Origin of the sequence: Cobetia sp. UIB-001, assembly GCF_044789135.1 — a bacterium.
GTDB classification, from domain to species: Bacteria; Pseudomonadota; Gammaproteobacteria; order Pseudomonadales; family Halomonadaceae; genus Cobetia; species Cobetia amphilecti.
Genome location: NZ_CP058244.1, coordinates 3,798,857 through 3,914,199 on the forward strand (window position 1 = coordinate 3,798,857; position 115,343 = coordinate 3,914,199).

Consider the following 115,343-nt stretch of genomic DNA (forward strand, 5'->3'; position numbering starts at 1 on the left):
CCAGCGCACATACTCGGCATTGTTGACGTGACCATAACCATCCAGTGCCTTCTTCTTCACGCTGATCGGCAACAGGAACGGGCGTGGCAGTGCCCAGCCGGGGGAATCTTGCGTCAACGGCGGCGCGTCACTCGCCTTCGGGGTGCCTTTGCTCATGCCACGAACTCCGGGTCCTCATCGCGCGGACGCGCCTGTGGTGCGGGCTGCTGCGGCGCACTTGCCCCACACGCCCAGCACTCGCTGAAGCTGCCCTCGAGACGTTCGCCACAGGCACACTGCCAAGCCGGCAGGGCCGGCGCGGCCTCGATGCTCGCCAGCAGGCGGCGGGCACGTGGAAGGTCATGCTCTGCCACCCACAGCTGGGGCTCGCAGTCGAGCACGGGCAACTCGCCCGCGGCCGAGCCGAGCAGGCGATTGCGCAGCTCGCAGGTGATGCCCTCGCTTTCCAGCAGGTTGCGCCAGTGATCGAGCAGCACGAGATTGTGATGAGATGTCAGTCGTCTATACATGCCGTCAGACTATCAGAGTCCATGAGCCATGGACGATTAGCCAAAAGCGGGCCGCAGTCGATAGACAAGCCATAGCCGACACTCAAGCCACAGACGACAGTCCTGATATCCTTCAGGCGTCATCAGTCGCGATAGACGCGCACACCGAGGGCCTTGAGGTAGGACGTCTCGGGGATGGACGGGTGCACCGGGTGGTCACTGGCCTGATGGCCCTGGAAGATGACCTGACCGTGGCGGTCCTGGTGACGCACGGCGCCACGCACCACATCCATCAGGCGCTCCGGCGCCAGATGCATGGAGCAGGAGCCGGACATCAGCAGACCGTCACGACCCAGCAGGCGCATGGCTTCACGGTTGAGGCGTGCATAGGCGCGCTCACCGTTGGTGATGTCCTTGCGCTTGCGGATGAAGGCGGGCGGATCCGCGATGATGACGTCGAACTGCTCGCCTTCTGCACGCAGGGCCGAGAGGGCCTCGAAGACATCCGATTCCGCGATGGAGACGCGGTCCTCGACACCGTTGAGCACGGCATTGCCCGAGACACGCTCGAGTGCCGCGCCGGAAGCATCGACACACAGCACTTCGCTGGCGCCATGCGCCGCCGCCTGCACGCCCCAGCCACCGACGTAGCTGAACAGATCCAGTACGCGCTTGCCTTCGACCTGACGGTTCAACCAGGCACGGTTGGCGCGGTGATCGTAGAACCAGCCGGTCTTCTGGCCATCGAGTACCGGCGCCGTGAACTGGACCCCGTTCTCTTCCAGCAGCACGCTTTCCGGCAGCTCGCCGTAGACGACTTCGACGTTGCGCTCGAGCTGTTCCTGGCGGCGACCGCTGGAATCGTTCTTGAACACGATGGCTGTCGGCTTGACGACCTTGAGCAGCGCATCGACGATCACTTCCGCCAGACGCTCCATGCCGAAGGTGTTGAGCTGACAGACCAGCACGTCGCCGAAGCGATCGACGATCAGGCCCGGCAGCAGGTCGCCTTCGCCGTGGACCAGACGATAGAACGGCTTGTCATAGAGGCTCTCGCGCAGCGACAGCGCCTGGTTGAAGCGGTGCACCAGCAGCGAGCGATCCAGACGCTGTTCCGGGTTGCGCGACACGATGCGCGCGCAGATCAGCGAGTTCGGGTTGACGTAGGCAACACCCATCGCACGACCATTGCTGGCCTCGATGATGGCCTGGGCGCCCGGCTCGAAGTTCTTGAGCGGCGTCGCGACGGTATCGACTTCATTGGAGTACAGCCACAGATGGCCGGCCTTGAGGCGGCGATCAGCATTCTTCTTCAGGCGCAGACGTTCAGTCACGGGAAATATCCAGAAAGCAGAGGAAGGGACAGGACGACGACAGGACGCGCCCGAACGGGCCTATTCTAGTCGTCATGGCGGCCCCGGTCACGGAGCCCCCGGTCAAGCAGTGGTCTGATGCGGCTCGCCGCTAGCGCTGACAATAAGGGCAGAAGCAGCTGGCGCGCTGGCCCAGCACCAGACTCATGATCTCGTGGCCGCATTCGCGGCATGGCTCGCCACCCCGCCCGTAGACGTTGAGGCTTTGCGCGAAGTAGCCCGGCTTACCATCTCCACCGACGAAGTCACGCAGCGTGGTGCCGCCCTGGGCGATCGCCGCGGCCAGCACGCTGCTGGCGGCGTTGGCGAGGCGCTCGTACTCCTCGCGCGTCACTTCACCGGCAGGACGGCGCGGGTCGACACCCGCCATGAACAGCGCCTCGCTGGCGTAGATATTGCCCACGCCCACCACATTGGCGTTGTCCATCAGAAACGGCTTGATCGCCACGCGGCGCTTGCGGGAGCGCGCAAAGAGGTGCTCGCCATTGAAGGCATCGGACAACGGCTCCGGGCCGAGTCGCGCCAAGCGCGTATCGGCATGCGGGTCACCACGCACGAAGTCGACGAAGCCGAAGCGACGTGGATCGTGATAGCGCAGCACATGGCCATTGCCGAGCACGACATCGACATGATCATGCGTGCGTGGCGGCGTGCCGATGGGCACCAGTCTGAGGCTACCGGACATGCCCAGGTGCCAGAGCAGATGGCCATCGGCGATCGGCAACAGCAGGTACTTGGCGCGACGCGCAAGCGTGCCGAAACGCTGACCCACCAGCCATTCGGCGAGCTCGCCGGGCACGGGGGTGCGCAGGCGCGGCTGACGCACGATCACCTCGGTGACCTCCTGGCCCTCGACCAGCGGCGCGATACCGCGACGGGTCGTCTCGACTTCCGGTAATTCGGGCATGTTCTCTCCTCGACTGACCGCCAGACGCACAACAGGGTGACGACAGAAGCCGCCACCCTGTTGCAGGATGCCCAGAACAGCGACATCCAGATACTCGAAAACCCGGTCAGGACCGGGTTTTCGAGGGTTCCGACAGCACGCTGGCGGGAGACAAGATCACTTGATCTTGGCTTCCTTGTACATCACGTGCTTGCGAACGACCGGATCGTACTTCTTGAATTCAAGCTTGTCCGGAGTGTTACGCTTGTTCTTGTCGGTGGTGTAGAAGTGGCCAGTACCGGCACTTGACACCAACTTGATCTTGTCACGCATTTTCAGTTTCCTTCCACAGTCGCATTCACCGAACGATTGAGAGCGCTGCCCTCGGCTCGGTTGCCATTGCTACAGGGGCTGTCTTCTAGTGTTTAGAAGCGCTCGCCACGTGCAGTGAGGTCCTTGAGGACTTCGTCGATACCCTTCTTGTCGATGATGCGCATGCCCTTGGTAGAGACGCGCAGCTTGACGAAGCGCTGCTGGGATTCAACCCAGAAACGGTGGGTGTGCAGGTTCGGCAGGAACCGGCGACGAGTCTTGCGCTGGGAGTGAGAAACATTGTTACCAGTCACCGGGCGCTTGCCGGTAACCTGACATACTTTGGACATTGGAGCCTCCAACCGCTGCGTTGGCTAAGTTGTTCAAAACCTGTCGGGCAAACCGGAAGTGGCAGGCGCCGCCTCATGCCCTGATTTCAAAGTGTTTACGTCCGTTCCGGAAGACAAGCTTTCGGGTGCTGGAACGTGCAGGCGCAGCATTTTACCCGAAGAGGAACGTGAAAGCACGTCCTATACGGATTTTTTTCGCCAGCACGCCCATGCCCGACGTGTCACATCGGTACAGACGCTTCTCAGCCAAACGCTTCACTCAGCCAATGTCGGCCAGAGTGGTCGCGAATTCTGTGGTGGGTGATACGGGAGGCGCAACATTACCACAACCAGTGCCCTGGTTTGCAATCCCTGCGCATTTCTCACGCCAGCGGCGACCGCATCTGGCGGGGGCTGTACCGTCATCGGGCACTCAGCGCCTCAGCCTCCTCGGCACCCCAACTAGAGCCAGCCGCGCTCGGCAAACGAGACCACCTCGCCATCTCCGACCACGAAGTGATCCAGCACGCGAATATCGAAAAGCCCCAGCGCCTCTTCCAGGCGCTGCGTGATGCGCCGGTCAGCTTCACTGGGCTCCGCGACGCCAGAGGGATGGTTGTGGGCCAGAATCAGGGCGCCGGCATTGAGCGCCAGCGCCCGCTTGACCACCTCGCGCGGGTAGACGGCGGCGGCATCCAGCGTGCCGGTGAAGAGTGTCTCGAAGCGGATGACGCGATGCTGGCTGTCGAGAAACAGCGCGGCGAACACCTCATGCGGCAGGTCGCGCAGATGCGAGGACAGATAGCGCCGCACCAGCAGGGGCGACGTCAGGGCGGCCCCGCGCATCAACAGGCTCTCCAGATGGCGACGCGACAGCTCCAGCGAAGCCTGCAGCTGCACGTACTTGGCGTCACCCAGTCCGCGCGCCGCGCAGAAGTCCTGCTGGGTCGCCTCCAGCAATGGCCTGAGACCGCCGAAGGTGTTCAGCAGGTCGCGCGCCAGATCCACCGCCGAGCGTCCTTTTATGCCCACGCGCAGAAAGATGGCCAGCAGCTCGGCATCTGACAAGGCCCCTGCCCCTGACGACAACAGCTTCTCGCGCGGACGCTCCCCGACCGGCCACTCTCGAATCCCCATGCACTCTTCCCCCATCGCCTGTCGCCCCGAATGGCTGACAGTCCAAAGCATGAGAAGCGTGGTCAGATGCCGCCTCTTTCGCCATTGTGAGCATCAACGCTTGCCGCCCCGAGGGCCTGCGTCTGGCTCCTGCATGCCACCTGATGACAGCTCCCGGCCCATGAAGCGAGCGCTCGCAGGGACCATGGCGACACTCGGCGTCGCGGGCCAGCGGCGCTACGCAAGGTTGCATCACGGTGATATGGTAGAGGGCAAACGCGCGAGCGTAGCAATCGACGCATCAGGGACGCAGGACACACCATGCATTCACTCGCCGGACGGCGCATTCTGCTGGGCATCAGTGGCGGCATCGCGGCCTACAAGGCCGCTCTGATCACCCGCCTGTTGAAAAAGGCGGGCTGTGAAGTGCGCATCGCCATGACCGAAGGGGCTCAAGCCTTCATTACACCGCTGACCCTGCAGGCGTTGTCGGGCAATCCAGTGCACACCTCCCTGCTGGACCCCGAGGCCGAGGCCGGCATGGGACATATCGAGCTGGCACGCTGGGCGGAGGCCATCCTGATCGCGCCTGCCACCGCCGATCTGATGGCCCGCCTGGTGCATGGGCATGCCGATGATCTGCTCACTACCCTGTGCCTGGCCAACAGCGCGCGCTGGGTGATGGCCCCGGCGATGAATCAGGCCATGTGGGCGCACCCCGCCACCCAGCGCAATGCCCGCCAGCTCAGTGCCGATGGCTGGACGCTGCTCGGCCCGGCCAGCGGCGAACAGGCCTGTGGCGACGTGGGCGCGGGCCGCATGCTGGAGCCGGAAGAGATCGTCGCGGCGCTGAGCGACCTCATGAGCCAGAGCGACCCCGGCCGCCAGAGCAATGAGATGTCATTGCCGGCCGCAGGCCTGACGGTGACCATCACCGCCGGCCCGACCCGCGAGCCACTGGACCCGGTGCGCTATCTGAGCAATCACAGCTCCGGCAAGATGGGCTATGCGCTGGCCGCCGAGGCCGCGGCACTGGGCGCCAGCGTGCGCCTGATCAGTGGCCCGGTGGCGCTGGCGACCCCGGCTGGCGTCGAGCGCATCGATGTCGAATCCGCGCTGGACATGCAGGCCGCCGCCGAGGCAGCCGCCAGCGAGAGCGACCTCTTCATCGGCTGCGCGGCAGTCGCCGACTTCCGCCCGGCCACGGTCGCCGACCACAAGCTCAAGAAGCAGTCGGGCGAGGAGCAGATGCAGGTCACGCTGATCCGCAACCCGGATATCATCGCCGGCATCGCCGCCCAGACGCAGGCACGCCGCGCCGCCGGTCAGCGGGCGCCACTGGTGATCGGCTTCGCCGCCGAGACCCGCGACGTGCTGCGCTATGCACGCGACAAGCTCGCGCGTAAACAGCTCGACATGATCGTCGCCAATGATGTGAGCACGCCAGGCCTTGGCTTCGGCAGTGACAGCAATGCCGCCACCCTGCTGTGGCAGCCGCTCGATCAGAACACGAACACGCAACACGAACAGGCCATCGCGGCCCGTCCCAAGACGGAACTGGCGCGCGCGATTCTGAAGCGCGCCCTGGCACTCCATCAGCACAGGGTCAGCCTCGACCCTGCCATCCAGACCGTTACACCGACTGTCACCGACGATCAGGAAGCACCTTAGATGACCCGCCCCCGGCTCGAACTCAAGATTCTCGACGAGCGCGTTCGCGATTACCCGCTGCCGCATCACGCCACTCCCGGCAGCGCCGGCATGGACCTGCGCGCACTGCTCGACGCGCCGCTGACATTGGCGCCGGGCGCCTGTGAGCTGGTGCGCACCGGGCTGGCGATCCATATCGCCGACCCCGCACTGGCCGGCATGATCCTGCCGCGCTCCGGTCTGGGGCACAAACACGGCATCGTGCTGGGCAATCTGGTCGGCCTGATCGACTCCGACTACCAGGGCGAACTGATGATCTCGGTCTGGAACCGCGGCAACAGCGAGTTCGTGCTGGAACCCGGCGAGCGTCTGGCACAGTACGTGCTAGTGCCAGTGGTACAGGCGGAGCTGGTGGAAGTCTCTGAATTCGAGGCCAGCCAGCGCGGCGAAGGCGGCTTCGGCCACTCCGGTCGCCACTGATTGACCCGTCATGCCAGAGGGCAGCCGAGCGGCAGGCTCGCGCCGGCTGCCGGGCTTCCGGCTAAAAGGGAGCCATGCAGATTTCCACACTGATCGTCATGCAGCGATAGCGTTCGAGACGCATGACGCCTCAAGCGACTTCACGATTGATTCAACCGACAGGGATGCACCATGAGTCAGGTACCCGCTTCAATTTTCCGCGCCTACGATATCCGTGGCATCGTGGATGAGACCCTCACCGAAGACGGCGTGCGCGCCATCGGCCAATCCATCGGCAGCGAAGCCGCGGCACGCGGTGAATCCACCGTCGTGGTCGCGCGTGACGGCCGTCTCTCCGGCCCGCGCCTGTCCAAGGCGCTGATCGCGGGCCTGCGTGATGCCGGCCGTGATGTCGTCGACATCGGCATGGTGCCGACACCGGTGCTCTACTACGCCACCAATATCCTGGAAGGCACCCGCTCCGGCGTGATGCTGACCGGCAGCCACAACCCGGCCAACTACAACGGCCTGAAGATCGTGCTGGCCGGTGAGACCCTGTCCGGTGACACCATCACCGATCTCTATCGTCGCCTGCAGGAAGGCGATCTGGCGCAAGGTGAAGGCAGCCTGCGTGAAGAGGACGTGCGTGAGCGCTATCTGGAGCAGATCACCGGTGATGTGGTCGTCAAGCGCCCGCTCAAGGCCGTGGTCGATTGCGGCAACGGCGTGGCCGGCGAGCTGGGCCCGGAGCTGATCCGTCGCCTGGGCGTCGACACCGTGCCGCTGTTCGACGAGATCGACGGCAACTTCCCGAACCACCACCCGGACCCGGGCAAGCCGGAAAACCTGCAGGACCTGATCAAGACCATGCAGGAAACCGGCGCGGACATCGGTCTGGCCTTCGATGGTGACGGCGACCGCCTCGGCGTCGTGACGCCCAAGGGCGAGATCCTCTACCCGGACCGCCTGATGATGGCGCTGTCGGAAGACCTGATCGAACGCGTGCCGGGCGCGCGCATCATCTTCGACGTCAAGTGCACCGGCAACCTGGCGACCGTGATCGAGAAAGCCGGCGGCACGCCGGAAATGTGGCGCACCGGCCACTCGCTGATCAAGGCACGCATGAAGGAAACCGGCGCAGCACTGGCCGGCGAGATGAGCGGCCACATCTTCTTCAAGGAGCGCTGGTTCGGCTTCGATGACGGCATCTACGGCGCCGCGCGCCTGCTGGAAATCCTCGCCAAGCAGGATGTCGATGCCGACACCTTCTTCGCCCGCTTCCCGCAGGACCTCGGCACCCCCGAGATCAATGTGGAAGTGACCGACGAGAACAAGTTCGCTATCGTCGAGCGACTGGCCAGTGAAGGCGACTTCGGCAGCGACGGCGTCAAGACCACGCTGGACGGCATTCGTGTCGACTACGCCGATGGCTGGGGTCTTTGCCGCGCGTCCAACACCACGCCGATGCTGGTGCTGCGCTTCGAAGGCAAGTCGGAAGCCGCACTGGAGCGCATCAAGGACAGCTTCCGCGCCGCGCTGAAGCAGGCCGAGCCGAGCATCCAGGCACCGTTCTGATCCCGCACTCGCTCTCCATCGACAGGATGGCATGAGCCGCAACGGGGGCGGCGGTCTGCCGCTTGATCGCCGCCCTCGCCTTGCCAGGCACTGCAGCCGCTCATCCGGGCGCATCAAGTGCCTGAAGCAACCGATTTGCATGACAGCGCGCACCGCGCGCGCTGAAAGACCGTTTTAAGTGACAGTGTCCGGACTCTCTTTCCGGACCATTTTCTGTGGAGTGATACGCTGATGAGCCACGCCAACCGCGACCCGCATCAGGTGGTCGAGGTCCTGTCCGAAGCCCTGCCCTATATCCAGCAGTTCTCGGGCAAGACCGTGGTGGTCAAGTACGGCGGCAACGCCATGACCGAAGAAGCCTTGATCGACTCCTTCGCTCGCGACATGGTGTTGATGAAGGAAGTCGGCATCAATCCGGTGGTCGTGCATGGCGGCGGCCCGCAGATCGGCGCGCTGCTCGAGAAGCTGAACATCGAATCGCGCTTCGTCGATGGCATGCGCGTCACGGATTCCGAGACCATGGACGTGGTCGAGATGGTGCTGGGCGGCCTGGTCAACAAGGGCATCGTCAACCTGATCAACCAGAGTGGCGGCAAGGCCATCGGCCTGACCGGCAAGGACAGCGGCCAGATTCGCGCCCGCCAGCTCAAGGTCAGCGGCCAGACGCCGGGCATGAATGCCTCTGAAATCATCGACATTGGTCATGTCGGTGAAGTCGAGCATGTCTCCACGGACCTGATCGAACTGCTGACACGCAACGATTTCATTCCCGTCATCGCACCCATCGGGGTCGATGCCGAGGGTCGCAGCTACAATATCAATGCCGACCTGGTCGCCGGCAAGGTCGCCGAGGCACTGGGCGCGGAGAAATTGATGCTGCTGACCAACGTGGCTGGCCTGATGAACGCACAAGGCGAAGTCATGACCGGCCTGACCACCGAGGCGGTGGATGGCCTGATCGAGGATGGCACCATCTACGGTGGCATGCTGCCCAAGATCAGCTGTGCACTGGACGCCGTGAAGCAAGGCGTGCGCAGTGCTCACATCATCGATGGCCGCGTGCCACATGCGACCCTGCTGGAAATCTTCACCAATGCCGGGGTCGGCACGTTGATCAGCAACGCGGAAGCGGACACTGACAAGGCGTAAGGTGACAAGCCGGGGCTCGGCCCCGGTGTTTCGCGCGAGGCAAGCGACATGCCTCAGGACACGGACCCGCCCGTAGCACACTGCTGCAGGCCGCGATAAACGACAAGATTCCATGACGCAGGCGAATCCAAAACAATCACGTCGCGAACAGATCCTCCAGGCACTCGCTCTGATGCTGGAAGAGGACAGCGGCAAACGCATCACGACTGCAGCACTGGCACGACAGGTCGGTGTCTCGGAGGCGGCGCTCTATCGTCACTTCCCCAGCAAGGCACGCATGTTCGAAGGACTGATCGAATTCATCGAGAGCACGCTGTTCGAGCGTATCGCGCTGATCATTCAGGACAACGACACTGCGCATGCCAGGGTGCATCACATCCTGAGCCTGCTGCTGGGCTTTGCCGAGAAGAACCCGGGGCTGTGTCGCCTCCTCAATGGTGATGCCCTCACCGGCGAGACGGCACGCCTGCGCACGCGCATGGCGCAGCTGTTCGAGCGTCTCGAGACGCAGATCAAGCAGGTGCTGCGCGAAGCCGAGCCTCGCGAAGGACTGCGACCGGCCATCACCGTCACGGCAGCAGCCAATCTGCTGCTGGCGTGTGCGGAAGGCCGTATCGGCCAGTACGTGCGCAGCGACTATCGCAAGCGCCCGACCGAGCACTGGGAAGACCAGTGGCAGCTGCTGAGCCGCGACCTGCTGCTGAGCAGTCAGGAGCGCATTGCCGTCTGAGGGTCTTGCCTCGCGCGCGTGAGCCGCACCAAAAAGAACGCCCCGCCTGCAGTCATTGCAGGCGGGGCGTTTTTGCTGGGTCATGCCATCTCATATCACCACCGGGTGGGATGGAGTGAGGCCGGACTGCACGGGCGGCGCCTCAGGCGTTGACGCTGAAGCGCTCCAGTATGGCCTCGGCGGACATCGGCCGCGCCAGCAGGTAGCCCTGATAGGTGTCGCAGCCCAGTCGCTTGAGCTCCTCGAACTGTACGTCCGTCTCGACTCCCTCGGCGACGATCTCATGGCCCAGCGAGTGCCCCAGGCTGATCACGGCGCCGACCAGCTGGATGGCCTGCTGATTGGGACAGCGGATACCGCCGTCAGAGCCGGCGACCGCATCCATCTTCATCACGAAGCTGCGGTCGACCTTGAGCACATCCAGCGGCAGGGATGACAGATAGGACAGCGACGAATAGCCCTGCCCGAAGTCATCCAGCGCCACACGCACGCCCAGCTCGCGCAGCGCGCCGAGCACGGCAAGCCCCCCTTCCATGTCCTGGATCAGCAGCGTCTCGGTCACCTCGACTTCCAGCCGCGTCGGCGACAGCTTCTGGCTTTCCAGCACGCCGAAGACTTCGTTCTCGTAGCCCGAGGTCAGCTGGCGCGCCGACAGATTGACCGCCATGCGCGGCATGTGAAGGCCGGCTTCCTGCCAGCGCACCATCTGGGCACAGGCTTCCTCGAGCACGAACCGTCCGAGGCGGAAGATCAGACCGGTCTCTTCGGCCAGCGGAATGAACTGGGCCGGCGAGATCATGCCCAGCTCCGGATGCTGCCAGCGCAGCAGCGCCTCGACACCCTGCAGCTCACCATGACTATCCAGCTGCGGCTGGTAATGCAGATAGAGCTGCTCGCTGCCGATGGCCTGACGCAGGTCCTGCTCCAGCGTCATGCGCGAGGCGACATGCTTGTCCAGCGACGACTCCCAGCGCAGCGCATGATCGCCGCGCGACTTGGCGTGATAGAGCGCCACATCGGCATTCAGCATCAGCGCCTGGGCATCGCCATTGGTCTCGGACAGCACATAGCCTGCCGTCAGACTGATGATCAGCGGGCGACCAAGAATCGTGAAGGGACGCTCGACCTTCTGCTGGATCTCCTCCACTACCTGCGCCGGATCATCGTTGCCATGCGGCAGATAGAGGCCGAACTCATCGGCCCCCAGACGCGCTACCAGACCGCCCGGCGGCAGCAGACGACGCAGACGCTCGCCGACCGCGACCAGCAGCTGGTCACCGGCTTCATGGCCCAGGCCATCGTTGACGGTCGAGAAACGGTCGATATCGGCGTAGATCATCAAGCCACCCGCCGCGACGCGCTCGTCGGCCGCCGCCATGAAGGCCTTGCGGTTATAGAGCCCCGTCAGGGCGTCATGACGCGCCAGGAAATCGAGCTGACGCTCGGATTCCTTGTGCGCACTGATGTCGAGCAGCAGGCCTTCCCAGTAGCGCACGCCATCCTCGCCCTCGATCATCACGCTGCGGTCCAGCACCCAACGCTCATGGTCGGCGATGATGCGGAAGACCTGCTCATGGCGCATCTGCGCGCACATCGCCCAGTGGCGGGCGGCGCTGACGGATTGACGGTCTTCCTGATGGATCAGCTCGGTCAGGGTGATGCCGGCGCCGACCAGTGATTCGGCCGAGCGACCGAACAGCTCGGCCGAGCCGTTGCTGATGAAGGTCAGCACACCGGTGTTGACCTCGATGCGATACACCACGCCCGGCAGGTTATCCATCAGCGTCACCAGGGTACGAGAGCGCGCCGTCATCGACTCGAGTGCGCCCTCCAACTCATCGTGGCGCTCAGCGCGCTTGCGCTCGGCACGCGCCACCACGACCACCAGCACGACCAGGAAGATGCCGCCGAGCAGCATGCCGAACCAGATACGATTCCACCACAGCCACCACAGGCTGGAGAGTGGTTGACTCACGACGCTGAACAGCTTGAGCGGTGCGATATAGCTGCCCGCCGCCATGCGCGGCCGGCCGTCGAAGCCCGGCACATGATAGCGACGCACACCACGCTCGGAGATGTACTTGCCCATGTTGGCCATCGAGGACAGCGGCAGCTTGCCGGTCACGCCCAGCGCATGCTCCTGAGGGCTCGAGAACAGCAGCAGACCGTTGGTGGAGAACAGGCGCAGGCGCTGCCCATCATCGGAATTCGGGTTGGCCAGCAGGCTGCGTGCCTCGGAGAAGTCCAGGCAGCCGATCAGCAGCCAGGACATGCCTTCGATATCCATGTGACGGTAGAACGGCAAGCCCGGCTGACCGGATGCCAGCGGCAGTGCGGAGCCGAACAGCAGGCTGCTGCGCCCGGGCAGCGCCTGGGCTTCCGGCTGGGTCAGCTGCCAGCTGCAACTGCGCCCCACGCCGATCTGACGCAGGCTGCTGCCGCGGTAATCGGCAAACGGCACCACCATCAGCGAGACCAGAGAGGGATGACGGCCCAGCGCGCTATCCAGCGAGCCACGCCACAGCTCCTTGCCTTCGCTGCTCAACACGCGCTCCAGCACCATCATCTCGCGCGAGACATTGGCGATCAGCTGCTCGGTGGAGATATGCAGCTGGGTATCCAGCAGCTCCAGGCGACGCATTTCCTGTTCACGCACATCAAACCATTGGCTGGCCAGAAACAGGCCACCCAATACCACCATCAAGGCTGCATTGAGCCCAAAGATTCGCCACAGCGAATGTGTGCCATTGACGTGCGAGGAGGTCGGGTCCACGGGGTCACCAGTAGAAATGTTTCATGTCTTAGTGTGACAGAATGAAACATTGTGTTGCAGTGTTCAACCAATAACGACGGATTCCTCGGGATCCACTCTCCCTCAACGAAAATGCCCCGCCGGGAAACCCGGCGGGGCATTTTCACGTGACAGCGAGCCTGAAAATCACGGGCTCATGTCATGGGGTCATCAAGCTCAGGCAGCGAAGCCTTCGCTCATGTCACCCATCGATTCACGCAGCTTCTTCATCGCGTTCTTCTCGAGCTGACGGATACGCTCGGCAGAGACGCCATAGATGTCGGCAAGCTCGTGCAGAGTCGACTTGTTGTCACTCAGCCAGCGCTGCTGGAGGATGTCGCGTGAGCGCTCATCCAGTGCCGCCAGCGCCTTGAGCAGACGACCGTGGGAGTCGTCTTCCAGGTCCTGCTGTTCCACCTGGGCAGCCGGATCGAGGCTGTGATCTTCCAGATAGTTGGCCGGCGCCTGATAGGCAGAGCTCTCGTCGTCGCTGGGGCCGGCGTCGAAGCCTGCATCGTGGGCGGAGAGACGGCTTTCCATCTCACGCACCACGGCAGGTTTGACGTCCAGATCGCCCGCGATGGCATCCACTTCATCGTTGTTCAACCAGGCAAGACGCTTCTTGGCGCCACGCAGGTTGAAGAACAGCTTGCGCTGAGCCTTGGTGGTCGCGACCTTCACGATGCGCCAGTTACGCAGCACGAACTCGTGAATCTCGGCCTTGATCCAATGCACGGCAAAGGAGACGAGGCGTACGCCCTGATGCGGGTCGAAACGCTTGACCGCCTTCATCAGGCCGACGTTACCTTCCTGGATCAGGTCCGCCTGCTGCAAGCCATAGCCGCTGTAGCTGCGCGCGATATGCACGACAAAGCGCAGGTGCGACATGACGAGTCGGCGGGCCGACTCCAGATGATTCTCTTCATGCAACCGCAGGGCCAGCTCATGCTCTTCTTCGGCAGTAAGCACAGCGATACGGTTCACCGACTGAATATAGCCGTTTAGATCTTGACCCGGTGACAGGTGGCCAAGTGGCTGAAGACTGGTGCTCATAGTGCAGATGTCTCCATGGTTGCCTAACACGCATGCAAGTAGTGAGACTGTGAAGGGTGGGACAGGTTCCCGTCAATAGCTGTACATGGCGTGTACAATTGTCATGACGAGTAGCACTTCGTAACGCTGTCGGGTGTGTGGTGCGTTTAACCACCCACCAGCCCCCTTCACTGACGCCCGACAGGAATGTTGTCGGAACGTAACTGTTGACCTTCCTGGGCAGAAACACTGGCTGAAAACCGCGAAAAATAATCGGAATCAGCGCGGAGAAATACTCGCCAGATGACGTCCGACCGCGATCCAGGCCCCTATCCAGCCCAATATTGTACTCGAAAACAGCAGCGTGGCACCCCCTGCAACGCCCAGCGCGGGCAACACATAGTTGCCGCCATAACTTTGTACAAGGGCCGTCACGGGTGCCGCCAGCCAGTTGCCGCCAAGTGCCAGGATTCCGCAGGCCAGCAGCCCTCCTCCCAGACCGTACCAGGCACCGCTGTAGAGGAAGGGACGCCGCACGAAGGCGTGGGTCGCCCCGATCAGGGTCACGACCTCGATTTCCTGGCGGCGACTCTCCACGGACAGGCGGATGGTATTGCCCACCACCAGCAACACGCCCAGCCCGAAGAGTAACGCGAGTCCCAGCGTCACTTTCTGACCCAGCTCACCCAATTGGCGCAGACGCTCGAGCCAGGCTAGATCCAGACGTGCGCTGGCGACACCCGGCTCGCCCTCGAGGCGCGTGGCCAGGGCGCGAACGGACTCTGGCGTGGTGTCCAGCGGCGTGATGACGATACTGGCCGGCAGGGGGTTGTCATCCAGCAGACTCAGCGAGCGCTTGAGGTCCAGCGCCTGGGCGAATTCCTGCATGCCCTCGGCGGCGGTGATCAGCCGCACTCCCCCGACACCGGCAGCGTCGCGCAGCGAGTCCGACAGCGTCAGCGCCTGGCTCTCGTCGACCGAGGTCTCGAGATAGAGGGTGAGCTGGGCGCTGTCATTGAGTTCATTGTCGAGCAGGCGCGCGCTGTCCAGTGCCAGCCACAGCGCCGCCGGCAACGTCAGTGCGATGGCGATGGCCAGCATGGTCAGCAGGCTGGCGATGGGCGCGACCAGCAGGCGGCGTGCGCTGTCGCGCGCCATGGCAGCGTGATGACGCAGCCAGCTGCGGTAGCGGCTCTCGACCGAGACACGACTGGAGCGCGCGCCCTTGCGCGCCGCACGCTCGGCGGCCTCCGGTGATTCAGGCGCCTGCGCGGCGGCCTTGCGGGTACGCGTCTCGGCGCGGGGCTGGCCACGCTCGCGTGAAGAAGAGGGGGAATCGTTACGGGAACGCGGGGGGCTCATCGGGCATCCTTGTCGGCGATCAGACGACCATCGGACAGCTCCAGCGTGCGATGGTGCAGGCGGGCGATCAGCGCCAGATCGTGGCTGGCAATCATCACCGTGGTACCGATGCGATTGAAGTCCTCGAACAGACGCATGATGTCGGCGGACAGTGCCGGGTCCAGATTGCCGGTCGGCTCATCGGCCAGCAGCAGCGCAGGCTTGTTGACCACGGCGCGCGCGATGCCGACTCGCTGCTGCTCACCACCGGACAGCTCGATCGGCAGTGCCTTCTCACGATGCAAAAGGCCGACCTTGTCGAGCGCCGCCCGCACCCGCCGCGCCTGTTCACGCGGCGGAACCCCCTGGATCATCAGCGGCAGGGCCACGTTGTGGAAGATGTTGCGGTCGGTCAGCAGCTGGTGGTCCTGGAAGACCACGCCGATCTGGCGGCGGTAATACGGCACCTGGGAGGTATGCAGCCGCCCGATATCATGCCCCGCCACCAGAATGCGCCCACGCGAGGGGCGCTCGAGGAGCATGATCAGCTTGAGCAACGAGCTCTTGCCGGCACCGGAATGGCCTGTCAGAAAGACCATCTCGCCACGCTCGACCCTGAAGTCGAGCCCGGCCAGTGCATCGAAGCGCCCTCCATAGCGCTTGCCGACATGCTCGAAGGCAATCATGCCTCGCGCGACTCGGCGCTGGCCTCTTCGCTTGCCTCATCGCCAGCACGTGCAAACAGGGCACTGACGAAGTCATCAGCCGCGAAGGGACGCAGGTCATCGACACCTTCCCCGACACCGATATAGCGGATCGGCAGATTGAGCTGCTTGGCCAGCGCGAAGATGATGCCGCCCTTGGCGGTTCCATCCAGCTTGGTCAGCGTAAGGCCAGTGATGTTGACCGCTTCATGGAAGGTGGAGGCCTGTGACAGCGCGTTCTGGCCGGTACCGGCATCCAGCACCAGCATCACCTCGTGGGGCGCGGACACATCCAGCTTGGCCATCACGCGCTGTACCTTCTTGAGCTCTTCCATCAGGTGGCTCTTGTTGTGCAGGCGGCCCGCGGTATCGGCGATCAGGATATCGACGTTACGCGCCTTGGCGGCTTCCAGGGCGTCATAGATGACCGAGGCACTGTCGGCGCCGGTATGCTGAGCGATGACCGGCACCTTGTTGCGCTCGCCCCACACCTTGAGCTGCTCCACCGCCGCGGCGCGGAAGGTATCGCCCGCCGCCAGCATCACGCTGCGGCCCTGGCTCTGATAGCGCTTGGCCAGCTTGCCGATGGTGGTGGTCTTGCCGACGCCGTTGACGCCGATCATCAGGATCACGAAGGGACCGCTGCCCTTGGCCGGCAGTTCCAGGTCCTTGGCGACCGGCGCCAGCATCACGCGCAGCTCTTCCTGCAGCGCTTCGTAGAGCGCCTGCGGCTCCTTCAATTCCTTGCGCGAGATGCGCGCGGTCAGGTTGTCGATGATCTCGGTGGTCGCCTCGATGCCCACGTCTGCCATCAGCAGCTGGGTCTCGAGGTCTTCCATCAGCTCATCATCGATCTGCTTCTTGCCGAGGAACAGGCTGGCGACGCCCTCGGTCAGATTGGCGCGAGTCTTGCCAAGACCGGCCTTGATGCGCGCGAAGAAGCCACGACGCGGCTTTTCGCGTCCGTCGCGGGCCGTATCACGCGCAGCGTCATCCTCGACCACGGCGTCTGCGCCAGCGGCGGCAGCCTCGGCGGCACGTGCTTCTTCTTCCTGGCGAGCCTGTTCCAGCGCGGCCTGCTCTTCGGCCTCGATGGCGGCCAGCTGCGCGGCGGCCTGACGTTCTTCTTCCTCGCGAGCCGCGATACGCGCCTCTTCGGCACGCGCTTCACTGGCGGCTTCTTCCGCACGGGCCTGAGCGGCCTGTTCGGCAGCGATACGCTCGGCCTCTGCCTGGGCGGCCTGCTCGGCAGCCAGACGTTCCGCCTCTTGCTGGGCGGCCTTTTCGGCGGCGACGCGTTCTGCAGCGGCCTGCTCCTGGGCGATGCGCTCGGCTTCGTCTCGGGCGGCCTGTTCCTGAGCGGCCTGCTCCTGCGCTGCGCGTTCCTGGGCAATGCGCTCGGCCTCTGCCTTGGCGGCCTGATCAGCAACCGCCTGCTCCGAGGCGCGGCGCTCGGCTTCAGCTTCGGCCTGCTGCTCTTCGGCCTTCTGAGCCTCGACCCGAGCGGCCTCTTCACCGGCAAGGCGCTCTGCCTCTACCTTCTCGGCCTCGAGACGCTTCGCCTCGAGCCGCGCTGCCTGCTCGGCATCGGCTTGCTCGTGGGGCGTGGCGTCTTGTGTCTGTTCAAGAGCCTGTTGCTCGAGGGCCTGCTGCTCGGAGGCTTTCTGCTCCTGAGCCTTGTGTTTCTTGCGCTTGAAAAAACCGAACATGGCGAGACAGTCCTGAACTCGTGAAAGTGGCGTCATCCTACCATCCCTTCGGGGCTGAAGGTACGCACCGCGCGGCATCCGGCGTCGCACATGCTAGACTCGCGGCATGAAAAAACGCGCATCCTCCCAAGGCCCCGCACGGGGCAAATCCAACGCGCCCTCGCGCGCTGACAAGCAGCACGGCAAGCGTGGCCAGGCCGCCGGCGGGCCAGGTCGCCTGCGCATCATCGGCGGGCGCTTCAAGCGCCGCCTGCTCAACGTGATCGACGCACCGGGCCTGCGCCCGACACCCGACCGCGTGCGTGAGACGCTCTACAACTGGCTGGGCTTTCATGTCGGCGGCGCCCGTGTGCTTGACCTCTATGCCGGCAGTGGCGCGCTGGGCCTCGAGGCGCTGTCGCGTGAGGCGGCGCATGTCACCTTCGTGGAGCGCGACAGTCGCGTTGCGCGCGCGCTCGAGGCCAATCTCGCGACCCTCGCCAACGGCGACAGCCTGCCAACGCAGGTGGTGACCGGCGATGTCCTGCACTGGCTCGAGACGGCCACACCCGCTGCAGGCGGCATGGATCTGGTGCTGCTCGATCCGCCCTTCCGGCTCGAGCTGGCCGCCGCGAGCTGCGCACGGCTCGAAGCGCATGGCTGGCTGAGCGATGACGCCATGATCTATCTGGAAGTGGAATCCGGTCTCGACCCCGTGGTGCCCGCCAACTGGCAGCTGCACCGGGAAAGCCGTGCCGGCGACAGTCATGGCCGCCTGTATCGGCGCCATCCGCCCGCCTGAGCCACCTTCCCACTTGTGTCGACTCAGGCGGCGTCGTAGTCTGCCTGCAGGCGGGTATCGCTGCGCCATCCGGCAAGGATTCCCGACATGGCCGATATTCATCGCACCAGCATTTACCGCATACCTTTACCGCCCTCAACGAACCCCCTCGGGCCACGACCGTGACTCGACAAGGAGATAGCATGAGCACCGAACTCTTTACCCAACTTGAGCAGAAAGTCGGCCAGGCCATCGACAGCATCGAGATGCTGAAGATGGAAGTCGAAGAGCTGAAGGAAGAGAACCAGCGCCTGACCGAAGCCAAGACAGGTCAGGGCGAAGAGCTGGAACAGCTGCGCCAGACCAACGCTCAACTGCAGGAAGAGCGTGACCAGTGGGCACAGCGTCTGGAAGCGCTGGTCGCACGCTTCAGCGAGACCGAGAGCGAAACCCAGAGCGCCTGATGCTCCCGCGCGTCCTGCGCGCTGGGCCGCGTGAACATGCACTCTTGAACAATGGCTCTTGAACAGGAGCGCTTGAACAAGAGTTCATGAGCAGGGCCTCATGAAAACGCCGCCAACAGGAGACTGTCGGCGGCGTTTTCGTGTCGGTACCAGCACAAGGGAAATAGCCGGAGCCCAAGACAGAAGGGCCAGGATCACACCAGCGGCAGCGACATGAGCCAGGCATCTTCTCGCCCGCCATCCACCAGCGGGTAGTAGCCCTTGCGCACTCCATCCCGGGTGAAACCGGCTTTCGCATAGAGAGCTGCGGCGGCGGCATTGCTGGCGCGCACCTCCAGCAGCAGACGCTCAAGCCCCGAGTCACGTTGCCAGTCACGCGCCTGCGCGATGGCGGCGGCCAAAAGGCGTGCACCTACGCCCTGCCCGCGCTGCGCGGCGTGTACGGTGATCGCCTCGATCTCGGCCTCGAAGGGCCCGTGCGCCAGCACCACGAAGCCGATCAGCTCCTCGATCGACGTCTCACCGTCCAACGATTCACAGCCCGACGACTCGCAGGCCTGCCACCAGGCGCCCAGCACGCAGCGCGCGTCATCGTTGAGCACATCGATCAGCTGTGACTGGCTCAGGCCATGTGCCTGGCTGGCCTCGATGGCCTCAAGCGCCAGCAGGGTCGCTTGATCATCGGCCAGCTCACGCAGCTCGAGGCGCCGGGAAACTGACTCGCTCATGAGGCGCCCGTCTGCGGCGATGCCGACTGCCACTCGCGTCCCCAGCGAATCAACAGCGGCCACAGTTTGCGCTTGGCCTCACTGGAGCGCGCCAGCGCCGGCAGTGCCGGCCCCTGCCAGACCGGCAGGTTCAGCAGACTGGAGGTCGCCTCGCCGCGCTCGGAAACGGTGATGCCAAGCACCTCGCGCAGCGTCTCGCTGGCCTCATCGCTGCCGAAGATCAACAGCCTCTCCGGCTGCCAACCACGACGCGCTGGGCCGCTCAGGAAGGCATGCAACCCTTCGCGGGCTTCCTCGAGTGGCGCACTGGCCTTGAGGTTGGGCAACAGCGGCCAGCGGAAGTGGCTGAAGGTGAGCCCTGATGCCGCCTCGATGCCGGCGGCGCGCCACAACGCCTTGAGCAAGGCTTCCCCTTCCAGATGCGGAGCCTCGTCACCGGGCAGCATGATCAACCAGCGCCCTTCCAGCGCCGCCAGCTGAATGCTGAAGCGCAGTGGCGGCTTGTCTGCCGCTGGCGGCGTCACTGCCTCATCTGCTGCCGGTGCCTCGGCCGAGACCTGAGTCGGCGGCGTCCCCCACGAGGCGGTGCTGCTGGTCTCGGCAGCGCCGGGCGCCGGTGAGGCAGCCGCAGCGGGGGCTTCGACCGCCGCCGGCGCCATGCCCAGCAAGGCGCGTGCACTCGAGGCCGGAGAAGGCCCTGCCGGGCGTGGCGTCGCGCTGCCGGCCATGCCGCCAGCCTGAGCGGAGGAGCCATGGCTGGCATCCGCCGTCTGGTGGGCAGCAGGCGGGCGCGGCGCCTCATCGATCAGCGCGTGCAGGCGCGCCTGGGGCGCGACCGCCTCCGCCGCTTGCGGCTCGGGCCAGTCACACGCCTGGGTGGGCAAGGCATTGGGCAGCTGATAACGACCGACCCAGGCGGTCAGTCCCATCGCGTCCAGATATTGCAGGCGTTGCGGTTCAGGGGTCATGGTCAGTGCTTGCCGCCGCCCAGACAGTTGGGGGAATCCGGAATCTCGCCACCGCGTGCCGCCCACTCCTGCGCGGTGTACAGGTGCAGTGCCAGTGCGTGCACCGGGCCATCCAGCGCTTCGCTGAGCAAGGCATACAGCTGTTGGTGACGCTTGACCCGCGACAGGCCGCTGAAGCGATCGCTGACCAGGGTGACCTTGAAGTGGGTCTCGGAGTTGGCCGGCACGCTATGCATATGGCTCTCGTTGACGACTTCGACCATCAACGGGTCAAGCGTCGCGAGCTTGGTGTCTATCTGGGTCTGGATGCTCATGCGCAATCTCCTTGAAGGGGGGAAGCCGCACGACGGACATGCGGAAAATTGAGGGTGACGATGCGATCGCCACAACGCAAATGGCCTCGGGCATTTTGCCCGAGGCCATTGTAGCGTCTGTCGCCATCACTGACAGTCATTGCTGACGGCGCTGGCTGACAGCGCTTGCGGAAAGTGCGGCGACGGCGGCCATCACGCGTCTGACAATCGGCCAATCGGCGCGATCACACCGGAGATTCAGTCCAGATCGGCCAGCAGCTCGTCATCGACTTCGCTGACTTCCAGCGGTGCCTCGTCGTCCAGGTCGACCGCCAGATAGCTGTGCTCGACGGTCAGGAAGCGCTCGAAGAGTGCCTTGTCCATCGGCTCCGGCCAATGGCGGGTGTCTTCTTCCCAGGCGCGCAGCTCGCTTTCCAGCACGTCCAGCCAGCGCTCGGAGACGAAGCCGTCCAGCGCCTCACGCGTGTCCATCTCGGGAATCAGGTAGACGGTGCTCTCCTGATTGACATCCTCCAGCGCCAGATCCTCGCCTCCCTCGCCTTCGGATTCCAGCGAGTTGATCCAGTCGACAAACGCCTGGGTCGGCTTGACGCTCAGGGCGGAACGGTTAAGCAGCTTCATTCTGCACTCTCCAGGACATTCAGGGACAATTCCGAGACAGGACACACCGTGGATGGCAGCGCCGCTCATAAAGCAGGCACGCGATGCGGGTGAGCCTCGAGGCGTCCAGCGCGTCACCCTGGCAGTGCCAGGGCGCCAGCAGACTGGACGCCGACCATTATGGCCGCTCGCGGGCAACAAAGCCAAGCGCCACCTCGCCTCATCGGCACCGATCATGCCCCGCGAGGCACTCGTCGTCAGTCATTCGTGTGAGGCAGAGACCACAACGCCCCCGATCAGGGATCGGAGGCGTTGTGAGTGCCCTCATCGTGACGGGCTGGCGGCCGACTGTTCAGCCCTGCTGCGGACGCATCGCCGGGAACAGCAGCACGTCGCGGATGGAGGCGCTGTCGGTCAGCAGCATCACCAGACGGTCGATGCCGATGCCTTCACCGGCGGTCGGCGGCATGCCGTATTCCAGTGCGCGCACGTAGTCGGCGTCGTAGAACATGGCTTCGTCATCACCGGCGTCCTTCTCGGCCACCTGGGCCTGGAAGCGTTCGGCCTGATCTTCGGCGTCGTTGAGCTCCGAGAAGCCATTGGCGATCTCGCGGCCACCGACGAAGAACTCGAAGCGATCGGTCACGTGCGGGTTGGCATCGTTGCGACGCGCCAGCGGGCTGACTTCGGCCGGATATTCGGTGATGAAGGTCGGCTGGTCGAGACGGTGCTCGGCGACTTCCTCGAAGATCTCGGTCTCGAGCTTGCCCAGACCCCAGATCGGCTTGACCTGGATACCGAGACGCTCGGCCGTGGCGCGCGCGGCGTCGTAATCGGCCAGGTCGGCTTCGGTGATGCCGTCGCCGTACTTGATGATCGACTCGCGCATGGTCATCTGGATGAACGGCTGGCTCAGGTCGTACTCACTGCCCTGACAGGTGATCTGCGTGGTGCCGAGCACTTCCTGCGCGGCAGTCCGGATCATGTCTTCGGTGAGCGCGATCAGGTCACGGTAGTCCGCGTAGGCCCAGTAGAACTCGAGCATGGTGAACTCGGGGTTGTGACGCGTCGACAGCCCTTCGTTGCGGAAGTTGCGGTTGATCTCGAACACGCGCTCGAAGCCACCCACCACCAGACGCTTGAGGTACAGCTCCGGCGCGATGCGCAGGTACATTTCCATGTCCAGCGCATTGTGGTGCGTGATGAACGGACGCGCGGTCGCGCCACCCGGAATCTGCTGCAGCATCGGCGTCTCGACTTCCATGAAGCCGCGATCGCTGAGGAAGCGACGGATGGAGGCGACGATGCCGGCACGCAGCGCGAAGGTGCGGCGAGACTGCTCGTTCATGATCAGGTCGACATAACGCTGGCGATAGCGGATTTCCTGATCGGACAGACCGTGGAACTTGTCCGGCAGCGGACGCAGGTTCTTGGTCATCAGCTGGGCGCTTTCGATCATGACGTACAGATCGCCCTTGCCGGATTTGTGCACCGGACCACTGGCACCGACGATGTCACCGATATCCCAGCTCTTGATGTCCTCGAGCAGCGCTTCCGGCAGGCCCTTCTTGTCGACGTAGAGCTGAATCTGGCCGGAGACTTCCTGCAGCACGATGAAGGGGCCACGTTTGCGCATGATACGTCCGGCGACGGCGGCCTTGCGGTCCAGCGTCTCCAGCTCGGCCTTGTCCTTCTCGCCCAGCTCTTCCATCAGGTCAGCGGCGAGGCTGTCGCGACGGAAATCATTCGGGAAGGCACTCTTGCCTTCGGCGGCGGCCTGCTCGCGGCGGGCGTTCAGCTTGGCGCGACGTTCGGCGATCAGGCGGTTCTCTTCCTGAGCCTGTTCGGCGGCCTGCTGCTCATCAATGGCGGGGGTCTGCTCTGTCGACATGGAGGGGCCTGTCTCGTGTCAAAGGGTCATGGCCTGGGCCACGACAGATCATGATCAGCCTGACGATTGTGACCATCAGGGCTGACCGCGATACGGGGATTCGTGGCCTCCGCCGGCGAGACCGGCGGAGGCGAATAGGCGCTGGGCTGCGAGGGTGCTCGCGCTCAGAGCCCCATCTTGAGGCTGGCGACGATGAAGTCATCGAGGTCGCCGTCGAGCACCTTGTCACAGTTGCTCGACTGGACGCTGGTCCGCAGGTCCTTGATGCGCTGGTCATCGAGGACGTAGGAGCGGATCTGGCTGCCCCAGCCGATATCGGACTTGGAGTCCTCGAGTTCCTGCTTGGCGGCGTTGCGCTTCTGCATCTCGGCTTCGTAGATACGCGCCTTCAGCATCTTCATGGCGCGGTCACGGTTGGAGTGCTGGCTACGCTCGGTCTGGCAGGCCGCCACGATGCCTGTCGGCACGTGGGTGATACGTACCGCGGAGTCGGTGGTGTTGACGTGCTGACCACCGGCGCCGGAGGAGCGGTAGGTATCGGTGCGCAGGTCGGCCGGATTGATGTCGATCTCGATGTTGTCATCGATTTCCGGCGACACGAACACGGACGCGAACGAGGTGTGACGACGGCCGCCGGAGTCGAAGGGACTCTTGCGGACCAGACGGTGCACGCCAAGCTCGGTGCGCAGCCAACCGAAGGCGTAATCACCCTCGACGTGGATGGTCGCGGACTTGATGCCGGCGACTTCACCGGCGCTCGCCTCGACGATCTCGGTCTTGAAACCGTGATGCTCGGCCCAGCGCAGGTACATGCGCAGCAACATGTTGCCCCAATCCTGCGCTTCGGTACCGCCGGAGCCTGCCTGGATGTCGAGGTAGGCGTTGTTGGCGTCCATCTCACCCGAGAACATGCGGCGGAACTCGAGCTTCTCGAGACTGGCCTTGAGCTGGTCCAGCTCGCGGACGACTTCGTCCACGGTGCCTTCGTCCTCTTCCTCGACCGCCATTTCCAGCAGGTCGGAGCAGTCGGACAGACCGTTGCTCATGTCGTCGAGGGTCTTGACGACCAGCTCCAGCGACGCACGTTCCTTGCCGAGCTTCTGCGCGTAGTCCGGGTCATTCCAGACGTCCGGATTCTCGAGCTCGCGAGTGACTTCCTCTAGCCGATCCTGCTTTTCGGCATAGTCAAAGGTACCCCCTCAGGACTTCTGCCCTTTCGGACAGGTCCTTGATGAGGTTGGTGATCGGATTGATCTCTTGCATGGTCGTCCTGTCTTGAGGCGATGATGCGTGAATGGGTGCGCGGCGATCCTGTCGCAAGCGACGGGCTCCGCCACATGCCACCCGAGGGTGCATGTGCAGATCGACAGCGCGCAAAGCCCGATATTGTAGCCATTTCCCGGCGTGGCGACCATGCCCGGCCCATCATCCGTGGCCAGCGGGCAAGCGGCGGCTCTCGGCTGTCAGGCATGCCACCCATCAGCGGGCAGGCGACGAATACGACCAAAGTCATTCAAAGGCCCGTCAGCCCCGAATGGCCCGAGTTTCCACGCCTTGCATGACGTTTATCGAATGCATGCATAAGCCATCCATTTTTTAACATGGACAGCGGGCAGGAAAAGATTCGATGGTAGAAGGCGACACTCGTATTACCCCTAACAACAATAGCGAGCTTCCCTATCATGGCACGACTACACTCCCCCTCTCACACCCCGGTGCTCCCCGGACGCTTCGCACTCAAACGCCTGGCAGGTTCTCTGCTGCTGGCCGGGGGCATCGTTGCCTCCCAGGGCATCATGGCCGACACGCTCAAGCTGGCGATCATGGGCGAACCGGCCTCGCTGGACCCGCAGCAGATCTCCGGCACCTGGGAAAATGACGTGGTGGGCGACCTCTTCGAGGGGCTGGTCACCGAAGCCGCCGATGGCGAGCGCATCCCCGGCGCGGCCGAGTCGTGGCAGATTTCCGACGATGGCAAGACCTACACCTTCACGCTGCGCGAGAACGGCAAGTGGTCAGACGGTGAACCGGTGACCGCCGAAGACTTCGTGTACGCGCTCAAGCGCATCATGACGCCGGAAAACGCCTCGGATTACGCCTACATCCTGTATCCGATCAAGAATGCCAAGGCCATCAACAGCGGCGAGGCCGAGCCGGACACCCTCGGCGTGCGTGCCGTGGATGATCATACCCTCGAGATCACCCTCGAGCGCCCGACGCCCTACTTCCTGGATCAGCTGTCGCACTACACCGCTTACCCGCTGCCGAGACATGTGGTGGAGAAGTACGGCAAGGACTGGACCGACCCCGGCAAGATGGTCTCCAACGGTGCCTTCGAGCTGAGCGAGTGGCAGCCGCAGACCCGCATCGTCGCGCTCAAGAATCCTGAGTTCCACGATGCCAGTGAGGTCGCGCTGGATGAGGTGATCTACTACCCCATCGAGGAGCGCAACAGCGCCCTGAAGCGCTTCCGCGCTGGCGAGATCGACATCGCGCGCGAATTCCCGACCCAGCAATACGGCTGGCTGAAGGACAACCTGCCGGACGCCACCCACGTCGCGCCCTACCTGGGCATCTACTACTACGTGCTCAACTCGCGCGATGGCCATGCCACGGCAGACCCACGCGTGCGTGAGGCGCTCAACCTCTCCATCCGCCGCAACATCATCACCGACAAGATTCTCGGCACCGGCGAAGTGCCGGCCTACAGCTTCGTGCCCACCGGCGTGAACCATTACGACATCCAGGAGATGGCCTTCAAGGACATGTCGATGGATGAGCGCATGCAGAAGGCCAGGTCCCTGATGGAAGACGCCGGCTATGGCCCGGACAACCCGCTGGAGCTGACCCTGCGCTACAACACCAGCGAAGACCACAAGAAGGTGGCCATCGCCGCCGCCGCGATGTGGAAGCCACTGGGCGTGAAGGTCAATCTGCTGAACGCCGAGGTCGCGGTGCACTACGAGGACATGCGCCAGGGCAAGTTCGATGTCGGCCGCGCCGGCTGGATCGGCGACTACAACGACGCCCAGAACTTCCTCAACCTGCTGGAAAGCGGCGTGCCCAACAACTACGGCGCCTATTCCAACAGTGCGCTGGATGACGACATGCAAGAGGCTGCCAATACGCTCGACATGGAGGATCGCGAGGCATTGATGCAGGACGCCGAGCGCAAGGCGCTGGATGACTACGCCGTGCTGCCGATCTACTACTACGTGTCGCGCAATCTGGTGAACCCCAAGCTCAGCGGCTGGAAGAACAACATCGAGGATACCCACCGCTCGCGCTGGGTCTCGTTCTCCGAGTGAGGCGAGCCCTGTGAGCCTCTGAGCTGGCTCGCCGCTCTCTAGATCGTCATGGGTCCACGCTCGTGTCCGTCAGGGCAGGAGCGTGGCATCTGCCAAGGATGGCACCAGAAGATGACGTCGCGCCCCACGGGCGTGACAAGGAGTTCATGCATGTCCCCCACCTCACCGATGCAATGCGCGGCAAGCCTCAGCGCAGGCCTGCTGCTGTCCGTTCTTTCCCTCTCCCTCGGCGCTTCCGGCAGCGTCATGGCAGCAGCATCCACCAGCCAGAGCGAGCAGATCCTGCGTATCGCCAATGGCGCCGAGCCCGGCTCGCTGGACCCGCAACAGACCAACGGCACATGGGAGACACGCATCACGCGTGATCTGTTCGAGCCGCTGATTGCCTACTCCGCCGACGGCGAGCTGATTCCCGGGCTGGCAGAGCGCTGGGAGTCGTCCGCCGATGGGCTGAGCTGGACCTTTCATCTGCGCGAAGGGCTCGAATGGTCAGACGGCACGCCGCTGACCGCCCAGGATGCGGTCTTCGCGCTGCGCCGCCTGCTGACACCCGCCACCGCGGCCCACAACGCCACGCTCTACTACCCGATCGTCAATGCCCGCGCGGTGAATACCGGTGCGCTGGCGCCGGATCAACTCGGCGTGACCGCGCCCGACGCGCAGACGCTCACCATCACTCTCAGCCACCCTTCGGCGACGCTGGAGCAGACGCTGGCGATGAGCGAAGCCGCCCCGCTGCCACGGCATGTGATCGCGGCCAAGGGCGCTGACTGGACGCGGCCGGCCAACATGGCCACCTCGGGTGCCTTCGTGCTCAAGACCTGGTCGCCCCAGGCCGAGATTCGCCTGACGCCCAATCCGCGCTATCACGCGGCGGACACGGTCGCGCTCGATGAGGTGGTCTACCTGCCCATCGAGGAGAGTCATGCCGCGCTCAATCGCTTCCGCGCCGGCGAGGTCGAGATCGCCTACGGCGTGCCCGCCAGCCATTACACCTGGATCCAGGACAATCTGGCCGCTGCCCTGCAGACCTACCCGATCCTCGGCGAGTACTTCTATGTCTTCAATCTGCGCGAGGGCTCGCCGGTGGCCGACCAGCGCATCCGTCGCGCGCTGAATCTGGCCACGCGCCGTGAGGTGATCACCGAGCGCATTCTCGGCATGGGCCAGATTCCCTCCTGGCACTTCGTGCCGAAGGCATTGGGTGAGCATCAGGGCGCGCGCTTCGATTTCGCTGACTGGTCGATGGACAGGCGCATGGCGAAGGCGCGTGAGCTGATGGCAGACGCGGGCTACGGCCCGGATACCCCGCTTGAGCTGACCCTGCACTACAACACCCTGGAAGACCACAAGAAGATCGCCGTGGCCCTGGGCGCGATGTGGAAACCGCTGGGCGTGAAGGTGACGCTGACCAATACCGAGGCCGCGGTGCATTACCGCGATCTGGCGCTGGGCGATTTCGAGGTCGGCCGTTACGGCATGATCGCGACCATCGCCGATGCCTACGACTTCCTGAACGCCTTCAGCAGCGACAACACCTCCAACGCGCCCGGGCTCAGCTCGCCGACCTACGATGCGCTCATCGAGGCGGCGGCGCGTGAAGGAGACGTCGGCACCCGCCAGCGCCAGCTCCACGATGCCGAGCAGTATCTGCTCGACAACGATGTGGTGCTGCCGCTCTACGACTATGTCACCTCCAGCCTTGTCGACCCCGCCATCAGCGGCTGGGCGCCCAATGCGCTGGACGTGCACCCGAGTCGCTACCTGCAGCTCGATACCTCGCACTGACAGACGACAGTCACCAATAACAACGACACACCCGGGCAGCGGCCCGGACGGAGCACTGGATGCTGAGCTACACCCTCAAACGGTTGCTGCAGGCGATTCCCACCCTGCTGATCGTGATCACCCTGTCGTTCTTCCTGATGCGGGTCGCCCCGGGCGGCCCCTTCGATGGCGAACGCCGCCTGCCCCCGGAAATCGAGCAGAACCTGCGCGCGGCCTATCACCTGGATGAGCCATTGCCGATGCAGTATCTGCGCTATCTGGGCGATCTGGTGCAGGGCGATCTCGGCCCGTCCTTCAAGTACAAGGACTTCGATGTCAGCGAGCTGATCAGCCAGGGCTTCCCGGCCAGTCTGGAGCTGGGCATGTGGGCGATTCTGGCCGCGCTGCTGATCGGGGTGCCGCTGGGGGTGATCGCGGCCATCCGGCGCAACTCGACGGCGGATTACGTGGTGATGAGTACTGCGCTGGCGGGGATCGCGGTGCCCAACTTCGTGATCGCCCCCCTGCTGGCGCTGGTGTTCGGCGTGCTGCTCGGCTGGTTGCCGGCCGGCGGCTGGAACGGCGGCGCCTGGCAGAACCTGCTGCTGCCGGTGGTGGCGCTCTCCATCCAGCAGATCGCCTACATCGCCCGCATGATGCGCGCCAGCATGATCGAGGTGCTCGGCAGTCACTACATCCGCACCGCCCGCGCCAAGGGGCTGAGCGAGTGGAAGGTGATTCTGCGCCATGCATTGCGACCGGCGATGCTGCCGGTGGTCTCCTACCTCGGCCCGGCCATCGCCGGCATCATCACCGGCTCGGTGGTGATCGAGCAGATCTTCGGCATCCCCGGCATCGGGCGCTATTTCGTGCAGGGTGCGCTCAATCGTGACTACACCCTGGTGATGGGCACGGTGGTCTTCTATGGCGCCTTGATCCTGCTGCTCAACCTGATCGTCGATCTGCTCTACAGCATGCTCGACCCGCAGATCCGCTACGACGACTGACCCGAGGCCCTGACATGTCACAGACAACTCCCGCTCCCCACGGCACCGGCGGTGCCAGTGCCTTCGACGGCCAGCCTCCTGCCGCGCCGGCAGGCGACAGCCTGACCCGCGACGCCTGGCGTCGTCTCAAGCAGAACCGCGCTGCCATGTGCAGCCTGGTGGTGATGGCCGTCATCGTGCTGGCCTGCCTGATCGGCCCGTGGCTGACGCCCTTCGAACTCGATGAAGTCGACTGGAATGCCATCGGCACCGGCCCGGACCTGGCCTCCGGCCACGTCTTCGGCACCGACGTCAACGGCCGCGACCTGCTGACCCGCACCCTGCATGGCGGCCAGATCTCGCTGTCGGTGGCGCTGGTCGCCACCTTCGTCAGCCTGGTGATCGGCGTGCTCTACGGTGCCGTCTCCGGCTACTTCGGCGGACGCACCGACAACCTGATGATGCGCTTCGTCGACATCATGTATTCGCTGCCGTTCATGTTCCTGGTGATCCTGCTGATGGTGGTTTTCGGTCGCAATATCTTCCTGATCTACGCTGCCATCGGCGCGGTGGAGTGGCTGGACATGTCGCGCATCGTGCGCGGCCAGGTGCTGGCGCTCAAGAAGCGTGAATTCGTCGAGGCCGCCCATGCGCTGGGGGTGCGCGACCTGCAGGTGGTCACCCGCCACCTGATCCCCAATGCGCTGGGGCCGGTGATCGTCTACGTCACGCTGACGGTGCCCAAGGTCATCCTGCTGGAAAGCTTCCTGTCGTTCCTCGGCCTCGGCGTGCAGGAACCGCTGACCTCATGGGGCGTGTTGATCTCCGAAGGCAAGGACATGATGGAGACCGCCCCCTGGATGCTGCTGGTGCCCTCGGCCTTCCTCGCCGCGACCCTGTTCTGCCTCAACTTCCTCGGCGATGGGCTGCGTGACGCCCTCGACCCCAAGACTCGCTGAACCGGAGCGCTGATCATGACTTCTTCACCCTCTACCTCCGGCACCTCCTCCAGCCTGCCGCCAGCACGCAACGCCGCCGACCAGGCCCGCGCCGACACCCTGACTCGCCTGGGACTGGCGGCCGAGGCGCCTGGCACGCCGCCGCTGATGGAGATCGATGACCTCAAGGTCGACTTCCAGCTGCCGGATGGCGCGGTACCCGCCGTCAAGGGCGTCAGCTTCACTCTCAACAAGGGCGAGACGCTGGCGCTGGTCGGCGAGTCCGGCTCCGGCAAGTCGGTCACGTCCACCGCCATCCTGCGCCTGCTGCCGGAACTCGCCGAGATCAAGGGCGCCATCCGCCTGCGCGGCGAAGACCTGCTGAGTGCCTCGACGCGGCGCATGCGCGAGCTGCGCGGCAATCGCATCGCCACCGTCTTCCAGGAGCCGATGACCTCGCTCAATCCGCTGCACCGCATCGGGCGCCAGATCATAGAGGTACTGGCACTGCATCGTGATCTCAAGGGCCGCGCGGCTCGCCACAAGGCGCTGGAACTGCTCGAGCAGGTCGGCATCCCGGAGCCGGCGCGACGTATCGACAGCTATCCCCACGAGCTGTCCGGTGGCCAGCGTCAGCGCGTGATGATCGCCATCGCGCTGGCCTGCGAGCCGGACCTGCTGATCGCCGATGAGCCGACCACCGCGCTGGATGTCACGGTGCAGGCGCAGATCCTGCGGCTGCTCAAGTCGCTGCAGCAGCGCTACGGCATGGCGATCCTGTTCATCACCCATGACCTGAGCATCGTGCGCCACTTCGCGGACCGCGTCTGCGTGATGCGTCACGGCGAGCTGCTGGAAACCGGCGCCACCCACGACGTCTTCGAGAGCCCGCAGCATGACTACACCCGCATGCTGATCGATGCCGAACCGGCCGGCGAGAAGGCACCGGTGGCCGCGGATGCGCCGGTGCTGCTGTCGGCGCACGATGTGCGTGTCAGCTTCACCATCAAGCGTCCGCTGTTCGGGCCCAAGGTGGCCTTCGAGGCGGTGCGCGGCATCGATCTCGAGGTGCGACGCGGCCAGACCATCGGCATCGTCGGCGAGTCCGGCTCCGGCAAGTCGACGCTGGGGCGCGCCCTGCTGCGCCTGCTCAAGAGCCAGGGCCAGATCAGCTTCGATGGTGTCGATATCATGCCGCTGGACAAGTCGGGCATGCGCCCCTTGCGCTCGCGCATGCAGGTCGTCTTCCAGGACCCCTTCGGCTCCCTGTCACCGCGTCTGACCGTGGGCGAGATCATCAGCGAAGGCCTGCGCGTGCATCACCCCGAGCTCAATCGCGCCCAGCGCGATGCGCGGGTCTGCGACGGCCTGAGCGAGGTCAGCCTCGACCCCGGCATGCGCAATCGCTATCCGCATGAATTCTCCGGCGGTCAGCGCCAGCGCATCGCCATCGCGCGCGCCCTGGTGCTCAAGCCGGAATTCCTGCTGCTGGACGAGCCGACCTCGGCGCTGGACCGCTCGGTACAGGTCACGGTGATCGACCTGCTGCGCGACCTGCAGGCGCGCCACGGCCTGACCTATCTGTTCATCAGCCATGACCTGGCGGTAGTCCGTGCGCTGTCAGATCACCTCATCGTGATGAAGGAAGGCGAGGTGGTGGAAAGCGGCAGTACCCACGCCATCTTCGAGGCACCCCGTGAGCGTTATACGCGTGAATTGATGCAGGCTGCCTTCGCCCCGGACCTGGGCCAGACGCACCACTGACACCCTGAAAAGACGACATGCCTGATGGGCGCTGCGGCGCCCATCAAGACCCCGCTTTGCCTGAGAAAAGGCGCATGGCCTCATCACTGCCTGTCTGAAGGGTGGCGATGAGCGCCCGGCCTCGCCCCGGGCAAGGGCAGCCGGGCCGCTCACGCGGATCGGCATTGGCTGCCAACCGGGTGCTTGCACCCGACCGAGGCCGGAGCAGGACGCTCCGGCATTACCCACACCGATGGAAAGACATGCACAGGATGACGATGCAACCTACAACAACAGCCAGCATCCCCCTTCACACTCACTCACGACTGCGTCACGCGATTGGCGCAGCCCTGCTCGGTACGGGACTGCTGAGCATGAGCCCCATGGCCCAGGCCATCGAGGTCTACAAGACGGATACCGACCGCGTCGAGTTCAGTGGCCGCCTGGCGGCGTTTGCGGTGATACAGGATGGCGCACACGACGAGATCTACAACGGCGGCTCGCGGGTGCGCCTGATCCACGAGCATCAGTTCGAGCAGGGCTGGAGCTCCATCATCCGCGCCGAATGGGGCTTCGATCCCTGGTTCAAGGACGGCACCGATGCTCACTACAAGCGCATGCTCTACGCCGGAGCGGCCCACGAGAAATGGGGCAGCTTCACGGTCGGCAAGCAGTATGGCCCCTGGTACGACATGGTGGCCGTCAACACCGACTGGTTCTGGATCAATGGTGGCGAGGCGTCCGGCACCTTTGAAGGCCGCAGCGGTGACGGCGGCCTGCATGGCACGGGGCGACCGGACAACTCGCTCTACTGGAAGAAGGGCTTCGACGACGTCACTGTCGGCCTGCTCTACCAGCTCGGCCATGATGGCCAGCACAGCAACGAGACCTCACTCTTCGAGGATGGCGTCTTCACCACCGAGACCGAGTATTCGGGGTATGAGCGTGACTACAGCTATGAAGCCGCGCTCAACTGGCACCCGAACGAGGACTTCACGGTGGGCGGGGTCTTCCACCATACGGAGCTGAGCGACTACGAGAGCGGCAACAGCGAGAACGGCGATATCGATGCCTGGCTGCTCGGCGGTCACTGGTCACCGGGCAACTGGTACATCGCCCTCGTCGGCGGGGAATATCGCAACCATATCGCCGGCAGCACCCTGGACTCCTCGGAAGATTTCGTCGACAAGGCGCGCGGCGCGGAATTCGTGGTCAACTACAAGTTCAAGGAAGTCATCTGGGGCGATGACAGTGTCGAGCTCTACGGTGGCTTGAACCACCTGGAAGACGCCGACAGCGAAGCACGCTACGCCTATCAGATTCTGGGCGCGGCCTGGCGGGTCAAGGACCTGACGCTGGCCACCGAGTATCGCTTCGACAACAGCCGCCAGTCAGACGGCAGCGAGTACAGCGCCGACCGCGACCAGCTGATGTTCCTGGCGCGTTATGACTTCTGATCGTCATGTCAAACGCTGGTGACGGTTCGCCAATGCTCGCGCTGAGGCGATAGTTCCGCCCTTGCCTGATGAACCCGGCAGGGACGACAAGAAAACGCCCGGTCATATGACCGGGCGTTTTTTGTATCGGCTGTATCGGTTGTATCGGTTGTCCCGAGATCAGCTCAGCGTTTCAGGGCGCTTACGTACTCAGAAGCGATAGGTCGCGCCGAGACCGAAGCCATGCGCTTCATTCTCGTAATCGGCTTCATAGGTGCCACGGTTGGGCTCGCTCAGGCTGACGGTGGCCGTCTCTTCCCACAGGTAGGTGTAGGCCATGTCGATGGTCAGCTCCGGCATCGGCGTCCAGCCGGCCCCCAGCGAGAAGATGGTGCGATCCCCGGACGGGATACGCGCGCTGCGATGCTCGTCCACGGTCGGGCTGTCATCGAAGGCCATGCCGGTGCGCAGCACCCACTGCGGATTGAGCTGATAGCTCAGACCCACCGCGTACTGCCAGCTGTCCTCGTAGCCCTGCTCCTCGACGATGTCGCTCATGTTGTCGACTTCCACCGCGATCTCGTCGAAGCGGCTCCAGTGCACCCAGGTCACGCCCGCCATCAGCGTCCAGCGATCATCCAGCTTGTGCGTCACGGAGAAGTCGATGCTTTCCGGCAGGGTCACGTCCAGCGACGCATCCTGCTCGGTATTCGCGAAGCCCGTGCCAGTGAAGACATTGTTGTACTTGGCCTCGCCTTCCAGGCTGTAATCCACCTTGGAGCGATAGGACAGACCGAGACGGGTACTTTCCACCGGCTGGAAGATGACCCCGACGTTGTAGCCCCAGGCGGCATCGTCGCCCTTGATCTTGACCTTGCCATCGCCTGTGCCAGCATCGAGAGTATTCGACGTCAGCTCACCCTTGACGCTGTTGTAGGTCACACCGGCGCCGATGGCCCACTTGTCATTGATGCGATAGGAGATGGTCGGCTGGGCGGTCACCACCTCGACTTCGCTGTAATTGGCGAAATAGCGGCCGCGGAAATCAGAACCATAATCGGTGATCACACCAAAGGGCGCGTAGACCCCGAAGCCCAGTGCTACCCGGTCATTCATCGGCTGCACGTAATAGAAGGAAGGCACTGCCGCCCCCGGCACCATGTCACCGTCATCTCCGCCAGAGACTGGCCGACCGAGTGCATCATTCGCGCTGGCGACATCAATATCGGTATTGACGTCCAGATAGGTCACACCGCCGGTGATCTGGGCACGATCCAGGAAGGACATGCCGGCCGGGTTGCCGAACACGGTGGAGGCATCATTGGCATTCGAGGCGCGCCCGGCGAAGGAGGTGCCCTGGGTACTGACACTCTGCTCGTTCAGCTGGAAGGCCCCCGCGTGAACGCCACCGGCATAAGCCGTGGCTACCGTTGCCAGAGCGACCCCGAGGGTGAGTTTGTTCATCTTGTTTTTCATTATGGATGGCGTCCCATTGCAGGTGGCTGGAGAGCCGCATGTTGTTGTTATCATTCGTTGATGCATAGCTCTGTCACCTACGTTTTGGGCGAGTCGTGCGTTCAAGTCAAGGGCGAACGTTTGTTTGAATAGGGAGATTTCTAGTATTCAGGGAACTTTCATTCATGTCTGCACTGTCGCGTGCTGCTAAGCCCATGACCTGACGACGATTTAGTGCCTTGTCGCCAGCGTTTAAAACACGACAACCTCCTCTGCTCCCCCCTCTAGCCTATTGGTCGAACATCAGCTTTTTCGTATGTATCGGCTCGCTTGACCTATGTGCAACACATAAGTCTTACACTGAGGGTCAGTCACGGAACATTGGCTGCCGACAGACCTTCAGGGCAGCCGAATGCTCTCTCCACCACTCTTGATCACCAGGAGATGATGCAATGAAAGTCGCTGAACTGGCCCGCGCGGGGGGCGTCACCGCCGAAACCGTTCGCCATTACACGCGCCAGGGGCTGATCACGGCCCGACGTGATCCCGTCAACAACTACCAGCGCTTCGATGAGCAGGCGCTGGTACGCCTCAAATTCATCAGTCAGGCACGCCAGCTGGGCTTCAGCCTTGCCGACATCAAACAGATTCTCGAGCAGGCGGACCAGCACGACTCGCCGTGCCCGCTGGTGCGTGACCTGCTGCGACAGCACCTGCCGAGAGTGCGCGAGCGCATTCGTGAGCTGGAAGCCCTCGCAGAGCGCATGGAGCATGCGCTGGATTGCTGGCAGGACCTGCCGGATGGCGTGCCGGACGGCAACAGCGTGTGCTGTCTGATCGAAGGCTTTCCGCAGGACATGCCCGACACCGCTTCCACTTCCAAACGCCGCGACGGGGGGCAATCATGATGACCACATCACTTCCCGAGACACGCCTTCTGCAGGCGCCAGGCATCCATTGTCAGGGCTGTGTCAGCAGGATTCGTCGTGCCTTGCAGGCGCAGGACCCGCAGGCCGAGTTGCTCGGCGCGCCTGACGCAGAGCTGTTGCTGATGCACAGCCAGCTGTCATCCACGGCACTGCAGGAAGTCGCGGACGACTGCGGCTACCCCCTCAAGGAGGAAGCCCTGCCGGAACGCGCCCATCACGATCTGTCGGTGTACGGCATGCACTGCCAGAAGTGCGTCGCCAGATTGCGCGAGGCCATCCAGCACTGGGATGACACCGCGCAAGTCAGTGGCACGCCGAAAGAAGACACTCTCGACGTGGACACCTGTCTGCCGCGCGGGCTGCTCGAGAGAATCATCCTCGAGACGGACTATTCACTTGAGGCCCCCGCCGAGGCGGATGAAGCTCAAGCCGCGCCGGCTGCTGATACGCCGGCCGTTGCGAGCAAGTCAGTCGCTGCGAACGCGTCAGGTACTGCAAACAAGGCAGCGACTGCGAGCCAGCCAGCCGATAGCGCAAGCGCCGAGTTCTCACTGTCCGGCGTCACCTGCGCCAGCTGCGTGGCGACGATCCAGAAGGCATTGGATGGCCTGGATGGAGTGGAGCAGGCGCAGGTCAACTTCGCCTCGCGCACCGCCCAGGTCACGAGCCGCCTCGCTCCCGACGAGATCGTCTCTGCCATCGAAGGCGTCGGCTACGGGGCAAGCCTGGTGGAAGACGCCCAGGCCGGTGAGCAGCAACAGCAAGAGGACGCCGATCAGGAATATCGCTCTCGTGTCCGTGACAGCGTGCTGTCACTGGGCATCGGCATCCCCCTGATGATCAGCATGTTCTTCCATCATCCCGGCTTCGAGGGGCTCGAACGCGGGGTGTGGCTGGCGATCGGCGTCGCCGTGCTGGGCGTGCTCGCCACGGCAGGACGCAGCTTCTTCACCAGCGCCTGGAAGGCCTTCACGCACCATCAGGCCAACATGGATACGTTGGTGGCGCTCGGTACCGGGGCGGCATGGCTTTACTCCATGGGCGTGCTGCTGTTTCCCGACAGCGTGCCCCCGGCGGCGCGCGGGCTCTACTTTGAAGCCTCGACCATGATCATCGGCTTGATCAGCCTGGGGCAGGCGCTGGAAGTCCGCGCCCGGGGCCGTACTCAGCAGGCGCTGCGCGCGCTGCTGGATCTGCAGACTCGCACGGCTCGCGTGATCCGCGACGGTGAAGAGCGCGAGATCGATATCAACGAGGTCCGCAGCGGGGACCAGGTGCGCATTCGCCCCGGCGAGCGCATCCCGGTGGATGGCCGGGTCATCGAGGGCCAGAGCCATATCGATGAATCGATGCTCAGCGGTGAGCCACTGCCCGTGTCACGCGGTATCGGCGACGAGGTAGCCGCCGGTACGCTCAATACGCGTGGCAGTCTGGTCTTCGAGGTCGAGCGCGTCGGTAGCGAGACTCGCCTGGGGCGCATCATCAGCCAGGTGCGTCAGGCACAGAATTCGCGCCCGCCGATCGGCCGGCTGGCTGACACCATCTCCGGCGTGTTCGTGCCCAGCGTGATGATCATCGCCATCGTCGCGGCGCTGGTGTGGTTCAACTTCGGGCCTGCGCCGACCGGCGTGCATATGCTGGTGGTCGCGACGGCGGTACTCGTCATCGCCTGCCCATGTGCGCTGGGTCTGGCGACGCCGATCTCGACCATGATCGGGGTCGGCAAGGCGGCGGAACATGGCGTGTTGGTACGCAGCGGTGAGGCACTGCAGACCGCCAGTCGCTTGACCGCACTGGTGGTCGACAAGACCGGCACCCTGACGCGCGGCAAGCCGGAAGTCACCGAGGTCTCGCTCCTCGAAGGGGAAGACGAGGAAGCCGTGCTGGATGCAGCATATGCACTGGAGCGGGGCTCAGAGCACCCGCTGGCCGCGGCACTGCTGGCACATATCGAAGCCAGACGCCCCGATGCCTCGCGCAGCAAGGCCTTCCATGACTACCAGACCATCAGCGGACGCGGCATTCAGGCTCAGGACGATGCAGGGTGCACCTGGCGCATGGGCAACGCTGCCATGCTGGAAGAGGCAGGTATCAGCCTGGCTCCTCTCAGCGAGCAGATCACGGCGCTGGAAGACAATGCGCGCACCCTGATACTGATGGCTCGCGACGATGAATTGCTCGCCGTCTTCGGCCTGGCCGACCCGCTGCGTGACGATAGCCGCGATGCCATCGCTCGCCTGCATGCCATCGGCCTCAAGGTGATCATGCTGACCGGTGACAACCCTCACACGGCAGCGGCCGTGGCGCGCGAGACCGGTATCGATGATTACCGTGCCGGCGTCTCACCGGATGACAAGCACGATGAGATCGCGCGGCTGCAGCAGGAGGGTCATGTAGTGGGCATGGTCGGCGATGGCATCAATGATGCGCCGGCGCTGGCGCTGGCCGATGTCGGCTTCGCGATGGGCGAAGGTACCGATGTCGCCATCGAGACCGCCGGTATCACGTTGATGCAGCCGTCGCTGGGCGGGGTCGCGGATGCGATCGCGATCAGCCAGGCCACCCTGCGCAACATCAAGCAGAACCTGGTGGGAGCCTTTGGCTACAACCTGATCGGCATCCCGATTGCCGCGGGCATCCTCTACCCCTTCACGGGCATGTTGATGTCGCCGGTAATCGCGGGGCTGGCCATGTCCTTGTCCTCGGTCACCGTCGTGACCAATGCCAATCGTCTGCGTCGATATACGCCCCCGAGTGCAGCTGGATCCGCAACGAGTAACCCCGAGAATACCGCCACCACCTCACAAGGAGCGTCAGCATGATCTGCATGGCCATCAATCTGCTAGGGCTCGGTCTGATCGCCGCCATTGTCTGGTGGTTCTGGCTCGCCAAGTCATGAAACGCACTCCAGGCCTTGCTCTATAGTCGCTGAAATCGAGCAAGATGATTGCACAAGACAATCGCGCAAGATCATCATTTCAAAGCCCTGTCACATCCTGTGTGGCAGGGCTTTTTCGTGACTGTGTCCTGACCAAAAGGGCTCCAGATAGCTCTCGCAAGACTCGCAACGATAGCGCTCATGGCATGCCGTCCGGTGGCTCCGAGACCCGTGTCACCCAACAGCACACGGGAGGGAAAGCAGCTGCCGCGAGGTCGTGTGGATAGCTCCTGCACTGCCGAATCTTGAGTTTTCCACAGCCGCTTTGCTCTTCTTTACCCCGAGCATCACTTCTTTACCCCGCTCGACCAAGGCGCCGAGAATGCAAAAACGCCCCTGCCACATCAGTGACAGGGGCGCTTCCTTTGAGCTTCTTTCTGCACAGCGGATCTGCTGACGTCTCTATGCGTGCCTTTCCACACATGTCACACATGGCTTATCCCACGCATGACCTTCACGCCTATGATTTTTCCTGCGCACAAAGAGAACCGCCCCTGCAGCAAGGCTGCAGGGGCGGTTCGGTATAAGTGCCTGACGATGACCTACTCTCACATGGAGAAACTCCACACTACCATCGGCGCTAAGCGGTTTCACTTCCGAGTTCGGCATGGGATCGGGTGGTTCACGCTCGCTATGGTCGTCAGGCGAAACGGTGGCATCTAGCGATGCCTGAGTCTCAAGGCTTGTGGCCTCGTGACTCGCAATATGAATCATGCTGACCGATATGTCTCGATCCTGTCGTAATCCCGGCGGTTTGCCTAAGCAAACCCCTTGGGTGTTATATGGTCAAGCCTCACGGGCAATTAGTACTGGTTAGCTCAACACATTGCTGTGCTTCCACACCCAGCCTATCAACCTTGTAGTCTTCAAGGGCCCTTCAGGAGGCGCAAGGCCTCAGGGAAGTCTCATCTTGAAGGGGGCTTCCCGCTTAGATGCTTTCAGCGGTTATCCCGTCCGAACGTAGCTACCGGGCAATGCCATTGGCATGACAACCCGAACACCAGAGGTTCGTCCACTCCGGTCCTCTCGTACTAGGAGCAGCTCTTCTCAAACTTCCGACGCCCACGGCAGATAGGGACCGAACTGTCTCACGACGTTCTAAACCCAGCTCGCGTACCACTTTAAATGGCGAACAGCCATACCCTTGGGACCGACTTCAGCCCCAGGATGTGATGAGCCGACATCGAGGTGCCAAACACCGCCGTCGATGTGAACTCTTGGGCGGTATCAGCCTGTTATCCCCGGAGTACCTTTTATCCGTTGAGCGATGGCCCTTCCATACAGAACCACCGGATCACTAGAACCTACTTTCGTACCTGCTCGACGTGTCTGTCTCGCAGTCAAGCACCCTTATGCTCTTGCACTCAATGCACGATTTCCAACCGTGCTGAGGGTACCTTCGTGCTCCTCCGTTACTCTTTAGGAGGAGACCGCCCCAGTCAAACTACCCACCATACACTGTCCTCGATCCGGATAACGGACCTGAGTTAGAACGCCAATGATGTCAGGCTGGTATTTCAAGGTTGGCTCCACCGCATCTGGCGACGTGGTTTCAAAGCCTCCCAGCTATCCTACACAGACAACATCAGCATCCAGTGTAAAGCTATAGTAAAGGTTCACGGGGTCTTTCCGTCTAGCCGCGGGTACACAGCATCTTCACTGCGATTTCAATTTCACTGAGTCTCGGGTGGAGACAGCGTGGCCATCATTACGCCATTCGTGCAGGTCGGAACTTACCCGACAAGGAATTTCGCTACCTTAGGACCGTTATAGTTACGGCCGCCGTTTACCGGGGCTTCGATCAAGAGCTTCGCGTGAGCTAACCCCATCAATTAACCTTCCGGCACCGGGCAGGCGTCACACCCTATACGTCCGCTTGCGCGTTTGCAGAGTGCTGTGTTTTTAATAAACAGTTGCAGCCACCTGGTATCTTCGACCGGTAAGAGCTTACGGAGCAAGTCCTTCACTCGAACCGGTGCACCTTCTCCCGAAGTTACGGTGCCATTTTGCCTAGTTCCTTCACCCGAGTTCTCTCAAGCGCCTTGGTATTCTCTACCTGACCACCTGTGTCGGTTTGGGGTACGGTCGCATGTGATCTGAAGCTTAGAGGCTTTTCCTGGAAGCGTGGCATCGATGACTTCCTGACCGTGGTCAGTTCGTCTCGCATCTCGACCTCAGAGGAACCGGATTTGCCTGATTCCTCGGCCTACATGCTTTCACCAGGACAACCAACGCCTGGCTCACCTAGCCTTCTTCGTCCCCCCATCGCAACCACATCCGGTACGGGAATATTAACCCGTTTCCCATCGACTACGCGTTTCCGCCTCGCCTTAGGGGCCGACTCACTCTGCTCCGATTAACGTAGAACAGAAAACCTTGGTCTTCCGGCGGGGGAGTTTTTCACTCCCCTTATCGTTACTCATGTCAGCATTCGCACTCGTGATACCTCCAGCAGACTTCTCAATCCACCTTCATTGGCTTACACGACGCTCCTCTACCGCTCATCCAGAGGATGAACCCGTAGCTTCGGTACCTGATTTAGCCCCGTTATATCTTCCGCGCAGGCCGACTCGACTAGTGAGCTATTACGCTTTCTTTAAAGGATGGCTGCTTCTAAGCCAACCTCCTAGCTGTCTGAGCCTTCCCACATCGTTTCCCACTTAATCAGGATTTTGGGACCTTAGCTGACGGTCTGGGTTGTTTCCCTTTTCACAACGGACGTTAGCACCCGCTGTGTGTCTCCCACGCTGCACTCACTGGTATTCGGAGTTTGCCTCGGGTTGGTAAGTCGGGATGACCCCCTAGCCGAAACAGTGCTCTACCCCCAGCGGTGATACGTGAGGCGCTACCTAAATAGCTTTCGAGGAGAACCAGCTATCTCCGGGCTTGATTAGCCTTTCACTCCGATCCACAGCTCATCCCAGCATTTTTCAACATACTTGGGTTCGGGCCTCCAATTGATGTTACTCAATCTTCACCCTGGCCATGGATAGATCGCCCGGTTTCGGGTCTATACCCTGCGACTGGTCGCCCAGTTAAGACTCGGTTTCCCTACGCCTCCCCTATACGGTTAAGCTCGCCACAGAATATAAGTCGCTGACCCATTATACAAAAGGTACGCGGTCACACCACGAAGGTGCTCCCACTGCTTGTACGCATACGGTTTCAGGATCTATTTCACTCCCCTCGCCGGGGTTCTTTTCGCCTTTCCCTCACGGTACTGGTTCACTATCGGTCAGCCAGGAGTATTTAGCCTTGGAGGATGGTCCCCCCATGTTCAGTCAAGGTTTCTCGTGCCCCGACCTACTCGATTTCACGTGACTCAGACTTCGACTACGGGACTATCACCCTGTATCGTCAAGCTTCCCAGCTTGTTCGTCTGTCAGTTGTCACGCTTAAGGGCTGGTCCCCGTTCGCTCGCCGCTACTTGGGGAATCTCGGTTGATTTCTTTTCCTCCGGGTACTTAGATGTTTCAGTTCCCCGGGTTTGCCTCTATAGGTTATGTATTGGCCTATAGATACTCACCTGATGGTGAGTGGGTTTCCCCATTCGGAAATCGTTGGGTCGCAGGGTATTTGCCACCTCGCCAACGCTTATCGCAGGCTATCACGTCCTTCATCGCCTCTGGCTGCCAAGGCATCCACCGTATGCGCTTAATCGCTTGACCATATAACCCCAAGGGGTCTGTCAAGGATTACGAATCTGTCGGACCTCTCCGACATATCGTTTGATAGACATGCGCTTGGCGCACACATCTATCGTCAGCATGATTCACATTGTTAAAGAGCGGCTGTTCAGAGAACAGTGAGAAGTCACACAACCTTCACGAGGAAGGCGATATGCTTGTCACTGTGGACTGTGCAGCGTTATCAGGTAGTAGAAGCTGAACCGGACTTTCATGGTGGAGCCAAGCGGGATCGAACCGCTGACCTCCTGCGTGCAAGGCAGGCGCTCTCCCAGCTGAGCTATGGCCCCAAAGTCGGCAAAACCGTGTCGACAAAAGCACGAAGCTTTTGGTGGGTCTGGGCAGATTTGAACTGCCGACCTCACCCTTATCAGGGGTGCGCTCTAACCAACTGAGCTACAGACCCGACACTACTACTCGATAAACTAACTTGATCAGGTAATTCGTTGTGAGCACTTGCCGCGAGCAGTAGACAGTGTCGATAAGGAGGTGATCCAGCCCCAGGTTCCCCTAGGGCTACCTTGTTACGACTTCACCCCAGTCATGAACCACACCGTGGTGATCGCCCTCCCGAAGGTTAGGCTAACCACTTCTGGTGCAGTCCACTCCCATGGTGTGACGGGCGGTGTGTACAAGGCCCGGGAACGTATTCACCGTGGCATTCTGATCCACGATTACTAGCGATTCCGACTTCATGGAGTCGAGTTGCAGACTCCAATCCGGACTGAGGCAAGCTTTATGGGATTGGCTCCACTTCGCAGTATTGCAACCCTTTGTACTTGCCATTGTAGCACGTGTGTAGCCCTACCCGTAAGGGCCATGATGACTTGACGTCGTCCCCACCTTCCTCCGGTTTGTCACCGGCAGTCTCCTTAGAGTTCCCGACATTACTCGCTGGCAAATAAGGATAGGGGTTGCGCTCGTTACGGGACTTAACCCAACATTTCACAACACGAGCTGACGACAGCCATGCAGCACCTGTCTCAGAGTTCCCGAAGGCACCAATCCATCTCTGGAAAGTCCTCTGGATGTCAAGGGTAGGTAAGGTTCTTCGCGTTGCATCGAATTAAACCACATGCTCCACCGCTTGTGCGGGCCCCCGTCAATTCATTTGAGTTTTAACCTTGCGGCCGTACTCCCCAGGCGGTCAACTTATTGCGTTAGCTGCGCCACTAAGTCCTCAAGGGACCCAACGGCTAGTTGACATCGTTTACGGCGTGGACTACCAGGGTATCTAATCCTGTTTGCTACCCACGCTTTCGCACCTCAGTGTCAGTGTCAGTCCAGAAGGCCGCCTTCGCCACTGGTATTCCTCCCGATCTCTACGCATTTCACCGCTACACCGGGAATTCTACCTTCCTCTCCTGCACTCTAGCCAAGCAGTTCCAGATGCCGTTCCCAGGTTGAGCCCGGGGCTTTCACACCTGGCTGACTTAGCCACCTACGCGCGCTTTACGCCCAGTAATTCCGATTAACGCTTGCACCCTCCGTATTACCGCGGCTGCTGGCACGGAGTTAGCCGGTGCTTCTTCTGCGAGTGATGTCTTTCCTCGGGAGTATTAGTCCCAAGGCGTTCTTCCTCGCTGAAAGTGCTTTACAACCCGAAGGCCTTCTTCACACACGCGGCATGGCTGGATCAGGCTTTCGCCCATTGTCCAATATTCCCCACTGCTGCCTCCCGTAGGAGTCTGGGCCGTGTCTCAGTCCCAGTGTGGCTGATCATCCTCTCAGACCAGCTACGGATCGTCGCCTTGGTGAGCCATTACCTCACCAACAAGCTAATCCGACATGGGCTCATCCGATAGCGCAAGGTCCGAAGATCCCCTGCTTTCTCCCGTAGGACGTATGCGGTATTAGCCTGAGTTTCCCCAGGTTGTCCCCCACTATCGGGCAGATTCCCATGCATTACTCACCCGTCCGCCGCTCGACGCCTCCTAGCAAGCTAGGATCGTTTCCGCTCGACTTGCATGTGTTAAGCCTGCCGCCAGCGTTCAATCTGAGCCATGATCAAACTCTTCAGTTGAAAGCTTGATAGTCTGTTAAGCAGACCAAACTTGGTTCAGAGTCAAACTTCTCGTGAGAGGCTTGCTCCGATATTTGGTGACCTTGTCACCACTCATCGGCAAGCGCTCACACGAATTACCTGATCAAATTTTTAAAGAGCGTCGCTGTTAAGCGAGGAGGCATATTCTACCCGGAACGCTTGAGAAGTCAAGCACTTGATGATGAGTCAGTCGACTGCCTCTAAGCATCATCAAGCGGTGAGGAGCGCTGCTCGATCACCTGTTCCGTAAGGAGTGCGGCGTATTCTAGCGAATCGCCCGGGATTGTCAATCGATGATTTCGAAGCGGGCTTCAAAAACATCAAGCAAAACAATCACCTGCAAATCTCTTTCACCGCTGGTAACGCCATGCGTCCCCGGCAGCGGATGCGTACTTTACGCAGGAATCGGTTTGATGGCAAGGGCTTTTTGGCCAGATATCCCTGTCAATGCAAACAAGCTCATGCAGGCACTGCGTGCTCCAGCATCAACTGCAGTGACTCTCTCCCCCGCCAGCGATTGCGCGACAACTTGTAAGCACACTTCAGAGAGGCCCCGACGCCAAATGCCGGTGAATCCCCCGGTGACAGCGCACGGAACCAGATCGCCTTGAGGCGCGTACGCCCGAGCGAGAGTTCCAATGACAGGTGCGTGCCATCGGCGCCTACCGGCCTGAGGCTCTCGACCAGGAAGCTGCCCTCGAAGAGAGGCGCCTCGAACTCACGCCCGAAGGGCGCAAGACGCTCGAGCTCATCCAACGTCTCCAGACTCAACTGCCCTTCCACCAGTTCACCATCACTGAGAATCAAGGGATTGAGCGCCCTCTCCCCCAACTGCTCCGCGGCAGCCTGTTGCAGGGCACGAGTGAAGGTATCCCTTTCCGTCAGCGGCAAGCCCACGCCGGCGGCGCCGCGATGCCCACCGAAGCGCGGCAGGCACTGCGGCGCGAGATCATGGGCGCGCTGCAACGCATCCCGCAGGTGCAATCCTTCGATGGAGCGCCCGGAGCCTGTCAACATGCCGGGCACCGCAGCTGGTGTCAGCACGACGGTCGGTCGCCCGAACTGCTGCACCAGGCGCGAAGCGACAATACCCTGCACCCCGGGATGACCATCCTCCAGATGGACCACGATCACCTGATGCCCTTCCCGCAAGGAGGTAAGCGCCAGGGCACGCGCCGACTCGACCATCTCGGCTTCGATCGCCTTGCGGGACTGGTTGTCCTGATCGAGCACTTCCAGCGCACGCTGCGCCGCGTCATCTTCCCGCGCCAACATGAAATGCAGCGCGGCGTACGGGTCATCCAGACGCGAGCGGGCATTGATACGCGGCCCCATCTGGAAGGCCAGCGTCTCGCCATTGAAGGGCACGCTATCCGCCCCGAGCCGTTCTGCCATTGCGCGCCAGCAGGGTTCCTGCATGCGGTTGATCAGCGTGAGGCCCAGATTGACCACCGCGCGATTGATCGCACTGCCCCCCAGTGACACACAGTCCGCCACCGTCCCCAGCGCCACATACGACAGCCACGGCGACAGCTTGGGGGCATCGCTCGGCAACCTGCCCTGCTCGATCAGGACATTGCGGGTCAGTGACATCGTCAGCCAGGCGACCATGCAGCCGGCAATGGTCGCGTCGGGATAGGCGCAGTCATCTCGCGTCGGATTGACGGTCGCGTAGGCGGAAGCCGGCGGCCCTTCCTGAGGCAACGCATGGTGATCCGTCACCACCACCTCTATCCCCGCCTCCTTGAGCAACGCCAGACGCGCCTCATCACTGGAGCCGCAGTCCGCGGTCACGATCAGAGACGGACGCGGTGACAGCGTCATGATGCGCTCGACCAGCGGCAGACTGATGCCATAACCATCATGGATGCGATGGCCGATCAGACTGTGCACGCGGTCGTAAGGCACATCGAACAGCTCGGTCAGCGTGCGCAACATCACCACATGCGAGGTGATGCCATCTACGTCATAGTCGGTGAGGATGCCGATATGCTCCCCCTCGGCGACGGCGCGCGCGATGCGCTCTGCCGCGCGCCGGCCATCGGCCAGCCGTTCGGGATGCTCGATATGCCGCAGCGCCGGCGTGACCAGCGCCTCCAGGGGGGCCTTGCAGCTCTCCAGCGTCAGGCGCCCTGCCAGCACACGCGCCTGCAATTCGCTGAGCCCGGTCGCGATGCCCTGCTGATAGAGACGCTCGTCACGCACGCGCGGCTGAATGACCCGCGCAATGCTGGCCGCAAGCGTGCGCTCGTCCGGACGGCTCATGGAGTCTTGAGAGAATGGGGGCGACACGGGGGAAGTGACAGACATGAAGAGCTCCTGACAAACGACATGGCCGTCATCTCGGCAGCGAACTGCAGACATGACGGCCATGAAAAGATGACTGCCGATCACCCCGAGCGGGCCAACCGGCAGTTGCTGCAATCACCCGCGGCGATTCTCGCGCACGAAGTCCTGCACTGCCGCCAACTCCGCCGGCAGTACGCTGTAACGCTCCTCGCGCTCCAGCAGGTCATGCAGATGCGGCGGCAGATCGACGCCAGCAAAGCCGGCACGCGCCACGGCTTCGGCAAACTTGGCCGGATGCGCCGTCGCCAGCGTGATCATCGGCGTCGCGCTATCGGTGCGGCAGACCTCAGCCGCACGATAGCCGGTTGCCGTATGCGGATCGAGAATCTCACCGGTGCGATGGTGCGCCTCACGGATGACCTCGAGGATCGTCTCGTCATCGACACTGTGGCTGGAGAACAGCTCACGCAGCTTCGCCAGCGGGGCATCCGCCAGTGCTGCCGGTTCCCGCGAGAAGTGCTCGAGCAGCTCACGGATCGCCTGACCATCGCGGCCATAGGCTTCGAACAGCAGGCGCTCGAAGTTGGAGGACACCACGATATCCATCGACGGTGCCAGCGTCGCCTTCAGCTCCTGACGCGAGAAGTCATTGGAGGAGATGGTGCGATGCAGGATGTCGTTGGCGTTGGTGGCGATCACCAGCTGGCGCACCGGCAGCCCCATGCGCGAGGCCAGATAACCGGCAAAGATGTTGCCGAAGTTGGCCGACGGCACCGTGAAGCTGACCTGACGCGCCGGAGCGCCCAGCGCCACACCGGCGGCCACGTAGTAGACGGTCTGGGCCATGATGCGCGCCCAGTTGATCGAGTTGACCGCGACCAGACGCGTGCCGTTCAGGAAGTCCTGATCGGCGAAGCTGGCCTTCACCATCGCCTGGGCATCATCGAAGTTGCCTTCGATGGCGATGTTGAAGACGTTGGGCGCCAGCACGGAGGTCATCTGGCGACGCTGCACTTCGGAGACACGGTTGTGCGGATGCAGAATGAAGATATCCACATGATCGCAGGCACGGCAGCCTTCGATGGCGGCAGAACCGGTATCACCGGAGGTCGCACCCATGATCACCGCACGCTCGCCGCGCTTGGCGAGGAAGTGATCCAGCAGGCGTCCCAGCAGCTGCAGCGCGACATCCTTGAAGGCCAGTGTCGGGCCGTGGAACAGCTCCAGCAGGTAATGGTTGCTGTCGAGCTGATTGAGCGGCACGACGGCATCGTGACTGAAGGTCGCGTAGGTCTCGCGCACGATGTCACGGAAGGTTTCGTCATCGATGGCGCCATCGACGAAGGGCTTCATGACACGGAAGGCGATTTCCGCGTAGGACTCACCGGCCATCGCCGTCAGCTCTTCGGCGCTGAACTGCGGCAGGGTTTCCGGCACGTACAGGCCGCCATCGCTGGCAAGCCCCGTGAGAACCACATCTTCAAAACCGAGCGCCGGCGCCTGGCCGCGCGTGGAGATATAACGCATGTCGTGTCTTCCCGTGGCTCTTGCCACCGTTATGATTCTTGCTCTTCCGGCCTGCGCCGGCTGCCCAGCGGGGCGGTGCCATCACCGTCGATAGCCCCGCCCCGTTTGCCCGCGATCAGGCGTTGTCGTCGAGATCCTCGACACGAATGCGCACCACGGAACCGGCGACATCCACCAGCGCTTCCAGCTGGCGAATCGCTTCATTCATGTGCAGTTCGCGCGCACGGTGCGTGAGCAGAATGATCGGCACCAGCTCCCCTTCGGTGGCTTCCTTCTGGATGATCGCCTCGATGGAGATGCCCTGCTCGGAGAGGATCGACGCGACACGCGCCAACACGCCCGGGCGGTCCACTGCGTGCAGACGCAGATAGCAGGCCGTCTCGATCTCTTCCATCGGCAGGATCGGCAGGGTGTCGCCGTGCTGATTGATCTCGGCGAAGGCCAGATACGGCACACGGTAGCGGTGGTCGGTGGCGATATCGCGCGCCACGTCGAGCAGGTCCGCGACCACGGCAGAGGCCGTCGGCTCGGCACCGGCGCCGGCACCGTAATAAAGGGTCGGGCCGACAGCGTCGCCCATCACCTCGATGGCATTCTTGACGCCATGCACATTGGCCAGCAGACGTCCCTTGGGAATCAGCGTCGGATGCACGCGCAGCTCGAGGCCCTTGGCCGTGGCGCGGGTGATGCCCAGATGCTTGATGATGTAGCCCAGGTTATCGGCCTGCTCGATGTCCTCGGCCGTGATGCGCGAGATGCCTTCGGTGTAGGCCTTGTCGAACTGCAGCGGCACACCGAAGGCGATGGAGGCCAGGATGGTCAGCTTGTGCGCGGCATCGATGCCTTCGACATCGAAGGTCGGATCGGCTTCGGCATAGCCCAGCGCCTGCGCCTCGGCCAGCACGTCCTCGAAGCTGCGACCTTCATCACGCATCGCGCTGAGGATGAAGTTGCCGGTGCCGTTGATGATGCCGGCCAGCCACTGGATGCGGTTGGCCCCCAGGCCTTCACGCAGCGACTTGATGACGGGAATGCCACCGGCCACTGCGGCTTCGAAGGCCACCATCACGCCCTTCTCAGCCGCGGCACGGAAGATCTCGTTGCCGTGGACGGCGATCAGCGCCTTGTTGGCGGTCACGACATGCTTGCCGTTGGCGATGGCTTCCATCACCAGCTGATAGGCGACATCGTAGCCGCCGATCAGCTCGACCAGCACATCGACCTCGGGATTGCGCGCGACCTCGAAGATGTCATGCGTGCGGCTGACGCCGGTGATATCGCAGTCAGGATTGTCGCGTCGTGCGCCGACCTGTTCGACGATGATCGGGCGTCCAGCACGACGCGCAATCTCATCGGCATTGCGAATCAGCACGTTATAAGTGCCGCCGCCTACGGTCCCTAGACCACAGATTCCTACTTTCACCGGTTTCAACGTCGCTTTCCTCTCTTGTTACGGTATCCAGCCTTGAGGGCCGCGCCACTGTCAGCGACGGCCTTGCCGATCTCACGTCGGTCTATTATCCAGACATCCTGCACGTACGTCTGTCGTGACCACGGTAGCAAGGCAGGACGCCCTGTCAACGCGCAGTCTTGTCGCCTGTGGCTCAGTCATCAATGCCCAGCATGCTGGCAAGACGCTCCACCGGCAGGTAGCCCGGCACCATCTGGCCATCCGGCATCACGATGGCCGGGGTACCCTGCACCCCCATGCGCGTGCCCAGCTGATACTGGCTTTGCACCGGCGCATCGCAGCTGGCCGCCTGCTTGGGCACTTCGCCTTCATTCTTGATCTGGTTCATCGCCTCGGTGGGATTGTCCGCACACCACACCTGCGCCAGCTCACGCGCGCCCTGCGAGCGCATGCCACCGCGCGGGAAGGCCAGATAGCGCACTTCGATGCCACGTGCATTGAGCTCCGGCACTTCCTGGTGCAGCTTGCGGCAATACGGGCAGGTGGTATCGGTGAAGACACTGATCACCGCCTTGACCTCACCCGCCGGGCGGAAGATGACCATATCATCTTCACTGACCTCGGCCAGCAGCTCGAGGCGCTCGCCATTGGCCTTCTGCTCGCTGAGATTGACCAGCCCCTTGTCGCCATCGTTGCGGTACATCTCACCCACGATCAGATGCTTGCCGTCGATATCGGTAAAGAAGCTCTCGCCACTGGTCAGGCGCACCTCATAGAGGCCGTCGATGGGGCTTGAGGCCAGTGATTCGACCGGCAGCGGCTGGCCATTGACGACGAGCTTGTCGCGCAGATCATCCAGCGCATCAGCCTGGGCCAATGGCGCCACAAGCGTCAGCATGGCGCCGGCGCTCAGGAGGCGGATCGCACGGGACAGGGCCTGCGGACGACGGAAAGACTTGCTCATCAAACACTCCTTGGCGTCCGCGCGCAGAGGGAAGGACACTCAGCCACGCGGATGATGTTCGGCATGCAGACGCTCCAGACGCGCCTGGGCCACATGGGTATAGATCTGGGTCGTGGAAAGATCACGATGTCCCAGCAACAGCTGCACGACACGCAGGTTGGCACCGTGATTGAGCAGGTGCGTGGCGAAGGCATGGCGCAGCGTATGCGGTGACAGAGGCTTGCTGATGGCCGCAGTCACGGCGTGACGCCGGATGCGATGCCAGAAGGTCTGTCGCGTCATGGCCTTGTCGTGTCGGCCGGGAAACAGTGCCGGGCGCGTCTGGTCGGCCATCATCGCAGGTCGGCCAACGGACAGCCAGCGTGACAACCAGTCACAGGCCTCCTCGCCCAGCGGCACCAGCCGCTCACGATCGCCCTTGCCGGTGACACGCACGACGCCCTGGCGCAGATTGAGCGCATCGACACTCAGGTTGACCAGCTCGCTGATGCGCAGGCCCGCTCCATAGAGCACTTCGAGCATGGTGCGGTCACGCAGCCCGATGGGCGTCTCGAGATCCGGCGCCTCCAGCAGGCGCTCGACCTCCTCCTCATCCAGCGTGCCCGGCAGGCTGGGAATCACGCGCGGCAGGCGCACCTCATGCAGCGGGTCCGCCTCGATCATGCCTTCGGCCAGCGCCCAGCGATAGAAGCGCCGCAATGCCGACAGCAGACGCGCCGTAGAGCGCAGCGCATGCGACTCACGCCGCGAGTCACAGAAGGCCTGCACCTGCTGCGGTGCCACGCTCAGCAACGGCAGCGTGTCAGCGCCCGTCTCCGCCTGATCGGCCAACCAGCACCGCCAGGCCGTGAGATCACTGCGATAGGCGCCGAGCGTATTGTCACTGGCACCCCGCTCTAGCCACAACGTATCGAGAAAGGCCTCAACCAACACATCGTCGTCCATCATTCCCGCTTCCCCGTCCTCAATGACGTGCCATCCGCGCTCGCCGTGGCCGTCATGTACCGCGGCACCGGGCCTGCGTGAGCCTCGATTCTACCGTGATGCCCTGACGATGAAATGAACCCGCTGCAAGTCACAGCGGATTTCCCTGGTGCACAAACACGAAGACCCCGCCATGCGATGCATGGCGGGGTCTTCATATGGCGGAGGAGCAAGTGGCAATTCGCTCCCCCGCAGTACTGCCGAGTTCTGCAGTCAGGGAATGCGGAGCGCTTAGCCCAGCTTTTCCTTGATGCGTGCAGACTTGCCGCTACGCTCACGGAGGTAGTACAGCTTGGCCTGACGGACGTCACCACGACGCTTGACGTCGATAGCGGCAACCTGCGGGCTGTAAGTCTGGAAGGTACGCTCGACGCCCACACCGTGGGAGATCTTGCGGACGGTGAAGGCGGAGTTCAGACCGCGGTTACGCTTGCCGATCACCACGCCTTCGAAGGCCTGCAGACGCTCGCGAGTACCTTCGACGACCTTGACCTGGACGACGATGGTGTCGCCCGGTGCAAAGGCCGGGATTTCCTTGGCCATCTGCTCGTTTTCGATCGCCTGGATCAGTTTATTCTTGCTGCTCATCGCTAGCTCCAAATTCGTTAGCATCAATCCTGGGATTGATGTTCGTCATGACCCCGGCACCGCAAACGGCCTTGAACACGGGGATCGACCTTGTGTGTGACGCGCCACGGAACTCCCGCAAGATGACTCCGGGCCGTGCCGCACCTCCGCCACGGTGGCGGCCTTCTCCTGACAGCGAACCTTCGGTTCGCAGCGGTCAGGCCTTGCCTTTCCGGGCGTGCTGCGCGATGAACTCGTCGAGCAGCTTGCGCTCCTCACGAGTCAACGTGCGACTCTCCAGCAAATCCGGACGCCTGAGCCAGGTACGTCCCAGAGACTGCTGCAACCGCCAGCGCTTGATCAGGGCATGATTGCCACTGAGCAGAACATCCGGCACCCGCTTGCCGTCGATGACTTCAGGGCGGGTATAGTGCGGACAATCGAGCAGGCCATCGGTGAAGGAATCCTCCTCCGCGCTGGCTTCATGCCCGAGTACGCCCGGCACCAGGCGTGCCACCGTATCGATCAGGACCATGGCCGGCAGTTCCCCGCCAGACAGGACGTAATCGCCGATCGACCACTCCTCATCGATCTCCTCTTCCACCACGCGCTCATCAATGCCTTCATAGCGTCCGGCCACCACGATCAGACGCTCTTGCGTCGCCAGTTCGCGGGCACCGGCCTGATCCAGCTTGCGGCCTTGCGGGGAGAGATAGATCACACGAGCGTTATCACCGCCAGCGGCGCGGGCGTCACGAATGGCGCCACGCAGGGTCTCGACCTTCATCAACATGCCGGGACCACCGCCGTAGGGACGATCATCGACCGTACGGTGCCTGTCGGTGGCGTAGTCGCGAGGATTCCAGAAATCGACCTCGAGCAGGCCCTTGTCGACCGCTCGGCCGGTCACGCCACTGGCGGTAATCGCCGTGAACATTTCCGGAAACAGGCTCACTACACCAATCCACACAGGCGTCAGCTCTCTGTGCTTAACATCAGAATTCGGGATCCCAGTCGACGCTCATGCGCCCAGTGGTGAGATCCACATCGCGAACCACCTGATCGGGAAGGTACGGCACGAGCCGTTCCTTCTCATCGATGCTGTCGTCGTTCGGCTTTATCACCAGAACGTCGTTGGCACCGGTTTCCATCAGGGTGCTCACTTTCCCGAGGCGCTGGCCATCCAGCGTTACCACCTCGAGACCTTCCAGTTGATGCCAGTAGTACTCACCGACTTCCAGCTGCGGCAGGTGCTGCTTGGGCAGGAGAATCTCCGCCCCGGCCAGCTCCTGTGCTGCTTCGCGACTGTCGATACCTTCGAGCTGTGCCACCAGGCCCTTGCCATGGCGACGTGCCTGAGCGAGGCGGGCAGGAATCTGCTTCCCGTCCAGCTTCAGCATCCAGCCAGCGTAATCGAAGATGCCGTCAATCGGGCTGGTGTAGGAATACACCTTGAGCCAGCCTTTGACGCCATAGGGGCTGGTAAGCTTCCCCATTACCACGACATCATCGTCATGCGATGACGCTGCGGTCGGCTGCGGGTTGTTCGGTTGAGTAGGCATCCTGGAATCAAGCCTGCTGCTTGCCAGCTTCCTTGATCAGCTGAGCGACACGGTCAGAGACCTGTGCGCCCTGCTGCTGCCAGTGAGCGACGCGCTCGAGATCGACGCGCAGACGCTCTTCCTGGCCGCGAGCGACCGGGTTGAAGAAGCCGACGCGCTCGATGAAGCGGCCATCACGGGCTGTGCGGGAATCAGCCACAGCGAGGTGGTAGAAGGGACGCTTCTTGGCGCCACCACGTGCCAGACGAATGGTAACCATTGCGTAATCTGTCCTTCGTGTTGAAGTGAAAATCGTGCCACAGAACTCGTCTTCGCATGGAGGGTCCACACGAAGAGGCGACATTCTACGGAAATTGGCAAGCCTTGGAAACCTTTTTCCAAGGCCATACACACGCTCCGCGACACGGGACGTGCCACGGAGCGCAATTCCTGGTGTCAGCGCCCATGTCTCATCAGCGCTGCATCGGGCATCGGGTCAGCAATCAGCGACGCGGGAAGCGTCCGCCGCCCATGCCGCCGGGGCCACCCATACCGCCCATGCCACCCATACCGCCGGGGCCGCCAGGACCACCGCCACCGCCCATCATGCCGGACATGCCACGCATCATCTTCTGCATGCCACCTTTCTTGCCGGCCTTCTTCATCATCTTGGCCATCTGCTTGTGCTGCTTGAGCAGACGGTTGAGGTCCGGCACCTGGGTACCGGAGCCCATGCAGATGCGGCGCTTGCGCGACCCGTTGATGAGGTCGGGGTTGCGGCGTTCCTTGGGCGTCATGGAGTTGATCATCGCCTCGAGCTTGCCCAGCTCCTTCTCGCTGGCCTGGCTCTGGGCGACTTCCGCCAGCTGACCCATGCCCGGCAGCTTGGACATCAGACTGCCCATGCCACCCATGTTCTTGAGCTGCTGGAGCTGGTCACGGAAGTCCTCGAGATCGAAGCCTTCGCCTTTCTTGACCTTGCTGGCCAGCTGCTCGGCCTTGCTCTTGTCGACAGTGCGCTCGGCTTCCTCGATCAGCGACAGCATGTCGCCCATGCCGAGGATGCGCGAGGCGATACGGTCCGGGTGGAAGGGTTCGAGGGCGTCGACCTTCTCCCCCATGCCCATGAACTTGATCGGCTTGCCGGTAATGTGACGCACGGACAGGGCCGCACCGCCACGCGCATCACCGTCGGCCTTGGTCAGCACGACACCGGTCAGCGGCAAGGCTTCATGGAAGGCCTTGGCGGTGTTGGCGGCATCCTGGCCGGTCATCGCATCGACGACGAACAGCGTCTCGTCGGGATTGACGCTGCGGTGCAGGGCGGCGATCTCGTCCATCATGTCGGCATCGACATGCAGGCGACCGGCGGTATCGACCAGCACCACGTCGTGGAACTGGATACGCGCGTGCTTCATCGCCGCTTCGGCGATGGCCACCGGCTGCTGGGAGGAGTCGGAGGGGAAGAAATCGACCCCGACTTCCTTGGCCAGCGTTTCCAGCTGGTCGATGGCGGCCGGACGATAGACGTCGGCCGAGACCACCAGCACCTTCTTCTTCTCGCGCTCGCGCAGGTAGCGTGCCAGCTTGGCGACGGTGGTCGTCTTGCCCGCACCCTGCAGGCCTGCCATCAGAATGACGGCCGGACTGCCCTTGAGCGTCAGACCTTCATTGGCTTCGCCCATGATCGCTTCCAGCTCCTGCTGGACGATCTTGACGAACTGCTGGCCCGGCGACAGGCTCTTGGACACTTCCTGACCGACGGCACGTTCGCGCACTCGCTCGATGAAGGCCTTGACCACCGGCAGCGCGACATCGGCTTCAAGCAACGCCTTGCGCACTTCGCGCAGGGTGTCCTTGATGTTGTCTTCCGTCAGCTTGGCCTGGCCGGTAATCGACTTCAGCGTATGCGACAGGCGATCACTCAAACTTTGAAACATGGGCCTCTCCGGCTAGGGACGTCTGGGGTCCGCGCTGCGGGGACGAGGGCGTAAGCCACCTCGTGACCGGCGCACGGCATGACGCCCCAGCGCGTGAATGGTTATCCTGTCGCGCATTATACGCACAGGGCGGCCGTGTCTCCATGCATGCAAGGCTTGCAAGTCGCCATCCTGGCGATGACATGTATGAAGGAAGCAGCGCCGACAATCGTCATGCAATGCGGAGTCTGTCGCCGCGCAGGCCTCATCGCCCGCGAGAGCACGCGACAGGACACCGCGAGTGGATGCAATCCCGGCGGCGCATTCGGTATAGTCTCTGCAGATAGACAGTGCCTCAAGCGAGGCCTGATCTCCCGCTACCCTCCGGCACCTGGACAACAGCACATGCAGGCTCTGCCTTTTGCCTTTCTGGCCATCATCTTCTATCTCGGCGCCGGCCTCTGGCAGGGCCTTACCCTGACACGCCGCGTCCCGGCACGCACGCGTCTGGTGCGCAGTCTGGCGCTGATCGCCGTCGCCTGCCATGCCGTCATCGTCTGGGTCACGCTCAACCACGGTGGCGCGCTGCACCTCGGACTGTTCGAGAGCGCGTCGCTGGTCAGCTGGGCCATCTGCCTGCTGCTGGTCATCGCCAGCCTGTTCAAGCCGGTGATCGCCGGGGGCGCGGCGCTGTTCCCGGTCGCCGCCGCCTGCGTGCTCGGCGTGATGAACCTGCCGAGCGCCACCACCGAGAACCCGCTCTCCCCCGGCCTGGTCGCCCACATCTTCACCTCGGTGGCGGCATTGGCCTTCTTCAGCATCGCGGCCATGCAGGCCGGACTGCTGTCGCTGCAACAGCACGCGCTCAAGAAGCGCCATACCCGCGGCATCGTCCAGGTGCTGCCGGCACTGACCAGCATGGAACGCGCGCTGTTCGAGCTGATCTGGGCCGGCATGATCCTGCTCAGCGTGTCGATCATCAGCGGCACCATCTATCTGGACAACATGTTCGCCCAGCATCTGGCTCACAAGACGGTGCTCAGCCTCGGTGCCTGGATCATCTTCGCCGTGCTGCTGTTCGGGCATCACGTGCTGGGCTGGCGCGGCCAGCGTGCCGCCCGCTGGACACTGGGCGGCTGCCTGGTACTGGCGCTGGCCTTCTTCGGCACCAAGTTCGTGCTGCAAGTGGTATTTTCCCACTAAGCCCTGCCACCCCGACAGAGATCGCTCGCTGCGCCTGATGCATTGCAGCGAGCGTGTCAGTATCATGCGCCTAAATCCGCCACCGAGGACCCTTCACTCTTGAGCGACGACACCCCGTTGGGGCTGCTGTTCGGCCTACTGGTCATCCTGATCATCCTGTCTGCCTTCTTCTCGAGTTCCGAGACCGGCATGATGTCGATCAACCGCTACCGTCTCAGTCACCGCGCCAAGGGCGGTGAGCGCGGCGCCAAGCGTGTTACCCGCCTGCTTTCCCGTCCGGACCGCCTGATCGGCGTCATCCTGATCGGCAACAACTTCGTCAACAACCTGGCCGCCTCGCTGGCGACCATCATCGCGATCCATTACTTCGGTGATGTCTCGGGCCCGGCCGTCTCGACCGCCGTGCTGACCATCGTGGTGCTGATCTTTGCCGAAGTGACGCCCAAGACCATGGCCGCCGTGAACCCGGAGCGCATCGCCTATCCGGCCTCGCTGGTGCTGGAACCGTTGCTCAAGCTGCTCTACCCGCTGGTCTGGCTGGTCAATGGCATCTCCAATGGCCTGTTGCGCCTGTTCGGCGTGCGCGATGTCAGCGGCGGCGCCGACAGCCTGACCCGTGACGAGCTGCGCACCGTGGTCCACGAAGCCGGCAGCATGATCCCGCGTCGCCACCAGGGCATGCTGCTGTCGATTCTCGATCTCGAGAACGTCACCGTCGATGACATCATGGTGCCGCGTCAGGAGATCTTCGGCATCGACCTGGACGATGATCTCGACATCATCCTCAGCCATATCCGCGCCAGTCAGCACACGCGGGTGCCGGTCTACAAGGGTGACATCAACAACATCATCGGCATCCTGCACCTGCGCAACGCGGCGCGCTTCCTGTCGCTGGACGAGGTCACCAAGGCCTCCATCATCCAGGAAGCCCGCGAGCCCTACTTCATCCCGGAATCCACGCCGCTGCATACCCAGCTGCTCAACTTCCAGAAGCAGAAGCGCCGCATCGGCATCGTGGTCGACGAGTATGGCGATGTGCAGGGGCTGGCGACGCTGGAGGACATCCTCGAGGAGATCGTCGGCGAGTTCACCACCGATGTTGCCGGTACGCATCAGGAGATCCACCCGCAGGACAACGGCAGCTACGTGATCGAAGGCACCGCCAACATCCGCGAGATCAACAAGGCCATCGGCTGGCAGCTGCCGACTGACGGCCCCAAGACGCTCAACGGCCTGATTCTGGAACATCTGGAATCCTTCCCGGATGCCCCGGCCAGTCTCGCCATCGGCACCACGCGCATCGAGATCCAGCAGGTGAAGGACAACCAGATCACCTCGGCACGCTGCTGGCAGGCGGCTCGCACCACGCGCAGCTGAGGCCCACCCGCATTGCCACGCAGCACGGCACTCTCGACGACAGGCCCGCCAATTGGCGGGCCTGTCGCGTCTGGGGCACGGCAACTCGCCCAAGTGCTCATTTTCAGGTGCTCAGGTATTCAGGTGCTCGGTGCTCGGTGCTCAGGTGCAAGATCCAGCTGCAATACGGTGTTGCAGACCACGACACGCAAGCGGCCCGAACCCACGCTATGCTGTGCGCGTTCGCGCTGCCCGTCAGCGCCAGACGTCACGGACCTGCGCCAGAGCAGGCTGACTCACCGCTCCCCCTGCAATGCCCCACAACCTTCAAATGGCCCTCATGACTTCAGCTTCCGCCCCAACGGCGTCCCCCGCCCTGCATCGACAACCTCACTTCACCGTGCTGCTGGCCCTGATGGTGGCCCTCGCCCCGCTATCGATGGATGCCTTCCTGCCCGCCATCCCCGCCATGGCCGCGGAATTCGGTGTCGATCACTCCCGTCTCGGCCTGACCATCACCTTCTTTCTGGCCGGCTACGCCTTCGGTCAGCTGAGTGGTGGCCCGCTGTCGGACAGCCTGGGCCGTCGCCCGATCGCGCTGGGCGGCATCGTGCTGTTCTTGATCGCGAGTCTCGGCTGCGCCATGACGCATAGCCTGGAATGGCTGATGGTCTTCCGTGTCCTGCAGGGGATCGCGACCGGCATGACCGGCGGCGTCTCTCGCACCGTGGTGCGCGATGTCGCGACCGGCAAGGACGCCGCGCGCCTGATGACCAACGTCATGATGGTGCTGATGGCAGCACCGCTGGTCGCCCCCAGCCTCGGCGCTCTCATCCTGGCACTGAGCACCTGGCAGATGGTCTTCATCGGCCTGGCCGTCTATGGCGTGATCGCCGGAGTCGCCATTCGCCAATGGCTGCCGGAGACCCTGCCTGCCAGCGAGCGTTCACCGCTCAGCCTGCGCGGCGCATTGGCCAGCTATCGCACGGTACTGACCACGCGCGGCGTCCCCGGGCACCTGATGCTGCTGCTGTGCGGACCCGGCATCATGTTCACCTTCCTGACCAACGCGAGCTATCTCTATCAGGGCGTGCTGGGGCTGAACTCCGGTGAGTTCGCGCTGGCCTTCGGCGCCAATGTCGGCGCGATGCTGATCGGCAACCGCCTCAACCACTTCGGCCTCAAGCATCTGCGCACGCGCAAGCTGGTTCAGGTGGCGCTGTGCATGCAGGGGATCGGCATCACCTGGCTGATCTCGCTGGTCATCACCGACAACGTCCAGGTCGCCACCCTGATTCCGGGCATCCTGTTCGTGCTGGGCGCCGGCGGCATGATCACGCCCAACGTGATGGCCGACTACCAGTCGCTGTTCGCACGTGGCCATGGTGCCGCCAATGCCATCTCCGGCACGGTGCTGTATCTCGGCGGCGGTCTCTATGGCGCCCTGGCCAGCCTGTGGCTGAGCGGCGATGACATGCTGGCGGTGCCGCTGGTCATGCTGGGCGCCTGGGCCATCGGCGGCTTCGGCTTCTGGGTCACGCGCCACACCGCTCCCTCCGAGCAGTCCAGCGACTGACGCGACGCCGCGCTCACCACCAGTGGCTATCTGCTGGTCGCCAGAACGTGAAATGCCGCCCCTGCCTGACGATCGTGTCGGCATGGGCGGCATTTTCATGCAGCACTGAAAAAAAGTGAGCGGCTAGCGGGAGCGCGCCAGGCGTGTCGCCTTGCGATGCAGATCACGCACCGCCTCTTCGAGCTCCACCGCCTTGGTGCCGACAGGGTCGAAGGTACGCCCGACGCACAGCTCTACCCGCCCGCGCAGGCGCCGCGGAAACTTGGCGAAGGCAGGCCCGCCGCCGTGGGAGAACCAGGAGCCCCACAGGCCGCCCAGCGCCATCGGAATCACCGGCACCGGGTCACGCGCCAGAATCAGCTCCAGCCCGCGCCGGAAGCGACCGACCTCACCGTCGCGCGTCAGCTTGCCCTCGGGGAAGATCATCACGACTTCTCCCTCGCGTAGCGCCTTGCCGACTTCCTCCAGCGAGCGGCGCACCCCTGCCGGGTCCTTGCGCGAGGAGTCCACCGGAATCGCCCCGGCGATGCGGAAGAACCACTTCAGCCACGGCGAGTGATAGATCTCGGCATCCATCAGGAAACGCAGCGGGCGCGGACTGGCCCCGCCCAGAATCAGCGCATCCATGAAGCTGACGTGATTGCACACCACCAGCGCCGCCCCTTCCGCCGGTATCCGCCAGCGCCCCTTGAGGTGCAGGCGATACATCAGATGGATGAGGATGAAGATATTGAGGCGCAGGAAGGGCCGCGGGTCACGCAGCATGCAGACCACCGCGATCAGCCCGCTGATCAGGGACAGCAGCAGCAGGAAGTCCGGGATATCGCGCCCCATCACGCCCAGCACCAGAATGCCGGCACCGGCCGACAGCACCATCAGCAGAGCATTGAGCACGTTGTTGGCGGCGATCATGCGCGCGCGGTGATCTTCAGGACTGCGGATCTGCAGCAGGGTGTAAAGCGGCACGATATAGAGGCCGCCGCCGAAGCCGATGACGCCGAGATCCAGCCACATGCGCCAGAAACCGGCGATGCCCAGCAGCTCGATCAAGGGCGTGGCCATCTGCGCCTCGGCCAGTGCCGGGCGCAGGGCAAGATCCAGCCCGCCAGCGAAGATGATCAGCGCGCCGAAGGGCACCAGTCCCGTCTCGAGACGCCCGCGCGAGACACGCTCACAGGCCAGCGACCCCAGGCCGATGCCGATGGCGAAGGCCGCCAGCAAGGCAGAGGTCGCCCCTTCGGCCCCATGCACGATATCGCGCGCATAGGCCGGCAATTGCGTCAGATAGCTGGCGCCGAGGAACCAGAAGGCACTGATGCCCAGCAGCGCCCAGCGTAGCCGGCGGTTGCTCAGCCCTTCACGCATCACTGCGATGCTGCCGGAGAGCGGACGCCACGGCACGGGGCCGGGCGAAGCGGAGGGTGCCGGCGGAATCTTGCCGGCCGCCATCACGCCCAGCAGGGACAGGGAGACCAGCGACGCGGAGAGCGCCCAGCGTGCCAGCTCGCCGCCCAGCGCCATCAAGGCCGCGGCGGCAAGGGTACCGATCAGGATGGCGAGGAAGGTGCCCAGCTCGACCCAGGCATTGCCGCTGACCAGCTCATCCGGCTTGAGGTGCTGGGGCAGGATGGCGTACTTGACCGGGCCGAAGAGCGCCGACTGGGTGCCCATCATGAACAGCAGCGCCAGCAGCAACTCCCAGGCTTCGAAGATCAAGGCACCGGCCGCCACGCTCATGGTGGCCAGCTCCAGCCACTTGAGTCGTACGATCAGGCGCTGCTTGTCGAGGCGGTCAGCCAACAGGCCGCCCCAGGCGGAGAACAGCAGAAAAGGCAGGATGAACAGACCGGCCGCCAGATTGTTGACGATGCCGGTGTCCCAGCCCCGTTGCTCGATGACCACGAAGGTCATCAGCAGCAGCAAGGCGTTCTTGAACAGATTGTCATTGAAGGCCCCGAGGGCCTGGGTCCAGAAGAAGGGCGCAAAACGGGGTCGCCGGAGCAGTTCTCGACTCATTGGCCAGCTTCCGTGGCATCCCCCGCACACGCAGCCTCGCTGCGTACCTTGAGCCCCGCCAACATGGTGTCCAGCAACTGATCGAGCAGCTCCGTCACTTCCAGTGGCTGCCCCTGCCAGAGTCCCAGACGCTCGTTCATGCCCAGCTGCACCAGACCGTGCACGCTACCCCACAGCGTGCGCGCCATGCGCTTGGCCTCGACGGACTCGACGCGTGGGGCGTACTCGACCAAGGCCCCCTCCACACGTTCGAACAGCCCTTCGATCATCGCGTTCTGACGCTGGTCCAGCTCCCCTTCCTGGGCGAGCGGGAAGTCGAACAGCAGCTGCCAGCGGTAAGGGTCGCGCTGGGCGAAGCCCCAGTAGGCGCGCGCCAGGGCCTTGAGGCGCTCCGAAGGACTCGGCGTCTCCTGTCCGGCTATCGCATCGCGCAGCCTGTCCAGCGTCGCCAGATTGACGTGCTGGAGCAGGTTGCCGAAGCTGCCATAGAGCTTGAGCAGGGTGCTGGGCGCACAACCGACTTCGCGGGCCAGGTTGCGCAGAGACAGGGCGTGAACGGGCTGCTCTTTGAGCCATTCATCGCAGGTCTCCATTACCCGCGCATGCAGCGCTTCCGGTGCATGCTGACGTGGACGGGCCATCGAATTCCTCTGATGCTTGAGATGCGTTACCGCGTAGCGAATCTGACGCGGTGTGTGTTCGGACAGCACGGGTGGGCAAAGGGTTGCGACGCCTAGCGGGCATCTCTTGGAGCACCCCGTATCGGTCATTGAATCGAACAGTGTTTCCGTCCAGCATATCGAGACTGAGCACAAACGCAAGCACCACCAAGGTGTGGCATGCTGGCATCCGTGGCGTGCAGCGCGATCCACACCCCATCTCAGGCAGCAGCTGCCGCTGCATGTTCCCTTCGCCTCATCGCCTCAAAGGATTCTCGTGGCCGGTCGTCTGTATATTCCCCCCTACCCCGCTGACCTGCCCCCCGACGAACTGTTCGGGTCGCTGGCGACTCCCGCGCTCGAACGCCAGTTGCGCAGCGAACTGCTGGTCAGCGCCAATCGCGCCCCGCGCATGCCCGCCTCGATGCTGCGACTGGAAGGCCCCCGCCTGCGCCTGGTGCCGGCACTCTGGGGCCTGACTCCCAGCTGGCTGGAGATCATGGACCACGCCCCGCACGTGGCGCGGGCAGAGTCGCTGGAAACGCGACGCATGTTCCGCGAGTCGTTCATCAGCCAGCGGGCACTGATCCCCGTCGGCGGTGTCTATGTGTGGAAGGAACAACCGCGCATGAAGCAGCCGTTTCTGGTCACGCACCCGACCCGCGCCCCGCTGTTGCTGGCCGCCCTGTGGACGCGCCACTTCAGCGCCCCCCTGATGGAGGGGCTGCCCCCCGAGGGGCGCGACAGCTTCGCGCTGATCAGTGTCGAGTGTGCCGGGGTCACGTCACGCCTGACCGATCGCATGCCCGCCGTGATTGCGCCGCATCAGGTACGCGACTGGCTGAATGCCGAGACGCCGCTGGAGACGGTACGCAGCATGCTGACGCCGAACGCCAACCTGGCCGCCTTCCCGGTCGCACGCCTCGTCAACGACCCCGAGCATCAGGAGTGGAGCGTCGCCCACCCCACCGGCCCGATGCTGACCTGAATCCGCCTGCGCCGACGGCACGTATCGAGGATGGCGGCACTGCATCGCTCTACCGCCTCGCGCGCATGTTCGCCCAATGAGAACCATCACCGAGTCAGCGCCACCTGCCCGAGCAGCGGTGGCATGAATCAGGAGAGAAGATGTCACTGCCTTCAGGATTTCGCCCTCTTGCACTGAGCACGGCCATTGCCGCCATCGTCATGAGTGGTCTGGCGCCGGCCATCAGCCATGCCGATACCCGCCCGACTTCTGCGCCCGCGTCGTCCCTCGCGCCGGCCGCCAACTCCGCCTCAAGCACGGCGCCCGCCAGAGCCGAGCAGGCCAGTCCCGTCATCAAGAGCGAGAACGACCAGCGACTCTATCGCAGCCTGACCCTCGACAACGGCCTCAAGGTCCTGCTGGTCAGTGATGCCAAGGCCGACAAGGCCGCCGCCGCCGTCGATGTCGAAGTCGGCAGCGCCCAGGACCCCGACGATGTCCCGGGGCTGGCACACTTCCTGGAGCACATGCTGTTCCTCGGCACCGATCGCTATCCGAAGCCGGATGCCTACCAGGACTTCATCACCAAACATGGCGGCCAGCACAACGCCTTCACCGCCAGCCAGGACACCAACTACTTCTTCGACATCGACCCGGATGCCTTCGATGAGGCACTGCCGCGCTTTGCACGCTTCTTCGTCGCGCCGCAGTTCAATGCCGACTACGTGGATCGCGAGCGCCATGCGGTCAATTCCGAGTATCAGGCGCGCCTGCAGGACGATGGCCGCCGTATCTACGAGGCTGTCGAAGCGGCCCTCAACCCGGAACACCCCTTCAACCGCTTCAGTGTCGGCAGCCTCGAAACCCTCAAGGACACCGAGGCCGGCAGCCTGCGCCAGCGACTGGTCGACTTCTATCAGGCTCACTACGGCGCCAACGTGATGCGCCTGTCACTGGTCGGGCCGCAGTCGCTGGCAACGCTCGAACAGCTGGCACGCGACAACTTCAGTGATGTGCCCGACCGTGGACTGTCGCGCCCCGAGATCACCACGCCCCTGGCCAGCGGTGACGAGCTGCCGGCTCGCCTTGAGGTCAAGGCGCTCAAGCAGGAGCGCAAGCTGTCGTTCATGTTCCCCATCGACGACCCGATTGCCCACTACCGCTCACAGCCGGTCAGCTACCTGGCCAACCTGATCGGTCACGAAGGCGAAGGCAGTCTGCTGGCAGCGCTCAAGGACAAGGGCTGGGCAGATGGCCTCTCGGCCGGCGGTGGCCTCAGTGATGGCGAGCATGCCCTGCTCAGCGTCGACATCAGCCTGACCCCGGAAGGCGCGCAGCATCAGGCGGAGATCCGTGCCGCGCTGTTCGACTACCTGGCGCTGATCCGCGCTGAGGGCATCAACGACTGGCGCTATACCGAACAGGCACAGCTGGGCGAGCAGAGTTTCCGCTTCCAGCAGCGCAGCTCGCCGGTCAATCTGGCCAGCAATCTGGCGATGATGATGACGCGCTACCCGATCGAGGACGTGCTGGCGGCGCCCTACCTGATGCAGGACTTCGACCCGGACCTGATCAAGGACACCCTCGCTCGTCTGACACCCGACAACCTGCTGGAGGTCTACTCCGGCCCGCAGGTGGAGGGGGATCAGCAGGGCGAGTGGTTCAAGGCGCCCTACACCCTGACGCGCCTGACGGCGGATGCCGCTGCTCAGACCGCCGGCGACGACACCCTGGCCAGCCAGCTGGCGCTGCCCAGGCCCAACCCCTATCTGGCCAAGGACTTCCGCGTACTCGACCTGGCCGACGCCAAGCCGAGCCAGTTGATCGATGAGCCCGGTGCCGAGCTCTGGTATCAGGGCGATGCGAGCTTCGGCGTGCCGAAGGCCGAATGGCGCTTCGGTCTGCTCAATCCCGACGTCAGTCGCTCGGTGGATGACCAGGCCATGAGTCAGGTGCTGGCGGCGTGGCTGAATGACAGCCTCAACGCGCGTCTGTATCCGGCACGTCTGGCGGGGCAGGATGCGCTGGTCTATGCCCATGGGCGTGGCATCACCCTACAGTTCAGTGGCTGGCGTGATGGTCAGCAGCCGGAAATGCGTGAAGTGCTCGACCAGCTGGTGAACGGCGAGATGGCCCCCGCCACCCTGGAGCGCATCACTCAACGCCTGCGTCGCAGCCTGCAGAACCGCGCTCAGGCACCGCTCTACACGCGCCTGGGCCGCAGCCTCAGTGAAACGCTGGTCGGCCTGCCGAGCACCGCCGAGCAACAACTGGCGGCCCTGGACAAGATCGACGCCCAGTCACTGGACAGCTTCCGCAAGCGCTTCCTTGCCAAGCTGCACGTGCAGGCGATGGTGACCGGCAACCTGACCGCCGACCAGGCCCGCGAGACCGGCCAGCTGGTGATCAACGGGCTTGCGCCGCGCATCACGCGCGAGGCGGTGCCAGACCTGGAAGTGCGTCAGGTCACCCAGCACACGGTACTGCGCCCGGACAGCACACGCGGCGATGCCGGTGCCCTGCGCTACCTGCAGGGCAAGGACCGTACGCTGCAGTCCCAGGCCCGCATCGCGGTGCTGGGTCAGCTGCTCGAAGCGCCCTTCTACAGCCAGCTGCGCACCGAGGAGCAACTCGGCTATATCGTCTCCGCGCGCTATTCGCCCATGCTCGATGCGCCGGGGCTGAGCCTGCTGGTGCAGTCGCCATCCAAGGACAGCAAGACGCTGTTTTCGCGCATGGATGCCTTCCTCACCCGCTTCGACAGCCGCGTGCAGTCGCTGGATGAGGCCACGCTTGCCAGCTACCGCGACGCCGTCGTCGACAGCCTGACCCAGAAGCCCCGCAAGCTGTCCGAGCTGGCAGCGCGCAACTGGAGCGAGCTGAGCTTCGGCTGGACAGGCTTTGACCGCCGCCAGCAACTGGTCGCGGCCGTCGAGCAGGTCAGCGCGCAGGATATCCGCGTCATCTGGCAGCAGCTGAATGACTCCAGCGCGCTGGAACTGGCCTTCGACCCCGGCACGCCCAGCGACTTCGACCAGCGCCTCACGGAACTGGACCTGCCGCCGCTGCCCGAGGCGCCACGCGCCGAGACAGGCGCGACCCTGGCGGCACCCTCTGCCGAGGCCAGCGGCAATGCCCAGCATTGAGTCTCGCCGGCCCGCCAGCGGCTTGACGGGCAAACAAGGCACCGACCCTCACCGGACGGACGCCTGAAACGACAAGACCCCGACGAGGTGCAGTTCAATAACCGCGTCGGGGTCTTGTTCATTCATGCCTTGCCGGCAAGCACAGCGGGCCGGCTAGCCCGTCATCAGCCGAAGGCCTGCGGCGGCATGATGCCTTCCACGTACATCGCCAGTTCTTCGAGAATCTGCACGCGGTCCGGGTCCTGTTCGCTCTGGGCCAGCCGCTGGATCTCGCTGACGAAGCCCTTCACGGTCAGGCTCGCGACCTGCTCATCGTTCATGCGCTCCCAACGCCATTGCTCCCAGCGTTCGCGCTCGGCGGAGTTGAGCGTGTAGCCGTAGCTGCGCGCGCGATAGCGGAACAGCATCTCCTCGAGTCGGCCATCCTGGAAGGCGAACGGCGTATCATCCAGCGCCTCGGGATGGGTGGCACGCACACGCTCCATCTCCTTGCGGTCCGCGGGCGAGAAGAAGCCACCGGAATAGAGCATCAGGTCCGGATCAGCCGGGCCGGCCGGCGGCGCCTCGGCGAATACCTGCGCCACCTTCACGCCGACACCGGCGTTGTCCTTCAGCCACTTCCAGTGCACGCGACACTGGGCGGGGTCGATCTTGAAGCGCGCGGCGATCTCGCCGTACTCGCCCTCATGCGGCCCGGACACATCCTTGAGCGCATTGGCCGGCAGCAGCACCGGACTCTTGTTGAGATGGATGACCTTGAGCGGAATCCGCTCCTCGCCTTCCGCGAGGTCATCGGCACTGGCGAAGACACGGGCACGTATCTCCTCCGGTGACAGCTCCATCAACGGTGCCGGGTCTACCGAGAGGTCATAGACGATCACGCCATTGGCATTCGAAGGATGCTCCGCCAGCGGCACCACCAGCGCGCCACAGGCCCGCGAGGCCGGATAGCGACGCGAGATGTGCAGCATCGGCTTGCGTGCGCCGATATCCAGCAGGCTGGCGACATGGCGCTTGTTGCGCAGCTTGAGCAGGTAATCGAACAGCCGCGCATTGCGCGCCTTGAGCAGGCGTGCCAGCGCGATGGTGGCGCGCACATCCACCAGCGCATCGTGCGCGCCGGCGTGCTCGATGCCATTGGCCGCCGTCAGATGCTCCAGACGGAAGCTGGGCGCACCATCTTCTCGTTTGGGCCATTCGATACCTTCCGGGCGCAGGGCATGGAAGGCGCGCACGACATCGATCAGGTCCCAGCGTGAATTGCCGTTCTGCCACTCACGCCCGTAGGGGTCGAGGAAGTTGCGGTAGAACAGATGACGGCTGACTTCATCATCGAAGCGCAGGCTGTTGTAGCCCAGCGTGCAGGTCCCCGGCACGCTCATCTCGTCATTGATGCGCCCGGCGAACTCGGCCTCGGGAATGCCGCGACGCTCGGCCTGCTGCGGGGTGATGCCGGTGATCAGACACGCCATCGGCTGGGGCAGGAAGTCATCGGCCGGCTTGCAATAGAGGGTCAGCGGCTCGCCGATCTCATTGAAGTCAGCATCGGTACGGATGGCCGCGAACTGCGAAGGACGGTCACGGCGCGGGTCGGCGCCGAAGGTCTCGTAGTCGTGCCACAGGAAGGTGGGCTCTGCCACAGGATGTCTCCACGCGGGCGGTCGAAAAATGAACGTGCCAGAGCACCGTCTCCAGCAAGGCTGGCACGGTGCTCTGGCAGGCAATGGGCATGGGCTGGCTCGGGACGTCGCAGGCGGTGCCCGCTCGGCAACGCCTCAGGTGGCAAGCACCCGGCGCCCCGCGAACTCAGGCCTCGCCGGGACGCGGCAGAGTGACGTTGAGTTCCAGCACCGAGCAGTCGTCTTCGCGGTCCAGCGAGATGTTGATGGCATCCTGGTCGACCTGCACATACTTGCGAATCACCTCGAGCAGCTCACGCTCCAGCATCGGCATGTAATCCGGCTGGTCACGCTGGCTACGCTGGTGCGCGACGATGATCTGCAGCCGCTCCTTGGCGACATTGGCGGTCTTCTTGCGCTCTCGCTTCAGAAAATCCAGTAATTTCACTTGCGCCCCCCTCCAAACATTCTGGCCAGCAGACCGCGCTTCTCGACTTCATGGAAACGCAGCTGCACTTCCTCGCCCAACAGGCGGGACACGCAATCCACGTACGCCTGGCCGGCATCGCTCTTCTGGTCATGCGTGACCGGCACACCCTGGTTGGACGCGCGCAGCACGGCGTCGGATTCCGGAATCAGGCCGATCAGCGGGATCGACAGGATTTCCTGGATATCGGTCAGGTTGAGCATGTCACCGCCGGTGACGCGCGCCGGATGGTAACGGGTGATCAGCAGGTGTTCACGCACCGGGGTGTCGCCATTCTCGGCGCGACGCGTCTTGGAAGACAGCAGGCCGATGATGCGGTCGGAGTCACGTACCGAGCTGACTTCCGGGTTGGTCACCACCACGGCCTCGTCAGCGAAGTACATCGCCAGCTGGGCACCGCGCTCGATACCGGCCGGCGAGTCACAGATGACGTAATCGAACTCCTCGCGCAGCGCGTCAAGCACCTTCTCGACGCCTTCCAGCGTCAGCGCGTCCTTGTCACGGGTCTGGGAGGCCGGAAGGATGTGCAGGTTGTCGATGCGCTTGTCGCGGATCAGGGCCTGCTTGAGATTGGCTTCGCCCTGGATGACGTTGACCAGGTCATAGACCACACGGCGTTCGCAGCCCATGATCAGGTCCAGGTTACGCAGGCCCACATCGAAATCGATCACTACGGTCTTGTTGCCGCGCAAAGCCAGTCCGGTGGCAATGGCGGCGGCGCTGGTCGTCTTGCCGACTCCGCCCTTGCCTGACGTCACTACGATAATCTTGGCCAAAGGTATCTTCCTTGCTGAGAGTCCCTCGCCGAGCGAGGATCACCTGTAAATATTGGATATCGTTCAGAACACAGTGCTGGAGTCAGCCGAGTCGTGCGATACAGAGTTGGTCGTGTTCAAGCACGACTTCGACATTGGCACCCAGCAGGCGATTGTCGATGTCATCGAGCCGCTTGTAGGTTCCGGCCACCGAGAGCAGCTCGGCGTGCAGTTCCTTGCAGTAGATGCTGGCGTTGCGATCGCCATGGATACCCGCCAGCGCGCGGCCACGCAGAGCGCCATAGATATGCACACTGCCGGCGGCCAGGATCTCGGCGCCGGCATTCACCGCACCGATGATGACCAGGTCGCCCTCCGGTGCGCTGACCTGCTGGCCCGAGCGCACCGTGCCGCGATACACCTTGCTGGCGTGGGCTGGCTCCGCTTTCTCGGCCGCGCTGTCCGCGACCGTCTCGGCAGGCTCAGCGACCGGCTCAGCGGCCACCGGCGGCACGGACTCGAGGGAGCGCCCGCGATTCTCCTGCGGCGGGAACCACCCCAGCCCCAACGCCCAGGCGGACTGACGCACCGGGTCTCCACCGCCACGCACCGCGACCGGCAGCAGCTTGTGGCCACGGCAGACGGCACAGATGCGCTCCAGCGCCAGATGCGGCTCGTCGAGCTTCTCGACGCTCAGCACCACCGGCGTATGTTGAAAGAAGGCCGGCGACTGGCTGAGCTTGCTGGCCAGCTGAGCACGGATCTGCTCCGGATCACCGCTGACCAGCTCCATGACCGTCATCGGCAGCATGCCGCCCTTGAAGGTGAAGGCCTGAGGGGCCCTGTCCGTACTGAGACTCATGACCTGACTCCGGTTGCGTAAGGAGTGTCGAAGCCCTCCGACACTCTTGATGATGCACGTGCTGTTCACGGCATCCTCAAGGCGACCCTCGATTGGAAAGGCCACCTGAATAACATAGCTCGCCGTCGCACACGGCACAGCGACTGCTTGATAGGCGCCGAGCATGAATGACAGACACTGAATGGCATAGCGGTAACGTACAAAACTATGTGAGCGAACACAGTGCTGCAACTGATGATACGGCCAGCAGCAGGCACTGTCAGGTGTCGCGAGCCTACGACGTGGCTCCCTTGCCGACCTGTCACCCGCCGCCGGTCGCCCTGCACGCCGCCGCGCGCGTGCAATAAGGCACATCGATCGACATGCGATACCACACAACGGGGGGCTGTGACTGGTAAGATAGCGGGGTGACGAAATTCATGCGCCGTCACTCCGCCACTCCGTCGTGCCCACCCGATTGCACCCGCCGAGTGTGCGGCCAATTGTTGCGCCCCTCTATTTTTTGCCTGGATAACCGCTCTCTCATGACCGGACTGCTCTCCCGCCTCACTGGCCGCCTGTTCACTCCTCGCTGGCAACACGCCAACCCTGCCATTCGCTCCGCTGCCACTGACCAGCTTGATCCGGAGATTCCAGACCAGCGCAAGATCCTGGAGACCCTGATTCTCGAAGATGACGCCCTGGAAGTGCGCCATGCCGCCCTGACGCGCATGCAATCTCCCGAGCGTCTGCTGCCGCTGCTCGACCGCGCCGATGGCCTGGTACGCGAGCGCCTGATCGAACTGTTGAGCGGCGGCCAGGATGCGCCCTCACTGTTGAGCCGTGAACAGCTGGTCGAGCGCCTGGACGATAGCGAACTGCTGTCCGCCGTGGCGTCCCGCGGCGACAACCAGCAACTGCGTCTGACCGCACTGAGCCGACTGGAAGATGAAGAGGCGCTGATCCATCAGGCCTGCCACAACACCATCGCCGCCGTGCGCCATGCCGCTGCCGCCCGCATCACCAGCCAGGCCGGCCTCGAGCGCCTGGTGCGCGATGCCAAGCGTGACCGCCACGTGCAGCGTCAGGCGCGCGACACCCTCGCCCAGCGCCGTGCCGATGCTCAGCAGGCCGACGCGCTGGCCGCCAGCCGCGACAATCTGCTGCGCCAGATGGAGAAGCTGCCGCGTCAGGCGTGGGAAGATAGCGTGCCCTCGCGTTACCGCTCGCTGCTGCGCGAATGGGAGCGTCTGCCGGCCGCGGACTACGAGATTCAACAGCGCTTCGAAGAGGCGCGCCAGCAGGCGCACAAGGTCATCAGCGACCATGAGGCCCGCGAAGAAGCCATTCGCGCCCATGAGCGCCTGAGCGCCAACCTCAACACGCACCTGGAAGAGATTCTCAGCGCCGTGGATCAGGCGCGGGAAGACCTCTACAGCCGCGACTGCGTCAATGACCACGACTTCGCCAGCCTGCAGGCCCAGCGCCGTCTGCAGGGAGAGCGCTGGCGCGAGTTGACCGACCAGTTCTCGGCCCCGGCCGAACTGCTCGAACGTCAGCAGCGCCTGCAACAGCAGCTGCAGGACGCCCTCGATGCCTGGCATCGCCATCAGCTGTGCCAGGGCGAGCTGGATGCCGCGCTGGTCGACAATGACATCGACCAGTTGCGTCGTCTGGAAAGCGAAGTGGCCTGGCCTGCGGGTCTGCCGCAGACCGCCAGCCTGAGTGCGGTGCGACAGGCGATCAGCGCGGCGCAGCCGGAAGAGCCGGCAGAGGCAGCGCAGGAGCAGGACGCGCTCGATGGAAGCCAAGCACAAGACGCCGAGTCAGCTGACGCCCCCCGCGCGGCCGACGGCAAGGCGAGCCTGGATCTGGACGCACTGGATGCCGAACTGGCACGCCTGGAAGCGGATCTCGATGCCGGCAAGCTCAAGCCGGCCAGCCGTCTGCATCGCTCACTGCGCGATCGCACCGAAGGCCAGCTCGACAATGCCCGCCAGACCCGCCTGCGCCAGCTGGGCGCGCGTGTCGCGGAACTCCGTGACTGGCAGAACTTCGTCGCGGCGCCCAAGCGCGAGCAACTGCTCGAGGCCATCACCACCCTGAGCGAGCGTGATGACATCAGCGATGAGCAGCGCGACCGCCAGCACCAGCAGCTGATTCAGCAATGGCGCGAGCTGGGTGATGCGGCCGCCAGCCGCGATGCCAGCCAGGCGTTCCGCACCGCCTCTGACGCCATCAAGCTGCGCCTGCGGGATTACCGCGAATCGCGCAAGCAGCTGCGTGAACACAATCTGGCCATGCGCGAAGCGCTCTGCGAGCAGCTCGAATCACTCAACGGCCACGCCATGGACGATGCCGACCCCGACTCCCTGCGCCAGATCCGTGATCGCGCCCGTGAGGAATGGCGTCGCCACGCGCCGGTGCCCGCAGGCCCCGGTCGCCAGCTGTCGCATCGCTTCGGTGAGGCGCTGACGGCACTGCAGGGGCTGATCGACAGCCGCGCGGGCCAGATCGCCGCCGCCAAGCAAGCATTGGTCGATGCCGTCGAGGCGCTGGCCAATGAGGACTCGCCGGCACGCGCCCGCGCCGAACAGGCCAAGGCACTGCAGAGTCGCTGGCGCGAGATGGGCCGCGCGCCCAAGGGCGAAGAGCAACGCCTGTGGGCCGCCTTCCGCGCGGCGTGCGACCGTATCTTCGCTGCGCGCGATCAGGACCGCGAAGACCGCGACAGCCGCGAGCAGGCACGTCTGGATCAGTGGCAGGCGCTGATCGAACGTCTCGACAGCTGGGAGCCGGAGACGCTGGAAGACGCCGCCCTGCTCGATGACGCCCTGAAGGAAGCCGACACCCTTGGCCCGCTGCCGCGTGGCAAGCGGGGCGACGGCATGCGTCGTCGCTGGACCGGCATTCTCAAGCGTCGCGAGCAGCGTCTGGATGAACTGCACGCCCTGCAGCTGCGCGAGGAATGGCAACAATGGCGTGATCTGCTCGAACAGCACGCCGTGGCGGATGCCAGCGCGCGCAACGGTGACGTGCAGGATGTCGAGCTGCCGAACACCTCGGCCTTCGACGACAACAGCCGTCAGGCCAATGCGGCGCGCAACCAGATGCGTCAGGCCCTGCCGAGCAACTGCAGCGCCGCCAACGAGCGCCTGGCCGAGCTGCGTGTTCACCTGGCCATTCTGTTCGAGGCTCCGCTGGGCAGCGAAGATGAATCACGCCGCCTGACCGTGCAGGTCGCGCGCATCAACCAGCAGCTGGGTGAGCGCATGGAACGTGAAGAAGAGCTGGATGAGGTGCTGGATGCGCTGCTCGCCAACGGTCCGCTGGACTGGGACGCCTGGCAGACCGAACTGCCGCGCTTCGATGCGCTGTTCAATCACTGAAGTCAGTACTCTTGAGCTGGTGACGACACCGACACGCTCGCAAGACTGAAATCATGGCAACGAAAAGCCCCCGTCTCGATAGAGACGGGGGCTTTTTCATTCTCTTGCCAGAGGGGGCCGGGTGCCAACCCTGCTCTGGCTCGCGCTAGCGCAGAGCATCAGCCCATGAACTGGCCGCCATTGATATCCAGGTTGGCACCGGTGATGAAGCCGGATTTCTCGTCGGCCAGGAAGGCGACCGCACGTGCGATCTCGTCCGGCTGACCATAACGCTTGACCGGGATGGTCTCGCGGATCGATTCACGGATCTCTTCGGGGATCTTCATGATCATGTCGGTGGCGATGTAGCCCGGCGACAGGGTGTTGACGGTAATGCCCTTGGTCGCGGTTTCCTGCGCCAGCGCCATGGTCAGACCATGCATGCCCGCCTTGGCGGCCGAGTAGTTGACCTGGCCGAACTGGCCCTTGCGGCCATTGATGGAGGAGATGTTCACGATGCGGCCGTACTTGTGCTCCAGCATGTCATTGATGACGGCACGGCAGGTGTTGAAGACGCTGTCGAGGTTGCAGTTGATGACTTCGCGCCACTGCTCATAGCTCATCTTGCGCATGGAGGTATCACGCGTGATGCCGGCGCAGTTGACCAGTACCGCGATCGGGCCGAAGCGCTCGCGGATTTCATTGACGCCTGCCTGACAGGCTTCGAAGTTGTCCAGCTCGATGCCGGACAGTGCGATGTTCTCGAACCCGGCAGCGCGCTGTTCCGACAGCCACCCCTCTGCCTTTTCCTTGTTCCTGTAACCCGCAATTACCTGATACCCCTGGTTCGCCAGCTCGCGGCAGATAGCGGAACCAATGCCACCGGTACCACCGGTAACCCATGCGACGGGTGCTGTTTGTGTCATCTTATTGTGTCTCCCTAATCCTGGAACGTCCTGTGTCCTTGGCTTGGGCACAGCTTGGCGAATCTGCGGACACCCCCGCCCTGAGAAAACGAGAATGCCTGCAACAACAACAATGACCCGCGTCTCTAACAGCCTGATGACAATCGTGCACTCTGTGACGCCTGCCATCCGCCTGCGCGAGGCGCGTCACCCTCAGTATGGACAGGATGCAGCGGGAATGTATGTAGCAGATCTCTCACACAAGATGCCGATAATCGCTCAAGGTACGCAGACGGGTTGGTGACGACTCACCGGACACAAGAAGTTTGCGTCAATTACGGGATAACGGTTGACGCAGCACTGTATATCCTTATACTACGCCCCACGTTGATGCGGGGTGGAGCAGTCTGGTAGCTCGTCGGGCTCATAACCCGAAGGTCATCGGTTCAAATCCGGTCCCCGCTACCACTGACAAGTCGTTGCCTATCAAGGTAATTGCCGGTCAGACACCAACGTAATGTTGCGGGATGGAGCAGTCTGGTAGCTCGTCGGGCTCATAACCCGAAGGTCATCGGTTCAAATCCGGTTCCCGCTACCAACCTCTGATGCGTCAGAGTTGGAGCAAAGGCAGTACCCAGTGTTGCGGGGTGGAGCAGTCTGGTAGCTCGTCGGGCTCATAACCCGAAGGTCATCGGTTCAAATCCGGTCCCCGCTACCAAGAATTCGAAAGGCCTGATGCCATGCATCAGGCCTTTTTCGTATGCGTGAAATTCCTGTGCGATGATGGCGAGGAAGCCGGTTCACGGGCCTGGCTACCCCTATCCACACCAGGCCTCTTCACACTTGGCCCTTCACACTCATCACGTCAGTCCCAAGGGAGTGCCTGCATGCGCCACTGGCTGGTCAAGACCGAACCCGATGCCTTCTCGCTGGATGACCTGCGCCGCGAATCACCGGCGCTCTGGGATGGCGTGCGCAACTATCAGGCGCGCAACTTCCTGCGCGAGATGCAGCTCGGTGATGTCGTGCTCATCCAGCACTCCAGCTGCAAGGTGCCTGCGGTGGTCGGACTGGCCGTCGTCAGCGAACTCGCCCTGCCCGACCCGACGGCCAGTGACCCCGAGCACAAGGGCTTCGACCCACGTCAGGTGGCGGACATCGATGCCGACAAGCCTCCGCGCTGGGTCGCCCCGCGTCTGAGCTACCTTCGCCCGCTGCGCACCACCCTGCCCATCGCGCGCCTGAAGGCCCGGCCCGAGCTGGCGGACAGCCACCTGGTGCGCCGCGCACGCCTGTCCGTGATGCCGCTCAGCGAGAGCGAAGCCGCCTGCATCGCCAGCCTGGCCGGCGACACCCTGCTGCCGTGAACCGACGCGCCCGGGACGCTCGCGCGAGGAAGTGTCCGGCAGCGCCTTGAACTCCACTGCGACGGGCCGCATCATCAGGCCAACCGGCTCGCGCGCGAGCCTTGAATCGCAGACAGAATTTCGGGGCATGCACCATGATCATCGATCCCAATACCGGCCAGCCACTGACCGGCAATGACACCACCGCCGCCCAGCCACAAGGGGTGGTCGGCGGCGGTGCCGCCAGTGCACCGCGCCAGGCAGAAGACGCCAACACCTACATCATCGATGTGGACATGAGCAATCTTCAGCAGGTGCTGGAAGCCTCACAGCAAGTGCCGGTACTGCTGGATTGCTGGTCGCCGCAGAGCGAGCACTGCCTCGTCCTGACACCGATCCTCGAGAAGCTGGCACGTGAATATGCGGGCGGCTTCATCCTGGCCAAGCTGAACGCCGAGGAACAGCAGGACATCGCCGCTCAGCTGGGCGTGCGCTCGGTGCCGGACGTCAAGCTGGTCATCCAGGGCGGTCTGGCAGGCAACTTCACCGGCGCACGTCCGGAAGCCGAGATTCGCCAGTTCCTCGAGCAGCACAAGGTCCAGCCGGCAGCAGGGGCAGGTCCCAGCCTCGCGGAGCAGGCGGCCACTGCACTGGAAAGCGGCGACCTCGTTACCGCCAAGGCGCTGTATCAGCAGCTGTCGCAGGAATCCCCCGAGACGCCGGAATACCGCATCCACCTCGCCTCGGTGCTGGTCGCCGAAGGCAATGGTGAAGAGGCCCGTCAGCTGCTGGACTCCCTCAAGCCGGAAGACCGTGATGGTGCCCAGGCGCGTGGCGTACGTGCGCGCATCGACTTCATCGCCGAGGCTCCCTCTCCCGAAGAGGTGCAGGCGATGATCGAGCGGGACGACAGCGAAGCCCGCTACCAGCGCGCCATGCGTGACCTGGCGGATGGCCATTACGAGCTGGCGCTGGATGCCCTGATCAGCCTGGTGAAGACCGATCGCCAGTACGGCGATGATCTGGCACGCAAGACGCTGCTGCGTGTCTTCGACGCCCTCGGTGCGACCCATGAGCTGACGGTGCGCTTCCGTCGCCAACTGTTCGCTCTGATGTACTGATCTTGCTGGAGCGCTGATCGTGCTGATGCGCTGATCGTACTGCTGACCGTACTGATAAGCTGAACACGCCACGCAGACGACAAGGCCCCGCCTCCGGTAAAGGAAGCGGGGCCTTGTCATTGAGGGCCAGCCGTCGCGCCGATTCAAGGGCTAACGACGGCTCCAGCCCTTGAGAAGCGAGGGGCGAGCACGCGATTCACGCACGCTGGGCGGAAAGTCCACCTCTAGTTCCTGGCCCGCAGACATCACGGCGTCTGGCGCAGACGGGGTGGCAGATGACGCCGCGGGAGCACGGCAGCGGGAAGATGGCGGCGATGAACGCGCCAGCCGCAGGCTCCCGCCCTGACAACACCATTCACGACAGGCCGTCACGCCTGCATCCCTGCTTGCTGGCCGCCCCTGTCGCGGCGTCTCTGCCACCTCATGTCTCATCGTCGCATCTCCTGATGACAAGCCCCTCCCGATGAGCGGCCTGGCCTCAGAGTTGACGATAATGATTCTCAATTCAAGTTTGCAATGAGCGATAGCTGCCAACGAAACGCCGCAGACTGACCCAGATCAACTCCGGTGCTGTCGACTCCCCTTCCCGGCCGCTTCGCTCGACCCCGCGATCCCTTCGCCAACCTCAGCCTTTCTGCAGGCGCTCATCCATCTGCTGCAGCGCCTTCTCCAGCTGCACGCGCGTGGTGCCGTAGTTCAAGCGCACGAAGCCCGGCCAGCCGAAGTCTGCGCCATCCGACAGCGCGACATCGCATTCCTCGAGCAGGGTCTGCTGCGGAGACTCCCCGAGCCCTGCCTTGCGCATATCCAGCCAGGCCAGATAGGTGGCCTGCGGGCGCGACATGCTGACGCCGTCCCAGCGTGCCACATGGCTTTCCAGCAGATCGAGGTTGTCACGCAACACGCTCAGCAACTCCTGACGCCACGGCTCACCCTCGCGCCACGCCGCTTCGGTCGCGGCCATGCCCAGCACATTGGTATCGGGCATCAAGCCATTGGCGGCGCCGGTGAAGCGTGCACGCAGCTTGGGATCGGTGATCACCGCGCAGGCGAATGTCAGCCCGGCGGTGTTGAAGGTCTTGGAGGGCGCCCACAGGGTCACGCAGCGCGCCGCCAGTCGCTCGTTCAGGCTGGCCAGCGGAATATGGCGGGCCGTCGGGTCCACCACCAGATCAGCATGCAGCTCATCGGAGACCACCAGCAGATCGTGACGCTCGACCAGCTCCGCCAGCGCCTCGAGCTCTTCCTCGCGCCAGACGCGGCCGGTAGGATTGTGCGGGTGGCACCATAGCAGCAGCTCGGTCTCGGGCGTGATGGCCGCTTCCAGGGCCTCCAGATCCAGACGCCAGGGGCCGCCTTGCGTCTCGGGCTCTGCCAGCGGTGCCATCTGCGCCAGTCGCCCGGTCTTCTGGGCCACCTTGAGGAATGGCGGGTAGATCGGGGTCGTCGTGACCACACCCGCGCCGGGTGAGGTCAATGCCAGACTGGCCAGGTGCAAGGCCGGCACCACGCCCGGCAGCCAGACGATGGCGTCACGCGGCACCTCCCAGCCATAATGCTCGCGACTCCAGTCACACAGGCTGTCATCGAGGCCCTCCGACGGCTTGGCATAGCCGTAGACCGGGTGCGCCACTCGCTCGGCCAGCGCTCGCGTCACGGCGGGCGGGGCGCTGAAGTCCATGTCGGCGATCCAGAGGGGCATGACGTCCGAGGCGTAGCGATCCCACTTCTGGGAAGGATACTGGCGTCGATCGAGCGGGGTGATGAAATCGAATGGCAAGATGGAGTCTCCCTGTGGCGGGCAAATTTGGCAGGCAACGCGAGCAGTGCTCTCGACTCACGCCGCCCGAGGGCGGCGAGAAGAATACCTGTGGACCAACTACAGCATAAGGCTTTGTGCATGTCTGAAGACACCTTTTACCCACAGGCCCAGCGCGGGCTGCCCGGTCTGTTGCGTGCCTGGCTGACCCATGGCCGCGGCGACAGCGAGCGTCTCGCCGTGCTGCTGGCCGATACCGCGCGCGTCGCAAGTCTTGGCCAGCCCGCCAGCAATCCCGATGGCGAGACGCTGGAGCAGTGGGCCGCCGAGGGCGGTGCGCCGCTGTGGGCCCCCAAGGCAGCGCTGTTCCTGTTGATGCAGATGCCGGCACGCCCGGTGCCGCAGGGCCCGGATGACGCCTGCGCCTGGGCCTATTGCTGGTTGCGCATGCGCGAACACGACAGTCCCACAGCCGCCCTGATGGCACTGCCGGAACACCTGCGTCAGCCGCTGGCCTGGCCCATCGAAGCCGCCTGGCAAGACCTGACGCATCAGCGGCTGCTCTAGCCGCGCTCGATTGTCGAGCACCCGCAGCGCTGTTGGTGAGCAGCGCTGCGTTTTTCTCTGCTCTGCTCTGCTCTCCTTCCTCACCCCCTCTCCTCTCCTCTCTCACCTCCCTCACCTCTGCTTTCCCTCCCCTGCTTACCCTCTCTTGCCCGCTCTATTCTCTTGTCCGCTCCCGCCCGTTCCTGTCCGCACTCTCCTTGCCGCTCCTTCTCCTTGCAGCTCTTATTCCTTGCCCCTGCGTCACTCCCTGGACACATCCTCTTCACTCCCGCTCCCCCTGCCAGCGATTCTGATGGTGACCCTGCTGACGCCCTAAAGGACAGCTCGTCCCGCTCTCGGCATTGCTGACAGCCATGGGTAGCAGTTTTCTCAGCGAATATCGTCACCACCGGCTAATGGCGTAGCGGAAACCTGAGACTCGTCAACGCGTAACTGACGCCATTTCGTTTAATCATCGTTTTGTGAAGCGTTACACCCGAAGGGATTTCTTGTGTGAGCGAGGAGTAAAGTTCTTTCAACCGCAACGAAACGGTAATTCAACAAGAATCCGCTGGCGCGACACGACGACCAGCAAGCTTCAGGAGAAGCTCCATGACCACCTCCCTGATTGTCGGACTGGATGGAACCCCGGGCGGCGACAGTGCCATTGCCTATGCCAAGCGCGTCGCCTCTCTGGTGGGCGCGGAAACCAGGATCATTCTCTGCTACGTGGTCGAATGGTCGCCCTACAGCTTCAACACGCCGGAGGAGAACGCCCAGCGTGCCAGCCGCCGTGAGAACGAGATCAAGCTGGCCCGCGAGCGTGTGCTGGCGCCTGCCATCAGCGAGCTGGAAAAGGAGGGCTATCAGGTCGAGGGGCGTGTCCGCCACGGCGATGCCGCCGAGATCCTCAGCCTGCTGGCGCGTGAAGTGAATGCCGAGCAGATCATCGTCGGCCGCAAGGGGGAAAGCGTGCGCTCACGCATCTTCGGCAGCGTGACCGCCCATCTGATTCAAGAGGCCTCGGTGCCCGTCACCATCGTTCCCTGAGACAGGCGCCTCCCGCACCCGCCGCCTGCAGAGATTCGCACCAGACAATAACGACAATTCGCTTTTCGAGGTTACCTCTCATGAGTCGATTCCGCTCCCTGGCCCCCTGGGCTGCCGCCATGGCAGCCCTCATGGCCGCAAGCTCTGCCCGTGCCGAAGGCATGGACCAGGCCATCAGTGACATCGTCGGACCGATCGTCAATCCGATCGTCTCGACCATCTTCTATTCCGTGCCGGTGGCCGGCACCCAGTTCCCGCTGATCGTCGGCTGGCTGATCATCGCGGCCGTCATCTTCACGTTCTATTTCGGCTTCGTGCAGTTCCGCCTGTTCGGCCATGCCATCCGCCTGGTCAAGGGCGACTACACCGACCCGAAGGATGAAGGCGAGGTATCCCACTTCCAGGCATTGGCCACGGCGCTGTCCGGCACGGTCGGCCTTGGCAACATCGCCGGCGTCGCGGTCGCCGTCTCGCTGGGCGGCCCGGGCGCCACCTTCTGGATGATTCTGGCCGGTCTGCTCGGCATGGCCTCCAAGTTCTGTGAATGTACGCTTGGCGTGAAGTACCGCAACGTCAACGCGGATGGCTCCATCTCCGGCGGCCCGATGTACTACCTGTCCAAGGGCTTCGCGGAAAATGGCAAGGCGGGTCTGGGCAAGATTCTGGCGATCTTCTTCGCCATCTGTGCCATCGGCGGCTCCATCGGCGGCGGCAACATGTTCCAGGCCAACCAGTCCTATCAGCAGGCCGTCAACGTCACCGGCGGTGATGCCAGCTTCCTGGTCGGCTACGGCTGGCTGTTCGGTCTCGTGATGGCCGCCATCGTCGGCATGGTCATCATCGGCGGCATCAAGTCCATCGCACGTGTCACCGAAAAGCTGGTGCCGATGATGGCTGTCATCTACGTGATCGCGGCACTCATCATTCTCGGCTTCAACTTCAGTGCGATTCCGGCCGCCTTCGGCGCCATCATCGAAGGTGCCTTCGCACCGGTCGCGGTCGGCGGCGGTATCGTCGGCGTGCTGATCCAGGGCTTCAAGCGTGCTGCCTTCTCCAATGAAGCCGGTATCGGCTCCGCGGCCATCGCCCACTCTGCCGTCAAGACTTCCCAGCCGGCGACCGAAGGGATCGTCGCCCTGCTCGAACCGTTCATCGATACCGTCGTCATCTGCACCATGACCGCGCTGGTCATCGTCATCACCGGCGCCTACCAGGTCGAAGGCCTCGGCGGCGTCCAGCTGACCTCCTACGCCTTCGAGACCGCCTTCCCGTGGTTCCCGTATGTGCTGGCCCTGGCGGTGCTGATGTTCGCCTTCTCCACCATGCTGTCCTGGTCCTACTATGGCCTGAAGGCCTGGACCTACCTGTTCGGCGAGAGCAAGGGCTCCGAGATCGTCTACAAGCTGATATTCCTCGCCTTCGTGGTCATCGGTTCCTCCATGAGTCTCGGCCCGGTCATCGACTTCTCCGACGCCATGATCTTCGCCATGTCCATCGCCAACATCATCGGCCTCTACTACCTGATGCCGGTCGTGAAGCGTGAGCTGGCCCAGTACATGGCCAAGCTGAAGTCCGGCGAGATTGCACCGGTCGACAAGGAGGCCAAGCGCCAGAACGCGTGATCCCCATCACGCCCAGGCGGGCCTGACACAGCCGTCAGCCACCGCATGACCCAAGGCCCCTGCCCATCGGCAGGGGCTTTTTCGTTGTCGATCATGCAATTCCGTGCATTGGATGGCTGAAACCACCCAAGTCGGATTGCCGCAACGCAGCGCAATGGGTAGGGTGTGGCGCTCACTGGCCACACTGGCCGGAACCCGTATCAACGAGGACGTCTCATGCTCGCTTCCATGCATGCCATGGTGCTGCGCAATCCCGGCCCGGATGCCGACTTCGTGGCGACCGAATGCCCGCTACCCACTCCCGGCCCCGGCCAGGTGCGCATTCGTGTCGCTGCCTCCAGCGTCAATCCACTGGATCTCAAGCTGGCCAGCGGCCAGGTGCCTCTCCTGCCGCCAGCGCCCTGCGTGCTGCACGGCGACGTGGCCGGTGTGATCGATGCCGTCGGTGATGACGTGCTGGCCTTCTCGCCCGGCGACGAGGTGCTCGGCTTTGCCGGCGGTGTCGCCGCTCATCCGGGCGCGCTGGCGGATTACATGCTCGCCGATGAGCGCCTGATCACCCGCAAGCCGCGCCGCCTGAGCTTCATGGAAGCCGCCGCGTTGCCGGCAGTGTTCATCACCGCCTGGCAGGCACTGGTGGAGCGTGGCCGGCTGGAAGCGGGACAACGCGTGCTGATCCACGGCGGCGCCGGTGGCGTCGGCCATGTGGCATTGCAGATCGCCCGCTGTATCGGCGCGGAAGTCGCCACCACGGTGTCCAGCGATGACAAGGCCCAGGCGACACGTGACTGCGGCGCGGACCACGTCATTCGCTACCGCGAGGAAGCTGTGGCCGATTACGTGGCCCGGCTGACGGGTGGCGAGGGCTTCGATCTGGTCTTCGATTGCGTCGGTGGCGACAACCTGGCCGCCAGCTTCGCGGCCAGCAAGCTGGGCGGACGCATCGTGACCATCAATGCGCGCACCACAGTGGATCTCTCGCCGCTGCACGCCGGCAGCCGCAGTCTGGAAGTGCTGTCGATCCTGCTGCCGCTGACCGCTGGAATCGGGCATGAGCAGCAGCGCCAGGCACTGGGAAAGCTGGTGGAGCTGGTCGAGGAAGGCGAATTCAAGGTGCGCCTCGATGAGCGTCAGTTCGACTTCAGCGAGGTCGCCGAGGCCCATCGTCATCAGGCCTCCGGCAAGGCAGTGGGCAAGATCTCGCTGGTGCGTCGTCAGTTCTGGGACGCCGCCCAATGAGCGCAGCGCTTCAGGGTGAGCTGGGCCTGCAACTGCTCAAGCTGCTGATCTCGGTGGCGGTGGTGATCGGGCTCTCATTGATCGCGGAGCGTCTCTCGACACGCATGGCCGGTCTGCTGTCCGGCTACCCGCTCGGCACGGCCATCACGCTGGGCTTCATCGGTGTGGAGATCTCCCCCGAGTTCGCCGGCCAGAGCGCCGTCTACACTCTGGCCGGCTTCTCCTCGACGCTGGCGCTGGGGGTCGGCTACTGGCTATGCGGGCGTGCACAAGGACTGCGCGGCGTCATCAACGGCACCCTGGGCGGCCTGCTGGGTTGGCTGCTCGCCAATCTGGTGCTGGCGCAGTTCGAGTTCACGCGCGTCAGCGGCGTGATCGTGACGCTGATCGCCATCGTGCTGTGCATGCGCCTCTATCGCGGCGTACCGGAGAGCACGGCGCGCAAGTCGCCCTTCTCCTGGGTCTCGCTGCTGGCGCGCGCCGGACTGGCCGCCGGCATCGTGTTCGGCATCACCGCGCTGGCCCATCTGCTGCCACCCGCGTGGGCAGGCCTGGTGGCGGCCTTCCCGGTCACCATGTACCCGCTGCTGGTGATTCTGCATCTCACCCAGGGACCAGTGGCCGTCGCGACCGTCATCAAGCACTACCCGGCCGGCCTTGGCTCGCTGCTGTGCTATGCGCTGGTGGTCTCGCTCAGCTACCCCGGCATGGGGGTCGGCCTGGGCACCCTGCTCGGTTTCATCGTGGCGACGGCGTGGCTGGGCGTGTTCACGCCGTTGCAACGTCGACTAGCCTCACGACGTACAGCCAGCGCCTGAGCTTCCTGATAGGCTGAAATGCCGCATGGATGCCCAGGAGCGATGACATGTACTTCAAGACGCTGGAACCGGCCTTCTACGACACCGATGCCCTCGGGCACGTCAACAACACGCGCCTGCCGGCCTGGTTCGAGTGGGCGCGCAATGACCTGTTCCGCGTCTTCGTGCCGGACCTCGACCCGCGCAAGTGGCCGCTGATCATGGCGCGCATCGAGGTCGACTTCCTCGCCGAGCTGCAATATGGCCAGCCGGTGGAGATTCGCACCTGGCTGTCGCGTCTCGGCGGCAGCTCCTTCACCGTGACCCAGGAAGCGTGGCAAAGCGGCGTCTGCGGCGCGCGCGGCCACTGCGTGCTGGTGCAGTTCGATCATCATGCCAAGCAGTCGCTGCCCATCGAGGGCGAGCTGCGCGCGACCCTGGTCAGCCATGTGCACGAGCACACCGACAGCGCCGAACTGGATGTCCCCGCCCTGCGCGAGGCCGCCTGGGCACTCGGGACGCACAGCGCAGCCTCCGAGGGGAGCGTGCCGGCATGACACCCGCGCTCAAGCTGCTCAAGGGCAAGCCGCACCGCACACTCGAGTACGCCCACGACCCGCGCGCCCCCGCCTATGGGGAAGAGGCCGCCCGCACGCTGGGGCTTGAGCCCACCCAGGTCTTCAAGACCCTCGTCTGCCAGCTGGAAGGCGGCAATGCACGGCAGCCGCTGGTGGTCGCCGTGGTGCCGGTCAGCGGTACGCTCGACCTCAAGGCACTGGCACGCGCCTGCGGGGCACGCAAGGCGGCGCTGGCCGCGCATGAGGCCGCCGAGCGTGCCACCGGCTATGTGGTCGGCGGCATCAGTCCGCTGGGTCAGAAGAAGCGCCTGCCACTGTGGGTCGATGACAGCGCCGCGACACAGGCGGAAATCTTCATCAGCGGCGGCCGCCGCGGACTGGAGATAGCGCTCGCCCCCGCGTTACTGTGTGAGCTGGGCAATGGCCAGTTCGCCCCGCTGGCCCGTGACGACTGATGACCACGGGCCAGGCACTGCATGATGGACTCTCCATGACGAGCACCCGCCACAGCACCGCGTCAGCGAGGAGGCCCGATGGGCATTCGCTACAGCAAGTGGATCTACCCGGACATGACCGAGCTGCATGCGCAGGTCGAGGCGGCGCTGGAGCACTGGTTCAGTGAGCGCTTCGCCGACTACCCGCACATCAGCTTGCCGGGCCTTGACCCCTACGATTATGATGGCTGGTTCAATCGTCTGGCCCCGGAGCTGATGGCGCGCGGCAGTGACTACTGCGAGCGCGAGTGGCATGGCTATGTGCCGAGCCCCCAGCAGCTCAACCAGGCTTTCTTCCGGGCCGTATCCCGGTCCAACAAGTGTGTGCTGGAGCCTGACCGCAAGCATGGTGATCCTGACCAATCATAGTCCCGACGCGCGGGAGCTCGAGATCATCGAGCGCCAGCTCGGGCGCAAGCCGCGCGGCATCCAGGCCGTGGCCGCCACCGATGGCGAGGGCACTCCGCTGGTGCTGCGCATGCATTCGCTGGTGGACGGCAAGCCCTTCCCGACCCTCTACTGGCTGTGCGATGAACGCCTCAAGATCTCGCTGTCACGCATCGAGGCCGAAGGCGTCATCAAGGGGCTGGAAGAACGCCTCAAGACCGACGAGGAACTGCTGGCGCGCTACCGTGCCAGCCATGAGGCCTATGTCGCCGAACGCTGGAGCTTCATGAGCGAGGCCGAGCGCAGCGCCATCGAGTCCCAGGGCTTCGCCGACCTGATGCGTGAACGTGGCGTCGGCGGCATCCGTGACTGGAATCAGGTGCGCTGCCTGCACACCCAGTACGCCCAGCATCTCGCCTACGCCGAGGGCAACGCCATCGGTCACTGGGTCGATGCCCATTACGACGTGCTGTCCGAGCTGCCCTGAGCCCTGGCGACGATCGACCCGATGCCGTCGGCTTGAAGGCAGAAGACGAAGAAGCCCGCCAATTGGCGGGCTTCTTGTGTCGTGACGAGCGTCAGGCCTACAGCGAGTGCGCGAAGACCAGCGCGATGCACAGCGGGCAGATCAGGCGCACGTACCACGGCCAGATCTTCCAGAACAGGCTGGACTCGATGTCCGGCGCCCCGCTCTGGATCTCCTTGAGCAGCGCATGGCGCGACATCGCCCAGCCGACCAGCAGGCACATCACCAGCGCGACCAGCGGCTGGCTGTACTGGGTGGTCAACATGATCACCAGGCCGAACAGTGCCCCGAAGTTGGCGGCGATGGTCAGGCTGATGGCCATGATGGCGGCACCGACGGCCAGGGTGGCGGCACGCCGACCCAGCCAGCCACGTTCGACCACGAAGGACACCGGCACTTCCAGCATCGAGATGGAAGAGGTGATGCCCGCCACGCTCATCAGCGCGAAGAACGCCACCATCAGGATGTCACCTGCGCCGCCCATCTGGCCGAACAGCGCCGGCAGCGTGTCGAACAGCAGGGTGTCCGAGCTCTTGAGCAGGCCATCGGCATCGAAGATCTCGACGCCCAGATGACGCGCGGCGTACATGGCCGGAATCACCAGCAGGCCGGCGAGGAAGGCGATGCCGACATCGATCAGCGTCACCAGTACGCCCAGACGCGGCAGATTCTGCTCCGGCCCCAGATAGGAGCCGTAGATCAGCATCGCGCCCACGCCGAGAGACAGCGAGAAGAACGCCTGGCCCATCGCGCTCAGCATCAGGTCGGCATCGAAGATACGGTCCCACTGCGGCGTCAGATAGACACTCAGGCCTTCATCGGCGCCCGGCAGGGTCAGCACGTAGCCGATCAACCCGACCAGCAGCATCAGCAACAGCGGCATCAGACGCGTGGACCACTTCTCGATCCCGCCGCGCACACCACCGACCACGATCGCCATCGTCAACGCGAGGAAGACCGCCGTCAGCGAGACATTGCGCGTGAAGTCGAAGGTGGTCAGCCAGCTGGCGGCGGAGCTCATGCCCAGCGCCTCGCTGACCGGCGCGGCGGTATAGCCCAGCAGCCAGCCCGCGACGATGGCGTAGAAGGCCAGAATCAGACTGGCGGTCAGCATGCCCGCCCAGCCCGCCAGCGCGCCGAAGCGCTTGGTGATGCCTCGACCGAGACTCATGCTGGTGACGATGTTGGCCTGACCATGACGGCCGATGACCAGCTCAGCCATCAAGGCCGGCCATGCCAGCAGGAAGGCCAGCACCAGATACATCACCACGAAGGCCCCGCCTCCGTTGTTGGCCGTCTGGGACGGGAAGCCCCATACGTTGCCAAGTCCTACTGCCGAACCAGCGGCGGCCATCAAGAAGCCCAGCCGACTGGCAAAGCGTCCGCGCACCTGCGCCATCTGCCTCTCCTGCCTTGTTGTTCCGCGTCCGTCGAAGACGACGTCGCGATGAGTTGGGGTGCATCCCGGTGCAAGCTCACGGGGCGCCAGCGCCCGCCAGCCGTCGCCTGCGGGGGCGGCAAGGGTAGCAGAGCAGGCCCGCGAATGCAGGCGACAACGCCGAAAGTCAGCACGTACCCGCGTTGGCCAGGGGCAATGCCGAGTTCCTCACCGGCGTCATAGCGTCGCCGCACAACTCGCGTAGGATAGGAAGGACATGACATCAAGGCACGGCAGCCAGCAGTGAGCGCCGCCGAGAAACATTCAGGAGAGCAACATGCATCGCATCTGTGTCTATCTGGGCTCCCGCGAGGGCGTCTCCCCACAGCACCGCCAACTGGCCGAAGCCCTGGGCACGGCCATCGCCGAGCGCGGCTGGGGACTGGTCTACGGAGGCGCGCGCGCCGGGCTGATGGGGGCGTTGGCAGATGCCGCGCTGGCAGCAGGCGGTGAGGTGATCGGCGTGATCCCCCAGGCACTGGTGCGCAACGAGAAGGCGCATACCGGTCTGACGCGCTTGATCGAGGTGGCGGACATGCATGAGCGCAAGGCGCAGATGGCCGCGCTGGCGGATGCCTTCGTGACCCTGCCCGGCGGGATTGGCACCCTGGAGGAGTTGTTCGAGACCTGGACCTGGCAGTATCTTCGCTTTCACGCCAAGCCGATCGCCGTCCTCGACAGTGACGGCTTCTTCGCGCCCCTGCTCGAGTTTCTGGACCGCACCGTCGAGGCGGGTTTCCTCGATGCAGACACTCGCGCGCGACTGATCAGCGAGCGCGAGATCGCGCCCCTGCTGAAGCGTCTGGCGCCCGAGACGTAAGGCCTGAGACGTAAGACCTGAGACCTGAGACCTGACAGGCTGTCGCGTCACTCCCCATCAAGCGCATGACGCCAGCGCCATGGGGAGTGACGATGCGAGCGCGCCACCTCAGTTCAGCGCCGTCTCGCCAACAGCCTCAACGGCACCCTCCGAGGCGGCCTGCTGCTGAACGGGGTTGCCGATATAGCGCGCCCGTTTGCTGGCGGTGACCTGCTCGACATCGACCATCACCAGGCCGTCGATGCAGTAACCGAAATCGGCGTCGACACTGAAATCGAGGAAGCGGGTGCCACCGGGCTCGGTGACCTCGGCGTACTGCTTGTAGAGCGTCGGCACCGTCACGCCCATCGCATCCAGCTGGGCACGCAGGCGGCGGAAATCGCCATCGGCGTCCTGACCATCGAACAGCCGCTCCGCTTCATGGGCGGCGCTGCCCGGCACGCTCTGGGCGACCGGCGCCCGTGCGCGCGCCAGCCCCTCATCATCCCCGTAATAGTGACGGTAGTAGCTGACGATCAGTGCCCTGGCGGCCTCCGGATAGCTGTTGGAGAGCGTGACCGGGCCGAACAGCCAGCGAATCTCGGGATGACAGCGCAGATAGGCGCCCAGCCCCTGCCACAGGTAATCGAGGCTGCGCCGCCCCCAGTAACGCGGCTGCACGAAGCTGCGCCCCAGCTCCAGACCGTCCTGCATGCGCTCGAACATCTCCGGCGTGAAGCGGAACAGGGTCGGGCTGTAGAGCCCCTTCTCGCCATGTGCCGCCATGATCTTGCGTACCTCACCGATGCGATAGGCACCGGCGATCTCGAGATCGGCGTCATCCCACAGCACCAGATGCCGGTAGTGGGCGTCATAGCGATCGATATCGCGCCGCTCACCGGTGCCCTCGCCGACCCGCCGGAAACTGATCTCGCGCAGTCGCCCGATCTCGCGCATCACGCTGGAACCGGGGAAGGCATCGAACAGATAGATCTTCTTGCCGTCGCGGGTCTCGCCCAGCAGTTCACAGGGCGTCAGTTCCTCACGCAGCGCCTGGCGCTCCTCGGGATGGCCGATGGCCTTCTCGGTCACGAACAGGCCACGCTTGCCGCGCCCGATGCGATACAGGTGCTTGCGCAGCAGGCGCGTCTTGGCGTTGGTATTGAGGGCATCACTGTCGAGGCGCTCCAGCGGGATCAGCTCGCCGATGCGCAGCTTGAGCTGCCGTTCGCGCTGGCGAAACATCTCATGGGCCAGCAGGGGCGTGCCGAAGCTGCGGTTGATCGATGACAGCGCATAGAAGAGCGTCGAGTTGCGCCCGCTGACATGGATAGGCAGCACCGGCGCATTGGTCTTGCGCGCGAAATGCAGGAAGCCCGACAGCCACTTGCCATCGCGTGGCCCGGTCGGGCCTGCACGCGAGACCTCGCCGGCCGGGAAGATGATCACGGCCTCTTCATTCATCAGCGCATCGCAGATCTGACCACTGCTCTTGCGATAGCCACGGCGACTGAGGTTGTCCAGCGGCAGCAGCAAGGGGGCCAGCGGCTCGACCTTCATCAAGATGTCATTGGCGACGATCTTGACGTCGCGGCGCACTTCGCCGACCAGCTTGAGCAGTGCGAGGCCATCCAGTGACCCCAGTGGATGGTTGGCGACGATGACGACACGCCCGTAGGCCGGAATGTTCTCGCGCTCCCGCGAGGACACCGAGTAGCCGAAGGAGAAGTGATCGAGCACGCGGTCAATGAAGTCGAAGCCGCGCTGGTCCGAGTTCTCGCCGAGGAAGGCATTGATCTCGCCCTCGTGCACCAGGCGCCGCAGCATGGCCAGAGCTGGCCGCCGGATCAGCGGGTGACGTTTGGCAAAGGCAGGATACTTGGCAGCGATGACGCGGGCAGTATCGATCATGCTCTCTCCTTGGCCGCACGGAGTGCGGAACGCGATGTCTGGATCATGGGGCTTGATATCACGTCAGGTTCGCGCCACTTCATGACAGATGCGTCACAGTCCCCGTACAGTGAGATGACAGTCGCCCACGTGATCCGCGGCCGATGCGCCCCGGCACGGAGATCATCCGCGTACGAACAGGCAGCGCGACTGCCACGCCAAGGAGAGAGCGAATGTTTGCGATAGCCGTCGAGAATGAATCACTGGTCTGGCAGGAAACCGAGGCCCCGCACGGGATCGCCTCGGACGAGGTGCGTATCGAGGTGGCCTGGGCCGGCGTCAACCGCGCCGACCTGATGCAGCGTGCCGGCCAATATCCGCCACCCGAAGGTGCCAGTCAGATCCTGGGACTGGAGGTCAGTGGCACCATTCGCGAGGTCGGCCGCCACGTCGAGCGCTTCAAGGTCGGTGATCCGGTCTGTGCGCTGCTGTCCGGTGGCGGCTATGCCGAGGAGGTGGTCGTCAACGCCCTGCAGGTGTTGCCGGTGCCGGAGGGCTATAGCCTGCGAGACGCCGCCGCCCTGCCGGAGATGTTCGCCACTACCTGGCTGAACCTGTTCATCGAGGGCAACCTCAAGCACAAGGAGCGCGTGCTGCTGCACGCCGGTGCCAGCGGCATCGGTACCACCGCCATCCAGCTGTGCGGGCTGTTCGGGCATCCGTGCTTCGTGACCGTCGGCAGCCAGGAGAAGCTGGAGACCTGCCTGCGCCTCGGTGCGGATGCCGGCTGGAATCGCCACGATGGCAGCTTCGTCGAGGCCGTGAACGACTGGGGCGGCGCCGACATGATTCTCGACCCGGTGGGCGGCGGCTATCTGGCCGACAATCAGCAGGTGCTGAAACAGGATGGCCGCATGGTATTGATCGGCCTGATGGGCGGGCGCATGGATGAGCTGGATCTGGGTCGCATGCTGATGAAGCGTCAGCGCCTGATCGGTTCGACCCTGCGTTCGCGCTCCCCCGATGGCAAGGGCATGGTGCTGGATGCGCTCTACGTGCATGTGTGGCCACGCCTGGCACGGGGTGAGCTGCGCCCGCATATCGACAAGAGCTGGCCGATCCAGGAAGCCGATGCCGCGCATGCCTATGTGCAGGACAACGCCAGCACCGGCAAGGTGTTGCTGGCGGTGACGGGCGCCTGAGCCTCGTCATGGCGCTGATGACATCAGCAGCATGAAAAAAGCGGCAGCCCACTGGGCTGCCGCTTTTTTGGCTTTATTGGCGCTATCTCGTGCTCGCTGCTCCGCCTGACAACATAACACCCGGCCTGACAGCAGTGTCGCTCCGCCCGCCGTAGACCCCGAGACACCTGGCAGAGGCTTACTCGCTGCGCCCGATCGACTGGGCTTTCTGCCAAGTGAGTTGCAGCAGACGGGCGTCGTCTCCGGCGCGATGGCGCTGGATGCCACCCTCGGCGATCACCGCTTCCTTGAGCTCTGCCCAGCAATTCAGCTGCTCCTCATCGAGCAGCCGTCTGAGCGCCTCGAGACGAAAGCGCGGCAGCATGCCGGCATGATAGAACAGCAGCGAGAGCCAGGTATTGTCGTAGCCCCAGCTGTCGCTATAGGCGATTCCCGCCTCACCCAGCTCATCATTGACCCACTGCGCCACCTCACGCACTGGCCGCCCTTCGCGTGCCAGCCGCGCCCGTGAGATGCCGTGCAACAGCTCCGCCTTCGGGTCCCAATGCACCCACTCATCAAGAGGCTGTATCAGGAAGGCGCAACTGCTGCCGTCGGCACGCGCCAGCCCGATCTCGATCGGATAGCTACCACGGCCAAAGCCGGAGGCTTCAATATCGAGCAGAATAGGCAGCGTCACACGAATCTCCCAAGGTATCTCAGGCAGACAGGGCCCGGGCGAGAAGAGGTTGAATGTCCTCAGGTTACGGGAATTGCCCCCTGCTTGGCGAGTCCTGAGCGCGACGCTGTCAACGCAGGCATCAGGTCGATCTGCTCCATCACGCTGGCATCACGTTCAAGAGACGCGCGCGGGAGGGCCAGAGACGACAACGCCCTCACGAAGAGGGCGTTGTCAGTGGCAGCGAGGGCAGCACATCAGCTGGTACATCCGATCAGTACATCAGCTCAGTGCAGGTCTGCCTCACCACCCGTGCGGGCGTGGGCTTCCCACTGCTCGGCCTTGTGCGGGCAGACCGCCAGACCGAGGGAGCCTTCACGATAGGCACGCGCCAGGCGCTGGGCCGCGAGAGCATGGCGGCACTCGGCGGCACGCGCGTACCAGGTCACGGCCTTGGCCGGATCGCTCTGATACTGGGCACAGCCATACTCATAGATACGCGCCGCCTGATACTGGGCATGCACGTCGCCGGCCTGCGCGGCCTTGATGACGAAACGCGCGCCCTTGGCCTTTTCCTGAGCGGAGTTGCCGCGCTGGAACAGCATGTGCCCGTACAATGACAACGCACCGGTGTGACCGGCATTGGCGCAGTGATTGAACAGACGCATGGTCAGACGATGCTTCTGCTGAGAGCCGGACAGCCAGGAGGCGTGGAACAGACGCTCCGCCAGGCGGTATTTCAGTCCAGTCATCAGGGTTGGGGCCTGCGGCATGACGAGTAACCTTGATACAGAATAAGAGGGGTGACGCCGTGTCCTGGCCCGATCCTGAGCCCGCGACGCTATTCTCCTTGCCAACACTGTCAGTTTGCCCTTGCGGGCGGCCTAGAAAGACTGCTCCCCTGACAGCGGGGCGCCAAGCATACTCGCGCAATCGGGGGGACTCAAGCCCGCCTTGTGGGTTTTTGTTACGCTGCTAATATGTGCGCCATCCTTGGGGTAAAGTACGCGCGCGAACCGCGCGCCACGCGCGTGCTGGAAGCACTCGTCCTGCCCGCTACATTGACACCTACCCATAGGGGAATCCTGCATGCAACGTAGAGCTCTTGGCCGTACTGGCATCGACGTCAGTCTGCTATGCCTTGGCACCATGACCTTCGGCGAGCAGAACAGCGAAGCCGATGCCCACCAGCAGCTGGACCGCGCGCTCGACGCTGGCATCGACTTCATCGATACCGCCGAGATGTACCCGGTGCCCCCGAATGGCGAGACCCAGGGCCGTACCGAGCAGTACATCGGCAGCTGGCTGGCGGCACGCGGCAATCGTGATCAAGTCAAGATCGCCACCAAGGTCACTGGCCCGGGCATGGATTACCTGCGCGGTGGCTCACGCCTGACGCGCGAGCAGATCATCGCCGCCTGTGACGACAACCTGCGTCGCCTGGGCACCGATTACATCGACCTCTATCAGCTGCATTGGCCGGACCGCAAGACCAACTTCTTCGGCAAGCTGGGCTACCAGCCGACCGAAGACGAAGACATGACGCCGCTGGAAGAAAGCCTGTCGGCACTCGGCGAGCTGGTCACCGCCGGCAAGATCCGCGCCGTGGGCCTGTCCAACGAGACGCCGTGGGGCGTGATGCAGTGCCTGAACCTGGCCGAGCGCCTGAATCTGCCGCGCGTGGCCAGCGTCCAGAACCCGTACAACCTGGTCAACCGCAGCTTCGAAGTGGGCCTGGCCGAGTTCGCGCACCGCGAAGATGTCGGCCTGCTGGCTTACTCGCCGCTGGCCTTCGGCACCCTGTCCGGCAAGTATCTGGACGGCGCCCGTCCGGAAGGCGCTCGCCTGACGCTGTTCGAGCGTTTCCAGCGTTACAACGCCGAGCCGGCTCAGCACGTCATCGCCTGCTACGTGGACATCGCGCGTCGTCACGGCCTGAACCCGGCCCAGATGGCTCTCGCCTTCGTCAACACTCGCCCGTTCCTGACCAGCAACATCATCGGTGCCACGACGATGACCCAGCTGGAAAGCAACATCAAAAGCCTCGAGGTGGAGCTGAGCGAGGAAGTGCTGGCCGAGATCGAGATGATCCACAACACCGCGCCCAACCCGTGCCCCTGAATCGCCTCTGACCCGTAACGGATACACAACCCCGACAGGCCGGTCATCATGACCGGCCTGCTCGTGACCAAGGACCCCTCATGAATCCCGCTGAATTGAGCATGATCCTCATGGCTGTCGCCGCCGGTGCCATGATGCCGATTCAAGCTGGCGTCAATTCCACGCTGGCCCTGCAGACCCACAGCTCGCTCATGGCTGCCATGGTCAGCTTCGTGGTCGGCTCGATCGCGCTGGTCGTCATCGTGCTGGCCATGCGCCTGCCCATGCCGGGCGTCGGCGCCCTGAAAGCGGCCCCCTGGTGGAGCTGGACCGGCGGCCTGCTGGGCGCCTTCTTCGTCGCGGCCAGCGTGATACTGGTGCCCAAGCTGGGCGCAGCCACCATGATGGCCACCTTCCTTGCGGGGCAGCTGACGGCCTCGGTAGTGCTGGACCACTTCGGCTGGGCGACCTTCCCGCAGCATGACCTTTCGCTGGGGCGCGTGGCAGGCGTGTTGCTGCTGTTCGCGGGGGTCTTCCTGATCCGCCGCTATTGATGCCTCTGGCGTCACGCAGTGCAATCTATGGCCCCGATAGTCCTGGCGGACTCGGGGCCATCTTGTCTGCCTGATATACTGAGACCTTTCCCTGCCAGGAGGTCTACATGCTGAGTGTGATTTCGCCCGCCAAATCGCTGGATTTCGACAGCGCCCCCGTGACCTCCCGTCATAGCCAACCCGATTTTCTCGAGCAGGCTCAACCGCTGATCGACATCCTGCGCGAGCAGTCGCCGCAGGACATCGCAAGCCTGATGAAGCTCTCCGACAAGCTGGCCGGCCTCAATGCCGCTCGCTTCCAGGAATGGCAGCCGCCCTTCACGCCGGATAACGCCAAACAGGCGGTGCTGGCCTTCCAGGGGGATGTCTATCAGGGCATGGCGGCGGATTCGTTCAGCGAGGAAGATTTTGAACGCGCACAACACAAGCTGCGCATTCTCTCCGGCCTCTATGGGCTGCTGCGCCCGCTGGATCTTATCCAGCCGTACCGTCTCGAGATGGGCACGCGTCTGAGCAACCCGGCCGGCAAGGACCTCTACGCCTACTGGCGCAAGACGCTGACTCCGGCACTGGAGCAGGCGGTGGAAGACAGCGGCACGCCGATACTGGTCAACCTGGCCTCCAATGAATACTTCAAGGCCATCGATGCCAAGACGTTCCGCCACCGTATCGTGACGCCGGTCTTCAAGGACGAGAAGAACGGCCAGTCCAAGATCATCAGCTTCTACGCCAAGCGTGCACGCGGCCTGATGAGCGCCTGGATGCTCAAGCACGACATCGAGACAGCCGAAGACCTCAAGGACTTCGACGTGGCCGGTTATCGCTTCTCCAATGCCGCCTCTGAGGGCGATACGCTGGTCTTCACGCGCAGTGAGGCCGACGCGGCACGCGCCTGATACGTGACCGCCGGGTCACTTGACGCCTCATCCGCCCAGCCCAGGGAAAGTCAGATGTTCTGCGGCACGCGGTTTGAGGTAACGGCGATGAATATCGCCGAACAGGACGTGATCTGCACACCCAAGCCATTCATACGCCACCATCTCGGCACTGACGATACTGGCGCCCGCGGCCTCGCAGCGGGCCACCCCCAGCGCCGCCTCCCGCGGGCGGCGACTGGCGACCCCATCGGCGACCAGCGCCACTCGATAGCCTGCGCCACACAGGGACAGCACGGTCTGCATCACACAGACGTGCGCCTCGGCACCACATATCACCAACTGGTCACAGCCACTCTGCTCCAATGCCTTGCGAAAGTCCTGCGCATCCAGCGCACTGAAACTGCGCTTGGTGAAGCAGCGGGTGCGCTCGCTCAGTAGATGCGTCATCGGAGCACTTGCGCCCAACTTGTCGGGACAGTGCTCGGTCAGCCAGACGGGAATTTCCAGCGCCTGGGCGATTCCGCCCAGCCAGATGGCACTGTTGATGGCCTCGGTTCCGCCACTCAGAACCGGCATCAGGCGAGCCTGGAAATCGATCAGCAACAACAATGATCGCCTCGCCATCAGGTGTTGAGACTTTTCGTCGTCCATTGGTCCTCCCACGACGATTCTAAGGCTAGAATGGAGCTTCCACTTACACGCTAGCGCATCCAAGGAGATCCCACATGCGCCATCTGTTCATCATGCTGATGGTCGGCTTGCTCGGCTTCGGTCTGAGCGTCGAACACGCAGAGGCCAAGCGCCTCGGCGGCGGCAAGAGTTTCGGTAGCTACTCACGATCCGCTGACAGCGGAAAATCCTCCAGCTCACTGTTTGGCAGCAACAAGGCCACCAACAGCAGCACCGCAGCGAAGTCCAAACCCTCCAGCGGCCTGTCCAAGTTTGCCGGACCTCTTGCAGGTCTGCTGGCAGGCGGCCTGTTGGCATCGCTGTTCTTCGGCGGCGCCTTCGATGGTCTGCGCATGACAGACTTCCTGATCATCGCGGTGATCGCCTTCATCGCCTTCAAGTTCCTCAGCGCGCGCAAGAAGGCCGCCATGGCGAGCGGCGGGCCGGCAGGTAGTGGTGGTGGTTCCTCTACACGCCACGATGACCAGCCGCGCAATGTGCAGGCGCGTGAAGCGCATCAGCCGCAAGGCGAGTCGCTGGCTCCGGCCGGTGGTATCGGGGCAGGCCTGACAGGCGGTGCCCCGACCAGCGAACCGGCCTGGTTCGACAAGGAGCAGTTCCTCGGCGGCGCCAAGGAACACTTCATGACGCTGCAGCGCGCCTGGGACAACAATGACCTGCCGCGCATTCAGGAGTACGTCACGCCAGAGCTCTACAATCTGCTGCGTGAAGAGCGCGCTCAGCAACCGGCCAACAACCGTACCGAGATCGTGCGTCTGTTTGCTGAACTGGGCAGCGTGCAGGAGATTGGCAAGCAGGCGGAAGCGACGGTCCTGTTCCACGGCGTGCTGGATGAAAATGGCGAGCAGAACGAGTTCAACGAGACCTGGCACCTGGTCCGTGAGCTGCGCGATGGCGCCGACTGGCACATCCAGGGCATCGAGCAGAACAGCTAAGTCGTATCTCGCTCACTGACGTGACCTTCACTCCGTGAGGGCCACATCAGATGCCAAAGCGGCCGGATGATCACTCATCCGGCCGCTTTTTTGTGTCTCGCTGCAGATGACCTACCAGGGCTTTGCAACAGCTCGCCGAAGACCACAAAGGCATCGCCCGAATGACAGGCATAAAAAAACCGGCCACTGGGGAAGTGACCGGCGGATAGGCTGCTCGACTGCAAGGCAGGAGCGCCAGATCGCAAAAAGTCTGCTGATGGGATAGCACAGACAAGTTTCTAAGCAAGGGAACGTCGAAACTCACATACTCAGAGTCGCCGATTGAGCTTTAGTTCAGCCTGACCGTAAAAAACATGAGCAACCCTGAGGTGCAGAACCCGCGACGCCTGATCAGCCCCCACCATCAGCCGGCTGTGCCCATGGTTTCAGCAAGGCTTGCCTACTCCTGGACGCTCCTCGTGCTCGACAAGCCCTTGTGGATAATTCAGGTGCCAGCTCCCATATTCCGGTTGCCCACAGGCGGATCCCTGCGCGCTTCCCTTCCTCAGCAGGGCACCTTGCGCCCCCTATGCACTGCCACAGACAGCACCGCCCCTGCAGCAAGGCTACAGGGGCGGTTCAGTATAAATGCCTGACGAGCTTTTCATGACTGTCGTGGGGCGGCCATCCGCGACTCTTGCAGGGAGAAACTGTTCTAGCCGCATTCTTTCCTGAGCACCACTTTTCCTGCGCACAAAGAGAACCGCCCCTGCAGCAAGGCTACAGGGGCGGTTCGGGATAAGTGCCTGACGATGACCTACTCTCACATGGAGAAACTCCACACTACCATCGGCGCTAAGCGGTTTCACTTCCGAGTTCGGCATGGGATCGGGTGGTTCACGCTCGCTATGGTCGTCAGGCGAAACGGTGGCATCTTGCGATGCCTGAGTCTCAAGGCTTGTGGCCTCGTGACTCGCAATATGAATCATGCTGACCGATATGTCTCGATCCTGTCGCAATCCCGGCGTTTGCCTGCGCAAACCCCTTGGGTGTTATATGGTCAAGCCTCACGGGCAATTAGTACTGGTTAGCTCAACACATTGCTGTGCTTCCACACCCAGCCTATCAACCTTGTAGTCTTCAAGGGCCCTTCAGGAGGCGCAAGGCCTCAGGGAAGTCTCATCTTGAAGGGGGCTTCCCGCTTAGATGCTTTCAGCGGTTATCCCGTCCGAACGTAGCTACCGGGCAATGCCATTGGCATGACAACCCGAACACCAGAGGTTCGTCCACTCCGGTCCTCTCGTACTAGGAGCAGCTCTTCTCAAACTTCCGACGCCCACGGCAGATAGGGACCGAACTGTCTCACGACGTTCTAAACCCAGCTCGCGTACCACTTTAAATGGCGAACAGCCATACCCTTGGGACCGACTTCAGCCCCAGGATGTGATGAGCCGACATCGAGGTGCCAAACACCGCCGTCGATGTGAACTCTTGGGCGGTATCAGCCTGTTATCCCCGGAGTACCTTTTATCCGTTGAGCGATGGCCCTTCCATACAGAACCACCGGATCACTAGAACCTACTTTCGTACCTGCTCGACGTGTCTGTCTCGCAGTCAAGCACCCTTATGCTCTTGCACTCAATGCACGATTTCCAACCGTGCTGAGGGTACCTTCGTGCTCCTCCGTTACTCTTTAGGAGGAGACCGCCCCAGTCAAACTACCCACCATACACTGTCCTCGATCCGGATAACGGACCTGAGTTAGAACGCCAATGATGTCAGGCTGGTATTTCAAGGTTGGCTCCACCGCATCTGGCGACGTGGTTTCAAAGCCTCCCAGCTATCCTACACAGACAACATCAGCATCCAGTGTAAAGCTATAGTAAAGGTTCACGGGGTCTTTCCGTCTAGCCGCGGGTACACAGCATCTTCACTGCGATTTCAATTTCACTGAGTCTCGGGTGGAGACAGCGTGGCCATCATTACGCCATTCGTGCAGGTCGGAACTTACCCGACAAGGAATTTCGCTACCTTAGGACCGTTATAGTTACGGCCGCCGTTTACCGGGGCTTCGATCAAGAGCTTCGCGTGAGCTAACCCCATCAATTAACCTTCCGGCACCGGGCAGGCGTCACACCCTATACGTCCGCTTGCGCGTTTGCAGAGTGCTGTGTTTTTAATAAACAGTTGCAGCCACCTGGTATCTTCGACCGGTAAGAGCTTACGGAGCAAGTCCTTCACTCGAACCGGTGCACCTTCTCCCGAAGTTACGGTGCCATTTTGCCTAGTTCCTTCACCCGAGTTCTCTCAAGCGCCTTGGTATTCTCTACCTGACCACCTGTGTCGGTTTGGGGTACGGTCGCATGTGATCTGAAGCTTAGAGGCTTTTCCTGGAAGCGTGGCATCGATGACTTCCTGACCGTGGTCAGTTCGTCTCGCATCTCGACCTCAGAGGAACCGGATTTGCCTGATTCCTCGGCCTACATGCTTTCACCAGGACAACCAACGCCTGGCTCACCTAGCCTTCTTCGTCCCCCCATCGCAACCACATCCGGTACGGGAATATTAACCCGTTTCCCATCGACTACGCGTTTCCGCCTCGCCTTAGGGGCCGACTCACTCTGCTCCGATTAACGTAGAACAGAAAACCTTGGTCTTCCGGCGGGGGAGTTTTTCACTCCCCTTATCGTTACTCATGTCAGCATTCGCACTCGTGATACCTCCAGCAGACTTCTCAATCCACCTTCATTGGCTTACACGACGCTCCTCTACCGCTCATCCAGAGGATGAACCCGTAGCTTCGGTACCTGATTTAGCCCCGTTATATCTTCCGCGCAGGCCGACTCGACTAGTGAGCTATTACGCTTTCTTTAAAGGATGGCTGCTTCTAAGCCAACCTCCTAGCTGTCTGAGCCTTCCCACATCGTTTCCCACTTAATCAGGATTTTGGGACCTTAGCTGACGGTCTGGGTTGTTTCCCTTTTCACAACGGACGTTAGCACCCGCTGTGTGTCTCCCACGCTGCACTCACTGGTATTCGGAGTTTGCCTCGGGTTGGTAAGTCGGGATGACCCCCTAGCCGAAACAGTGCTCTACCCCCAGCGGTGATACGTGAGGCGCTACCTAAATAGCTTTCGAGGAGAACCAGCTATCTCCGGGCTTGATTAGCCTTTCACTCCGATCCACAGCTCATCCCAGCATTTTTCAACATACTTGGGTTCGGGCCTCCAATTGATGTTACTCAATCTTCACCCTGGCCATGGATAGATCGCCCGGTTTCGGGTCTATACCCTGCGACTGGTCGCCCAGTTAAGACTCGGTTTCCCTACGCCTCCCCTATACGGTTAAGCTCGCCACAGAATATAAGTCGCTGACCCATTATACAAAAGGTACGCGGTCACACCACGAAGGTGCTCCCACTGCTTGTACGCATACGGTTTCAGGATCTATTTCACTCCCCTCGCCGGGGTTCTTTTCGCCTTTCCCTCACGGTACTGGTTCACTATCGGTCAGCCAGGAGTATTTAGCCTTGGAGGATGGTCCCCCCATGTTCAGTCAAGGTTTCTCGTGCCCCGACCTACTCGATTTCACGTGACTCAGACTTCGACTACGGGACTATCACCCTGTATCGTCAAGCTTCCCAGCTTGTTCGTCTGTCAGTTGTCACGCTTAAGGGCTGGTCCCCGTTCGCTCGCCGCTACTTGGGGAATCTCGGTTGATTTCTTTTCCTCCGGGTACTTAGATGTTTCAGTTCCCCGGGTTTGCCTCTATAGGTTATGTATTGGCCTATAGATACTCACCTGATGGTGAGTGGGTTTCCCCATTCGGAAATCGTTGGGTCGCAGGGTATTTGCCACCTCGCCAACGCTTATCGCAGGCTATCACGTCCTTCATCGCCTCTGGCTGCCAAGGCATCCACCGTATGCGCTTAATCGCTTGACCATATAACCCCAAGGGGTCTGTCAAGGATTACGAATCTGTCGGACCTCTCCGACATATCGTTTGATAGACATGCACTTGGCGCACACATCTATCGTCAGCATGATTCACATTGTTAAAGAGCGGCTGTTCAGAGAACAGTGAGAAGCGCGCTCTATGATGAGCACGCTTGCCACTGCCGGCTAAGCCAGCAATAAGATCAGGTAATTCGTTGTGAGCACTTGCCGCGAGCAGTAGACAGTGTCGATAAGGAGGTGATCCAGCCCCAGGTTCCCCTAGGGCTACCTTGTTACGACTTCACCCCAGTCATGAACCACACCGTGGTGATCGCCCTCCCGAAGGTTAGGCTAACCACTTCTGGTGCAGTCCACTCCCATGGTGTGACGGGCGGTGTGTACAAGGCCCGGGAACGTATTCACCGTGGCATTCTGATCCACGATTACTAGCGATTCCGACTTCATGGAGTCGAGTTGCAGACTCCAATCCGGACTGAGGCAAGCTTTATGGGATTGGCTCCACTTCGCAGTATTGCAACCCTTTGTACTTGCCATTGTAGCACGTGTGTAGCCCTACCCGTAAGGGCCATGATGACTTGACGTCGTCCCCACCTTCCTCCGGTTTGTCACCGGCAGTCTCCTTAGAGTTCCCGACATTACTCGCTGGCAAATAAGGATAGGGGTTGCGCTCGTTACGGGACTTAACCCAACATTTCACAACACGAGCTGACGACAGCCATGCAGCACCTGTCTCAGAGTTCCCGAAGGCACCAATCCATCTCTGGAAAGTCCTCTGGATGTCAAGGGTAGGTAAGGTTCTTCGCGTTGCATCGAATTAAACCACATGCTCCACCGCTTGTGCGGGCCCCCGTCAATTCATTTGAGTTTTAACCTTGCGGCCGTACTCCCCAGGCGGTCAACTTATTGCGTTAGCTGCGCCACTAAGTCCTCAAGGGACCCAACGGCTAGTTGACATCGTTTACGGCGTGGACTACCAGGGTATCTAATCCTGTTTGCTACCCACGCTTTCGCACCTCAGTGTCAGTGTCAGTCCAGAAGGCCGCCTTCGCCACTGGTATTCCTCCCGATCTCTACGCATTTCACCGCTACACCGGGAATTCTACCTTCCTCTCCTGCACTCTAGCCAAGCAGTTCCAGATGCCGTTCCCAGGTTGAGCCCGGGGCTTTCACACCTGGCTGACTTAGCCACCTACGCGCGCTTTACGCCCAGTAATTCCGATTAACGCTTGCACCCTCCGTATTACCGCGGCTGCTGGCACGGAGTTAGCCGGTGCTTCTTCTGCGAGTGATGTCTTTCCTCGGGAGTATTAGTCCCAAGGCGTTCTTCCTCGCTGAAAGTGCTTTACAACCCGAAGGCCTTCTTCACACACGCGGCATGGCTGGATCAGGCTTTCGCCCATTGTCCAATATTCCCCACTGCTGCCTCCCGTAGGAGTCTGGGCCGTGTCTCAGTCCCAGTGTGGCTGATCATCCTCTCAGACCAGCTACGGATCGTCGCCTTGGTGAGCCATTACCTCACCAACAAGCTAATCCGACATGGGCTCATCCGATAGCGCAAGGTCCGAAGATCCCCTGCTTTCTCCCGTAGGACGTATGCGGTATTAGCCTGAGTTTCCCCAGGTTGTCCCCCACTATCGGGCAGATTCCCATGCATTACTCACCCGTCCGCCGCTCGACGCCTCCTAGCAAGCTAGGATCGTTTCCGCTCGACTTGCATGTGTTAAGCCTGCCGCCAGCGTTCAATCTGAGCCATGATCAAACTCTTCAGTTGAAAGCTTGATAGTCTGTTAAGCAGACCAAACTTGGTTCAGAGTCAAACTTCTCGTGAGAGGCTTGCTCCGATATTTGGTGACCTTGTCACCACTCATCGGCAAGCGCTCACACGAATTACCTGATAAAATTTTTAAAGAGCGTCGCTGTTAAGCGAGGAGGCATATTCTACCCGGAACGCTTGAGAAGTCAAGCACTTGATGATGAGTCAGTCGACTGCCTCTAAGCATCATCAAGCGGTGAGGAGCGTTGCTCGATCACCTGTTCCGTAAGGAGTGCGGCGTATTCTAGCGAATCGCCCGGGATTGTCAATCGTTGATGTCGAAGCGGACTTCAAAAACATCAAGCAAAACAATCACCTGCAAACCTCTTTCACCGCTGGTAACGCCATGCGTCCCCGGCAGCGGATGCGTACTTTACGCACGAACCGCCGTGAGGGCAAGGGCTTTTTCAAGAGATTGTCATTCTCGGGACATACGGGTGACATCTCTGCTCTGCCTTTCTCTCCCCTCCTCATACTGCTTCTCTTTTCTTCTTGTCCTCGTCGCGCCGTTGCTTGCTGACATCTTCCCCCGGCCAGAAACGCATTCGGCCCCGCCAGGAATGGCGGGGCCGAATATCGATCATCACATTGCTGACAGCTGACGCTTACTTGTTGCCGCGCAGCTTGCGCCCCAGCGCCATGATCGGGCCACTGGCGACATAGCAACCGAACAGGCCCAGCAGCATCACGGACGGCTCCAGCGAGATGACCACGAAGGCCAGCACGATGGCGAGCAGCGCGACGAAGGGCACCGGCCCCTTGAGGTCGATTTCCTTGAAGCTGTAGTAGCGGATGTTCGACACCATCAGGATACCGGCAGCCGCGACCACGAAGACCATCAGCGACTTGAAGGCGAAGGTCTCGGCGTCGAAGTTGTGCATGGTCCATACGCAGCCGGCCACGAGTGCCGCCGCTGCCGGACTCGGCAGACCGATGAACCACTTCTTGTCGGTGGAGCCGATCTGGACGTTGAAGCGCGCCAGACGCAGCGCAGCGCCTGCGACGTAGACGAAGGCGGCGATCCAGCCGATCTTGCCGACATCCTGCAGAATCCAGCTGAAGGTGACCAGCGCCGGCGCCACGCCGAAGGACAGCATGTCCGCGAGGCTGTCGTACTCGGCACCGAAGGCGCTCTGGGTGTTGGTCAGGCGTGCCACACGACCATCCAGGCCGTCGAGCACCATCGAGACGAAGATGGCGATGGAGGCGTTGGCAAACTCCCCGTTCAGCGCACACACCACAGCGAAGAAGCCGGAGAACAGCGCGGAGGTGGTGAACAGGTTGGGCAGCAGATAGATGCCACGCCGACGAACGGGCTTGCCGTCCTCGATGGCTTCTTCCACGACTTCGCTGTCGTCGGTGAACTCCTCCACTACCTTGTCCAGCACTGAACTGCTGCGGCGTGTCTGTGCTTCGGGGGCTTCTTCTGCGCCGGGATGTCGATTTTCGTCAGTCATGGGATTCCTTGCATCATGCCTCGTCGTGGCAGGGTAACCACATTCTACACCTGCCAGTGAGCGCGAATAGTGGTGACACCCTAGCGGCCTCACCGTCGACTGTCACTTCCCTCTCCCATTCGATAGCGCTTATAGAGCAACAACGCAAGCGGGGCGCCCTCCTGATGGAGAGCGCCCCGCTCATTTCACGCCGTATCCAATAGCCAGGATCAGTTGCGTGACTTGTCGACCAGCTGGTTGGCAGTGATCCACGGCATCATGCCGCGCAGCTTCTCACCAGTCTGCTCGATCGGATGCTCAGCGTTCTGGCGACGACGGGCCGTCATGGACGGGTAGTTGGTGTTGCCTTCCTGGATGAACATCTTGGCGTATTCACCGCTCTGGATGCGCTTGAGTGCATTGCGCATGGCGACACGGGACTGCTCGTTGATGACTTCGGTGCCGGTCACGTACTCGCCATACTCCGCATTGTTGGAGATGGAGTAGTTCATGTTGGCGATGCCGCCTTCGTACATCAGGTCGACGATCAGCTTGAGCTCGTGCAGACACTCGAAGTAGGCCATTTCCGGTGCGTAGCCCGCTTCGGTCAGGGTCTCGAAGCCCATCTTGACCAGCTCGACCGCGCCACCACACAGGACAGCCTGCTCGCCGAACAGGTCGGTTTCGGTCTCGTCCTTGAAGGTGGTCTCGATGATGCCGGTACGGCCGCCGCCGACGCCTGCCGCGTAGGACAGTGCGATGTCCTTGGCCTGGCCAGTCGCATCCTGGTGGATGGCGATCAGGTCCGGGATACCGCCGCCCTTCACGAACTCGGAACGCACGGTGTGACCCGGTGCCTTCGGCGCGATCATGATGACGTCGAGGTCAGCACGCGGCACGACCTGGTTGTAGTGGACGTTGAAGCCGTGAGCGAAGGCCAGGGTCGCGCCCTGCTTCAGGTTCGGTTCCACCTGGTTCTCGTAGATGGCCTTCTGGTTCTCGTCCGGCGCCAGGATCATGACCAGGTCGGCAGCCTTGACCGCTTCCTCGACTTCGGCAACCTTCAGGCCAGCCGCTTCGGCCTTGGCCCAGCTGGAGGAAGAGCGACGCAGGGCTACGGTGACGTCGACGCCGGATTCCTTCAGGTTGTTCGCGTGGGCGTGGCCCTGGGAACCGTAACCGAGGATGACCACTTTCTTGCCCTGGATGAGGGAGAGGTCACAATCCTTGTCGTAATAGAGTTTCATCGTCATTGCTCCTGGCGGCTCACCCCGTCAGCGGGATGGCGTGAGATCTTGAAAGAGTGTCTGTTGTTCTTGCGACCCTTCCCGCAGGGGAAAGGCGTATGACAGTGTCCAGCGCCGACGGCCATCTGTCTCGGCCGCTCTGCGTCCTGGGGGGGTCGTGCGCCTTGGATCAAGGTCTGCCGTCCTCCTCCTGCGCGGCGATGAGTCTACCTTACCTGCACCTCGACATTGCGTAAAATGCTATATTTGCACCATCATATGCCATATTGCGCAACACAAGGCATTTCCGCCTTCAGCACTCACCGACAGCGGACTCCGGCATGGACAATCGTCAACTCAAGCAATTCCTGACCCTCGCCGAAACGCTGCATTTCGGGCGCGCCAGCACAGCCTGCCACCTGAGCGCCTCTGCCCTGTCACGCGCCATCCGGGCCATGGAGGAAGAGCTGGGCGTCAGCCTGTTCGAGCGCGACAACCGCAGCGTCGCGCTGACACCGGCGGGTGAACGCTTCCGTCGTCATGCTCGCGAACTCCTGAGTCAATGGGATGACATTCGCCAGTCACTGCTGGAAGACAGCGATGAGCTGCGCGGCGAGCTCTCCCTGTATTGCTCGGTGACCGCCAGCTACAGCTTTCTCTACGAGATTCTGGCCACCTTCCGTGCCCGTCATCCGCATGTGGAGCTCAAGCTGCATACCGGCGACCCCGCCGTGGCCTTGGAGCGTGTCCTGATGGGCCACGAGGACCTGGCGATCGCCGCGCGCCCCGATGTGCTGCCTTCCCGTCTCGCCTTCACCGACTTCGCCGAGTCGCCACTGCGCTTCATTGCCCCGCGTCGTGATGGCCCCGGCCAGCAACTGGAAGGCATCGGCGAGGCGGACGATTCGGCGGCGGGCGACGACCACATCGACTGGACGCGCGTGCCGATGATCCTGTCGGAGACCGGCCTGGCGCGCGAGCGCTTCGATGCCTGGTGCCATACACGCGGCATCAAGCCGCGCCTGTATGCCCAGGTCGCCGGCAACGAGGCCATCGTCAGCATGGTCGGACTGGGCTTCGGGATCGGCGTGGTGCCGCAGATCGTGCTCGACAATTCGCCGCTGGCCGACCAGGTGCGCATCCTTGATGTCGATCCGCCGCTGACCCCCTACAAGGTCGGCCTGTGCGTACAGGAAAAACGCCTGCGTCACCCGCTGGTGCGCGCGTTGTGGGAGCAACTGCCCGGCTCGCCGCAGCGCCCCGCTGACTGATGCCTGATAGCGAGCCAACGAAAATGGCGCAGCAACGAAAACGGCGCCCCGAGGGGCGCCGTTCTTGTCTTGCGATTCCACCACCACCGTCTTACAGGCTCAATACCTTCTCACCGCGGGCAATGCCGGAGACACCGGTACGTGCCACTTCCAGCACACCCACCGGCTGCATCGCCGCCAGGAAGGCATCCAGCTTGCCACCGTCGCCGGTGATCTGGATGGTGTAGAGGCTCGGCGTGATGTCGACGATCTGGGCACGGAAGATGTCCGCCGTGCGCTTGATCTCGTCACGCTGGGCGCCCAGCGCCTTGACCTTGACCAGCATCAGCTCGCGCTCGATGTGGCTGCCCTCGGTGAGATCCACCAGCTTGACCACATCCACCAGCTTGTTGAGGTGTTTGGTGATCTGCTCGATGACGCGATCTTCACCGACCGTGGTGACGGTCAGACGGGACAGGGTCGCGTCTTCGGTCGGGGCCACGTTGAGGGTCTCGATGTTGAAGTTGCGCTGTGAAAACAGGCCGACGACCCGTGACAGCGCGCCCGGTTCGTTTTCCATCAGAATGGAGATGATATGGCGCATCAGGTCCGCTCCGTCTTCGTAAGCAGCATGTCACGCATGGAGCCGAGAGGCACCTGCATCGGGTAGACGTGTTCACGCGGGTCGACATAGATGTCGAGGAACACCAGCTCGTCCTTGTTGCGGAAGGCTTCTTCCAGCGCAGGCTCGAGCTCCTCCACCGTGTGCACCTTGATGGCACGGAAGCCATAGGCACCCGCCAGCTGCAAGAAGTCAGGCAGCGACTCCATATAGGAATGCGAGTGACGGGACTTGTAGTTCAGGTCCTGCCACTGACGCACCATGCCCAGCGACTGGTTGTTGAGGTTGATGATCTTGACCCCGATCCCGTACTGCTTACAGGTCGAGAACTCCTGCATCATCATCTGGAAGCTGCCTTCACCGGTGAACAGCACCACATCGTCTTCCGGGTAGGACATCTTGATGCCCATGGCCGCCGGGAATCCGAAGCCCATGGTGCCCAGACCACCGGAGGTGATCCAGCGGTTGGGGCGCTGGAACTTGTAGTACTGGGCGGCGAACATCTGGTGCTGACCGACATCGGTGGCGACGAAGGCTTCACCACGCGTCGCGCGGTGCACGGCTTCCACCACCTGTTGCGGCTTGAGCGGCTCACCCGGGGCGGACGGCTCATACAGCTTGCCTTCACGCTCGGCACGCCAGCCATCGATCTGGGACCACCAGGCCTCCAGTGCATCAGGATTGGCCAGCTCGCGACCCTGCACGAGGCTGATCATCTCGTTGATCACGGCATCGGCCGGACCGACGATCGGCACATCGGCGCGCACGGTCTTGGAGACCGAGCTCGGGTCGATGTCGACGTGGATGATCTTGGCCGTCGGGCAGAACTTCGAGGTGTTGTTGGTCACGCGGTCATCGAAGCGCGCACCGATGCAGATGATCAGATCGGTGTGGTGCATGGCATTGTTCGACTCGTAGGAGCCGTGCATGCCGGGCCAGCCCAGACACTGCCGATCGCCCTGCGGGTAGGCACCGATGCCCATCAGCGAGGTGGTGATCGGGAAGTTGAGGCGGCGCACCAGGTCAGTCAGCGCTTCGCTGGCACGCCCTGACACCACACCACCGCCGGTGAAGAACAGCGGGCGACGTGCCTTGAGCATCAGCTCGACGGCTTTCTTGATCTGGCCACTATGGCCACGAGTGACCGGGCTATAGGAGCGCATGCGTACCTTCTTGGGGTAGCTGTACTCATAGCGTTCGGTCGGGGCGGTCATGTCCTTCGGGATATCGATGACGACCGGCCCCGGGCGACCACTGGAGGCCAGATAGAAGGCCTTCTTGATCACCTCGGGAATCTCGCTCGGGTGCTTGATCGAGAAGCTGTGCTTCACGATCGGGCGGGTCACACCGACGATGTCGGTTTCCTGGAAGGCGTCTTCACCGATCAGGTGGCTGGCGACCTGGCCACACAGCACGACCATGGGGATCGAGTCCATGTAGGCCGTGGCGATACCGGTGACGGCATTGGTCGCGCCCGGGCCTGAGGTGACCAGCACCACACCCGGCTTGCCGGAGGCGCGCGCGTAACCATCGGCGGCGTGGGTCGCGGCCTGCTCGTGACGGACCAGAATGTGCTGGACCTTGTCCTGGCGGAACAGGGCGTCATAGATATGCAGCGCCGCCCCACCGGGATAGCCGTAAATATATTCCACGCCCTCGTCATGCAGGGCGCGGGCGATCATGTCAGCGCCGGAAAGCAATTCCACTTGGTTATTCTCCCCTGGAGGTCTCGAGTGCGTCCGGCGGCAATGCGCAAGCCGGATCGAGTGCGACCTGAATGTCGCTACCGCAGAAATTGCGGCACCTGATGCCAAACCCTGGCGTCTGCGGCCCGGTTAGGGCCTGCACTCTTGTCGCATCGGTTGGATGCGGTCGGGGCTGATGGCCGGTCGGTACGGTTGGCGTACCCGGACCGGCGTATCCTTTGACAGGCGGACAGCGACTCAGCGTCTGTCCTTCACGCGGCGCTTCGAGGGTCGCCCGAATGGCCGCGCCCGCAATCAGGAATGGTCAAGAGTCCAACAGCCGCAAGGGGCTGTCAACTCAACCTTACGCCAGTGTGCGCCGCCTGCGCCAAATGCCACACCGATAACAACGAATCCGGCCATAAGCGTGCGTAAAACCTCACCAATGGCGATAAATTCGCAATTTTCTGCTTCGTGAATTTCAGCATGCCTCACGCCGGGTTGTCTTTTTGCGCCCGGGCGGCAGACACGAAAACGCCCCACCGCAAGCGGAAGGGCGTGCTTCCGTCACGGTGGGGCGTCACTCACGGGCGCACGAATCAGCGCGTGAAGGTCAGCTCCCCGCCCTCTTCGCCGACATGGATGACGTCACCGGGCACGAAGTCACCGCCCAGCAGGGCCTGGGCCAGCGGGTTCTCGATGCGGCTCTGGATGGCGCGCTTGAGCGGGCGAGCGCCATAGACCGGATCGAAGCCGGCCTTGGCCAGCAAAGCCATCGCCGGGTCGGTGATCTCGAAGCCGAGATCACGCTCGGCCAGACGCGCCTTGAGACGCTCAAGCTGAATGCCCGCGATGGAGGCGATCTGCGCCTGTCCCAGCGCGTGGAACACGACCACTTCATCGATGCGGTTGATCAGCTCCGGACGGAAGTGATTGCCGACGACTTCCATCACCGCCGTCTTCATGTCGTCGTACTGGAAGGCCGCCTTGCGCTCGGCACGCTCGTCGGCGCTTTCCGTGCTGCCCTCGTCTTCCGCCAGCTCGCCATTGAGGCCGCTCATGCGCTGGATCATTTCCGAGCCCAGGTTGGAGGTCATCACGATCACGGTATTGCGGAAGTCGACGGTGCGCCCCTGACCATCGGTCAGGCGGCCATCTTCCAGCACCTGCAGCAGGATGTTGAAGACATCCGGATGCGCCTTCTCGACCTCGTCGAGCAGCAGCACGGAGTACGGCTTGCGGCGCACGGCCTCGGTCAGATAGCCGCCCTCTTCATAGCCGACATAGCCGGGAGGCGCGCCGATCAAGCGAGCCACGGAATGCTTCTCCATGAACTCGGACATGTCGATGCGCACCATCGCCTCTTCGGTGTCGAACAGGAAGTTGGCCAGTGACTTGCAAAGCTCCGTCTTGCCGACACCGGTCGGGCCGAGGAACAGGAAGGAGCCGTTGGGACGATTCGGATCGGACAGCCCCGCGCGGGAGCGACGCACCGCATTGGATACCGCGATCACCGCCTCGTCCTGACCGATCACCTTCTCGTGCAGCGCCTCTTCCATGCGCAGCAGCTTGTCACGCTCGCCTTCGAGCATCTTGGCGACCGGAATGCCGGTCCAGCGCGAGACGACCTCGGCAATCTCCTCCTCAGTGACATTGGAGCGTAGCAGTACGTGGGCGGAGGTATCCGCCTCGCCGTCGCCGGCTTCGCTGATCTGCTTCTCGAGCCCCGGAATCACGCCGTACTGCAGTTCCGACATGCGACTGAGATCACCGGCGCGGCGTGCCTGCTCCAGATCGATACGCGCCTGCTCCAGCTCGGCCTTGAACTGGGCCGCGCCCTGGATGCTGGACTTCTCGGCCTTCCAGACTTCATCGAGGTCGGCGTATTCCCGCTCCAGCTCCGAGATCTGGTCCTCAAGCGCGCCGAGACGCTTGAGCGCCGCCTCGTCGGTTTCCTTCTTGAGCGCTTCACGCTCCATCTTGAGCTGGATCAGGCGGCGGTCGAGACGGTCCATCTCCTCCGGCTTGGAATCCAGTTCCATGCGGATACGTGACGCGGCCTCATCGATCAGGTCGATCGCCTTGTCTGGCAGCTGACGGTCCGTGATGTAGCGCGAGGACAGCCGTGCGGCGGCGATGATGGCGCTGTCGGTGATGTCGACCCCGTGGTGCACCTCATAGCGCTCCTTCAGTCCACGCAGGATGGCGATGGTGTCTTCCTCGCTGGGCTGGTCGACCTGCACCTTCTGGAAGCGGCGCTCCAGCGCGGCGTCCTTCTCGATGTACTGGCGATACTCGTCAAGCGTGGTGGCACCGACACAGTGCAGCTCGCCACGCGCCAGCGCCGGCTTGAGCATGTTGCCGGCATCCATCGCGCCTTCGGCCTTGCCCGCGCCGACCATGGTGTGCAGCTCGTCGATGAACAGGATGACCTGGCCTTCTTCCTGTGCCAGCTCCTTCAGCACCGACTTGAGGCGCTCCTCGAATTCGCCGCGGAACTTGGCCCCCGCCAGCAGCGAGCCCATGTCGAGGGACAGCACGCGCTTGTTCTTGAGGCCTTCCGGCACCTCGCCATTGACGATACGGCTGGCCAGTCCCTCGACGATGGCGGTCTTGCCGACGCCGGGCTCACCGATCAGCACCGGGTTGTTCTTGGTGCGACGCTGCAGCACCTGGATCGTGCGGCGAATTTCCTCGTCACGCCCGATCACCGGGTCGAGCTTGCCATCCCGCGCGCGCTCGGTGAGATCCAGGGTGTACTTGTTGAGCGCCTCGCGATTGTTCTCGGCATCGGCATCACCCACGGCTTCGCCACCGCGCAGCGCATCGATGGCGGACGTCAGGGCGGGCTTCTTGATGCCCGAGGAGGTGAACAGCTTGCCGAGATCACCACCCAGCTCCAGCGTAGCCAGCAGCGCGAGCTCGGAGGCGATGTATTGATCGCCGCGCTTCTGCGCTTCGCGATCGGCCAGATTCAGAAGCTTGCCGAGGACCTGCGAGGGCGCGACATTGCCGTCGAACTGGGACACGGTGGGCAGGTCATCCAGCTGGCGCTTGAGGCCGCTCATCAGGCTGGTGGCATCGCCGCCCGCCTTGTTGACCAGTGCCTTGAGCCCGCCATCGCGGTCTTCCAGCAGTGCCAGCAGCAGATGCTGCGGGTGAATTTCATTGTGGCCTCGCCCGACGGCGAGCGACTGGGCATCCGCCAGAGCGTTCTGCAGCTTGCTGGTGAGTTTGTCGATGCGCATGGTGCCTTCTCCTGAGAGTCATGGCGGTACTCCTTTTCTCAGGAGCTTCGCCTGTAACATTTCGTATCTGACTCTCAAGATGGGGGCTGGCGCACGGCTTTCAAGGCAGGATTCGCCGCGCTGCAGCATGTTGTGGCATTTGCCTGATCCAGGTCAGATTCCCACCGCCCCCGCCGGCCATCAGCTTTGTCACACACAGAAACGCCCCGCCAACCTGAGACATCAGGTCAACGGGGCGTTTGTGGGTACTGCATGTCGAGCTGGCGGAATGCGCTGAACCAAGACCCGATCAGAGATTCCTGACCAGCGCCTCAGCGCAGCCAGATCACCGTGGCGAGGCGTCCGGTCACGCCATCATCCCGCCGATGGGAATAGAAGCGGGATTCAGAGGCGGTACAGAAGTGGCCGCCACTGACATGACCGACCCCGGCACGCTCGAGACGCAGGCGTGCCAGCTTGTAGAGATCGCCCATGTAGTGACCGAGCCGGTAGGGGCTGGCCTCGAAGGCGTCATCGGCCTCGGGAAGGTCCGCGATGAAGGCATCACGCACCTCGGGGCCGACCTCGAACTGCGCATTGGAGATCGCCGGGCCCAGCCAGGCCATCAGCTCGCCGGGATCATCGCCGAGACGCTCGATGGTGGCTTCCAGCACGCCTTCGACCAGCCCGCGCCAACCCGCGTGTGCCACACCGACGCGCGTGCCCTGCCGATCACAGAACAGCACCGGCAGGCAGTCCGCCGTCATCACCACACAGGCCTGCCCGGTGCCGGTACTGATGCAGGCATCCCCCCGTGGCGGGGCATCCGGGCGGTCTTCGGCGTGGCAGACATCGAAGGCATCCACCACCTGAGTGCCGTGCACCTGATCCAGCCACGCCAGCGGACGACCGTCATCGACCTCCGCCGCAAGCAACTCACGCACCTGCGCCACCATCGCCGGGTCATCGCCGACATGCAGCGCCGGATTGAAGCCGGCATACGGCCCCTGACTGGGGCCGCTCTCACGCGTGGTCACGAAGGCCTGCACCGGGCTCGGCGCGGGCCAGTCCGGCAGTACCAGGGTCGGGCGTAGACTCTCGTCGTGCATAACCTCTCCTTGTGCGGCGTGTCGCGCGAGCCTGCCGCCTCAGCGAGCGATGTCTTCCTTGAGATAGTCGATCAGCACCAGCATGTCGCCCGGCATCTCGGCGCGGAATTCGACTTCCTTGCCCGTGATCGGGTGGATGAAGGCGAGACGACGGGCATGCAGTGCCTGACGCGGGAACTGACGCAGCAGCTCCTTGAGCGGGTCACTGGCCCCCGGCGGCAGCTTCAGACGCCCGCCGTAGACCGGGTCTCCGACCAGCGGATAGCGCTGGTGCGCCATGTGCACGCGAATCTGGTGGGTACGCCCGGTTTCCAGCTTGCAGCGGATATGGGTGTGACCCCGGAAACGCTCCACCACGCGGAAGTGGGTGACCGCCGGCTTGCCACTGTGAGTGACGGCCTGACGCTTGCGGTCCTTGGGGTGACGCCCGATGGGCGCATCCACGGTGGCACCGGAGGTCAGCACGCCCGTGACGACGGCGTCATACTCACGCGACACGGTACGGGCCTGCAGCTGCTCGACCAGGTCCGCCTGAGCGGTCAATGACTTGGCCACCACCATCAGTCCGCTGGTGTCCTTGTCGAGACGGTGCACGATGCCGGCACGCGGCATCATGGAATTGCCCGGACAATGATGCAGGATGGCGTTGAGCAGCGTGCCATCGTGATTACCCGCGCCCGGATGCACGACCATGCCGTGCTCCTTGTTGATGACCAGCACGTCGTCGTCTTCATAGACGATCTCGAGCTCGATATCTTCCGGCTCGTGGCTGACTTCTTCTTCAAGCTCGGCGGTCAGGGCCAGACGTTCACCGCCATAGACCTTCTCGCGGGGTTTGACGGCGGCACCGTCGAGGGTCAGCGCACCGGTCTTGATCCAGTGCTTGAGACGCTCGCGGGAATAGTCGGAGAAGATCTCGGCGCAGGCCTGATCAAGGCGCATGCCAATCATCGCCTCCGGGATCCGCTCTTCGCGGTTGATGGTGTCTGCCATATTGCTCTCTGAGGCCGTTTCGCACGAAAGGGCCTTTGCTTTATAGTGAGTGCGGATCGGCGGATTCTAGCATGCCCGCCATGGATTGCCCGAGATGAGGAAACCGATGCGCGCCCTTCCCTTGACTGCCCTCGCCCTGGCCAGCACCTTGCTGGCTGGCTGTGCGTCCAACGAGCCGGCACCGGATCTTCAGGAGCAGGACCTGTATCGTCAGGCCCAGGTTTCCCTGGATACCAGCCGCTTCAACTCCGCTGTGCAACAACTTGAAGCCCTGGATACTCGCTTCCCGTTCGGCAGCTACGCCGAACAGTCGCAGCTGGAGCTGATCTACGCCTATTACCAGGTCGACAACTGGGAGGCGGCACGCGCCGCGGCCAGCCGTTTCATTCGCCTGCACCCCGATCACCCGCAGGTCGATTATGCCTACTACATGCGTGGACTGGCAGCGTACAGCGCGGGTCGCTTCAGCCTGGAATCCCTCGATCTGATCGATATTTCCAAGCGTGACCTGGGCGCGACACGCGATGCCTACGTCGACTTCGGTGAGCTGGTACGTCGCTTCCCCAACAGCACCTACGCGGCAGATTCCCGTCAGCGCATCATCTATCTGCGCAACGTACTGGCGCGCGGCGAGCTGCAGACAGCCGATTTCTACCTGCGCAAGCAGGCCTATCTGGCTGCCGTGAAGCGGGGTGAGTGGGTCATTGAGCACTACCCTAACACTCCTGCCACCCGCGAT

Annotated in this window: 88 protein-coding genes, 5 tRNA genes, 6 rRNA genes and 1 pseudogene (2 of these 100 running past the window's edge); 43 read left to right on the forward strand and 57 right to left on the reverse strand. The window is 63.0% G+C overall.

Translation table 11 applies throughout. From position 1 onward, the window contains the following. From HA399_RS15665 to radC, 7 genes are all read right to left on the reverse strand, one after another. Nucleotides 1-156 carry the 5' end (the start) of a thioesterase family protein gene (locus HA399_RS15665; RefSeq protein ID WP_216060563.1) on the reverse strand. It extends 351 nt beyond the left edge of the window, so only the first 156 of its 507 coding nucleotides appear in the window; its start codon is at nt 154-156; its stop codon lies beyond the left edge, outside the window. Further along, nucleotides 153-509, reverse strand: a complete 357-nt coding sequence (locus HA399_RS15670; protein ID WP_404325458.1) for a DUF2007 domain-containing protein — start codon at nt 507-509, stop codon at nt 153-155. Before HA399_RS15670 ends, HA399_RS15665 begins: the two co-directional genes overlap by 4 nt. Nucleotides 510-631: 122 nt before the next feature. Next, nucleotides 632-1,822, reverse strand: a complete 1,191-nt coding sequence (locus HA399_RS15675; protein WP_043336266.1) for a class I SAM-dependent rRNA methyltransferase — start codon at nt 1,820-1,822, stop codon at nt 632-634. Nucleotides 1,823-1,952: 130 nt separating this feature from the next. Then, nucleotides 1,953-2,768 carry a bifunctional DNA-formamidopyrimidine glycosylase/DNA-(apurinic or apyrimidinic site) lyase gene (gene mutM, locus HA399_RS15680; RefSeq protein WP_404325459.1) on the reverse strand — a complete coding sequence of 272 codons (816 nt, stop codon included), beginning with the start codon at nt 2,766-2,768 and terminating at the stop codon, nt 1,953-1,955. Between the two features lie 156 nt (nt 2,769-2,924). Beyond that, entirely contained in the window at nt 2,925-3,080 is a 156-nt protein-coding gene (rpmG, locus tag HA399_RS15685; protein ID WP_016417370.1) for a 50S ribosomal protein L33, read from the reverse strand. Nucleotides 3,081-3,172: 92 nt separating this feature from the next. After that, nucleotides 3,173-3,409, reverse strand: a complete 237-nt coding sequence (gene rpmB / locus HA399_RS15690; RefSeq protein ID WP_043336270.1) for a 50S ribosomal protein L28 — start codon at nt 3,407-3,409, stop codon at nt 3,173-3,175. Between the two features lie 441 nt (nt 3,410-3,850). Continuing rightward, nucleotides 3,851-4,525, reverse strand: a complete 675-nt coding sequence (gene radC / locus HA399_RS15695) for a DNA repair protein RadC (protein ID WP_043336272.1) — start codon at nt 4,523-4,525, stop codon at nt 3,851-3,853. A gap of 300 nt (nt 4,526-4,825) precedes the next feature. On the opposite strand from radC, the gene coaBC reads away from it, so the two are divergent. From coaBC to slmA, 5 genes are all read left to right on the forward strand, one after another. Next, nucleotides 4,826-6,175: a bifunctional phosphopantothenoylcysteine decarboxylase/phosphopantothenate--cysteine ligase CoaBC gene (gene coaBC / locus HA399_RS15700; protein WP_404325461.1), complete on the forward strand. Its 1,350-nt coding sequence runs from the start codon at nt 4,826-4,828 to the stop codon at nt 6,173-6,175. Then, a complete protein-coding gene (gene dut / locus HA399_RS15705; RefSeq protein WP_107335897.1) occupies nt 6,176-6,634 on the forward strand; it encodes a dUTP diphosphatase in 459 nt (152 codons plus the stop codon). A 171-nt stretch (nt 6,635-6,805) separates the two neighbouring features. After that, a complete protein-coding gene (locus HA399_RS15710) occupies nt 6,806-8,188 on the forward strand; it encodes a phosphomannomutase/phosphoglucomutase (protein ID WP_054556539.1) in 1,383 nt (460 codons plus the stop codon). Between the two features lie 231 nt (nt 8,189-8,419). Beyond that, on the forward strand, nt 8,420-9,337 hold the full coding sequence (gene argB, locus HA399_RS15715) for an acetylglutamate kinase (protein ID WP_043336279.1): 918 nt from the start codon (nt 8,420-8,422) through the stop codon (nt 9,335-9,337). A 112-nt stretch (nt 9,338-9,449) separates the two neighbouring features. Further along, nucleotides 9,450-10,067: a nucleoid occlusion factor SlmA gene (gene slmA / locus HA399_RS15720; RefSeq protein WP_043336281.1), complete on the forward strand. Its 618-nt coding sequence runs from the start codon at nt 9,450-9,452 to the stop codon at nt 10,065-10,067. Between the two features lie 142 nt (nt 10,068-10,209). Here slmA and HA399_RS15725 read toward each other — a convergent pair whose 3' ends face one another. The 5 genes from HA399_RS15725 to ftsY form a co-directional block, all read right to left on the reverse strand. Beyond that, nucleotides 10,210-12,840: a putative bifunctional diguanylate cyclase/phosphodiesterase gene (locus HA399_RS15725; protein WP_404325462.1), complete on the reverse strand. Its 2,631-nt coding sequence runs from the start codon at nt 12,838-12,840 to the stop codon at nt 10,210-10,212. A gap of 195 nt (nt 12,841-13,035) precedes the next feature. Continuing rightward, on the reverse strand, nt 13,036-13,911 hold the full coding sequence (rpoH, locus tag HA399_RS15730; protein WP_043336284.1) for an RNA polymerase sigma factor RpoH: 876 nt from the start codon (nt 13,909-13,911) through the stop codon (nt 13,036-13,038). A 258-nt stretch (nt 13,912-14,169) separates the two neighbouring features. After that, the gene (gene ftsX, locus HA399_RS15735) at nt 14,170-15,252 is read right to left on the reverse strand and encodes a permease-like cell division protein FtsX (protein WP_404325463.1); all 1,083 of its coding nucleotides are present in this window, start codon (nt 15,250-15,252) and stop codon (nt 14,170-14,172) included. Then, nucleotides 15,249-15,917, reverse strand: coding sequence for a cell division ATP-binding protein FtsE (gene ftsE, locus HA399_RS15740; RefSeq protein ID WP_043336289.1), 669 nt, complete (start codon nt 15,915-15,917; stop codon nt 15,249-15,251). The genes ftsX and ftsE overlap by 4 nt, the downstream gene beginning before the upstream one ends. Continuing rightward, nucleotides 15,914-17,644, reverse strand: coding sequence for a signal recognition particle-docking protein FtsY (ftsY, locus tag HA399_RS15745; RefSeq protein WP_404325464.1), 1,731 nt, complete (start codon nt 17,642-17,644; stop codon nt 15,914-15,916). The genes ftsE and ftsY overlap by 4 nt, the downstream gene beginning before the upstream one ends. Before the next feature lie 106 nt (nt 17,645-17,750). Between ftsY and rsmD the strand changes: the two genes are divergently transcribed. Further along, the gene (rsmD, locus tag HA399_RS15750) at nt 17,751-18,425 is read left to right on the forward strand and encodes a 16S rRNA (guanine(966)-N(2))-methyltransferase RsmD (RefSeq protein WP_404325465.1); all 675 of its coding nucleotides are present in this window, start codon (nt 17,751-17,753) and stop codon (nt 18,423-18,425) included. 182 nt (nt 18,426-18,607) lie between these two features. After that, nucleotides 18,608-18,868: a cell division protein ZapB gene (gene zapB, locus HA399_RS15755; RefSeq protein WP_054556544.1), complete on the forward strand. Its 261-nt coding sequence runs from the start codon at nt 18,608-18,610 to the stop codon at nt 18,866-18,868. Nucleotides 18,869-19,062: 194 nt separating this feature from the next. Here zapB and HA399_RS15760 read toward each other — a convergent pair whose 3' ends face one another. From HA399_RS15760 to prfB, 6 genes are all read right to left on the reverse strand, one after another. Next, nucleotides 19,063-19,596, reverse strand: coding sequence for a GNAT family N-acetyltransferase (locus HA399_RS15760; protein WP_404325466.1), 534 nt, complete (start codon nt 19,594-19,596; stop codon nt 19,063-19,065). Continuing rightward, a complete protein-coding gene (locus HA399_RS15765) occupies nt 19,593-20,564 on the reverse strand; it encodes a hypothetical protein (RefSeq protein ID WP_404325467.1) in 972 nt (323 codons plus the stop codon). The genes HA399_RS15760 and HA399_RS15765 overlap by 4 nt, the downstream gene beginning before the upstream one ends. Nucleotides 20,565-20,566: 2 nt before the next feature. Further along, entirely contained in the window at nt 20,567-20,878 is a 312-nt protein-coding gene (locus HA399_RS15770; protein WP_404325469.1) for a BolA family protein, read from the reverse strand. A 237-nt stretch (nt 20,879-21,115) separates the two neighbouring features. Beyond that, nucleotides 21,116-21,499, reverse strand: coding sequence for a hypothetical protein (locus HA399_RS15775; protein ID WP_043336300.1), 384 nt, complete (start codon nt 21,497-21,499; stop codon nt 21,116-21,118). 331 nt (nt 21,500-21,830) lie between these two features. After that, entirely contained in the window at nt 21,831-23,369 is a 1,539-nt protein-coding gene (lysS, locus tag HA399_RS15780; RefSeq protein WP_404325471.1) for a lysine--tRNA ligase, read from the reverse strand. A gap of 164 nt (nt 23,370-23,533) precedes the next feature. Next, a protein-coding gene (gene prfB, locus HA399_RS15785) for a peptide chain release factor 2 (protein WP_107335890.1) occupies nt 23,534-24,632 on the reverse strand; the annotation gives its coding sequence in 2 pieces (ribosomal slippage) (nt 23,534-24,556 and nt 24,558-24,632; 1,098 coding nt in all). 419 nt (nt 24,633-25,051) lie between these two features. Here prfB and HA399_RS15790 point away from each other — a divergent pair. The 6 genes from HA399_RS15790 (at nt 25,052) to HA399_RS15815 (ending at nt 33,568) form a co-directional block, all read left to right on the forward strand. Continuing rightward, nucleotides 25,052-26,677: a peptide ABC transporter substrate-binding protein gene (locus tag HA399_RS15790; RefSeq protein ID WP_404325473.1), complete on the forward strand. Its 1,626-nt coding sequence runs from the start codon at nt 25,052-25,054 to the stop codon at nt 26,675-26,677. A gap of 150 nt (nt 26,678-26,827) precedes the next feature. Then, complete coding sequence (locus tag HA399_RS15795) at nt 26,828-28,465, forward strand: peptide ABC transporter substrate-binding protein (RefSeq protein ID WP_404325475.1); 1,638 nt, start codon at nt 26,828-26,830, stop codon at nt 28,463-28,465. A gap of 59 nt (nt 28,466-28,524) precedes the next feature. Beyond that, nucleotides 28,525-29,451 (forward strand): oligopeptide ABC transporter permease OppB, encoded by a 927-nt coding sequence (gene oppB / locus HA399_RS15800; protein ID WP_043337152.1) that lies wholly within the window; start codon nt 28,525-28,527, stop codon nt 29,449-29,451. A 14-nt stretch (nt 29,452-29,465) separates the two neighbouring features. Then, complete coding sequence (locus HA399_RS15805) at nt 29,466-30,389, forward strand: ABC transporter permease (RefSeq protein WP_107335886.1); 924 nt, start codon at nt 29,466-29,468, stop codon at nt 30,387-30,389. Between the two features lie 147 nt (nt 30,390-30,536). Beyond that, entirely contained in the window at nt 30,537-32,132 is a 1,596-nt protein-coding gene (locus tag HA399_RS15810) for an ABC transporter ATP-binding protein (RefSeq protein WP_404326996.1), read from the forward strand. A gap of 353 nt (nt 32,133-32,485) precedes the next feature. Beyond that, complete coding sequence (locus HA399_RS15815) at nt 32,486-33,568, forward strand: porin (protein WP_165874008.1); 1,083 nt, start codon at nt 32,486-32,488, stop codon at nt 33,566-33,568. Between the two features lie 189 nt (nt 33,569-33,757). On the opposite strand, the gene HA399_RS15820 is transcribed toward HA399_RS15815, so the two are convergent. Next, the gene (locus HA399_RS15820) at nt 33,758-35,011 is read right to left on the reverse strand and encodes an OmpP1/FadL family transporter (protein ID WP_404325476.1); all 1,254 of its coding nucleotides are present in this window, start codon (nt 35,009-35,011) and stop codon (nt 33,758-33,760) included. A gap of 443 nt (nt 35,012-35,454) precedes the next feature. On the opposite strand from HA399_RS15820, the gene HA399_RS15825 reads away from it, so the two are divergent. Together HA399_RS15825 and HA399_RS15830 are read left to right on the forward strand one after the other, a co-directional pair. After that, entirely contained in the window at nt 35,455-35,910 is a 456-nt protein-coding gene (locus tag HA399_RS15825) for a MerR family DNA-binding protein (protein ID WP_043337156.1), read from the forward strand. After that, nucleotides 35,907-38,753 carry a heavy metal translocating P-type ATPase gene (locus HA399_RS15830; protein WP_404325479.1) on the forward strand — a complete coding sequence of 949 codons (2,847 nt, stop codon included), beginning with the start codon at nt 35,907-35,909 and terminating at the stop codon, nt 38,751-38,753. The genes HA399_RS15825 and HA399_RS15830 overlap by 4 nt, the downstream gene beginning before the upstream one ends. Nucleotides 38,754-39,398: 645 nt before the next feature. Here HA399_RS15830 and rrf (HA399_RS15835) read toward each other — a convergent pair. From rrf (HA399_RS15835) to ffh, 15 genes are all read right to left on the reverse strand, one after another. Continuing rightward, nucleotides 39,399-39,514: ribosomal RNA gene (rrf, locus tag HA399_RS15835) — 5S ribosomal RNA — on the reverse strand. Between the two features lie 137 nt (nt 39,515-39,651). Next, a 23S ribosomal RNA gene (locus HA399_RS15840) occupies nt 39,652-42,537 on the reverse strand. Between the two features lie 232 nt (nt 42,538-42,769). Next, nucleotides 42,770-42,845: transfer RNA gene (locus HA399_RS15845), tRNA-Ala, on the reverse strand. A gap of 39 nt (nt 42,846-42,884) precedes the next feature. After that, nucleotides 42,885-42,961 (reverse strand) — tRNA-Ile (locus HA399_RS15850). A gap of 76 nt (nt 42,962-43,037) precedes the next feature. Further along, nucleotides 43,038-44,578: ribosomal RNA gene (locus tag HA399_RS15855) — 16S ribosomal RNA — on the reverse strand. Together the 16S, 23S and 5S rRNA genes with 2 tRNA genes alongside form the textbook arrangement of a ribosomal RNA operon. A 480-nt stretch (nt 44,579-45,058) precedes the next feature. Then, on the reverse strand, nt 45,059-46,864 hold the full coding sequence (locus tag HA399_RS15860) for a DHH family phosphoesterase (RefSeq protein WP_404326997.1): 1,806 nt from the start codon (nt 46,862-46,864) through the stop codon (nt 45,059-45,061). 159 nt (nt 46,865-47,023) lie between these two features. Continuing rightward, nucleotides 47,024-48,415, reverse strand: a complete 1,392-nt coding sequence (gene thrC, locus HA399_RS15865) for a threonine synthase (RefSeq protein WP_043336430.1) — start codon at nt 48,413-48,415, stop codon at nt 47,024-47,026. Nucleotides 48,416-48,530: 115 nt separating this feature from the next. Beyond that, the gene (locus tag HA399_RS15870; protein WP_225347368.1) at nt 48,531-49,847 is read right to left on the reverse strand and encodes a homoserine dehydrogenase; all 1,317 of its coding nucleotides are present in this window, start codon (nt 49,845-49,847) and stop codon (nt 48,531-48,533) included. Nucleotides 49,848-50,019: 172 nt separating this feature from the next. Continuing rightward, a complete protein-coding gene (locus HA399_RS15875; protein WP_043336436.1) occupies nt 50,020-50,790 on the reverse strand; it encodes a DsbC family protein in 771 nt (256 codons plus the stop codon). Nucleotides 50,791-50,829: 39 nt separating this feature from the next. After that, nucleotides 50,830-51,735 (reverse strand): site-specific tyrosine recombinase XerD, encoded by a 906-nt coding sequence (gene xerD / locus HA399_RS15880; RefSeq protein WP_404326998.1) that lies wholly within the window; start codon nt 51,733-51,735, stop codon nt 50,830-50,832. Between the two features lie 270 nt (nt 51,736-52,005). Then, nucleotides 52,006-52,362 carry a 50S ribosomal protein L19 gene (gene rplS / locus HA399_RS15885; protein WP_043336437.1) on the reverse strand — a complete coding sequence of 119 codons (357 nt, stop codon included), beginning with the start codon at nt 52,360-52,362 and terminating at the stop codon, nt 52,006-52,008. 196 nt (nt 52,363-52,558) lie between these two features. After that, a complete protein-coding gene (gene trmD, locus HA399_RS15890; RefSeq protein WP_043336440.1) occupies nt 52,559-53,311 on the reverse strand; it encodes a tRNA (guanosine(37)-N1)-methyltransferase TrmD in 753 nt (250 codons plus the stop codon). A gap of 25 nt (nt 53,312-53,336) precedes the next feature. Beyond that, complete coding sequence (rimM, locus tag HA399_RS15895; protein ID WP_082388946.1) at nt 53,337-53,903, reverse strand: ribosome maturation factor RimM; 567 nt, start codon at nt 53,901-53,903, stop codon at nt 53,337-53,339. Nucleotides 53,904-53,910: 7 nt separating this feature from the next. Next, entirely contained in the window at nt 53,911-54,162 is a 252-nt protein-coding gene (gene rpsP, locus HA399_RS15900) for a 30S ribosomal protein S16 (RefSeq protein ID WP_043336448.1), read from the reverse strand. A gap of 223 nt (nt 54,163-54,385) precedes the next feature. Beyond that, nucleotides 54,386-55,822, reverse strand: coding sequence for a signal recognition particle protein (ffh, locus tag HA399_RS15905; protein ID WP_054557273.1), 1,437 nt, complete (start codon nt 55,820-55,822; stop codon nt 54,386-54,388). Nucleotides 55,823-56,206: 384 nt separating this feature from the next. Here ffh and HA399_RS15910 point away from each other — a divergent pair, with 384 nt between their 5' ends. The 3 genes from HA399_RS15910 to HA399_RS15920 all read left to right on the forward strand — a co-directional run bounded on the left by HA399_RS15910 (nt 56,207) and on the right by HA399_RS15920 (nt 59,936). Further along, nucleotides 56,207-57,004 carry an inner membrane protein YpjD gene (locus HA399_RS15910; RefSeq protein ID WP_043336454.1) on the forward strand — a complete coding sequence of 266 codons (798 nt, stop codon included), beginning with the start codon at nt 56,207-56,209 and terminating at the stop codon, nt 57,002-57,004. A 99-nt stretch (nt 57,005-57,103) separates the two neighbouring features. Then, nucleotides 57,104-58,381: an HlyC/CorC family transporter gene (locus HA399_RS15915; protein WP_043336457.1), complete on the forward strand. Its 1,278-nt coding sequence runs from the start codon at nt 57,104-57,106 to the stop codon at nt 58,379-58,381. A gap of 319 nt (nt 58,382-58,700) precedes the next feature. Next, complete coding sequence (locus HA399_RS15920) at nt 58,701-59,936, forward strand: multidrug effflux MFS transporter (RefSeq protein WP_303595307.1); 1,236 nt, start codon at nt 58,701-58,703, stop codon at nt 59,934-59,936. 123 nt (nt 59,937-60,059) lie between these two features. Here HA399_RS15920 and HA399_RS15925 read toward each other — a convergent pair whose 3' ends face one another. Together HA399_RS15925 and HA399_RS15930 are read right to left on the reverse strand one after the other, a co-directional pair. Further along, a complete protein-coding gene (locus HA399_RS15925; RefSeq protein WP_192839485.1) occupies nt 60,060-61,952 on the reverse strand; it encodes an MFS transporter in 1,893 nt (630 codons plus the stop codon). After that, the gene (locus tag HA399_RS15930) at nt 61,949-62,593 is read right to left on the reverse strand and encodes a TetR/AcrR family transcriptional regulator (protein ID WP_404325480.1); all 645 of its coding nucleotides are present in this window, start codon (nt 62,591-62,593) and stop codon (nt 61,949-61,951) included. Before HA399_RS15930 ends, HA399_RS15925 begins: the two co-directional genes overlap by 4 nt. Nucleotides 62,594-62,888: 295 nt before the next feature. On the opposite strand from HA399_RS15930, the gene HA399_RS15935 reads away from it, so the two are divergent. Further along, nucleotides 62,889-63,599, forward strand: coding sequence for an SOS response-associated peptidase (locus HA399_RS15935; RefSeq protein ID WP_240548645.1), 711 nt, complete (start codon nt 62,889-62,891; stop codon nt 63,597-63,599). 140 nt (nt 63,600-63,739) lie between these two features. Further along, entirely contained in the window at nt 63,740-66,724 is a 2,985-nt protein-coding gene (locus tag HA399_RS15940; protein WP_404325481.1) for an insulinase family protein, read from the forward strand. A 164-nt stretch (nt 66,725-66,888) separates the two neighbouring features. Here the strand turns inward: HA399_RS15940 and sbcB are convergent, their stop codons facing one another. The 4 genes from sbcB to minC form a co-directional block, all read right to left on the reverse strand. Further along, on the reverse strand, nt 66,889-68,364 hold the full coding sequence (gene sbcB, locus HA399_RS15945; protein WP_404325482.1) for an exodeoxyribonuclease I: 1,476 nt from the start codon (nt 68,362-68,364) through the stop codon (nt 66,889-66,891). Between the two features lie 166 nt (nt 68,365-68,530). Then, on the reverse strand, nt 68,531-68,791 hold the full coding sequence (gene minE, locus HA399_RS15950) for a cell division topological specificity factor MinE (protein WP_043336475.1): 261 nt from the start codon (nt 68,789-68,791) through the stop codon (nt 68,531-68,533). Beyond that, nucleotides 68,788-69,606 (reverse strand): septum site-determining protein MinD, encoded by an 819-nt coding sequence (minD, locus tag HA399_RS15955; RefSeq protein ID WP_054557277.1) that lies wholly within the window; start codon nt 69,604-69,606, stop codon nt 68,788-68,790. Before minD ends, minE begins: the two co-directional genes overlap by 4 nt. Before the next feature lie 82 nt (nt 69,607-69,688). Next, on the reverse strand, nt 69,689-70,447 hold the full coding sequence (gene minC, locus HA399_RS15960; protein ID WP_107335876.1) for a septum site-determining protein MinC: 759 nt from the start codon (nt 70,445-70,447) through the stop codon (nt 69,689-69,691). Nucleotides 70,448-70,971: 524 nt separating this feature from the next. On the opposite strand from minC, the gene HA399_RS15965 reads away from it, so the two are divergent. Next, nucleotides 70,972-73,815: a DUF349 domain-containing protein gene (locus HA399_RS15965; protein ID WP_404325483.1), complete on the forward strand. Its 2,844-nt coding sequence runs from the start codon at nt 70,972-70,974 to the stop codon at nt 73,813-73,815. A gap of 158 nt (nt 73,816-73,973) precedes the next feature. On the opposite strand, the gene phbB is transcribed toward HA399_RS15965, so the two are convergent. Next, nucleotides 73,974-74,720 (reverse strand): acetoacetyl-CoA reductase, encoded by a 747-nt coding sequence (gene phbB, locus HA399_RS15970; RefSeq protein WP_043336510.1) that lies wholly within the window; start codon nt 74,718-74,720, stop codon nt 73,974-73,976. 370 nt (nt 74,721-75,090) lie between these two features. Here phbB and HA399_RS15975 point away from each other — a divergent pair. The 5 genes from HA399_RS15975 to HA399_RS15995 all read left to right on the forward strand — a co-directional run bounded on the left by HA399_RS15975 (nt 75,091) and on the right by HA399_RS15995 (nt 77,166). Further along, nucleotides 75,091-75,167, forward strand: a tRNA-Met gene (locus tag HA399_RS15975). Nucleotides 75,168-75,220: 53 nt separating this feature from the next. Beyond that, a tRNA-Met gene (locus HA399_RS15980) sits at nt 75,221-75,297 on the forward strand. Between the two features lie 43 nt (nt 75,298-75,340). After that, nucleotides 75,341-75,417, forward strand: a tRNA-Met gene (locus HA399_RS15985). Between the two features lie 169 nt (nt 75,418-75,586). Beyond that, nucleotides 75,587-76,066 (forward strand): EVE domain-containing protein, encoded by a 480-nt coding sequence (locus tag HA399_RS15990; protein ID WP_192839481.1) that lies wholly within the window; start codon nt 75,587-75,589, stop codon nt 76,064-76,066. A 134-nt stretch (nt 76,067-76,200) separates the two neighbouring features. Further along, nucleotides 76,201-77,166, forward strand: coding sequence for a tetratricopeptide repeat protein (locus HA399_RS15995; RefSeq protein ID WP_404325484.1), 966 nt, complete (start codon nt 76,201-76,203; stop codon nt 77,164-77,166). Between the two features lie 625 nt (nt 77,167-77,791). Here the strand turns inward: HA399_RS15995 and HA399_RS16000 are convergent. Beyond that, nucleotides 77,792-78,946, reverse strand: coding sequence for a MalY/PatB family protein (locus HA399_RS16000; protein WP_153636641.1), 1,155 nt, complete (start codon nt 78,944-78,946; stop codon nt 77,792-77,794). A gap of 120 nt (nt 78,947-79,066) precedes the next feature. Here HA399_RS16000 and HA399_RS16005 point away from each other — a divergent pair, with 120 nt between their 5' ends. The 9 genes and pseudogenes from HA399_RS16005 (at nt 79,067) to HA399_RS16045 (ending at nt 86,125) form a co-directional block, all read left to right on the forward strand. Next, nucleotides 79,067-79,492: a hypothetical protein gene (locus HA399_RS16005; protein ID WP_404325485.1), complete on the forward strand. Its 426-nt coding sequence runs from the start codon at nt 79,067-79,069 to the stop codon at nt 79,490-79,492. A 591-nt stretch (nt 79,493-80,083) separates the two neighbouring features. Then, on the forward strand, nt 80,084-80,521 hold the full coding sequence (locus HA399_RS16010) for a universal stress protein (RefSeq protein WP_043336528.1): 438 nt from the start codon (nt 80,084-80,086) through the stop codon (nt 80,519-80,521). A gap of 80 nt (nt 80,522-80,601) precedes the next feature. Then, entirely contained in the window at nt 80,602-82,143 is a 1,542-nt protein-coding gene (locus HA399_RS16015) for an alanine/glycine:cation symporter family protein (RefSeq protein ID WP_404325486.1), read from the forward strand. A gap of 216 nt (nt 82,144-82,359) precedes the next feature. Continuing rightward, the gene (locus HA399_RS16020; protein WP_404325487.1) at nt 82,360-83,382 is read left to right on the forward strand and encodes a zinc-binding dehydrogenase; all 1,023 of its coding nucleotides are present in this window, start codon (nt 82,360-82,362) and stop codon (nt 83,380-83,382) included. Beyond that, nucleotides 83,379-84,200 carry a hypothetical protein gene (locus tag HA399_RS16025; protein WP_404325488.1) on the forward strand — a complete coding sequence of 274 codons (822 nt, stop codon included), beginning with the start codon at nt 83,379-83,381 and terminating at the stop codon, nt 84,198-84,200. The genes HA399_RS16020 and HA399_RS16025 overlap by 4 nt, the downstream gene beginning before the upstream one ends. A gap of 47 nt (nt 84,201-84,247) precedes the next feature. Continuing rightward, nucleotides 84,248-84,637, forward strand: a pseudogene (locus tag HA399_RS16030) (acyl-CoA thioesterase); the annotation flags it as partial. Nucleotides 84,638-84,732: 95 nt separating this feature from the next. Next, the gene (locus tag HA399_RS16035) at nt 84,733-85,212 is read left to right on the forward strand and encodes an aminoacyl-tRNA deacylase (protein WP_404325489.1); all 480 of its coding nucleotides are present in this window, start codon (nt 84,733-84,735) and stop codon (nt 85,210-85,212) included. Nucleotides 85,213-85,290: 78 nt separating this feature from the next. Next, on the forward strand, nt 85,291-85,620 hold the full coding sequence (locus tag HA399_RS16040; protein WP_043336543.1) for a hypothetical protein: 330 nt from the start codon (nt 85,291-85,293) through the stop codon (nt 85,618-85,620). Beyond that, nucleotides 85,598-86,125: a DUF501 domain-containing protein gene (locus HA399_RS16045; RefSeq protein WP_043336547.1), complete on the forward strand. Its 528-nt coding sequence runs from the start codon at nt 85,598-85,600 to the stop codon at nt 86,123-86,125. The genes HA399_RS16040 and HA399_RS16045 overlap by 23 nt, the downstream gene beginning before the upstream one ends. Before the next feature lie 97 nt (nt 86,126-86,222). Here the strand turns inward: HA399_RS16045 and HA399_RS16050 are convergent, their stop codons facing one another. Beyond that, on the reverse strand, nt 86,223-87,563 hold the full coding sequence (locus HA399_RS16050; protein WP_043336549.1) for a sodium-dependent transporter: 1,341 nt from the start codon (nt 87,561-87,563) through the stop codon (nt 86,223-86,225). A 316-nt stretch (nt 87,564-87,879) separates the two neighbouring features. Between HA399_RS16050 and HA399_RS16055 the strand changes: the two genes are divergently transcribed. Then, nucleotides 87,880-88,422, forward strand: coding sequence for a TIGR00730 family Rossman fold protein (locus tag HA399_RS16055; RefSeq protein ID WP_043336551.1), 543 nt, complete (start codon nt 87,880-87,882; stop codon nt 88,420-88,422). A gap of 108 nt (nt 88,423-88,530) precedes the next feature. Here the strand turns inward: HA399_RS16055 and HA399_RS16060 are convergent, their stop codons facing one another. Next, nucleotides 88,531-90,312 (reverse strand): GNAT family N-acyltransferase, encoded by a 1,782-nt coding sequence (locus HA399_RS16060; RefSeq protein WP_404325491.1) that lies wholly within the window; start codon nt 90,310-90,312, stop codon nt 88,531-88,533. A 212-nt stretch (nt 90,313-90,524) separates the two neighbouring features. Between HA399_RS16060 and HA399_RS16065 the strand changes: the two genes are divergently transcribed. Continuing rightward, complete coding sequence (locus tag HA399_RS16065) at nt 90,525-91,493, forward strand: NAD(P)H-quinone oxidoreductase (RefSeq protein ID WP_404325492.1); 969 nt, start codon at nt 90,525-90,527, stop codon at nt 91,491-91,493. 178 nt (nt 91,494-91,671) lie between these two features. Here the strand turns inward: HA399_RS16065 and HA399_RS16070 are convergent, their stop codons facing one another. Then, a complete protein-coding gene (locus HA399_RS16070; protein ID WP_043336558.1) occupies nt 91,672-92,172 on the reverse strand; it encodes a hypothetical protein in 501 nt (166 codons plus the stop codon). A 266-nt stretch (nt 92,173-92,438) separates the two neighbouring features. Continuing rightward, nucleotides 92,439-92,924: a tetratricopeptide repeat protein gene (locus HA399_RS16075; RefSeq protein ID WP_043336560.1), complete on the reverse strand. Its 486-nt coding sequence runs from the start codon at nt 92,922-92,924 to the stop codon at nt 92,439-92,441. A 316-nt stretch (nt 92,925-93,240) separates the two neighbouring features. On the opposite strand from HA399_RS16075, the gene HA399_RS16080 reads away from it, so the two are divergent. The 3 genes from HA399_RS16080 to yaaA all read left to right on the forward strand — a co-directional run bounded on the left by HA399_RS16080 (nt 93,241) and on the right by yaaA (nt 95,701). Beyond that, complete coding sequence (locus HA399_RS16080) at nt 93,241-94,272, forward strand: NADP(H)-dependent aldo-keto reductase (protein ID WP_404325493.1); 1,032 nt, start codon at nt 93,241-93,243, stop codon at nt 94,270-94,272. A gap of 80 nt (nt 94,273-94,352) precedes the next feature. Beyond that, nucleotides 94,353-94,805 (forward strand): DMT family transporter, encoded by a 453-nt coding sequence (locus tag HA399_RS16085; protein WP_043336565.1) that lies wholly within the window; start codon nt 94,353-94,355, stop codon nt 94,803-94,805. Nucleotides 94,806-94,912: 107 nt separating this feature from the next. Beyond that, complete coding sequence (gene yaaA, locus HA399_RS16090; protein WP_404325494.1) at nt 94,913-95,701, forward strand: peroxide stress protein YaaA; 789 nt, start codon at nt 94,913-94,915, stop codon at nt 95,699-95,701. A gap of 27 nt (nt 95,702-95,728) precedes the next feature. Here yaaA and HA399_RS16095 read toward each other — a convergent pair whose 3' ends face one another. Further along, nucleotides 95,729-96,334 carry an isochorismatase family protein gene (locus tag HA399_RS16095; protein ID WP_404325495.1) on the reverse strand — a complete coding sequence of 202 codons (606 nt, stop codon included), beginning with the start codon at nt 96,332-96,334 and terminating at the stop codon, nt 95,729-95,731. A gap of 74 nt (nt 96,335-96,408) precedes the next feature. Here HA399_RS16095 and HA399_RS16100 point away from each other — a divergent pair, with 74 nt between their 5' ends. Continuing rightward, on the forward strand, nt 96,409-97,308 hold the full coding sequence (locus HA399_RS16100; protein ID WP_107335863.1) for a Tim44 domain-containing protein: 900 nt from the start codon (nt 96,409-96,411) through the stop codon (nt 97,306-97,308). Nucleotides 97,309-98,091: 783 nt separating this feature from the next. Here the strand turns inward: HA399_RS16100 and rrf (HA399_RS16105) are convergent. From rrf (HA399_RS16105) to ilvC, 5 genes are all read right to left on the reverse strand, one after another. Beyond that, nucleotides 98,092-98,207: ribosomal RNA gene (gene rrf, locus HA399_RS16105) — 5S ribosomal RNA — on the reverse strand. Between the two features lie 136 nt (nt 98,208-98,343). Further along, nucleotides 98,344-101,229 (reverse strand): 23S ribosomal RNA (locus tag HA399_RS16110). Between the two features lie 244 nt (nt 101,230-101,473). Beyond that, nucleotides 101,474-103,014 (reverse strand): 16S ribosomal RNA (locus HA399_RS16115). Between the two features lie 647 nt (nt 103,015-103,661). Then, nucleotides 103,662-104,513 (reverse strand): CDP-diacylglycerol--serine O-phosphatidyltransferase, encoded by an 852-nt coding sequence (pssA, locus tag HA399_RS16120; protein WP_043337235.1) that lies wholly within the window; start codon nt 104,511-104,513, stop codon nt 103,662-103,664. 209 nt (nt 104,514-104,722) lie between these two features. Beyond that, on the reverse strand, nt 104,723-105,739 hold the full coding sequence (ilvC, locus tag HA399_RS16125) for a ketol-acid reductoisomerase (protein WP_043337232.1): 1,017 nt from the start codon (nt 105,737-105,739) through the stop codon (nt 104,723-104,725). 320 nt (nt 105,740-106,059) lie between these two features. Between ilvC and ilvY the strand changes: the two genes are divergently transcribed. After that, complete coding sequence (gene ilvY, locus HA399_RS16130; protein ID WP_043337230.1) at nt 106,060-106,989, forward strand: HTH-type transcriptional activator IlvY; 930 nt, start codon at nt 106,060-106,062, stop codon at nt 106,987-106,989. 91 nt (nt 106,990-107,080) lie between these two features. Here the strand turns inward: ilvY and ilvN are convergent, their stop codons facing one another. The 5 genes from ilvN to rluD all read right to left on the reverse strand — a co-directional run bounded on the left by ilvN (nt 107,081) and on the right by rluD (nt 114,604). Further along, a complete protein-coding gene (ilvN, locus tag HA399_RS16135) occupies nt 107,081-107,572 on the reverse strand; it encodes an acetolactate synthase small subunit (protein ID WP_043337227.1) in 492 nt (163 codons plus the stop codon). After that, nucleotides 107,572-109,296 carry an acetolactate synthase 3 large subunit gene (locus HA399_RS16140; RefSeq protein WP_404325497.1) on the reverse strand — a complete coding sequence of 575 codons (1,725 nt, stop codon included), beginning with the start codon at nt 109,294-109,296 and terminating at the stop codon, nt 107,572-107,574. The genes ilvN and HA399_RS16140 overlap by 1 nt, the downstream gene beginning before the upstream one ends. Nucleotides 109,297-109,874: 578 nt before the next feature. Next, nucleotides 109,875-112,523: an ATP-dependent chaperone ClpB gene (gene clpB, locus HA399_RS16145; RefSeq protein ID WP_404325498.1), complete on the reverse strand. Its 2,649-nt coding sequence runs from the start codon at nt 112,521-112,523 to the stop codon at nt 109,875-109,877. 311 nt (nt 112,524-112,834) lie between these two features. Further along, the gene (gene pgeF, locus HA399_RS16150) at nt 112,835-113,611 is read right to left on the reverse strand and encodes a peptidoglycan editing factor PgeF (RefSeq protein ID WP_404325499.1); all 777 of its coding nucleotides are present in this window, start codon (nt 113,609-113,611) and stop codon (nt 112,835-112,837) included. Nucleotides 113,612-113,650: 39 nt separating this feature from the next. After that, nucleotides 113,651-114,604: a 23S rRNA pseudouridine(1911/1915/1917) synthase RluD gene (rluD, locus tag HA399_RS16155; RefSeq protein WP_054556942.1), complete on the reverse strand. Its 954-nt coding sequence runs from the start codon at nt 114,602-114,604 to the stop codon at nt 113,651-113,653. A gap of 94 nt (nt 114,605-114,698) precedes the next feature. On the opposite strand from rluD, the gene HA399_RS16160 reads away from it, so the two are divergent. Beyond that, a protein-coding gene (locus tag HA399_RS16160; protein WP_054556941.1) for an outer membrane protein assembly factor BamD crosses the window boundary here: on the forward strand, nt 114,699-115,343 show its 5' portion. Its footprint extends 159 nt past the window's final position; the window shows 645 of its 804 coding nt (coding positions 1-645); it begins with the start codon at nt 114,699-114,701; the stop codon falls past the right edge of the window.

What these genes read in the sequence shown, in the direction of transcription:
- HA399_RS15670 (WP_404325458.1), bottom strand. Translation starts at nt 509, where the DNA reads ATGTATAGACGACTGACATCTCATCACAATCTCGTGCTGCTCGATCAC.
- mutM (WP_404325459.1), bottom strand. Translation starts at nt 2,768, where the DNA reads ATGCCCGAATTACCGGAAGTCGAGACGACCCGTCGCGGTATCGCGCCG.
- rpmG (WP_016417370.1), bottom strand. Translation starts at nt 3,080, where the DNA reads ATGCGTGACAAGATCAAGTTGGTGTCAAGTGCCGGTACTGGCCACTTC.
- rpmB (WP_043336270.1), bottom strand. Translation starts at nt 3,409, where the DNA reads ATGTCCAAAGTATGTCAGGTTACCGGCAAGCGCCCGGTGACTGGTAAC.
- radC (WP_043336272.1), bottom strand. Translation starts at nt 4,525, where the DNA reads ATGGGGATTCGAGAGTGGCCGGTCGGGGAGCGTCCGCGCGAGAAGCTG.
- coaBC (WP_404325461.1), top strand. Translation starts at nt 4,826, where the DNA reads ATGCATTCACTCGCCGGACGGCGCATTCTGCTGGGCATCAGTGGCGGC.
- dut (WP_107335897.1), top strand. Translation starts at nt 6,176, where the DNA reads ATGACCCGCCCCCGGCTCGAACTCAAGATTCTCGACGAGCGCGTTCGC.
- HA399_RS15710 (WP_054556539.1), top strand. Translation starts at nt 6,806, where the DNA reads ATGAGTCAGGTACCCGCTTCAATTTTCCGCGCCTACGATATCCGTGGC.
- argB (WP_043336279.1), top strand. Translation starts at nt 8,420, where the DNA reads ATGAGCCACGCCAACCGCGACCCGCATCAGGTGGTCGAGGTCCTGTCC.
- slmA (WP_043336281.1), top strand. Translation starts at nt 9,450, where the DNA reads ATGACGCAGGCGAATCCAAAACAATCACGTCGCGAACAGATCCTCCAG.
- rpoH (WP_043336284.1), bottom strand. Translation starts at nt 13,911, where the DNA reads ATGAGCACCAGTCTTCAGCCACTTGGCCACCTGTCACCGGGTCAAGAT.
- ftsX (WP_404325463.1), bottom strand. Translation starts at nt 15,252, where the DNA reads ATGAGCCCCCCGCGTTCCCGTAACGATTCCCCCTCTTCTTCACGCGAG.
- ftsE (WP_043336289.1), bottom strand. Translation starts at nt 15,917, where the DNA reads ATGATTGCCTTCGAGCATGTCGGCAAGCGCTATGGAGGGCGCTTCGAT.
- ftsY (WP_404325464.1), bottom strand. Translation starts at nt 17,644, where the DNA reads ATGTTCGGTTTTTTCAAGCGCAAGAAACACAAGGCTCAGGAGCAGAAA.
- rsmD (WP_404325465.1), top strand. Translation starts at nt 17,751, where the DNA reads ATGAAAAAACGCGCATCCTCCCAAGGCCCCGCACGGGGCAAATCCAAC.
- zapB (WP_054556544.1), top strand. Translation starts at nt 18,608, where the DNA reads ATGAGCACCGAACTCTTTACCCAACTTGAGCAGAAAGTCGGCCAGGCC.
- HA399_RS15760 (WP_404325466.1), bottom strand. Translation starts at nt 19,596, where the DNA reads ATGAGCGAGTCAGTTTCCCGGCGCCTCGAGCTGCGTGAGCTGGCCGAT.
- HA399_RS15765 (WP_404325467.1), bottom strand. Translation starts at nt 20,564, where the DNA reads ATGACCCCTGAACCGCAACGCCTGCAATATCTGGACGCGATGGGACTG.
- HA399_RS15770 (WP_404325469.1), bottom strand. Translation starts at nt 20,878, where the DNA reads ATGAGCATCCAGACCCAGATAGACACCAAGCTCGCGACGCTTGACCCG.
- HA399_RS15775 (WP_043336300.1), bottom strand. Translation starts at nt 21,499, where the DNA reads ATGAAGCTGCTTAACCGTTCCGCCCTGAGCGTCAAGCCGACCCAGGCG.
- lysS (WP_404325471.1), bottom strand. Translation starts at nt 23,369, where the DNA reads ATGTCGACAGAGCAGACCCCCGCCATTGATGAGCAGCAGGCCGCCGAA.
- HA399_RS15790 (WP_404325473.1), top strand. Translation starts at nt 25,052, where the DNA reads ATGGCACGACTACACTCCCCCTCTCACACCCCGGTGCTCCCCGGACGC.
- HA399_RS15795 (WP_404325475.1), top strand. Translation starts at nt 26,828, where the DNA reads ATGTCCCCCACCTCACCGATGCAATGCGCGGCAAGCCTCAGCGCAGGC.
- oppB (WP_043337152.1), top strand. Translation starts at nt 28,525, where the DNA reads ATGCTGAGCTACACCCTCAAACGGTTGCTGCAGGCGATTCCCACCCTG.
- HA399_RS15805 (WP_107335886.1), top strand. Translation starts at nt 29,466, where the DNA reads ATGTCACAGACAACTCCCGCTCCCCACGGCACCGGCGGTGCCAGTGCC.
- HA399_RS15810 (WP_404326996.1), top strand. Translation starts at nt 30,537, where the DNA reads ATGGAGATCGATGACCTCAAGGTCGACTTCCAGCTGCCGGATGGCGCG.
- HA399_RS15815 (WP_165874008.1), top strand. Translation starts at nt 32,486, where the DNA reads ATGAGCCCCATGGCCCAGGCCATCGAGGTCTACAAGACGGATACCGAC.
- HA399_RS15820 (WP_404325476.1), bottom strand. Translation starts at nt 35,011, where the DNA reads ATGAACAAACTCACCCTCGGGGTCGCTCTGGCAACGGTAGCCACGGCT.
- HA399_RS15825 (WP_043337156.1), top strand. Translation starts at nt 35,455, where the DNA reads ATGAAAGTCGCTGAACTGGCCCGCGCGGGGGGCGTCACCGCCGAAACC.
- HA399_RS15830 (WP_404325479.1), top strand. Translation starts at nt 35,907, where the DNA reads ATGATGACCACATCACTTCCCGAGACACGCCTTCTGCAGGCGCCAGGC.
- HA399_RS15860 (WP_404326997.1), bottom strand. Translation starts at nt 46,864, where the DNA reads ATGAGCCGTCCGGACGAGCGCACGCTTGCGGCCAGCATTGCGCGGGTC.
- thrC (WP_043336430.1), bottom strand. Translation starts at nt 48,415, where the DNA reads ATGCGTTATATCTCCACGCGCGGCCAGGCGCCGGCGCTCGGTTTTGAA.
- HA399_RS15875 (WP_043336436.1), bottom strand. Translation starts at nt 50,790, where the DNA reads ATGAGCAAGTCTTTCCGTCGTCCGCAGGCCCTGTCCCGTGCGATCCGC.
- xerD (WP_404326998.1), bottom strand. Translation starts at nt 51,735, where the DNA reads ATGGACGACGATGTGTTGGTTGAGGCCTTTCTCGATACGTTGTGGCTA.
- rplS (WP_043336437.1), bottom strand. Translation starts at nt 52,362, where the DNA reads ATGAGCAGCAAGAATAAACTGATCCAGGCGATCGAAAACGAGCAGATG.
- rimM (WP_082388946.1), bottom strand. Translation starts at nt 53,903, where the DNA reads ATGCCTACTCAACCGAACAACCCGCAGCCGACCGCAGCGTCATCGCAT.
- rpsP (WP_043336448.1), bottom strand. Translation starts at nt 54,162, where the DNA reads ATGGTTACCATTCGTCTGGCACGTGGTGGCGCCAAGAAGCGTCCCTTC.
- ffh (WP_054557273.1), bottom strand. Translation starts at nt 55,822, where the DNA reads ATGTTTCAAAGTTTGAGTGATCGCCTGTCGCATACGCTGAAGTCGATT.
- HA399_RS15910 (WP_043336454.1), top strand. Translation starts at nt 56,207, where the DNA reads ATGCAGGCTCTGCCTTTTGCCTTTCTGGCCATCATCTTCTATCTCGGC.
- HA399_RS15920 (WP_303595307.1), top strand. Translation starts at nt 58,701, where the DNA reads ATGACTTCAGCTTCCGCCCCAACGGCGTCCCCCGCCCTGCATCGACAA.
- HA399_RS15925 (WP_192839485.1), bottom strand. Translation starts at nt 61,952, where the DNA reads ATGAGTCGAGAACTGCTCCGGCGACCCCGTTTTGCGCCCTTCTTCTGG.
- HA399_RS15930 (WP_404325480.1), bottom strand. Translation starts at nt 62,593, where the DNA reads ATGGCCCGTCCACGTCAGCATGCACCGGAAGCGCTGCATGCGCGGGTA.
- HA399_RS15940 (WP_404325481.1), top strand. Translation starts at nt 63,740, where the DNA reads ATGTCACTGCCTTCAGGATTTCGCCCTCTTGCACTGAGCACGGCCATT.
- minC (WP_107335876.1), bottom strand. Translation starts at nt 70,447, where the DNA reads ATGAGTCTCAGTACGGACAGGGCCCCTCAGGCCTTCACCTTCAAGGGC.
- HA399_RS15965 (WP_404325483.1), top strand. Translation starts at nt 70,972, where the DNA reads ATGACCGGACTGCTCTCCCGCCTCACTGGCCGCCTGTTCACTCCTCGC.
- phbB (WP_043336510.1), bottom strand. Translation starts at nt 74,720, where the DNA reads ATGACACAAACAGCACCCGTCGCATGGGTTACCGGTGGTACCGGTGGC.
- HA399_RS15990 (WP_192839481.1), top strand. Translation starts at nt 75,587, where the DNA reads ATGCGCCACTGGCTGGTCAAGACCGAACCCGATGCCTTCTCGCTGGAT.
- HA399_RS15995 (WP_404325484.1), top strand. Translation starts at nt 76,201, where the DNA reads ATGATCATCGATCCCAATACCGGCCAGCCACTGACCGGCAATGACACC.
- HA399_RS16005 (WP_404325485.1), top strand. Translation starts at nt 79,067, where the DNA reads ATGTCTGAAGACACCTTTTACCCACAGGCCCAGCGCGGGCTGCCCGGT.
- HA399_RS16010 (WP_043336528.1), top strand. Translation starts at nt 80,084, where the DNA reads ATGACCACCTCCCTGATTGTCGGACTGGATGGAACCCCGGGCGGCGAC.
- HA399_RS16015 (WP_404325486.1), top strand. Translation starts at nt 80,602, where the DNA reads ATGAGTCGATTCCGCTCCCTGGCCCCCTGGGCTGCCGCCATGGCAGCC.
- HA399_RS16020 (WP_404325487.1), top strand. Translation starts at nt 82,360, where the DNA reads ATGCTCGCTTCCATGCATGCCATGGTGCTGCGCAATCCCGGCCCGGAT.
- HA399_RS16025 (WP_404325488.1), top strand. Translation starts at nt 83,379, where the DNA reads ATGAGCGCAGCGCTTCAGGGTGAGCTGGGCCTGCAACTGCTCAAGCTG.
- HA399_RS16035 (WP_404325489.1), top strand. Translation starts at nt 84,733, where the DNA reads ATGACACCCGCGCTCAAGCTGCTCAAGGGCAAGCCGCACCGCACACTC.
- HA399_RS16040 (WP_043336543.1), top strand. Translation starts at nt 85,291, where the DNA reads ATGGGCATTCGCTACAGCAAGTGGATCTACCCGGACATGACCGAGCTG.
- HA399_RS16045 (WP_043336547.1), top strand. Translation starts at nt 85,598, where the DNA reads ATGGTGATCCTGACCAATCATAGTCCCGACGCGCGGGAGCTCGAGATC.
- HA399_RS16050 (WP_043336549.1), bottom strand. Translation starts at nt 87,563, where the DNA reads ATGGCGCAGGTGCGCGGACGCTTTGCCAGTCGGCTGGGCTTCTTGATG.
- HA399_RS16055 (WP_043336551.1), top strand. Translation starts at nt 87,880, where the DNA reads ATGCATCGCATCTGTGTCTATCTGGGCTCCCGCGAGGGCGTCTCCCCA.
- HA399_RS16060 (WP_404325491.1), bottom strand. Translation starts at nt 90,312, where the DNA reads ATGATCGATACTGCCCGCGTCATCGCTGCCAAGTATCCTGCCTTTGCC.
- HA399_RS16065 (WP_404325492.1), top strand. Translation starts at nt 90,525, where the DNA reads ATGTTTGCGATAGCCGTCGAGAATGAATCACTGGTCTGGCAGGAAACC.
- HA399_RS16075 (WP_043336560.1), bottom strand. Translation starts at nt 92,924, where the DNA reads ATGCCGCAGGCCCCAACCCTGATGACTGGACTGAAATACCGCCTGGCG.
- HA399_RS16080 (WP_404325493.1), top strand. Translation starts at nt 93,241, where the DNA reads ATGCAACGTAGAGCTCTTGGCCGTACTGGCATCGACGTCAGTCTGCTA.
- HA399_RS16085 (WP_043336565.1), top strand. Translation starts at nt 94,353, where the DNA reads ATGAATCCCGCTGAATTGAGCATGATCCTCATGGCTGTCGCCGCCGGT.
- yaaA (WP_404325494.1), top strand. Translation starts at nt 94,913, where the DNA reads ATGCTGAGTGTGATTTCGCCCGCCAAATCGCTGGATTTCGACAGCGCC.
- HA399_RS16095 (WP_404325495.1), bottom strand. Translation starts at nt 96,334, where the DNA reads ATGGACGACGAAAAGTCTCAACACCTGATGGCGAGGCGATCATTGTTG.
- HA399_RS16100 (WP_107335863.1), top strand. Translation starts at nt 96,409, where the DNA reads ATGCGCCATCTGTTCATCATGCTGATGGTCGGCTTGCTCGGCTTCGGT.
- pssA (WP_043337235.1), bottom strand. Translation starts at nt 104,513, where the DNA reads ATGACTGACGAAAATCGACATCCCGGCGCAGAAGAAGCCCCCGAAGCA.
- ilvC (WP_043337232.1), bottom strand. Translation starts at nt 105,739, where the DNA reads ATGAAACTCTATTACGACAAGGATTGTGACCTCTCCCTCATCCAGGGC.
- ilvY (WP_043337230.1), top strand. Translation starts at nt 106,060, where the DNA reads ATGGACAATCGTCAACTCAAGCAATTCCTGACCCTCGCCGAAACGCTG.
- ilvN (WP_043337227.1), bottom strand. Translation starts at nt 107,572, where the DNA reads ATGCGCCATATCATCTCCATTCTGATGGAAAACGAACCGGGCGCGCTG.
- clpB (WP_404325498.1), bottom strand. Translation starts at nt 112,523, where the DNA reads ATGCGCATCGACAAACTCACCAGCAAGCTGCAGAACGCTCTGGCGGAT.
- pgeF (WP_404325499.1), bottom strand. Translation starts at nt 113,611, where the DNA reads ATGCACGACGAGAGTCTACGCCCGACCCTGGTACTGCCGGACTGGCCC.
- rluD (WP_054556942.1), bottom strand. Translation starts at nt 114,604, where the DNA reads ATGGCAGACACCATCAACCGCGAAGAGCGGATCCCGGAGGCGATGATT.